The organism is Lentzea sp. NPDC042327, from assembly GCF_040647275.1.
In the GTDB taxonomy this organism is placed as follows: Bacteria; Actinomycetota; Actinomycetes; order Mycobacteriales; family Pseudonocardiaceae; genus Lentzea.
In genome coordinates this window covers 1-113207 of sequence record NZ_JBEZBX010000020.1, presented here as the reverse complement: position 1 = coordinate 113207, position 113207 = coordinate 1, and the positions used below count along the sequence as shown (strand labels likewise).

At 69.7% G+C, this 113207-nt stretch carries 106 protein-coding genes, 2 tRNA genes, 1 pseudogene and 1 riboswitch (1 of these 110 running past the window's edge); of the genes and pseudogenes, 64 read left to right on the top strand and 45 right to left on the bottom strand.

Annotated features, from left to right (window positions below):
- Positions 1-2124 carry the 5' portion of an aminopeptidase N gene (pepN, locus tag AB0A63_RS35975; RefSeq protein WP_360399574.1) on the bottom strand. 438 nt of this gene lie to the left of the window's left edge, so 2124 of the gene's 2562 nt are visible here — the first part of the coding sequence; its start codon is at positions 2122-2124; its stop codon lies off the left edge, out of view.
- Between the two features lie 163 nt (positions 2125-2287).
- On the opposite strand from pepN, the gene AB0A63_RS35970 reads away from it, so the two are divergent.
- The 4 genes from AB0A63_RS35970 (at position 2288) to AB0A63_RS35955 (ending at position 6529) form a co-directional block, all read left to right on the top strand.
- Positions 2288-2896: a DsbA family protein gene (locus AB0A63_RS35970; RefSeq protein WP_360399571.1), complete on the top strand. Its 609-nt coding sequence runs from the start codon at positions 2288-2290 to the stop codon at positions 2894-2896.
- Between the two features lie 224 nt (positions 2897-3120).
- Entirely contained in the window at positions 3121-4473 is a 1353-nt protein-coding gene (locus AB0A63_RS35965; protein WP_360399568.1) for an aldehyde dehydrogenase family protein, read from the top strand.
- 41 nt (positions 4474-4514) lie between these two features.
- Positions 4515-5729, top strand: coding sequence for a GNAT family N-acetyltransferase (locus AB0A63_RS35960; protein WP_360399565.1), 1215 nt, complete (start codon positions 4515-4517; stop codon positions 5727-5729).
- Between the two features lie 56 nt (positions 5730-5785).
- Positions 5786-6529 carry a hypothetical protein gene (locus AB0A63_RS35955; RefSeq protein ID WP_360399562.1) on the top strand — a complete coding sequence of 248 codons (744 nt, stop codon included), beginning with the start codon at positions 5786-5788 and terminating at the stop codon, positions 6527-6529.
- 67 nt (positions 6530-6596) lie between these two features.
- Here AB0A63_RS35955 and AB0A63_RS35950 read toward each other — a convergent pair whose 3' ends face one another.
- Together AB0A63_RS35950 and AB0A63_RS35945 are read right to left on the bottom strand one after the other, a co-directional pair.
- Positions 6597-7397 (bottom strand): zinc finger domain-containing protein, encoded by an 801-nt coding sequence (locus AB0A63_RS35950; RefSeq protein ID WP_360399559.1) that lies wholly within the window; start codon positions 7395-7397, stop codon positions 6597-6599.
- Positions 7398-7400: 3 nt separating this feature from the next.
- Positions 7401-7859 carry a ribose-5-phosphate isomerase gene (locus AB0A63_RS35945; RefSeq protein WP_360399556.1) on the bottom strand — a complete coding sequence of 153 codons (459 nt, stop codon included), beginning with the start codon at positions 7857-7859 and terminating at the stop codon, positions 7401-7403.
- A gap of 27 nt (positions 7860-7886) precedes the next feature.
- On the opposite strand from AB0A63_RS35945, the gene AB0A63_RS35940 reads away from it, so the two are divergent.
- Positions 7887-8567 carry a 2-phosphosulfolactate phosphatase gene (locus AB0A63_RS35940; protein ID WP_360399553.1) on the top strand — a complete coding sequence of 227 codons (681 nt, stop codon included), beginning with the start codon at positions 7887-7889 and terminating at the stop codon, positions 8565-8567.
- Complete coding sequence (locus AB0A63_RS35935; RefSeq protein ID WP_360399550.1) at positions 8564-9172, top strand: MBL fold metallo-hydrolase; 609 nt, start codon at positions 8564-8566, stop codon at positions 9170-9172. Before AB0A63_RS35940 ends, AB0A63_RS35935 begins: the two co-directional genes overlap by 4 nt.
- On the opposite strand, the gene AB0A63_RS35930 is transcribed toward AB0A63_RS35935, so the two are convergent.
- The 3 genes from AB0A63_RS35930 to AB0A63_RS35920 form a co-directional block, all read right to left on the bottom strand.
- On the bottom strand, positions 9153-9488 hold the full coding sequence (locus AB0A63_RS35930) for a histidine triad nucleotide-binding protein (protein WP_360399547.1): 336 nt from the start codon (positions 9486-9488) through the stop codon (positions 9153-9155). The genes AB0A63_RS35935 and AB0A63_RS35930 overlap by 20 nt on opposite strands.
- A 206-nt stretch (positions 9489-9694) precedes the next feature.
- Positions 9695-10033, bottom strand: a complete 339-nt coding sequence (locus AB0A63_RS35925) for a VOC family protein (protein ID WP_360399544.1) — start codon at positions 10031-10033, stop codon at positions 9695-9697.
- Positions 10034-10229: 196 nt separating this feature from the next.
- Positions 10230-10300 (bottom strand) — tRNA-Gly (locus AB0A63_RS35920).
- Between the two features lie 62 nt (positions 10301-10362).
- Here AB0A63_RS35920 and AB0A63_RS35915 point away from each other — a divergent pair.
- Positions 10363-10436 (top strand) — tRNA-Pro (locus AB0A63_RS35915).
- Positions 10437-10546: 110 nt separating this feature from the next.
- On the opposite strand, the gene AB0A63_RS35910 is transcribed toward AB0A63_RS35915, so the two are convergent.
- The 3 genes from AB0A63_RS35910 to AB0A63_RS35900 all read right to left on the bottom strand — a co-directional run bounded on the left by AB0A63_RS35910 (position 10547) and on the right by AB0A63_RS35900 (position 12358).
- The gene (locus tag AB0A63_RS35910; protein WP_360399541.1) at positions 10547-10726 is read right to left on the bottom strand and encodes a hypothetical protein; all 180 of its coding nucleotides are present in this window, start codon (positions 10724-10726) and stop codon (positions 10547-10549) included.
- Between the two features lie 164 nt (positions 10727-10890).
- Positions 10891-11268: a LacI family DNA-binding transcriptional regulator gene (locus tag AB0A63_RS35905; RefSeq protein ID WP_360399538.1), complete on the bottom strand. Its 378-nt coding sequence runs from the start codon at positions 11266-11268 to the stop codon at positions 10891-10893.
- Positions 11269-11515: 247 nt separating this feature from the next.
- Complete coding sequence (locus tag AB0A63_RS35900) at positions 11516-12358, bottom strand: DUF5677 domain-containing protein (protein ID WP_360399535.1); 843 nt, start codon at positions 12356-12358, stop codon at positions 11516-11518.
- Between the two features lie 218 nt (positions 12359-12576).
- Between AB0A63_RS35900 and AB0A63_RS35895 the strand changes: the two genes are divergently transcribed.
- The 3 genes from AB0A63_RS35895 to AB0A63_RS35885 all read left to right on the top strand — a co-directional run bounded on the left by AB0A63_RS35895 (position 12577) and on the right by AB0A63_RS35885 (position 16425).
- Positions 12577-13125, top strand: a complete 549-nt coding sequence (locus AB0A63_RS35895; RefSeq protein ID WP_360399532.1) for a DUF4365 domain-containing protein — start codon at positions 12577-12579, stop codon at positions 13123-13125.
- Positions 13122-14255, top strand: a complete 1134-nt coding sequence (locus AB0A63_RS35890) for a hypothetical protein (RefSeq protein ID WP_360399529.1) — start codon at positions 13122-13124, stop codon at positions 14253-14255. The genes AB0A63_RS35895 and AB0A63_RS35890 overlap by 4 nt, the downstream gene beginning before the upstream one ends.
- 415 nt (positions 14256-14670) lie before the next feature.
- Complete coding sequence (locus AB0A63_RS35885; RefSeq protein WP_360399526.1) at positions 14671-16425, top strand: hypothetical protein; 1755 nt, start codon at positions 14671-14673, stop codon at positions 16423-16425.
- A gap of 114 nt (positions 16426-16539) precedes the next feature.
- Here the strand turns inward: AB0A63_RS35885 and AB0A63_RS35880 are convergent, their stop codons facing one another.
- From AB0A63_RS35880 to AB0A63_RS35845, 8 genes are all read right to left on the bottom strand, one after another.
- Positions 16540-16716, bottom strand: a complete 177-nt coding sequence (locus AB0A63_RS35880; RefSeq protein WP_360399523.1) for a hypothetical protein — start codon at positions 16714-16716, stop codon at positions 16540-16542.
- Between the two features lie 157 nt (positions 16717-16873).
- A complete protein-coding gene (locus AB0A63_RS35875; RefSeq protein WP_360399520.1) occupies positions 16874-18343 on the bottom strand; it encodes a hypothetical protein in 1470 nt (489 codons plus the stop codon).
- Between the two features lie 12 nt (positions 18344-18355).
- Positions 18356-19858 (bottom strand): PKD domain-containing protein, encoded by a 1503-nt coding sequence (locus tag AB0A63_RS35870; RefSeq protein ID WP_360399518.1) that lies wholly within the window; start codon positions 19856-19858, stop codon positions 18356-18358.
- A 126-nt stretch (positions 19859-19984) separates the two neighbouring features.
- Positions 19985-22891 (bottom strand): glycoside hydrolase family 38 C-terminal domain-containing protein, encoded by a 2907-nt coding sequence (locus AB0A63_RS35865; protein ID WP_360399516.1) that lies wholly within the window; start codon positions 22889-22891, stop codon positions 19985-19987.
- Between the two features lies 1 nt (position 22892).
- Positions 22893-24014, bottom strand: coding sequence for a glycosyl hydrolase (locus AB0A63_RS35860; protein ID WP_360399514.1), 1122 nt, complete (start codon positions 24012-24014; stop codon positions 22893-22895).
- Between the two features lie 17 nt (positions 24015-24031).
- Complete coding sequence (locus AB0A63_RS35855; RefSeq protein WP_360399512.1) at positions 24032-24853, bottom strand: carbohydrate ABC transporter permease; 822 nt, start codon at positions 24851-24853, stop codon at positions 24032-24034.
- On the bottom strand, positions 24850-25719 hold the full coding sequence (locus AB0A63_RS35850) for a sugar ABC transporter permease (RefSeq protein ID WP_360399510.1): 870 nt from the start codon (positions 25717-25719) through the stop codon (positions 24850-24852). The genes AB0A63_RS35855 and AB0A63_RS35850 overlap by 4 nt, the downstream gene beginning before the upstream one ends.
- A complete protein-coding gene (locus AB0A63_RS35845; protein ID WP_360399508.1) occupies positions 25716-26969 on the bottom strand; it encodes a sugar ABC transporter substrate-binding protein in 1254 nt (417 codons plus the stop codon). Before AB0A63_RS35845 ends, AB0A63_RS35850 begins: the two co-directional genes overlap by 4 nt.
- 99 nt (positions 26970-27068) lie before the next feature.
- On the opposite strand from AB0A63_RS35845, the gene AB0A63_RS35840 reads away from it, so the two are divergent.
- Positions 27069-28061, top strand: coding sequence for a LacI family DNA-binding transcriptional regulator (locus AB0A63_RS35840; RefSeq protein WP_360399505.1), 993 nt, complete (start codon positions 27069-27071; stop codon positions 28059-28061).
- Positions 28062-28124: 63 nt separating this feature from the next.
- On the opposite strand, the gene AB0A63_RS35835 is transcribed toward AB0A63_RS35840, so the two are convergent.
- Positions 28125-29024, bottom strand: coding sequence for a LysR family transcriptional regulator (locus AB0A63_RS35835; protein WP_360399502.1), 900 nt, complete (start codon positions 29022-29024; stop codon positions 28125-28127).
- A gap of 293 nt (positions 29025-29317) precedes the next feature.
- Complete coding sequence (locus AB0A63_RS35830; RefSeq protein WP_360399499.1) at positions 29318-30088, bottom strand: hypothetical protein; 771 nt, start codon at positions 30086-30088, stop codon at positions 29318-29320.
- A 215-nt stretch (positions 30089-30303) separates the two neighbouring features.
- Between AB0A63_RS35830 and tig the strand changes: the two genes are divergently transcribed.
- From tig to AB0A63_RS35800, 6 genes are all read left to right on the top strand, one after another.
- Positions 30304-31647, top strand: a complete 1344-nt coding sequence (gene tig, locus AB0A63_RS35825) for a trigger factor (protein WP_360399496.1) — start codon at positions 30304-30306, stop codon at positions 31645-31647.
- Between the two features lie 187 nt (positions 31648-31834).
- Positions 31835-32422 carry an ATP-dependent Clp protease proteolytic subunit gene (locus tag AB0A63_RS35820; RefSeq protein ID WP_053735683.1) on the top strand — a complete coding sequence of 196 codons (588 nt, stop codon included), beginning with the start codon at positions 31835-31837 and terminating at the stop codon, positions 32420-32422.
- A 20-nt stretch (positions 32423-32442) separates the two neighbouring features.
- Positions 32443-33072, top strand: coding sequence for an ATP-dependent Clp protease proteolytic subunit (locus AB0A63_RS35815; RefSeq protein WP_281249469.1), 630 nt, complete (start codon positions 32443-32445; stop codon positions 33070-33072).
- Positions 33073-33306: 234 nt separating this feature from the next.
- Entirely contained in the window at positions 33307-34587 is a 1281-nt protein-coding gene (gene clpX / locus AB0A63_RS35810; protein WP_360399493.1) for an ATP-dependent Clp protease ATP-binding subunit ClpX, read from the top strand.
- A gap of 66 nt (positions 34588-34653) precedes the next feature.
- The gene (locus AB0A63_RS35805) at positions 34654-35718 is read left to right on the top strand and encodes a hypothetical protein (protein ID WP_360399490.1); all 1065 of its coding nucleotides are present in this window, start codon (positions 34654-34656) and stop codon (positions 35716-35718) included.
- Entirely contained in the window at positions 35694-36272 is a 579-nt protein-coding gene (locus AB0A63_RS35800; protein WP_360399487.1) for an alpha/beta fold hydrolase, read from the top strand. Before AB0A63_RS35805 ends, AB0A63_RS35800 begins: the two co-directional genes overlap by 25 nt.
- A 3-nt stretch (positions 36273-36275) precedes the next feature.
- Here the strand turns inward: AB0A63_RS35800 and AB0A63_RS35795 are convergent, their stop codons facing one another.
- The 3 genes from AB0A63_RS35795 to fdhD are packed head-to-tail and all read right to left on the bottom strand — an operon-like array spanning position 36276 to position 39136.
- Entirely contained in the window at positions 36276-37157 is an 882-nt protein-coding gene (locus AB0A63_RS35795; RefSeq protein ID WP_360399484.1) for an alpha/beta hydrolase-fold protein, read from the bottom strand.
- A 7-nt stretch (positions 37158-37164) separates the two neighbouring features.
- Complete coding sequence (locus AB0A63_RS35790) at positions 37165-38322, bottom strand: CaiB/BaiF CoA-transferase family protein (RefSeq protein WP_360399481.1); 1158 nt, start codon at positions 38320-38322, stop codon at positions 37165-37167.
- On the bottom strand, positions 38309-39136 hold the full coding sequence (gene fdhD, locus AB0A63_RS35785) for a formate dehydrogenase accessory sulfurtransferase FdhD (RefSeq protein ID WP_360399478.1): 828 nt from the start codon (positions 39134-39136) through the stop codon (positions 38309-38311). The genes AB0A63_RS35790 and fdhD overlap by 14 nt, the downstream gene beginning before the upstream one ends.
- Positions 39137-39200: 64 nt before the next feature.
- On the opposite strand from fdhD, the gene AB0A63_RS35780 reads away from it, so the two are divergent.
- The 4 genes from AB0A63_RS35780 to AB0A63_RS35765 all read left to right on the top strand — a co-directional run bounded on the left by AB0A63_RS35780 (position 39201) and on the right by AB0A63_RS35765 (position 42068).
- Positions 39201-40715 carry an NAD(P)/FAD-dependent oxidoreductase gene (locus AB0A63_RS35780; protein WP_360399475.1) on the top strand — a complete coding sequence of 505 codons (1515 nt, stop codon included), beginning with the start codon at positions 39201-39203 and terminating at the stop codon, positions 40713-40715.
- A gap of 46 nt (positions 40716-40761) precedes the next feature.
- A complete protein-coding gene (locus tag AB0A63_RS35775; protein ID WP_360399472.1) occupies positions 40762-41253 on the top strand; it encodes a hypothetical protein in 492 nt (163 codons plus the stop codon).
- A gap of 70 nt (positions 41254-41323) precedes the next feature.
- A complete protein-coding gene (locus AB0A63_RS35770) occupies positions 41324-41881 on the top strand; it encodes a helix-turn-helix domain-containing protein (RefSeq protein ID WP_360399469.1) in 558 nt (185 codons plus the stop codon).
- Between the two features lie 25 nt (positions 41882-41906).
- Positions 41907-42068, top strand: a complete 162-nt coding sequence (locus tag AB0A63_RS35765) for a hypothetical protein (protein ID WP_360399466.1) — start codon at positions 41907-41909, stop codon at positions 42066-42068.
- Here AB0A63_RS35765 and AB0A63_RS35760 read toward each other — a convergent pair whose 3' ends face one another.
- Complete coding sequence (locus AB0A63_RS35760; RefSeq protein WP_360399463.1) at positions 42069-44357, bottom strand: FdhF/YdeP family oxidoreductase; 2289 nt, start codon at positions 44355-44357, stop codon at positions 42069-42071.
- Between the two features lie 149 nt (positions 44358-44506).
- Positions 44507-45394, bottom strand: a complete 888-nt coding sequence (locus tag AB0A63_RS35755) for a hypothetical protein (protein WP_360399460.1) — start codon at positions 45392-45394, stop codon at positions 44507-44509.
- A gap of 85 nt (positions 45395-45479) precedes the next feature.
- Between AB0A63_RS35755 and AB0A63_RS35750 the strand changes: the two genes are divergently transcribed.
- The 4 genes from AB0A63_RS35750 (at position 45480) to AB0A63_RS35735 (ending at position 50550) form a co-directional block, all read left to right on the top strand.
- Complete coding sequence (locus tag AB0A63_RS35750; RefSeq protein WP_360399457.1) at positions 45480-48107, top strand: valine--tRNA ligase; 2628 nt, start codon at positions 45480-45482, stop codon at positions 48105-48107.
- 3 nt (positions 48108-48110) lie between these two features.
- The gene (locus tag AB0A63_RS35745) at positions 48111-49448 is read left to right on the top strand and encodes a folylpolyglutamate synthase/dihydrofolate synthase family protein (RefSeq protein ID WP_360399454.1); all 1338 of its coding nucleotides are present in this window, start codon (positions 48111-48113) and stop codon (positions 49446-49448) included.
- Positions 49445-49843: a DUF4233 domain-containing protein gene (locus AB0A63_RS35740; protein WP_360399451.1), complete on the top strand. Its 399-nt coding sequence runs from the start codon at positions 49445-49447 to the stop codon at positions 49841-49843. Before AB0A63_RS35745 ends, AB0A63_RS35740 begins: the two co-directional genes overlap by 4 nt.
- Before the next feature lie 470 nt (positions 49844-50313).
- Complete coding sequence (locus AB0A63_RS35735; protein ID WP_360399448.1) at positions 50314-50550, top strand: hypothetical protein; 237 nt, start codon at positions 50314-50316, stop codon at positions 50548-50550.
- Between the two features lie 29 nt (positions 50551-50579).
- Here the strand turns inward: AB0A63_RS35735 and AB0A63_RS35730 are convergent, their stop codons facing one another.
- Entirely contained in the window at positions 50580-51362 is a 783-nt protein-coding gene (locus AB0A63_RS35730) for a pentapeptide repeat-containing protein (RefSeq protein ID WP_360399445.1), read from the bottom strand.
- Positions 51363-51636: 274 nt separating this feature from the next.
- On the opposite strand from AB0A63_RS35730, the gene AB0A63_RS35725 reads away from it, so the two are divergent.
- The 4 genes from AB0A63_RS35725 (at position 51637) to AB0A63_RS35710 (ending at position 53809) form a co-directional block, all read left to right on the top strand.
- Positions 51637-52056: a site-specific integrase gene (locus AB0A63_RS35725; protein ID WP_360399442.1), complete on the top strand. Its 420-nt coding sequence runs from the start codon at positions 51637-51639 to the stop codon at positions 52054-52056.
- Positions 52057-52366: 310 nt separating this feature from the next.
- A complete protein-coding gene (locus AB0A63_RS35720; RefSeq protein ID WP_360399439.1) occupies positions 52367-52546 on the top strand; it encodes a hypothetical protein in 180 nt (59 codons plus the stop codon).
- A 57-nt stretch (positions 52547-52603) separates the two neighbouring features.
- A complete protein-coding gene (locus AB0A63_RS35715) occupies positions 52604-53206 on the top strand; it encodes a hypothetical protein (RefSeq protein WP_360399436.1) in 603 nt (200 codons plus the stop codon).
- 27 nt (positions 53207-53233) lie between these two features.
- Complete coding sequence (locus AB0A63_RS35710) at positions 53234-53809, top strand: GNAT family N-acetyltransferase (protein ID WP_360399433.1); 576 nt, start codon at positions 53234-53236, stop codon at positions 53807-53809.
- 185 nt (positions 53810-53994) lie between these two features.
- On the opposite strand, the gene AB0A63_RS35705 is transcribed toward AB0A63_RS35710, so the two are convergent.
- The 3 genes from AB0A63_RS35705 to AB0A63_RS35695 all read right to left on the bottom strand — a co-directional run bounded on the left by AB0A63_RS35705 (position 53995) and on the right by AB0A63_RS35695 (position 57309).
- Positions 53995-54780 (bottom strand): DUF3800 domain-containing protein, encoded by a 786-nt coding sequence (locus tag AB0A63_RS35705; RefSeq protein ID WP_360399430.1) that lies wholly within the window; start codon positions 54778-54780, stop codon positions 53995-53997.
- Positions 54781-55410: 630 nt separating this feature from the next.
- Positions 55411-56037 (bottom strand): 2'-5' RNA ligase family protein, encoded by a 627-nt coding sequence (locus AB0A63_RS35700; RefSeq protein WP_360399427.1) that lies wholly within the window; start codon positions 56035-56037, stop codon positions 55411-55413.
- 120 nt (positions 56038-56157) lie between these two features.
- On the bottom strand, positions 56158-57309 hold the full coding sequence (locus tag AB0A63_RS35695) for a hypothetical protein (protein WP_360399424.1): 1152 nt from the start codon (positions 57307-57309) through the stop codon (positions 56158-56160).
- Positions 57310-57495: 186 nt separating this feature from the next.
- Here AB0A63_RS35695 and AB0A63_RS35690 point away from each other — a divergent pair, with 186 nt between their 5' ends.
- Together AB0A63_RS35690 and AB0A63_RS35685 are read left to right on the top strand one after the other, a co-directional pair.
- A complete protein-coding gene (locus AB0A63_RS35690) occupies positions 57496-57759 on the top strand; it encodes a hypothetical protein (RefSeq protein ID WP_360399421.1) in 264 nt (87 codons plus the stop codon).
- Positions 57756-58094 carry a hypothetical protein gene (locus AB0A63_RS35685; RefSeq protein WP_360399418.1) on the top strand — a complete coding sequence of 113 codons (339 nt, stop codon included), beginning with the start codon at positions 57756-57758 and terminating at the stop codon, positions 58092-58094. Before AB0A63_RS35690 ends, AB0A63_RS35685 begins: the two co-directional genes overlap by 4 nt.
- Before the next feature lie 25 nt (positions 58095-58119).
- Here the strand turns inward: AB0A63_RS35685 and AB0A63_RS35680 are convergent, their stop codons facing one another.
- The 4 genes from AB0A63_RS35680 to AB0A63_RS35665 form a co-directional block, all read right to left on the bottom strand.
- Positions 58120-59028 carry a hypothetical protein gene (locus AB0A63_RS35680; RefSeq protein ID WP_360399415.1) on the bottom strand — a complete coding sequence of 303 codons (909 nt, stop codon included), beginning with the start codon at positions 59026-59028 and terminating at the stop codon, positions 58120-58122.
- Between the two features lie 69 nt (positions 59029-59097).
- Complete coding sequence (locus AB0A63_RS35675; RefSeq protein WP_360399412.1) at positions 59098-59724, bottom strand: hypothetical protein; 627 nt, start codon at positions 59722-59724, stop codon at positions 59098-59100.
- 62 nt (positions 59725-59786) lie between these two features.
- Positions 59787-60422, bottom strand: coding sequence for a hypothetical protein (locus AB0A63_RS35670; RefSeq protein WP_360399409.1), 636 nt, complete (start codon positions 60420-60422; stop codon positions 59787-59789).
- 521 nt (positions 60423-60943) lie between these two features.
- Positions 60944-61375 (bottom strand): hypothetical protein, encoded by a 432-nt coding sequence (locus AB0A63_RS35665; protein WP_360399406.1) that lies wholly within the window; start codon positions 61373-61375, stop codon positions 60944-60946.
- Between the two features lie 90 nt (positions 61376-61465).
- Between AB0A63_RS35665 and AB0A63_RS35660 the strand changes: the two are divergent.
- The 5 genes and pseudogenes from AB0A63_RS35660 to AB0A63_RS35640 all read left to right on the top strand — a co-directional run.
- Positions 61466-62011: pseudogene (locus AB0A63_RS35660) on the top strand (alkaline phosphatase D family protein); the annotation flags it as partial.
- A gap of 21 nt (positions 62012-62032) precedes the next feature.
- The gene (locus tag AB0A63_RS35655) at positions 62033-63961 is read left to right on the top strand and encodes a hypothetical protein (RefSeq protein ID WP_360399403.1); all 1929 of its coding nucleotides are present in this window, start codon (positions 62033-62035) and stop codon (positions 63959-63961) included.
- Positions 63962-64055: 94 nt separating this feature from the next.
- Positions 64056-69458, top strand: coding sequence for a pullulanase-type alpha-1,6-glucosidase (gene pulA / locus AB0A63_RS35650; protein ID WP_360399400.1), 5403 nt, complete (start codon positions 64056-64058; stop codon positions 69456-69458).
- Between the two features lie 49 nt (positions 69459-69507).
- Entirely contained in the window at positions 69508-69990 is a 483-nt protein-coding gene (locus AB0A63_RS35645) for a MarR family winged helix-turn-helix transcriptional regulator (protein ID WP_360399397.1), read from the top strand.
- Positions 69991-70030: 40 nt separating this feature from the next.
- Complete coding sequence (locus AB0A63_RS35640) at positions 70031-71473, top strand: DHA2 family efflux MFS transporter permease subunit (protein WP_360399394.1); 1443 nt, start codon at positions 70031-70033, stop codon at positions 71471-71473.
- Between the two features lie 201 nt (positions 71474-71674).
- Here the strand turns inward: AB0A63_RS35640 and AB0A63_RS35635 are convergent, their stop codons facing one another.
- Positions 71675-72292: a hypothetical protein gene (locus AB0A63_RS35635; protein WP_360399391.1), complete on the bottom strand. Its 618-nt coding sequence runs from the start codon at positions 72290-72292 to the stop codon at positions 71675-71677.
- 108 nt (positions 72293-72400) lie between these two features.
- On the opposite strand from AB0A63_RS35635, the gene ndk reads away from it, so the two are divergent.
- Positions 72401-72811: a nucleoside-diphosphate kinase gene (gene ndk, locus AB0A63_RS35630; RefSeq protein ID WP_053735616.1), complete on the top strand. Its 411-nt coding sequence runs from the start codon at positions 72401-72403 to the stop codon at positions 72809-72811.
- A gap of 278 nt (positions 72812-73089) precedes the next feature.
- On the opposite strand, the gene AB0A63_RS35625 is transcribed toward ndk, so the two are convergent.
- The gene (locus AB0A63_RS35625; protein WP_360399388.1) at positions 73090-73686 is read right to left on the bottom strand and encodes a GNAT family N-acetyltransferase; all 597 of its coding nucleotides are present in this window, start codon (positions 73684-73686) and stop codon (positions 73090-73092) included.
- 55 nt (positions 73687-73741) lie between these two features.
- Between AB0A63_RS35625 and AB0A63_RS35620 the strand changes: the two genes are divergently transcribed.
- Genes AB0A63_RS35620 through AB0A63_RS35605 form a run of 4 tightly spaced genes read left to right on the top strand, consistent with a single transcriptional unit; the run spans position 73742 to position 78290 of the window.
- Complete coding sequence (locus AB0A63_RS35620; protein ID WP_360399385.1) at positions 73742-74656, top strand: ABC transporter ATP-binding protein; 915 nt, start codon at positions 73742-73744, stop codon at positions 74654-74656.
- On the top strand, positions 74656-75429 hold the full coding sequence (locus AB0A63_RS35615; RefSeq protein WP_360399382.1) for an ABC transporter permease: 774 nt from the start codon (positions 74656-74658) through the stop codon (positions 75427-75429). Before AB0A63_RS35620 ends, AB0A63_RS35615 begins: the two co-directional genes overlap by 1 nt.
- A 1-nt stretch (position 75430) precedes the next feature.
- Positions 75431-76273, top strand: coding sequence for an ABC transporter permease (locus tag AB0A63_RS35610; RefSeq protein WP_360399379.1), 843 nt, complete (start codon positions 75431-75433; stop codon positions 76271-76273).
- A 52-nt stretch (positions 76274-76325) separates the two neighbouring features.
- Complete coding sequence (locus AB0A63_RS35605; protein ID WP_360399376.1) at positions 76326-78290, top strand: TIGR03960 family B12-binding radical SAM protein; 1965 nt, start codon at positions 76326-76328, stop codon at positions 78288-78290.
- A 90-nt stretch (positions 78291-78380) separates the two neighbouring features.
- Here the strand turns inward: AB0A63_RS35605 and AB0A63_RS35600 are convergent, their stop codons facing one another.
- Complete coding sequence (locus tag AB0A63_RS35600; protein WP_360399373.1) at positions 78381-79796, bottom strand: S8 family serine peptidase; 1416 nt, start codon at positions 79794-79796, stop codon at positions 78381-78383.
- 206 nt (positions 79797-80002) lie between these two features.
- Here AB0A63_RS35600 and AB0A63_RS35595 point away from each other — a divergent pair, with 206 nt between their 5' ends.
- The 7 genes from AB0A63_RS35595 (at position 80003) to AB0A63_RS35565 (ending at position 87946) form a co-directional block, all read left to right on the top strand.
- On the top strand, positions 80003-80728 hold the full coding sequence (locus AB0A63_RS35595) for a TIGR03936 family radical SAM-associated protein (protein WP_360399586.1): 726 nt from the start codon (positions 80003-80005) through the stop codon (positions 80726-80728).
- A gap of 212 nt (positions 80729-80940) precedes the next feature.
- A complete protein-coding gene (locus AB0A63_RS35590; protein ID WP_360399370.1) occupies positions 80941-84000 on the top strand; it encodes a translation initiation factor IF-2 N-terminal domain-containing protein in 3060 nt (1019 codons plus the stop codon).
- Positions 84001-84261: 261 nt separating this feature from the next.
- Positions 84262-84573: a 50S ribosomal protein L21 gene (rplU, locus tag AB0A63_RS35585; RefSeq protein WP_030468121.1), complete on the top strand. Its 312-nt coding sequence runs from the start codon at positions 84262-84264 to the stop codon at positions 84571-84573.
- 14 nt (positions 84574-84587) lie between these two features.
- Positions 84588-84845: a 50S ribosomal protein L27 gene (rpmA, locus tag AB0A63_RS35580; protein WP_053735607.1), complete on the top strand. Its 258-nt coding sequence runs from the start codon at positions 84588-84590 to the stop codon at positions 84843-84845.
- Between the two features lie 102 nt (positions 84846-84947).
- Positions 84948-86405: a GTPase ObgE gene (gene obgE / locus AB0A63_RS35575; RefSeq protein ID WP_360399365.1), complete on the top strand. Its 1458-nt coding sequence runs from the start codon at positions 84948-84950 to the stop codon at positions 86403-86405.
- Between the two features lie 4 nt (positions 86406-86409).
- Positions 86410-87537 carry a glutamate 5-kinase gene (gene proB / locus AB0A63_RS35570; protein ID WP_360399362.1) on the top strand — a complete coding sequence of 376 codons (1128 nt, stop codon included), beginning with the start codon at positions 86410-86412 and terminating at the stop codon, positions 87535-87537.
- A 10-nt stretch (positions 87538-87547) separates the two neighbouring features.
- A complete protein-coding gene (locus tag AB0A63_RS35565; RefSeq protein WP_360399359.1) occupies positions 87548-87946 on the top strand; it encodes a VOC family protein in 399 nt (132 codons plus the stop codon).
- On the opposite strand, the gene AB0A63_RS35560 is transcribed toward AB0A63_RS35565, so the two are convergent.
- Entirely contained in the window at positions 87909-89174 is a 1266-nt protein-coding gene (locus AB0A63_RS35560) for an MFS transporter (protein WP_360399356.1), read from the bottom strand. The two genes, AB0A63_RS35565 and AB0A63_RS35560, sit on opposite strands and share 38 nt — an antisense overlap.
- Before the next feature lie 73 nt (positions 89175-89247).
- On the opposite strand from AB0A63_RS35560, the gene AB0A63_RS35555 reads away from it, so the two are divergent.
- Positions 89248-89631 (top strand): VOC family protein, encoded by a 384-nt coding sequence (locus AB0A63_RS35555; RefSeq protein ID WP_360399353.1) that lies wholly within the window; start codon positions 89248-89250, stop codon positions 89629-89631.
- On the opposite strand, the gene AB0A63_RS35550 is transcribed toward AB0A63_RS35555, so the two are convergent.
- Positions 89613-90515, bottom strand: coding sequence for an AraC family transcriptional regulator (locus AB0A63_RS35550; RefSeq protein WP_360399350.1), 903 nt, complete (start codon positions 90513-90515; stop codon positions 89613-89615). The genes AB0A63_RS35555 and AB0A63_RS35550 overlap by 19 nt on opposite strands.
- Between AB0A63_RS35550 and AB0A63_RS35545 the strand changes: the two genes are divergently transcribed.
- The gene (locus AB0A63_RS35545) at positions 90514-91008 is read left to right on the top strand and encodes an anthrone oxygenase family protein (RefSeq protein WP_360399347.1); all 495 of its coding nucleotides are present in this window, start codon (positions 90514-90516) and stop codon (positions 91006-91008) included. The genes AB0A63_RS35550 and AB0A63_RS35545 overlap by 2 nt on opposite strands.
- Here the strand turns inward: AB0A63_RS35545 and AB0A63_RS35540 are convergent.
- Genes AB0A63_RS35540 through AB0A63_RS35530 form a run of 3 tightly spaced genes read right to left on the bottom strand, consistent with a single transcriptional unit; the run spans position 90986 to position 93308 of the window.
- A complete protein-coding gene (locus tag AB0A63_RS35540; protein ID WP_360399344.1) occupies positions 90986-92185 on the bottom strand; it encodes a cytochrome P450 in 1200 nt (399 codons plus the stop codon). The genes AB0A63_RS35545 and AB0A63_RS35540 overlap by 23 nt on opposite strands.
- On the bottom strand, positions 92182-92361 hold the full coding sequence (locus AB0A63_RS35535; RefSeq protein ID WP_360399341.1) for a hypothetical protein: 180 nt from the start codon (positions 92359-92361) through the stop codon (positions 92182-92184). Before AB0A63_RS35535 ends, AB0A63_RS35540 begins: the two co-directional genes overlap by 4 nt.
- A gap of 26 nt (positions 92362-92387) precedes the next feature.
- Entirely contained in the window at positions 92388-93308 is a 921-nt protein-coding gene (locus AB0A63_RS35530) for a nitrilase-related carbon-nitrogen hydrolase (protein WP_360399338.1), read from the bottom strand.
- Positions 93309-93332: 24 nt separating this feature from the next.
- On the opposite strand from AB0A63_RS35530, the gene AB0A63_RS35525 reads away from it, so the two are divergent.
- Entirely contained in the window at positions 93333-93827 is a 495-nt protein-coding gene (locus AB0A63_RS35525) for a DinB family protein (RefSeq protein WP_360399335.1), read from the top strand.
- Positions 93828-93845: 18 nt separating this feature from the next.
- Here AB0A63_RS35525 and AB0A63_RS35520 read toward each other — a convergent pair whose 3' ends face one another.
- Positions 93846-95930, bottom strand: a complete 2085-nt coding sequence (locus tag AB0A63_RS35520) for a RecQ family ATP-dependent DNA helicase (protein WP_360399331.1) — start codon at positions 95928-95930, stop codon at positions 93846-93848.
- A 63-nt stretch (positions 95931-95993) separates the two neighbouring features.
- On the opposite strand from AB0A63_RS35520, the gene AB0A63_RS35515 reads away from it, so the two are divergent.
- From AB0A63_RS35515 to AB0A63_RS35470, 10 genes are all read left to right on the top strand, one after another.
- Positions 95994-97259: a glutamate-5-semialdehyde dehydrogenase gene (locus AB0A63_RS35515; protein WP_360399329.1), complete on the top strand. Its 1266-nt coding sequence runs from the start codon at positions 95994-95996 to the stop codon at positions 97257-97259.
- Between the two features lie 16 nt (positions 97260-97275).
- On the top strand, positions 97276-98445 hold the full coding sequence (locus AB0A63_RS35510) for a cytochrome P450 (RefSeq protein ID WP_360399326.1): 1170 nt from the start codon (positions 97276-97278) through the stop codon (positions 98443-98445).
- Between the two features lie 179 nt (positions 98446-98624).
- Positions 98625-99206, top strand: coding sequence for a nicotinate-nucleotide adenylyltransferase (gene nadD / locus AB0A63_RS35505; protein WP_360399323.1), 582 nt, complete (start codon positions 98625-98627; stop codon positions 99204-99206).
- 85 nt (positions 99207-99291) lie between these two features.
- Positions 99292-99495, top strand: a complete 204-nt coding sequence (locus AB0A63_RS35500) for a cold-shock protein (RefSeq protein WP_053735596.1) — start codon at positions 99292-99294, stop codon at positions 99493-99495.
- 142 nt (positions 99496-99637) lie between these two features.
- Positions 99638-100027 (top strand): ribosome silencing factor, encoded by a 390-nt coding sequence (rsfS, locus tag AB0A63_RS35495; RefSeq protein WP_360399320.1) that lies wholly within the window; start codon positions 99638-99640, stop codon positions 100025-100027.
- Positions 100028-100030: 3 nt separating this feature from the next.
- On the top strand, positions 100031-100636 hold the full coding sequence (locus tag AB0A63_RS35490; protein WP_360399317.1) for a histidine phosphatase family protein: 606 nt from the start codon (positions 100031-100033) through the stop codon (positions 100634-100636).
- The gene (octT, locus tag AB0A63_RS35485) at positions 100633-101346 is read left to right on the top strand and encodes a diglucosylglycerate octanoyltransferase (protein ID WP_360399314.1); all 714 of its coding nucleotides are present in this window, start codon (positions 100633-100635) and stop codon (positions 101344-101346) included. The genes AB0A63_RS35490 and octT overlap by 4 nt, the downstream gene beginning before the upstream one ends.
- A gap of 20 nt (positions 101347-101366) precedes the next feature.
- Entirely contained in the window at positions 101367-102260 is an 894-nt protein-coding gene (locus AB0A63_RS35480; protein WP_360399311.1) for a DegV family protein, read from the top strand.
- An 87-nt stretch (positions 102261-102347) separates the two neighbouring features.
- Positions 102348-103025, top strand: a complete 678-nt coding sequence (locus tag AB0A63_RS35475) for a ComEA family DNA-binding protein (RefSeq protein WP_360399308.1) — start codon at positions 102348-102350, stop codon at positions 103023-103025.
- 881 nt (positions 103026-103906) lie between these two features.
- Positions 103907-106603, top strand: a complete 2697-nt coding sequence (locus tag AB0A63_RS35470) for a DNA internalization-related competence protein ComEC/Rec2 (protein WP_360399305.1) — start codon at positions 103907-103909, stop codon at positions 106601-106603.
- Positions 106604-106682: 79 nt separating this feature from the next.
- Here AB0A63_RS35470 and thrC read toward each other — a convergent pair whose 3' ends face one another.
- On the bottom strand, positions 106683-107939 hold the full coding sequence (gene thrC / locus AB0A63_RS35465; protein ID WP_360399302.1) for a threonine synthase: 1257 nt from the start codon (positions 107937-107939) through the stop codon (positions 106683-106685).
- Between the two features lie 11 nt (positions 107940-107950).
- Positions 107951-108070: riboswitch (SAM riboswitch) on the bottom strand.
- Positions 108071-108157: 87 nt separating this feature from the next.
- On the opposite strand from thrC, the gene holA reads away from it, so the two are divergent.
- Positions 108158-109126, top strand: a complete 969-nt coding sequence (gene holA / locus AB0A63_RS35460) for a DNA polymerase III subunit delta (RefSeq protein WP_360399299.1) — start codon at positions 108158-108160, stop codon at positions 109124-109126.
- A gap of 201 nt (positions 109127-109327) precedes the next feature.
- Here holA and rpsT read toward each other — a convergent pair whose 3' ends face one another.
- The 3 genes from rpsT to AB0A63_RS35445 form a co-directional block, all read right to left on the bottom strand.
- Positions 109328-109594, bottom strand: a complete 267-nt coding sequence (gene rpsT / locus AB0A63_RS35455; RefSeq protein WP_030468084.1) for a 30S ribosomal protein S20 — start codon at positions 109592-109594, stop codon at positions 109328-109330.
- A gap of 231 nt (positions 109595-109825) precedes the next feature.
- Complete coding sequence (locus tag AB0A63_RS35450) at positions 109826-110038, bottom strand: hypothetical protein (RefSeq protein WP_360399296.1); 213 nt, start codon at positions 110036-110038, stop codon at positions 109826-109828.
- The gene (locus tag AB0A63_RS35445) at positions 110038-110970 is read right to left on the bottom strand and encodes an SPFH domain-containing protein (protein WP_360399293.1); all 933 of its coding nucleotides are present in this window, start codon (positions 110968-110970) and stop codon (positions 110038-110040) included. Before AB0A63_RS35445 ends, AB0A63_RS35450 begins: the two co-directional genes overlap by 1 nt.
- 73 nt (positions 110971-111043) lie before the next feature.
- On the opposite strand from AB0A63_RS35445, the gene AB0A63_RS35440 reads away from it, so the two are divergent.
- Both AB0A63_RS35440 and AB0A63_RS35435 read left to right on the top strand, forming a co-directional pair.
- Complete coding sequence (locus tag AB0A63_RS35440; RefSeq protein ID WP_360399290.1) at positions 111044-111478, top strand: NUDIX hydrolase; 435 nt, start codon at positions 111044-111046, stop codon at positions 111476-111478.
- 43 nt (positions 111479-111521) lie between these two features.
- Complete coding sequence (locus tag AB0A63_RS35435; protein ID WP_360399287.1) at positions 111522-112865, top strand: polysaccharide lyase 6 family protein; 1344 nt, start codon at positions 111522-111524, stop codon at positions 112863-112865.
- The last annotated feature ends 342 nt before the right edge of the window (positions 112866-113207 follow it).

Genomic DNA, 113207 nt, shown 5'->3' with positions numbered 1-113207 from the left:
CAGGTCCGCCCTGCCGTGCGCGACGAGGGCCTGCAGCAGGCGCCAGCGCAGGTCGGTGTCGACCTCAAGGCCTTCCAAGCCCGCGGAACCGTCGTACCAGCCGCGCAGCACGTCCAGAGTGGACTCGTCCAGCACCGAGGAGGCGAGCGCGTTCACGAACGCCAGCTGGTGGTCCGAACCCGGCTCCGCGGCCCGCGCCAGTTCCAGGGTCTTCGTGACGAACCGGCGCCAGCCCTCCGCGCGCCACGAGTCGTCCGCGTAGGACGACAGCGAGGTCTGGGCCTGCAGCAGGAGCCGCTGCACGACACCGACCTCCGACTCGGCGTGCAGACCGCCGAGCACCAGGTTCACGAAGTCGCGGGCCTTCAGCTCGGCCTCGCGGGTCATCTCCCACGCGGCCGACCAGCACAGCGTGCGGGGCAGCGGCTCCGCGATGTCGGAGATGTGGTCGATCAGCCCGGCCAGCGAGTCGGGGTCCAGGCGCATCGTGCAGTACGTGAGGTCGTCGTCGTTGACCAGCACGATCTTGCCGCGGTGCACGCCGACCAGCTCGGGGACCTCGGTGCGGTCGCCGGTGACGTCCAGCTCGTGGCGGTGCGTGCGGACCAGCTTGCCGCTGCCGTCGTCGTCGTACACGCCGATGGCGATGCGGTGCGTGCGGAACTCGCCCGCACCCGGACGTGCGCCGCCCTGCAGCACGGCGAACTCGGTGAACTTGCCGTCCGCGTCGACGGTGAACTTGGGGCGCAACAGGTTCAGGCCGGTGGTCTCCAGCCACTGCGCGCTCCACCACGACAGGTCGCGGCCGGACGCCTCCTCCAGCGCGCCCAGCAGGTCCGCGAGCGTCGCGTTGCCCCAGGCGTGCTTGGCGAAGTAGACCCGCAGGCCCGCCAGGAAGTTCTCCAGGCCGACGTACGCGACGAGCTGCTTCAGCACGGAAGCGCCCTTGGCGTAGGTGATGCCGTCGAAGTTGACCTCGACCGCCTGCACGTCCGGGATGTCCGCGGCGACCGGGTGCGTGCTCGGCAGCTGGTCTTGCCGGTACGCCCACGACTTCTCGATCTTCGCGAACGTCGTCCACGCCTGGCGGTACTCGGTGGCCTCCGCCTGCGCGAGCACCGACGCCCAGGTGGCGAACGACTCGTTCAGCCACAGGTCGTCCCACCAGCGCATGGTCACCAGGTCGCCGAACCACATGTGCGCCATCTCGTGCAGCACGGTCTCGGACCGGCGCTCGTAGAGGTAGCGGGTGACCCGGCTGCGGAAGACGTAGTCCTCCAGGAACGTGACGCAGCCCGCGTTCTCCATCGCGCCCGCGTTGAACTCCGGCACGAAGCACTGGTCGTACTTGCCGAACGGGTACTTCACGCCGAACGCCTGGTGGAAGAACCCGAAACCCTGCTTGGTCTCGGTGAACAGCCGCTCGTGGTCCATGTGCGGGGCGAGCGAGGCGCGGCAGTAGATGCCGAGCGGGATGCGGAAGTCGCCGTCCACGAACTCGTCGCGCCATTCCGCGTACGGACCGGCGACGAGCGCGACGATGTACGTCGACATCGGCTTGGTCGTGGCGAACGTGTGCACGTCCGCGCCGCCCTCGCCGTCCTCGGTGCCGGTGATCTCGCCGTTGGAGATCACCTTCCAGTCGTGCGGCGCGGTGACCTTCAGCGAGAACACCGACTTCAGGTCCGGCTGGTCGAAGCACGCGAACATGCGCTTGGCGTCGGCGGTCTCGAACTGCGAGTACAGGTACACGCCGCCGTCGACCGGGTCGACGAACCGGTGCAGGCCCTCGCCGGTGTTCATGTACCGGCAGTCGGCCTCGATCGTCAGCTCGTTCGTCTCCGCGAGGTCCGACAGCCGGACGCCGTCCTCCTCGCGGTAGTCGGAGACGTCGATCTCCTCGCCGTTCAGCACGGCCCGGTGCACGGTCGCCGCCACGATGTCGATCCACGAGGAAGCACCCGGAGTCCGGCTGCGGAACACCACGGTGGTGGTGGAGCGGAACGTGTCCGAACCCGGCTTTCCGCCGCCGTCGGTCAGGTCCAGCTCGATCCGGTAGGACTCCACTTCCAGCAGCCCAGAACGTTCCTGGGCCTGGTCGCGGGTGAGGTTGGGCGCGGCCACTGTTCACCTCGTCTGCCACGCGTGTGGTTACGCGCTGACGTCGTCGGGAATGGTTATGACTCCCGCATCCAATCACGGAACCGGCGTGCGGGAAGAGATGACGGGGTGATCTGGTTGGGCTGTTGGGGGGACAACCCCACCTACCGTGACTGAAGGGGCACCCATGGCTGAGAAGGCCAAGGTCGATTTCTACTTCGACCCGCTTTGTCCGTTCGCGTGGATCACCTCCAGGTGGATCCTCGAAGTGGAGCAGGTCCGCGACATCGACCTCAGCTTCCACGTGATGAGCCTGGCCGTGCTGAACGAGGGCCGCGACCTGCCCGAGCAGTACAGGGAGCTCATGACCAAGGGCTGGGGTCCCGTCCGCGTGGCCATCGCGGCCGAGCAGAAGTTCGGCAACGAGGTGCTGCCCCGGCTCTACGCCGCCATGGGCACCCGCATCCACAACGAGGGCAACCAGGACTTCGACGACGTCGTCAAGCTGGCACTCGCCGACGCCGAGCTGCCCGCGGAGCTGGCAGAGGCCGCGCACTCGACCGAGTACGACGAGGAGCTGCGGGCCTCGCACCACCGCGGCATGGACCCCGTCGGGATGGACGTCGGCACGCCGACCATCCACATCGACGGCGTCGCCTTCTTCGGCCCGGTGCTCACGAAGATCCCGCGCGGCGAGGAGGCCGGCCGGATCTTCGACGGCGCCCGGCTGCTCGCCGGCTACCCGCACTTCTTCGAGCTGAAGCGCACTCGAACGGGTGACTTGGACTTCAGCTGAGGTCCGTGCCGCGGCTTCGTCGACGCGCGGCGAATTTTCGGGGCGACTTTTCTGCCGGGGTGTCGGCGGACGTGGCGCCGCGCCGAGGTCTTTCACGACCCGGTGCGGCGCCACCGCCGTTTCACCGGAGCGGGCGTGCGCATGGCCGATGACCACCGCCCACCCGATGTGACAGTCTGGACGTCGTCCGCGCCAAACCTGTCACATCCGTCTGGAGGGCTCTCGTGATCGAGGTCGTCAACCCCGCCACCGAGGAAGTCGTCGGCACGCTCGCCGAAGGCACGCCGGCCGACGTCGACGCGGCCGTGGCCGCTGCCGTCGCCGCCTTTCCGGCGTGGTCGCTGACGGCGGTGCCCGAGCGGGTGAAGGTGGTGCGGGCGATCGTCGACGGGCTGCGGGAGCGGGCCGACGAGCTCGCGGCCACCATGACCCGGGAGATGGGCACGCCGCTGGCGTTCAGTCAGAAGGTGCAGGTCGCGAACCCGATCGGGATCGCGGAGGGTGTCGCGGACGTGCTGGAGCGCGGGTACTTCGAGCCGGAGGAGATCGGCAACTCGCTGGTGCTGCGCGAGCCGGTCGGGGTGGTCGCGGCCATCACGCCGTGGAACTTCCCGTTGCAGCAGATGGTGGCGAAGGTCGTCCCGGCGCTGGCCGCGGGCAACACCGTGGTGCTCAAGCCGAGCGAGCTGGCACCGCGGACCGCAGACCTGCTGGCGGAGATCGTCACGAGCGCCACGCCCAGCGGGGTCTTCGGCCTCGTGCACGGCACCGGGCCGGTGGCCGGAGAGGCGCTCGCGGCGCACCCGGACGTCGACATGGTGTCGTTCACCGGGTCCACGCGGGCGGGACGACGGGTGTCGGCGGTGGCCGCCGAGACGGTCAAGCGGGTCGCGCTGGAGCTGGGCGGCAAGTCGGCCTGCGTGGTGCTCGACGACGCCGACCTCGGGCGGGCCGTGAAGATCGCCGTCGGGAACTCGTTCATGAACAACGGCCAGGCGTGCAGCGCGTGGACGCGGTTGCTGGTGCCCGCCGACCGGCACGACGAGGCGGTGCGGTTGGCGGTCGCCGCGGCGGCCAAGTACGTGCCGGGTGACCCGGCGGAGCCGGCGACGCGGATCGGGCCTGCCGTGTCCGCCGCCCAGCGGGACCGGGTGGTCGGCTACATCCGCAAGGGTGTCGAGGAGGGCGCGCAGCTGGCGGCCGGTGGGCCGGACGCGCCGTTGCCGAAGGGGTTCTACGTGGCGCCGACGGTGTTCGGCGGGGTCACGCCGGAGATGACCATCGCCCAGGAGGAGATCTTCGGGCCGGTGCTGTCGGTCATGCCGTACGCGGACGAGGACGACGCGGTGCGCATCGCGAACTCCACCATCTACGGGCTCGGGGGTGCCGTGTTCTCCGCGGACACCGACCGCGCGCTCGCCGTGGCCAAGCGGTTGCGCACCGGGCAGGTCGACATCAACGGCGGTGCGTTCAACACGAGCGCGCCCTTCGGCGGGTACCGGCAGTCGGGCAACGGGCGCGAGTTCGGCAGGTTCGGCCTCGACGAGTTCTGCGAGATCAAGTCGATCCAGCGGTAAATGAGCTGCGGAACCGGCCGTGGCGGCGTATCACTGCCGCCATGGCCGACTCGACGCTGAGCATCAGGACCATCGACCGCTCTGACCTCGACGACTTCCGGCGGGTGTTCGCCTGGGCGTTCCTCGACGAACCGCGCGACAGCGAGCACCGCTGGACCAAGGTGCTGGAGCTCGACCGCACCCACGCGGTGTTCGACGGTGACGAGATGATCGGCACCGGCGGGATTCTCAGCCGCGAGCTCACGGTCCCCGGCGGCGCGCTCGCACCGGTCGGCGCCGTGACCGTCGTGGGCGTCAAACCCGGCCACAGACGCCGTGGCGTGGCATCGCTGCTGATGAAGACCCAGCTGCACCAGATGCACGAAGCGGGCGACTCGATCGCGATCCTCTGGGCGTCGGAGGGCGGGATCTACCGGCGGTTCGGCTACGGCGAGCACGCGTCGAGCCGGTCGATGATGACGATGCCGACGCGCATGCCGTTCCACCCCGGCGTGCGGGTCGGCGACGCGCGCATCCGGCAGGTCACGCGCGACGAGGCGCTGCCGTTCATGCGCGAGGTCCACGACCGCGTGCGCCGCACCAGGACCGGCTGGCTGAGCCGGGTCGAGAGGTCGTGGGACGTGCACCTGTCCGACGACGAGTCCGACCGCAACGGCCTCTCGTCCTACCGCTACTGCCTGCACCCGCAGGGGTACGTGGTGTTCCGCGTGAAGCACGAGTGGGACAACAGCGGGCCGCGCAACGAGCTGCACGTGCGCGAGCTCGCGTGCGAGACCGAGCAGGCGTACGCGGACCTCTACCGGTTCCTGCTCGACGTCGACCTGGCCGCTCGGATCTCCTTCTACACCGCCACCGATGAACCGATCTTGCACATGGTCGCTGACCCGCGGAAGGTGCGCCAAGAGCTCGGGGACGCGCTGTGGCTGCGGATCGTCGACGTGGACCGCGCTCTGCCGCTGCGCCGCTACCTGTCCGATGTGGACAGCGTGCTGGCCGTCGAGGACGCGTTGTGCCCGTGGAACTCGGGCCGCTGGCGCCTCACGGTGAAGGGCGGTGAGGCGGTGGTCACCCGCACCGAGGACCCCGCGGACGTGTCGCTCGACATCGCCGCGCTCGGCAGTGCCTACCTCGGCGGCGTGCGGCTTTCCGTGCTCGCACGAGCACATCGCGTGGTCGAGCACACGCCAGGGCATGTCGACGCGCTGACGTTGGCGTTCCTCAACACACACGAACCGCACTGCCCCGAGGTGTTCTAACGGAACTCTGGCCCGCTTTTGCTCGTTGACGGTTTGTCTGCCGTGGGAGGTAAACCGTGGGCACGATCGTGTGGGTCGTTGTGCTGGTGCTGCTGGTCGCCGGCGTGTTCTACCTGGTCAGCCAGAGCAACGCGCGCAAGGCGCGGGAGCTCGACGACGCCAAGGCCGAGGCACGCCGCTGGGTCGAGCGGCTGGGTGGTCAGGTGATGAGCCTCACCGGCAGCAACATCGCCTCCACCCAGGCGCTGGCCGACGCCTCCGAGCGCTTCACCGCCGCCGGTTCCCAGATGGAGCAGGCCCGCACGATCCCGCAGGCCCGCCTGGTCACCCAGACCGCGATGGAGGGCCTGCACTACGTCCGCGCCGCGCGTGAGGCCATGGGCATGGACCCCGGTCCCGCGCTGCCCGAGATCGCGGGCCAGAAGCAGGCCGGTGCCGTCAGCGAGGACCGCCGGGTCACCGTCGAGGGCCACGACTACGCCGCCTCGCCGCAGTCGGGCGCGGGCACGCCGTACTACTACCCCGGCGGCATGGTCGCCGGCCGCCCGGTGCCCCGCGGCTGGTACTCCGAGCCGTGGTGGAAGCCCGCGCTCGTGGCGGGTGCCTGGGGCGTCGGCACGTTCCTGCTGATGGACGCCATGTTCTCCGGCATGCACGGCATCGGCGACTACGGCGCTGCCGACCTGGGCATGGGCGCCGACGCGGGCATGAACGACATGGGCGGCGACTTCGGTGGCGGCGACATGGGCGACTCCGGCGGCTTCGACTTCGGCGACATGGGCGGCGGGTTCGACTTCTAGCCGGGCCGCGAACGACACGAGGCCGCCCCCGCACACGCGCGGGGGCGGCCTCAGTCGTTGTCGGGTGTCAGGCCTGGCAGACGGGGCACCAGAACAGGTTCCGCGCCGCCAGCTCCTTCGTCAGCACCTCGGTGCCGCACACCAGGCACGGCTCACCGGCCCGCCGGTACACGTACACCTCACCGCCGTGCCGGTCCACGCGCGGCGGGCGCTTCATCGCCCGCGGCATGTGCTCGCGGCGCACGGTGTCGATCCGCCCGACCTTCACGCCGTCCTTCATCAGCACGACCAGGTCGTTCCACAGGTCGTCCCACAGCTCGCGGCTGACCTCGGTACCCGGCGTCATCGGGTTGACGTTGTGCCGGAACAGCACCTCGGCGCGGTAGACGTTGCCGACGCCCGCGATGACCTTCTGGTCCATCAGCAGCACGGCCAGCGACTGGCGGGAGCGGCTGACCCGCTCGTGGGCCAGGTCCGGCCGCGCGTCACGGCGCAGCGGGTCGGGGCCCAGACGAGCCCGGATGGCCTTGACCTCGTCGGCGTTCAGCACCTCGCACGCCGTCGGGCCGCGCAGGTCGGTCCAGTGGGTGACGCCGACCATGCGCATCCGCACCTGGCCGACCGGTAGCAGCACGGGCGGGGTGTGCTCGGTGAACGTGCCGTAGAGGCCGAGGTGCACGTGCACCACCGCGTCCGGGCCGTACACGTGGAACAGGTGCTTGCCGTGCGCCTCGGCGCGCACGAGCGTCCGTCCGTCCACAAGGGACGCCGAGAAGCGGCCCTGTGGACTGGAGACGGCCACCGGGGCACCCGCGTACCGGCGCTGGTGCAGCCGCGCGAGGCGGTGCAGGGTGTGGCCCTCTGGCATCGGTCAGCCGGTCTTGCCGGAGTTCTCGTAGGCGCTGACCTGGTCGATGCGCCGCTGGTGGCGGGCGTCGCCGGAGAACGGCGTCTCGAGGAACGCCACGACGATCGCGGTCGCCTCCTCCGCGGTGTGCTGGCGGGCGCCGATGCCGACCAGCAGGGCGTCGTTGTGCTGGCGGGCCAGCTGCGCGGTGTCGACGTTCCACGCCAGCGCGGCGCGGGCACCCTTCACCTTGTTCGCGGCGATCTGCTCGCCGTTGCCGGAGCCGCCGATCACCACGCCGAGGCTGCCGGGGTCGTTCACGACCCGCTCGGCGGCGTCGACGCAGAACGACGGGTAGTCGTCCAGGGCGTCGTACTCGTGGGCGCCGACGTCGACGACCTCGTAACCCTGCTCCTTGAGAGCCGTGGACAGGTGGGACTTCAGCTCGAAGCCAGCGTGGTCTGCTGCCAGATAAACGCGCACGTCACGGAGTCTGACACGCTGGTGCCCATGTTCAGCCAGGAGGGGTACCGGCTGCGGCTGGAGTGGGGACCAGAGGGGATCGACGCGCTCAAGGGCTGCGACGTGCTCGTGGTGGTCGACGTGCTGTCGTTCACGACATCGGTGGACCTGGTCGTCGGCAACGGGGGACAGGTCCGGCCGTCGCGCTGGGGACCGGAGTCCGGGCGGACGCCGCGACCGGCGTCACTGGCCGGGGCGACCGGGCTGGTGGAGCTGCCGTCGCCGAACGGGTCGAACCTCAGCTCGCTCGCGGCGACGACCGGTGCGCACGTGCTGGCGGCCTGCCTGCGCAACGCCGAGGCCGTCGCGGAACGCGCCGCGCAGCTGGGCGAGGTCGTCGGCGTGGTGCCCGGTGGCGAGCGCTGGGGCCTCGACGTCCTGGGCACCGGGCCGCGCGAGTTCGGCCCGCTGCGGCCGTGCGTCGAGGACCACCTGGGCGCCGGCGCGGTGCTGGCGGCGCTCGCGAGCCGGCTGCCCGCGGGTCAGGCCTCGCCCGAGGCGGAGCTCGCGATCACGGCGTTCACGCACACCGACGTCGTGCGGGCCGTGCGGGAGTGCGGGTCGGGGCGGGAGCTGACCGGGAACGGGCACGCCGCCGACGTCGAGCTGGCGGTCGCCCTCGGGGTCAGCCGGGTCGTGCCGCAGCTGGTGGAAGGGGTCTTCCGGTGATCGAGATCGCGGACGGCGTGTTCGTGCTCCGGCACGCCGAGCTGGACCTCACCCTCGGCCTGATCACTGGATCGGGTGATTCGCTGCTGGTGGACTCCGGCATGGACGAGGGCCTGGCCGAGCGGCTGAGCCCGTCGCGGATCGTGCTGACGCACAACCACTTCGACCACGTGCTCGCGACGGAGGCGTTCCTGCCGTGCGAGGTGTGGGCGCACGAGGACTGCGTGGTCGACGAGAGCCTGCTGGAAAGCCGCGCCCGGTACTACGACGAGCCGTTCACGGGCAGGCTCGTCGCGCCGACGCACACGTTCGGCGACAGCACCACGCTCGACGTCGGCGGCCGCCGGGTCGACCTGCACCACTTCGGTCCCGCGCACACCTCGCACGACGTGGTCGTGCACGTGCCGGACGCCGGCGTGGTCTTCGCGGGCGACCTGGTCGAGGAGGGCGCTCCCGCGCAGGCCGGTCCGGACGCGACGCCGGGCAACTGGCGGCACGTCCTCGACCGGGTGCTGGCGCTCGGCCCGCGCATCGTCGTGCCCGGCCACGGCAACCCGGTCGACGCGGCGTTCGTGCGCGCGATGGCTATCCCGGCGGCCAGCTGAGGCCGCGCCCGCCGAGCACGTGGCAGTGCACGTGGAACACGGTCTGGCCGCCGTCGCGCCCGGTGTTGAACACGAGCCGGTAGCCGGACCCGTCGACGCCCTCGGCCTTCGCCACCTGGTGCGCGGTCGCGAGGACCTGCCCGGCGAGCAGCGGATCGAGGTCGCCGACGGCCCGGTGGTGCTCCTTGGGGATCACCAGGACGTGCGTCGGGGCCTTGGGGTCGATGTCGCGGAACGCGAGCGTGGTGTCGGTCTCGGCCACGACGGTCGCCGGGATCTCACCCGCGACGATGCGGCAGAACAGGCAGTCGGTCACCCCGCGATGGTATTGGTCCCGTTGGACCCTGTTGTTCCTGGCGCGCGACGGTCAATCATGTCGGGGTGAAGGGCGCCAAGCTCCTGCTCGTGGTGCGGTGCCTCATCAGCTTCGCGATCGGCGTGCTGCTCGTCGTGCTCGCCGTCCGCTTCGGTGAGGCGCTCTGGCGGGCCTTCCACTCGTGATCGCCTTTGGACGAACCTGCGCTAGTCGCGCACGAAGCAGAACTCGTTGCCCTCGGGGTCGCGCATCACCTGGAAGCTGCCCTGCTCGTCGGTGTGCACCACGCCCTCGCGCGTGCCACCCAGGTTGACCGCCCGCACGACGGCGGCCTCGATGTCGTCGACCTGGAAGTCGAGGTGCAGCCGGTTCTTCACGTCCTTGCGCTTGGGCACCGGCTGGAACGACATCCGCACCCCGCCCGGCGGCTCCACGTGCGCCCACCCGAGCGCCCGCTCGACGGGCTCACCGCCGAGCAGCTCCGCCCAGAACCGCACGAGCGTCGCCGGGTCGTTGCTGTCGATGACGATCTGTTCCAGCCTCACGTCTCCACCAGGTCCTCTCGTGCCCAGTCGCGCAGCCTACCTCCGCGGCCATGGCGAAGATCGTTGTTTTCGGGGCCTGCGGCCAGGCCGGGCGGGGGCGTGGCGGTGAGCGCGGTGCACGCAGGTCGGGATCGTCTCGATGTGAGTCGCATCACGAAAAAGGGCCGAGTGCGGGTGCACTCGGCCCTTCGTGTCGAGCGGGCGACGGGAATCGAACCCGCGTAGCTAGTTTGGAAGACTAGGGCTCTACCATTGAGCTACGCCCGCTTGCCGCCCGTTGTCGGGGCTGCGATCGATACTTTAGCGGGTGGCGGTAAGCTTGGTGCAACCGGGGCGTGGCGCAGTTTGGTAGCGCACCCGCTTTGGGAGCGGGGGGTCGCAGGTTCAAATCCTGTCGCCCCGACGGTTGAAAGCGCAGGACAGGGCTGGTTTCCCGGATAGGGGACCGGCCCTGACTTGTCTCCCAAGGGTTCTGAGGAGAATCTGGGGAGACGATCATGGTTTCGGAGATCACTACGCCAGCCCCTGAGTCACCCGGCGGACGTCGTCTCGAGCCAGCTCGTTGACCTTCCGGGCCCGCGCCCGCAGCAGCTCGTCCAGCGCCGCCACCAGCGACCGCGGGCTCACCGCGAACCGGGCGTCCAGCGACGCTTCCCACGCAGCCGTCAGGTCGTCGAGCAGTCGGACGCGCATCTCCTTCGTGGTGTGGTCGCAGCGCGCCTGAACCGAGCCGTCGAGGTGTCTTAGCCGGTCATCCATCAGCGGCGGCGGCGTGCCCACGCTTCGCATGAGCGTCTTGTGCGAGTGTCGCATCCCGTGCGGCGTAAAGCCTTTCGCAATCGGCACCCAGCACGAGTCTAGGCCGCCCGCCCGCCCGCCCGCGTTGCGGCCGCGCGCCGGCACTCCAGGCCACGGCTCGCTGAGCACCGGAACCGGCCGGGCATTGTGCGGCGCCTTCTTCGGAACCAGCCCATCACCGCAGGCTGGAACAGCCACGTCGCGAACCCGTTTCGGCGCCAGTGAGCCGCCGTCTCCCCGTCGCGTGCACTGCGGACGAAGCCGAGCTCGGCGATCGCCTTCTCCACCTGCAACCGCGTCGCCTCGGCAACGCGGTCCGGGTGGTTGAGCACGTTCGAGACGGTGCCGCTGGACACGTCGGCCCGACGCGCGACGTCGACGAGCTTTGCGCCTGGTCGACGGGCTGCGCCGTTCGCCATACCCAGGCTGCGGAACACGTACGTCCGGCTGTGGCAGGCACGGCTTCGGGCCGGTGCGGGCGATGTGGTCGGAGATGAGACGCGACAGGAACGCCAGCATGTCGATGTCGCGGTACGAGTCGTCCTTGGGTGGGCAGCGGTGCAACTCGCTCGTGTCCAGTTCGTACAGCTACCACTGCACGCGGATCGACCGCAGCTGGGCTTACTCGGTCTCCAGGCCGACGAGTTCGCCCCACCGGCCCTTACCCGATGAGGTACGCGCCGGTTAGGCGCCGTCGGGCTGCGCCACGACTGCAGCACGTGCTCGAAGCCGAGCCTGGCGGTCGGCAGACGCACGACGGATCCAAGCGTCAGGATGCAACTTGAGCACGGGTGCGGTGCCAAGTTGGCGTGCGATAGCGCGAAGCCGCTCGCGGTGCGGGCGATCGCGATCCAGCATGTCTGCTGCACGTGAGGCCCACATGCAGCTCACGCCTAAGATCCACATGCGCGAGTTGTCGTTCAGGGGCTTGTTGGGCTCGACACTGACCACAACGTGCTCGCCTGGGCGCAGGTAGGAATCCACGATGGCAGGCCCGGCGTGCGTCAGGCCAGACAGGACCCGATAGAGCGCGTATAGCTGGGGCCCAAGCGGCGCGAAATCTCCGCAAAGTTGCTGGAACGACCGGGCAGCGCCATCAGCCGATGAGTGCTCGAACGCTGGCGGCTTGTCCAGCACCGCAGCCACCTCCTCGGCGTTTCTCAAGCCACTCTCTAGAAGCGTCCTCGCGAAGTTCCGTCGCTGCCGCTCGTGCTCGTTGGCGAATCCCGCCACAGCTGCGTCCTCGTACTGACTGATCCACTGGGTGGTCAGTCCATGTTCCAAGGCGCCGCGGACCAGCGGTACGGCCTCCAAGTCCGCGCCGGCGTCGCTGAGGAGCAGTGCGGCCCGTGTCAGCCGGTGCGTGTGAGCTGCGAGACTTAGCACGACCGCCAGTCTGGCCGGCGTGACCTTTCGTCCTCGCCCAACCGACGCGAGTGCAGATGGACGGTCTTCCCAGATCGTCAGCAGTTCCTCGAGTGTTGCCCGCAACGCGGGGTCTTTCTTGGGATCATCACGGTGCGCCATCGGCGTGGATCACCTCCTTGAAGATCGCAAGTTATCCACAGCTTGCGATCGATCTCCGCTGATCATGTCTGCGCTCGGTTACGGTTGCGAGCAGGTTGAAGCTGACCTCTGAGATTGATCTTATTCCTCCGTTTGGGTGACTACTGCGAGGTTTCCCGAATGTCGATCTTGTTCGCATTAGTGTGCTGCCGTTCCGCCACCGAGCGGGGAGGGAGCCTATGGACGGAGACGAGCAGGATGCGATTGAGGGGGTGCAGGATGGAGGACTGCCTCCAACTGCACGTCAAGAGCAATTCCACATCGCCTTCGTGAGGATGGTCGCGGCGGCGGCTGGGTTCTACGTCAAAGACCACACCACCGACTACGACGGTGTTGACATCACCGTGGCTTCCTCGGCCAGGTACAGGCGCTTCTACTGCCCGCAGTTCGAGCTGCAGCTCAAGTGCACGACGCAGCGGGATGTGGTCGGTGAAGACGAGGTGTCGTGGCAGATGAAGCGCAAACCGTTTCTAAAACTTGTGGGCGATGACCGGTACATCCCCGCGCTTCTGGGCATCCTTGTCATCCCGGCCGACGAGCCGGTGCTCCACGTGACTGACGACCACTTGCTCACCCGCAGTCGCATGTACTGGCAGTACGCGAGTGAGCTCGGTGACATCGCAGATGGCGTCGCCAGCAAGACAGTGAAGCTACCGAGAAGTAACCTCTTCGATGTAGAGGGTTTGAAGGGCATCATGCAGAGGATCGGCGACGGAGGTGAGTGGTGAAGCTTGACTCCATCAGTGAACTTTTCACCGAACTTCAGCCAGCCACCGTGCACCAGTACCTCGCCGCCAACGAGTGGCAACTCGAGCTTGAGGTTCCCCATGTCAAGGAGATCTGGCGGCTGGGGGACGACGCCAGGATCATGCTGCCGCTAGCCACGAACTACGCCGACTTCGGTCCTCGCTTCAAGGACACGCTGTTCATGCTGGCCGACGTCTACGACTGGGACGCAGACGAGCTCGTCCAGAAGATCCTGGCTACTCGAGCGGACCTGTTCTACGTCCGCCTCGACCAGGTGATGACCGATGGCACCCTACCGTTCAGACAAGCACATGACGCGCTGGAAAGCCTCTACAAGATGGTGAAGGCAGCGGCGACCACGGCGTACGACCCGACGCATTCCCATCGAGGGAAGCGCTCCGCGACCGTCAACGAGTTCCTCGATGACGACGTCCGCCTCGGTCACACCAAACGCGGAAGCTTCGTCTTCACGGTCGTAGCGCGTCTCGGCGAGCCAGCGCCAGTTCACACTGACGATGCGCCAGCGGTTAACTTCCCGCGTCTCGTCATGCAAACGTTGGCCACAGGCCTGCACACGGCGAAGAGCCTCTCGTTGGAACCTGACCCGCAGGTCATCGAGCACGCCGCAGAGCATGGGCTCAGCGCGAACCTTGTCGCTTCGCTGCAGGAGTTGACGGACACGGGGACGCTCCGCGAGCTCGACCTGTCGTTCGACTGGTCGACCTCGCTCCCCGCCCCAGAGGTGCCAGCCTCTCGCATCGTTGTAGATCGTGACGCGATGGCCGGTCTGCCGAGGGTCCGAGAGCGGCTGATCCGCCGTGAAGAGCCTCCTCGAGTGGAGACGTTGATCGGCAGAGTCCGATCGCTGACTCGTGAAGAAGAGGACGATCAAGAAGAGACCATGATCGTCCTCAGTACCGAAGTCAACGGCCGCTCCCGCAAGGTCCACGTGCCGCTCAGCGGGCAAGACTACGAGTGGGCCATCTACGCCCACCGCGAGAAGCTCCCGTTCACGGTGACCGGCGAACTAGCGTTCGAGAAGCGGGCATGGCGTTTGACCGGGCCAATCACGGTCGACTCTAGCTTCTTGGAACACCACCAGAATCAGTGACGCCAGCCAATTTTGGTTCGACGGTGTGAACTCGGTCCGTGGGAGAATTTCGGGAGACGTTCTCCCACGAGAGAGCAGTTCCTGCCGAGTCAGGCCGATGCAGACCGACGGCTTGACCTGCGGTGATGTTTCGGGGTGCTGGTCGGGGGAGTGGCCGTACCTTGTTTGGGAGCGGGGTCGCAGGTTCAAATCCTGTCGCCCCGATCGGTTGCCGAAAACCCGCAGCGCTCGCCGCTGCGGGTTTTCGCCTTCTCCACCCCCGCAGGTAGCGGCTGGCCCACGTCGCCAGCACCCGCGCCACGTACGTCGCGTCCGCGCGGTCGGCCAGCAGGTGTTCCACGTGGGCGGTGTCGGCGGAGGCGCCGATGGTTGACGACCGCGAAAAGCGTTTCTCCACGTCACTACTGTCCGGTCCGTGCGCTACCAGTACCTCGACGCCCGGCTGCGGCAGGCCTTCGACGACGCCGGGCTTAGCCGGTGCCAGCGGGCGTTGCTGCAGGGCGTGCTGCGCGCGCTCGACCCCGATGCGCACCTCGGCGAGCACGTCGCCGGGCTGGGCAGTGCGTTCCTGGCCGTCCAACGCGCGCAGACCGCCCTTGCCAGCCACGCCGCCGAGGACCACCCGCGGTGGAACCTGCTGCGCCGCATCATCAGCACCTCCGTCACGGTGATGGACGCCGCCGCGCCCGCCTACGCGCACGGCGGTGCGGAGGAGCTTGCCGAGGCACGGCGGACGTTGCTCGACGTGGACGCCGCCATCGCCGCCGACGGGCAGAAGCTCGACCCCGCCGTCACGGCCGCGGCTGCCGCGAAGCTCGACCCCGAGGCGCTCAGGGCCGCGGTCGAGCGGTGGCTCGCTCCACTGTGGAACGGTGTCGAGCTGCCGTTGCGGGCCAGGATGATCGCCGAGGTCGCGGTGGTCACGGCCGACCACGGGCGGGACGGGCGGCACCTGCGCACCGACCTGTTGCGGTTCCTCAAGAAACCGGACGACCTGGCGCAGGTGCTGTGGCCGCTGCCGCGCAGGCACGTGGTGGCGCTGGTCGTGCGCGGGGCCAGGGTGCTGCGGCACCTCGACGAGCTGCTGCCGGGGGCGCGGCAGGAACCGTTGCACCGCAGCAGGTTGCCGAAGGACGACTTCCTCAAGGACGTGGTCACCGGCTCGTCGGCGCTGGTCCGGCTGCCGGTCACGGCCGCGGACGCGCACACCGCGGCGGTGCTCGGCAGGCGGGTGCTGAGCGAGGCGCTCGACCAGTACGCGGCGGGGGAGCGGCTGACGGAGCTCGACATCGCGCCGGTGTGGCAGGTCAGCGGGCCGACCGGGCGGGTGACCCGCGGCGGGGAGCACCAGCGCACGGTCGGCAACGCCTACCCGCTCACCCCGTACTGGCCGGGTGAGCTGCGGTCGGCGATGCGGGTCGCGAACCTGGCACGGCAGGTCGACGCGCCGATGGCGGCCGCGGGGCTCGCGTGGAGCGCGCTGGAGGCGACCGGGCTGGACCCGAGCCGGATCGGCTGGCTGGCCAAGGCGTGCGCGCTGCAGGTGTTGCGGCAGCACCTGGTCAGTCTGCACGTCGTCGTCACCCACCACGACCGCGAGCTGAGGGCACCGCTCGACGCGCACGTGCCGACGACCGGGGTGAAGCACCACCTGAGGTCCGTCGACGCGTGGCTGGAGGTGCTCGTCCGGCACCCCCGGCCGAACGAGCGGCTGAAGGCCGCGCAGGACGCCGTCACCGCGCTCGCGGAGAGCGAGGGCGGGCTGGTGCCAGACCTCGTGGAGCTGTGGCGGTCGCGGCTCGCGGACTCGAACGCCCTCGCGGACTGGTTGCAGGAGCAGGAGGACACGGCCGCGGCCTTGCTGGAATGGCTCTACGCCACGCGGAACCTCGCCTTCCACGCCGGCACGTTCGCCGCGCCCGGCGACGTGCTGACCGCGCACGCCGGGCAGGCGCTCGCCGACCTGGCGCTCGAGTTCCTCGGCAACTGGCGCACGCGGGAACGCCGGCAGGGCCGGGACGAGACGCCCGCGCTGGAGGTCTACCGCCGCCTCGCCCAGCGCAAGGACCAGCTCACCGCGCGACTGCGGCGGGCGAACTCCGTGCGCAGGCTCAGCGTCGAGGACATCTCCGGCCCTGACGAGAAGTGGTGGACGCGGGGCGAGGGCTGAGGGGTCGAGGCCAACGGCGACAAGGTCAAGGCCCGGCTGCCGAAGGCCTGACGACCGACACGGGTCGTGGGTGGTTCCTGGACGAGAGGAACCACCCACGACCCGTTTCACGCATCAGGCGGCCTGGTGCCCGTTGGGCACCTGAGGCTCGTGGCGGTGCGTCATGCGGTGCCACCACGACCGCGGCCGGCCACCGCTGCGGTAGTACTCCTGGACGCGGCGGGCGTCCTCGCGCAGCGCCGCCTGCCGGTAGTCCATCTCGGCCTTGATCGCCTCGGGCGTCCACTCCACCTGAACCAGCTCCTCAGTTCGCTTCGTTGACGAGACCGAGGTTGCCCCTGAGGGATGGCCCCTCACATCGAACGATCACCCAAGGCTGCGCCGCGAGACCCCTTACTCAGCCGAAAGCGCCCGGGTGGAAGGGTTCCACCCGGGCGCCTGAGGCGTGCTAGCTCACGCGCGCGGTCGTACCGGGACGCACGGTCGTGGTCGTGGCCTGCGCCTGGTTGTCCGCGGGCCTCGCGTCCTGGTACCAGTCGGGGGACGAGGCCACCGCCCGGAACGTCACCTGGCCCGCCGCGGCGTCGGCGGCGGAGTAGGTGTACGCGAACACGAACTCGGTGCGGGCGGTCGGTGAAGCGGCCACGCGCTGCAGGGTGTAGCCGATCTCCTGGCCTTGGGCGCCGTTCGCGCTGACCTTGTAGAGCGTGACCTTGACGTTCCCGTCGTGGTGGGGGTTCGCCACGTACGCCTTGATCGTCTTGGTCTGGCCGGCCCGTGCCGCCTCCGGCACGGACAGGGCGGTGATCGCCAGGTCGTGCGTCTCGACCGTCAGCTTCTCCGGCACGCTGCTGCCGGTGCGGCCGTCGGACGTCGTCGCGGTCACGGAGACCGAGTAGTCACCGTCCTTCGCGTACCGGTGCCTGATCCGCTCACCGGGCACGATCGGCGCCGACCCGCCGTCGCCGAAGTAGACGGTGCCGCTGACCAACGGCCGCTGCTCACCCGCGGACGGCACGAACTCGACGTCGGTGTAGATGGTCGGGTTGTTGGGGTACGGCGACAGCCACGGCCGCAGCGGCGCAGCGGTGCTGAACTCCACGAACGCCGGCTCCGCGTCCGCGGGCGTCTCCGCCACCCGGACCAGGTAGGACTCGCCGGCCTCGGCCGAGAAGACCGACCGCATGCCGTTGCGCTCGTTGTCGTCCGTGGACACGCAGTCCACTTCGGACAGGTCGGCGGCGCGGTACACGCTGACGGCGCCCTCGCTGGCGAGGACCTGGACGAACCTGCTGCTGGTCGGGGCGTAGCGGTACCAGACGGACTGCGTCGCCGCCGGGTCGCAGCTCGCGGACAGCTCGCCCGGCTCCGCCGTCGTGCGCCGCAGGTCGACGTCGTGCCTGCTCGGCACCGCGACCGCCGCGGCGTTCGCGCGGTTGTCGTTCGACAGGCCGGGAACGCCGCGGAAGTCGATCAGGACCGGGCCGCCGCCGGAGTAGTAGTCGACCACCATCACGTGGTAGGTCGTGCCCGCTTTGACCGCGAACGTGTCGTCCCTCGGACCGTTCGCGGTGCAGGCGCCCTCGACCGGCGTCAGCGCGCCGCGCTCGCCGGTGAAGACGCCGTAGAACGGCCCGTACCGCTCGCTGTGCGTGGCCAGCCGGACGAAGCCGTCGGCGGGTGCGGTGTAGCGCAGCCACACCGACCCCGTACCCCAGTAGTTGCAGGCGTTCGGGTCGTCGGCGGCCTTGGTGGCACCGGTGGTGTCGACGGTGGCCGTGAACGGCAGTGCGGTGACGTCAAGAGCGGTGTCGAAGTCGTCGTTGCCCGGTGCGGCGTGCGCGACACCCGGCACGGACAGGGCGAGCAGGGCCGCGGCACCGAAGGCCAGCGCACGCGTTCTGATGGACAGTCTCATGATCCCCCCAGATCAGTTCAGGACGGCGGCGGCGGCGAGTGCGGGACGCACGGTGGTCGCGATCGCGATCACCTCGTTGTCGCCGGTGTTCGCGTCGTACACCGGGTACTCCAGCTTCACCTCGGCCTTGAACGTCACCTTGCCGGTCACCGCGTCCTCCGGCGTGAAGGTGTAGGAGAACGGGAAGCTCACCTTGCGCGTCGGGTGCGCGGGCACGTCGAGCTTCAGCACGCCGACCTCACGCCACCACTCGCCGTCGTGCTTGTAGAGCCTCACCGTGGCCTGCTCCAGGTACCGGGTGTTGCCCACCTGCACGGTGATCTGCTTCTGCTGCCCGGCCCGTGCCGAGGTGGGCACGGTGAACTTGGTGATGCCGACGTCGTGCGTCTTGACCGTGACCTCGACGGTGTCGGTGGAGACGCGGCCGTCGGACGTGGTCGAGCGGATCGCCGCCGTGTACACGCCGTCCTTGGTGTACCGGTGGTTCCGGTCGGTCTCCTCGCTCGCGGGCAGCGTGGTGCCGTCACCGAAGTCCCACTCGGTCAGCACCGGGTCGTCGAAGTCGTTGCCGGTGTAGACCCGGAACGGGATGGTGTCGTTGACCGACGGACCACCCGACGTGGTGGAGTAGCTGAGGTTCGTCGTGAACGCGGGTGCTTCCTTCAGCTCCAGCGTGAACCGGGAGTCGTCGCCGGCGCTGCTGACGAGCTGGAAGAAGTAGGTCTTGCCGCCCGTGAGGCCGACTGCCTTGCCGTTGTAGGCGGACGTCCCGGTGCACTTGCGCAGTTCCAGCCCGCCCAGTGCGGCGCCGTCGAAGACGCTGATCACCGGGCTGCTGCCGCCGCTCGACTTGACCTGCACGACCACTGACTGGTCCTGGGCGGGCGTGTAGGAGTACCAGACCGACGGCCGGCCCTCGGAGCTGTGACAGGCCGCCGCGTACGGCTCGGCGTCCTGGGCGGAGGCCAGCGAGAAGTCCGGACCGGGTGTGGAGAACGGCAACGTCACCGGCTGCGCGTTCGCGAAGTCGTCGTTGGCCAGCGGGGAGATCCGGTCGAGCGCGAGCTTCAGCGCGCCACCGGTCACGTTCTGCCCGGTCACCATGAAGTGGTAGGTCTCGCCCGCGGTCGCGCGGAACGTGACCGGGTCGGTCCGGCTGCGGCTGCAGCCGTCGGAGTACCAGTCGACGTGGCGCAGCTCGTGCCGCGGCCCGGTGAGCGTCGTGACCACCAGGTCTCGGCCGCTGCCCTCGGTCTTGAGCCGCAGCAGGCCGTCCTCGGTCGCGGTGTAGCTGAACCACACCGAACCGCTTGCGACGTAACCGGTGCAGTCGTACGGGTCGTCGAGCGCCTTGGTGGCGGACGTCGTGTCCTGTTCGGTCACGTACGGCAGGGCGTTGATCACGGTGGGCGTGTCGAAGTCGTCGTTGGTCGGTGGTGCCGCGTGTGCCACACCGGGCACCAGCACCCCGACCAGGGCGACGGCCGCGACCGCCGCTGATCTCCAGGAAGGCATGCGAAAGTTCCCCCAAGTCCCCAGACCCCGGCCTTGATGGCAGGGGTACCCCGACCCTAGATCGCGACGGATGGGGTGTTCGTTGCACGTTCCGGCCGAATTGCCCCATCCGGCGCAGCGCGCGCGTTACCTCGTGAACCGCAGGGTGATCACCTGGAACGGGCGCAGCACCACCTCCGCGCCCGCGGCACCCAGTGGCCGTTCGAGCAGGTCGGTCTCCTGGACGTCCCGATGGGCGAAGGAGGTGCTGATCGAGGCGCGGGCACGACCGCCGTGCGCCTCGTAGAGCCGGACGACGACATCGCCCGACCGGTCGTCCGCCAGCTTCACGGCCTCGACCCTGACCGCCGGGTTGCCGGTGCGCACCAGCGGTTGCGGTGCGGCCGAGCCCTGGACGGTCCGCGGCGGCAGGTTGATCCGGTAGCCCGCGTCCACGCCCTCCGGCAGGCCGCCGAGCACGAGGGCGTAGCGGAAGCGGTGGTGGCCCTGGTCGGTCTCGGGGTCGGGGAACCGGGGCGCGCGCAGCAGGGACAGGCGCACGGTCGTGGTGGTCCCGCCGTCCTCGCGGGTGGTGCGGGTGACCTCGTGGCCGTAGGTCGAGTCGTTGACCACCGCGACGCCGTAGCCGGGTTCGCCGACGTGCAGGAAGCGGTGGGCGCAGATCTCGAACTTCGCCGCCTCCCACGAGGTGTTGGTGTGGACGGGCCGGTGCAGGTGGCCGAACTGGGTCTCGGCGGTGGAGACCTCGGCGCGCAGGTCGAGCGGGAACGCGATCTTGAGCAGCTTCTCGCGTTCCTGCCAGTCGACCTCGGTGTCGAAGTCGACCTGCTTGGAGCCCTCGCGCAGCCGGATCGTCTGGGTGAGCGCGGAGTCGCCGAACTCGGTGCGCACGACCACGGCGTCGGCGGCGTCGACGCGTCCGGTCGGGGCCAGGTCGGACCGCCAGTTGCGGTAGAACGGGTCGATGTCCCAGGCGTCCCACTGGTTCGGGTTGTCCTTGTGCAGCTGCGGCAGGCCCGCGCACCCGCGCGGCGGCAGGACCTCGCGCTGCTCCTCCAGGTCGAGGACGGAGGTGATCACGCCGTCGCCGCCGACCGTCACGCGGAGGCGGCCGTTGTCGAGCACGCCGTCCACGGGCGCGACGAACGGCCTGGGCGCGTCACCGCCGAACACGTCGAAGACGACCTCGGCGGAGCCGTCGCCCTTGACCGCGTCGATCGCACGGGTCGTGAGCTGCTCCAGCTCCGCCGCCACCCGCGCGTAGGTCGCCTCGGCCTCGCGGTGCACCCAGGCGATCGAGCTGCCCGGCAGGATGTCGTGGAACTGGTGCAGCAGCACGGTCTTCCACAACCGGTCGAGGTCGTCGTACGGGTACTCGGCGCCGTGGAGCGCAGCCGCGGTCGACCAGTGCTCTGCCTCGCGCAGCAGGTGCTCGCAACGCCGGTTGCCCTGCTTGGTCTTGGCCTGCGTGGTGTAGGTGGCGCGGTGCTTCTCCAGGTACAGCTCGCCCGCCCACACCGGCGCGTCCGGGTACTCGTCCTGCGCGGCCTGGAAGAAGTCGCGCGGCGGCTCGACCGTCACGGTCGGGGAGCCTTCGAGGTCCGCGACCCGGTGCGCGGTCTCCATCATCTCGCGGGTGGGGCCGCCACCACCGTCGCCGTAGCCGAACGGGACCAGCGACCGGGAGGCCTTGGCGTGCTCGGCGAACTGGCGTGACGCCCGTGCGAGCTCCTCGCCGCTCAACGAGGAGTTGTAGGTGTCGACCGGCGGGAAGTGCGTGAAGATCCGGGTGCCGTCGATGCCCTCCCACCAGAACGTGTGGTGCGGGAACCGGTTGACCTGGTTCCACGACAGCTTCTGCGTGAGGAACCAGCGCGAGCCGGACAGCTTGATCAGCTGGGGGAGCGCGGCGCTGTAGCCGAACGAGTCCGGCAGCCACACCTCCTCGGTCTCCACGCCGAAGTTGTCGAGGAAGAACCGCTTGCCGTGCACCAGCTGCCGGGCCATCGCCTCACCGCCGGGCATGTTCGTGTCCGACTCGACCCACATGCCGCCGACCGGCACGAACTGCCCACTGCGGACCTTCTCGCGCACGCGGTCCCACACGTGCGGGTGGTGCTCCTTCATCCACGCGTACTGCTGGGCCTGCGAGCACGCGAAGTAGAAGTCCGGGTACTCGTCCATCAGCCTCGTGACGTTGGAGAACGTCCTGGCGCACTTGCGGACCGTCTCCCGCAGCGGCCACAGCCACGCGGAGTCGATGTGCGCGTGGCCGATCGCGGAGACCTTGTGCGCGGAGGCCGTGGCGGGCATCGACAGCACGCCGGCGAGCCGGTCACGGGCGTCGGCGGCGGTCTCCGCGACCGCGTTGAGGTCGAGCGCGTCCATCGCCCGGTCCAGCGCGTGCAGCACCTTGTGCCGGCGCGGGTCGTGCTCGGGCAGCTCCTCCATCAGACCCTGCAACACCTCGATGTCGAGCATGAGGTGCCAGACCTGCGGCCGGAACACCGCGAGCTCGGCCTTGCGGATCTTGTACAACGGCTCGGTGCCCGCGGTGTCCTTGTCGCCCAAAGCGGTCGGCAGGAACGGGTGGAAGTCGAGGATCGTCGGGTTGCCCGCGGCTTCGAGGTAGTAGCGGACCTCGCTGCCCTCGACCGGCAGGTGGGTGTTGCGCGGCTCGATGCCCTTGATCGGCACGCCGTCGGCGGTGTAGGCGAGGCCTTCGGACTGGAAACCGGGGCCGGGGTGGGTGAAACCGAGGTCGAGCACCACCTCGACCTGCTCGCCCCGCCACGCCTCCGGGACGGTGCCGGTCAGCCGGAACCAGCTGGTGCTCCACGGCGCACCCCAGTCGTCGCCGACCCGCGCGGGTTCGTAGTGAGCGGCGAGGGCTTCGGCGACCGGCACCGGCTCGTCCGGCACGGTCCACACGGCCAGCTCCAGCGGCGCGGTCTCGCCGTAGACCGCCGGGCGGATGCGTTCCTTCAGCGTGCGGTTGAGGCGTTCTTCCAGCAGCGCGCGTTCGTCGTGCATGTCAGTTCCCCAACTCGATCGAGGCCCGCACACCCGTGCGCGCGAGGGCCATCCACTCTTCGAAGAAGGCGCCACCGGGACCCCACGAGGGCCGGTCGCCGTGCAGCGTGATCGGCGTGCGCTCGGCCGGCGCGGGCGGCGTCTCCCCTGCGATCCGGGCGATCACCTCGCCGAGCGGCTTGACCTCGCGTCCGGTGGTCATCAGCCCCAACTCGTACTCGCGTTCGGGGAAGTCCACCAGCGCGCGGTCGACGTCGAACGAGCACCACCACGTGACGCCCCACAGGTCCGCGCACGTCAGCACGTTCGCAAGCGTTCGCTCGGCGAACTCCGGCGCCTGCTCGGCGCTGATCTCGGGCTGGGCGGCGCCGACCTCCTGCAACCACACCGGCCGCCGCGGGTCCCTCGCGTGCGCCTTCGCGAGCTCGACCAGGTACTCGGCGTGGTGGACGCTCTCCGGCGACATCGGGCCGTAGAGCTGCGCGGTGCCGTTGAAGACCCACGAGTGCACGGTCGTCATCGCGCCCTTGTTGGCCGCGTGCTCCGGCAGGAACGAGTGCTCGCTCTCGTACCAGACGGCGTCGTACTCGGAGTGCACGTGCGGGTGGTCCGGCGCGGCCGCGGCGCACTCGGCGAGCAGCGCATCGATCCACTCGCCGGCCTGCTCGGGCGTGCACGGGTTGGACTCGGTGAGCAGGTTGACCTCGTTGCCGAGGGTGAAGCCGAGGAAGTTCGGCTTCTCGCGCAGCGCCTCGGCGAGCGTGCGGACGTAGAGCCTCTGCCCGCTGATCACCTCGGGGTTGGTGAAGATGTTGGCGCGGTGCCAGGTCTGCACCCACGACGGGTAGAAGTCGAAGCTCGACAGGTGGCCCTGCAGCACGTCGACCTGCACGTCCAGGCCGTGTTCGCGGGCCGCGTCGAGCACCTGGCCGAGCTGCTCGACCGCCTTCGGGCGGACCAGGCCCCGGTTGGGCTGGAACACCGGCCACAGCGGGAACACCCGCACGTGGTCGAGCCCCAGCCCGGCGATCGCCGCGAAGTCCGCTTTCACGTCGTCCAGCGAGAAGTCGAGCCAGTGGTGGAACCAACCGGTGGACGGGGTGTAGTTCACGCCGAAACGCAAGGTTGAACTCCTCGGGTTTAGCCCTTGATCGCGCCTTCTCCCACTCCGCGGAAGAAGTGCTTCTGCAGCAACAGGAACAGCAGGACCAGCGGGACGACGGCGATGATCGTGCCCGCCGCCACCAGCCGCTGGTTCTGCACGAACGTGCCCTGGAGGTACGCCAGGCCGATGGTGAGCGTGTACTTCTCCTGGTCGCTCAGGACGATGAGCGGCCACAGGAAGTCGTCCCAGCTGAACATGAACGAGAACAGCGCCACCACGACCAGCGTGCCCTTCACCGACGGCAGCGCGAGGCGGGTGAAGCGCTGCCACGCGTTGGCGCCGTCGATGACCGCCGCCTCCTCCACCTCGGCGGGCAGGGCGAGGAAGGCGTTGCGCAGCAACAGGACGTTGAGCGCGGCGACCGCACCGGGCAGCACGACCGCGGTGAGCGTGTTCGTGAGCCCGAACCCGCGCATCACCAGGAACAGCGAGATCATGATCGCCTCGAACGGCACCAGGATGCTGCTCGCGAACACCACCGCGGCGAACCGGCGGCCGCGGAACCGCAACCGCGCCAGCGCGTAGCCGGCCATGGCGGCGCCGAGGCAGTTCGTGACGACGTTGACGCTCGCCACGCCCAGCGAGTTGAGCGCGAACGACCAGACCGGCACCACGTCGGCGACGGCCGCGTAGTTCGCGAACGTCGGGTCGTCCGGGATGAAGTCGGGGACGAAGACGTCCTCACCGGGCCCCTTGATGCTCGTCGCGAACTGCCACAGGAACGGTCCGACGCTGATCGCGAGGATGGCGAGCAACCCGAGGTAGCGCAGGCCGAGGAGGACGTGGGAGCGCTTCACAGCTGGTCCTCCCTGCGGTTGAGCTTCAGCGTGACCAGCAGCAGCCCCAGCAGGACGACGAACAGGACCACGCTGAGCGCGGAGGCGTACCCGACCTCGCCGGTGAGACCGCGGCCGGTGGACTGGATGAGCATCACCAGCGTGGTGCTCGCCCCGCCCGGCCCGCCGGTGCCGCCGGACAGCAGGTAGATCTCGGAGAACACGCGGAACCCGTTGACCGCGCTCAGTGCCGCGACCAGCACCATCGTCGGCCGCAGGCTCGGCACGGTGACCGACCAGAACCTCCTGACCGGTCCCGCGCCGTCGACCATCGCGGCCTCGTGCAGGTCCTTCGGCACGTTCGCGAGCGCGGCCAGGTAGATCACCATGTAGTAGCCCAGGCCGCGCCAGACCGTGACGACCATCGAGCTGACGAGGAGCAGGCCGGAGTCGGTCAGGAACGGGACCCGGTCACCGCCCAGCGCCTCGACCACGCTGTTCACCAGGCCGCGGCTGTCGAGCAGCCACGTCCAGATGAGCCCGACCACGACCGTGGACGCGATCACCGGCGTGAAGAACGCCGTCCGGAAGACCCCGATGCCCGGCACGACCTTCTGCGCGAGCACCGCGACCAGCAGCGGCAGCAGCACCAGCGGGGGCACGACGCCCGCCATGTACAGCAGGCTGTTGCGCGCGGCGGCCCAGAACCTGGGGTCCTGGGCCATCCGAACGAAGTTGTCCACGCCGGTGAACGTGCCGCCGCCCAGTGCGCTCGCGTCGGTGAACGCGAGCACGATCATGTTCAGGAACGGGAAGATCACGAACAGCGAGCAGATGGCCAGTCCTGGCGCCAGGAACAGCCACGGCGTGTACGGGCGGTGCGTCACCTCAGCAGCCGGTTGCACTCGGTGACGGCGTCGTCGAGTGCCTGCTTCGGCGACTTCTTGCCGAGCATGGCGTCCGCGAGCTGTTGCAGCAGCGCCTCGCGCATCTGGTCGCTGAACTGCACCGGCGTGTAGTTCACCGCCGTCTTGAGCTGCTTGGCCGCGGCGACGCGCACGCGTGCCTCGTCCGTGCCGTCCTCGGTGGTGAAGTACGGGTCGTCGCCGCCCCTGCTGGTGCTGGGGAAGATCGAGGCGAGCTTCGCGAACGCCACCTGGTTCTCGGCGTTGGTGAGGAACCGGCCGAAAGCCAGTGCCGTCGCCTGGTTCTTGCTGCTCTTCGGCACGCTGACGCCGTGCAGGAACATGTTGGCGCTGCCCGTGTTCGTGATGGGCGTGGTGATGCCGATGTTCGCGTGGAGGCTGGGCGCGTCGGTCTTGAACTTGCCGAGGTCGTAGGCGCTGCCGGGGTTCATCGCGGTCTGCTGCGCCATGAACTTCGCGCCGGCGCCGGTGTAGTTCTGCGTGAGCGCCTCGGGGATGAGCGCGCCCGCGTCGTACATGCGCTTGTAGCTCTCGACGAACTCGACGCCCTTGGGTTCGTTGAAGGTGAACCTGTCGTTCTCGAACAGCTTCACGCCGTACAGCCCGAAGTCGGCGATGCTCGGGGTCTGGCCGAGGATCGCGATCTTCTTCTCGGCGAGCTTGAGGGCCGTGACTTCAAGCTCCTTGAAGTTCGTCGGCGGCTTGCTCGGGTCGAGACCGGCCTGCTGGAACAGGGCCTTGTTGTAGAAGATCGGCCCGGTGTTGAGGTACCAGGGGAACCCGTAGCAGCCGCCCTTGCCGGGGATCTCGAACGCCTGCCAGGCGTTCGCCAGGTACTCCTGCCTGGCGTCCTTGAGGTTCTCGTCGAGGTTGACGAGCTGCCCCGCCTTGGCGAGCGGGAAGCTGAGGTCCGGCGGGACGTTGATGACGTCGGGCAGGCTCCCGGCGCTCGCGTCCGCCATGACCTTGGCCAGGTAGCCGTCCGCGGGCTGGTCGACCCACTTCACGGTGGTGCCCTGGTGCCGCTTCTGGAAAGCGTCGACGACACCGTTGACGTAGTTGGTGTACTTGGGCTTGAGGGACCAGGTCTGGACCGTGATCTCGCCCGTGACCTGGCCCGACGCCGATGAGCCTGTGTTCGGTGTGCCGGACAGTCCGCATCCCGCCACGGGCACCGCCGCCAGGCCCGCGAGGAACGTGCGCCTCTTCATCAACAGCCACCTCCTTGCTGGCGGACCCTAGCTAAACCGGTTTATCTGCGGCTAGCCTCCGATCGTCTTGTTGTCTCGTTCCGGACAGGGTGCGCAGCGGTGAAGAGGCCAACGATCAAGGACATCGCGGCGGCCGCCGGCGTGTCCAAGGGCGCCGCGTCACTGGCGCTGAACGGCCGCTCCGGCGTGTCCGAGACGACCCGCGCCCGCGTGCTGGCCGTGGCCTCGTCCCTGGGCTATCGCCCCTCCGCGACCGCGCGCGCGTTGTCCTCCGCCTCCGCCGACGCGGTCGGGTTGGTCCTGGTGCGCCCACCGCGCGCGTTGGGGGACGAGGCGTTCTTCTTCCAGTTGATCGCCGGCATGCAGTCGGAGATGTCATGCGCACTGCTGCTGCAGGTGGTGTCGTCGCGCGCCGAGGAGATCGCGCTCTACGAACGGTGGTTCGCCGAACACCGGGTCGACGGGGTGTTCCTCGTCGACCTGCTGGTGTCGGACCCGCGGGTGGAGCTGATGTCGTCGCTCGGGATGCCGGCGGTCGTGGTCGGCGGCGCGGGGCACCACGGAGCGCTGGCTTCGGTGTGGGCCGACGACTACGCGGCGATGACGTCGGTCGTGTCGCACCTGAAGTCGTTGGGCCACCGGCGGATCGCGCGCGTGGCCGGGTTGCCGTCGCTGCTGCACACGGTGCGGCGGGACGCGGCGTTCTCCTCGTCCGTCGTGGACGGTGTCGTGGTGTACGGGGACTACACCGCCGAGTCCGGGGCCTCGGCCACGCGGGAGCTGCTGGGAGCGGCCGAACCGCCCACCGCGATCGTGTACGACAACGACGTGATGGCGGTGGCCGGGGCCGAGGTCGCCGGTGCGCTGGGGGTGGCGGTGCCGCAACGGCTGTCGATCGTCGCCTGGGACGACTCGGTCCTGTGCCAGCACGGGCGGCTGACGGCCCTGTCGCGGGACACGTTCGCGTTCGGGGCACGGGCGGCTCGGGCACTGCTCGCGGTGTTGGGCGGCGCGGTGCCGACGGACGTGGAGGACGTGCTGCCGGAGCTGGTGGTGCGGGGGAGCTCCGGGGTGGCACCGGGCAGTGCCTGAGGGCAGCCTCGCCCGGTGGACGGCGCGCGGCCGCCACCGGGCGAGGTCCTGCGCTCGGGACGGTCAGGTCAGCGAGGCCACCTGGTCGCTGACCACCTGGGCCGCCGCCGACACGAGTGCGGTCACCGCCGGGTTCGTCGAGTTGTCCTGGCGCCAGCCGAACTGGGTGTAGACGCGGAAGTTCGGGGACCAGGGCAAGCGGACCAACCTGCCGTCGGCCAGCTCGGCGGCGACGGTGACCTCCGGCATCAGCGCGATGCCGAGGCCGGAGGAGACGGCGCGCTTCGCCGCGTCGATCGAGTCCAGCTCCAGGACCGGGGCCCGCGTCTCGTCGAAGGCGAGGGAGCTCTCGAACAGGTCGTGGTAGGCGGCGCCGTTCTCGGCGCGGATCAGCGTGCTGCCGGTGAGGTCGTCCTCCGTGAGGGACTGGCGCTGCGTCAGCATGTGGTTCGGGCCGGCCACCACCACGAGCGGTTCCGGGCACAGCACCGTCGTCTCCAGGCCCTCGCGCGGCTCGATGGCGCCGATGAAGAACGCGCAGTCGAGTTGGCCGTCGCGCACCGAGTTCAGGTTGTTCAGGGCGTTGCGCGAGTGGAGCGAGAGTTGGACGCTCGGGTAGCGCCAGCACATGTATTCGATGAGCGGTAACAGACGGTAGTCGGTCAAACTCTGTGCGGAACCGATGACGAGTTTGCCGTGCGGCTCGCCGTTCATCGTGATGGCTTTTCGGGCCTTTTCCGTGAGGTTGATGATGTTTCGCGCGAACGGGAGCAGTTCCACGCCTGCGGAGGTCATCTGGATACCCCGCGGCAGGCGTCGGAATAGCACGACGCCGAGTGCCTCCTCCAGGGCCTTGATGCGGGTCGTGATGGTCGGCTGCGAGCAGTTGAGCGTGGCTGCGGCCTTGGTGAAGCTCCCTGTCTGAACCACGGTCGTGAACGCGAGAAGCTGGCGTGTCTCCATCAGGCGGATCCTCGGATTAAAACGGTGCGACGACTTTTTCTCGTTCGTTCCCGTGGTCCTGTTACGGATGGTGCGAGGGTCGTAACGCTACCTGTCCCCCTTGGCCGCAACATTGGTGCTAATGGAGTCATCTTGATCGGTCGCGAAAGGGGGTTTCCGCCGAAAGAGTGATTTTAGAGAGGTGGTCTGCGACAGGCCGTAGCGGGCCGACTCTTTTCAGTGATCCTTTCGCCAGGCGAACAAACAACGCCGCCACCTCGCAGAGGTGACGGCGTTGTGGGCGGAGGTGCGGATCAGGCGCCGCAGGCCCCGCCGCCGAGCAGGAAGCTGTAGACGACCGGCGGTTCGGTGCCCAGCTGCTGCGTCACGGTGAGGCGGATGCCGTCCGCCCACTCGTAGGTGTGGGGGAACTCGCTGCGCCACGGTTCGAGGATGGACGCCCGCTGCGCGCCGCGGAGCTCGACCGTGGTGGTCCGCTGCGCGCCGTCCGGGGTCGCGGAGTCGCCCGCGTCGACGCCCGTCAGGGTGTGCACGCCGATGCCGTTGGCCGGCGCCTTGACCATCCGGCCCGCCGCGTCGCGGAGGTGCAGGGCGAGGTTCGACATCTCGCTGACCGTGTTGTAGCTGTCCGGGTCGGTGGTGCACCACGCCGTGCGGTTGATCTCGGCGAACGCCAGGAACGGGCCCCGCGAGTCCGTGAGCGCGATCGAGGCGAGGCGTTCGGCCTTGAGGTTCGTGCTGTCACCGGGGCCCGCGTAGAGGACCACGGCGGACTCGGGCAGCTGCGGCGCCACGTCCTCGTCGGCCAGGTGCACGCCCCAGCCGGGGTGCAGGGCGGTGCGGCCGACCACGACCTCGTCCGCGCGGAACCCGGCGGGCTCGTCGCCGGGGAGCCAGGTGCGGCTGAGGCCCTCGGTCCGGCCGTTGACGGTCAGCGCGTAGGCGGACGCCGTGGCGACCTGCGGGAAGACCGGGGTGCCCGCCGACGCGGGTGCGACCGCGGCCGCTCCCAGGACGGCGCCGGCGGCGGTGATGGCGAGAAGTCTGCTGACAGCACTGTGCACGTCGAACTCCCGATGATCGGGTGAAGCCCCCAGAACGGCACGAACCGGCCGTGTGCGGAGAAGGGTAGCGACGGCTGCCGGCCGGTCCCGCGGGGCGCGGAACCGGGGTGGCGGCGGTCACACGGCGGGCCTCGCCTAGACTCGCTGGGAATCCGGGCGCCACGAGTGGCGGTACCGGCTGTCTGCACGTTCTTGTTCGTATCGAGGAGTCCACGTTGAAGAGCACCGTCGAGCACCTGAGCCCGACGAGGGTCCGGATCAACGTCGAGGTGCCGTTCGACGAGCTCAAGTCGAACTTCGACCAGGCGTACCGGAAGCTCGCGAAGCAGGTCCGCATCCCCGGCTTCCGCCCCGGCAAGGCCCCCGCCAAGGTGCTGGAGAGCCGCATCGGCCGCGCTCCGGTCCTGGACGAGGTCATCCAGGAGGCCATCCCGGCCAAGTACCTGGAGGCGGTCAACGCCGGTGAGGTGCGCACGCTGGGCCGCCCCGACTTCGAGGTCACCAAGATCGAGGACGGCGCGACGCTCGAGTTCACGGCCGAGGTCGACGTCCGTCCCGAGATCACCGTGCCCGCGTTCGGCGAGCTCGCGGTGACCGTGGACGAGCAGGAGGTCGCCGACGAGGACGTGACCACGCAGCTGGACGAGCTCCGCGCCCGCTTCGGCACGCTGACCGGCGTCAGCCGCCCCGCGCAGACCGGCGACTTCGTCGTCGTCGACCTGTCCGCCACCGTCGGCGGCGAGGAGGTCGAGGAGGCGCGCACCAGCGGCCTGTCCTACGAGATCGGTTCCGGCCAGCTCGTCGAGGGCATCGACGAGGCGCTCGTCGGCGCGTCCGAGGGCGAGACCAAGACCTTCACCACCACGCTCGTCGCCGGTGAGCACGAGGGCAGCGAGGCCGAGGTCACCGTCGTGCTGAACACGGTGAAGGAGCGCCAGCTCCCCGAGCTCGACGACGAGTTCGCGCAGCTCGCCAGCGAGTTCGACACGCTCGACGAGCTCAAGGCCGACCTGCGGACCCGCCTGGGCCGCGTCAAGAAGATGCAGCAGGGCGTGCAGGCGCGCGACAAGGTCCTCGAGGCGCTGCTGGAGACCACCGAGGTCCCGCTGCCCGAGGGCATCGTCCAGGGCGAGATCGACGCCCGCAAGCACGACGCCGTGCACGCCTTCGACCACGACGACGCGAAGTTCGCCGCGTGGCTCGAGGAGCAGGGCCAGTCGGAGGAGGAGTTCGACGCCGAGCTGCGCAAGGCCGCCGAGCAGGCCGTCAAGACGCAGCTGGTGCTCGACTCGATCGCCGACGCCGAGCAGGTCACGGTGTCCGACGGCGAGCTGACCGAGCGGATCATCTACCAGGCCCAGCGCTTCGGCATCAGCCCCGACGAGTACGTCAAGCGCGCGCAGCAGTCCGGCCAGCTCGGCGCGATCTTCGCCGACGTCCGCCGCGGCAAGGCGCTCGCGAGCGTCGTGCGCCAGGCGACGGTCAGCGACACCAGCGGCGAGAAGCTGGACCTCGACGAGCTCTTCGGCGAGACCAAGTCCCAAGAGGACGCGGAGTAGTTCGGCGCCCTCGCCGCGTGACGCGGCGAACGCCGGAAATACAGCCCTGAGCGAACGCGGGCGGTGTCGGGCATCTGACGCCGCCCGCCTTCGTTAAGGTCGATCGCAGAGAGTTTTCGCTTCCAGATTCGTTCCACCTGGAGTTAGGCAGGCAGACGTGACGCAGCACTCCTTCCCGACCCCCGAGATGCGGTCGGCCACCGCCGGGATGAACCTCAACGACTCGGTGTACGAGCGGCTGCTCCGCGAGCGGATCATCGTCCTGGGATCGCAGGTCGAAGAGGGCATCGCCAACCAGATCACCGCTCAGTTGCTGCTGCTGGCCGCTGAGGACCCCGAGAAGGACATCACCCTCTACATCAACTCGCCGGGTGGTTCCGTCACGGCGGGCATGGCCATCTACGACACGATGCAGCTGATCGAGCCGGACGTGGCCACGGTCGCCATGGGTCTCGCGGCGTCGATGGGTCAGTTCCTGCTCTCCGCGGGTGCCCGCGGCAAGCGCCAGGCGCTCCCGCACGCGCGCATCCTCATGCACCAGCCGTCGGCGGGTGTCGGTGGTACGGCGGCGGACATCGCGATCCAGGCGGACATGCTGACGCGCACCAAGCGCGAGATGGCCGAGCTGATCGCCGAGCACACCGGCCAGCCGGTCGAGCGCATCATCGCCGACTCCGACCGCGACCGCTGGTTCACCGCGCAGGAAGCGCTGGAGTACGGCTTCGTCGACAAGGTCGTCACCCGGTCGCAGCCCGTCGGCGACTCGAACAACTGACGTCAGCTAGGAGACCTCAAGTGAGCCAGTTCCACATGCCTCAGTCGCGGTACGTGCTGCCGTCGTTCGTCGAACGCACCAGCTACGGCATGAAGGAGTCGAACCCGTACAACAAGCTGTTCGAGGAGCGCATCATCTTCCTCGGCGTGCAGGTTGACGACGCCTCGGCCAACGACGTCATGGCGCAGCTGCTGGTCCTCGAGTCCGAGGACCCGGACCGCGACATCCTGATGTACATCAACTCGCCGGGTGGCTCGTTCACCTCGCTGATGGCCATCTACGACACCATGCAGTTCGTCCGCCCGGACATCCAGACGTACTGCCTCGGCCAGGCCGCCTCGGCCGCCGCGGTGCTGCTGGCCGCCGGCACCCCCGGCAAGCGCCACGCGCTGCCGAACGCGCGAATCCTGATCCACCAGCCCTCCATGGAGGGCGCGTACGGTCAGGTGTCCGACCTGGAGATCCAGTCGAACGAGATCCAGCGCGTGCGCCGCCTGATGGAGTCCACCCTCGCGCGGCACACCAACCGCACGGCGGAGGAGGTTCGCGAGAGCATCGAGCGCGACCGCATCCTCACGGCCGACGAGGCCAAGGACTACGGCATCGTCGACTCGGTGCTGCCCTACCGCAAGCTCTCCGCGAAGTCCTGAAGCGTCGTCTCCCGAGGGCTGGGAAGCCGGCCCTCGGGAACCGCCGACACGCCGATGTGACCGGGCAACTGGCCTGATCGGGGCGTCGGGGGGACGCTGGTCCTCCCCTGAAACGGGGTCGGCCGGGTACCGTCAGGAGAACGGGCGAAGCACCCACAGCCAGTGGGACTGCCACAGCAAGTCAGCAGGCGCACTACAGCAGGTGTGCGCCGGAGGGGACATAGGTCAGCGGTCATGGCGCGTATCGGTGACGGCGGCGACTTGCTGAAGTGCTCTTTCTGCGGAAAGAGCCAGAAGCAGGTGAAGAAACTCATCGCCGGCCCCGGCGTCTACATCTGCGATGAGTGCATCGATCTCTGCAACGAGATCATCGAGGAGGAGCTGGCGGAAGCCGGCGACGTGAAGCTCGACGAGCTGCCGAAGCCCGCCGAGATCCACGAGTTCCTCGACCAGTACGTCATCGGCCAGAGCGATGCGAAGCGCACCCTCTCCGTCGCCGTCTACAACCACTACAAGCGCATCCAGGCGGGCGACCGCGGGCGCGAGGGTCGTGACGACGGTGTCGAGCTGGCCAAGTCGAACATCCTGATGCTCGGCCCGACGGGCTGTGGCAAGACCTACCTCGCGCAGACGCTCGCGAAGATGCTGAACGTGCCGTTCGCCATCGCCGACGCGACCGCGCTGACGGAGGCCGGGTACGTAGGTGAGGACGTCGAGAACATCCTGTTGAAGCTCATCCAGGCCGCCGACTACGACGTCAAGCGGGCCGAGACGGGCATCATCTACATCGACGAGGTCGACAAGATCGCTCGAAAGAGTGAAAACCCGTCGATCACGCGCGACGTCTCCGGCGAAGGCGTGCAGCAGGCGCTGTTGAAGATCCTGGAGGGCACCACCGCATCGGTGCCACCGCAGGGCGGCCGCAAGCACCCGCACCAGGAGTTCATCCAGATCGACACGACGAACGTGCTGTTCATCGTGGCCGGTGCTTTCGCGGGTCTGGAGAAGATCATCCAGGACCGGGTCGGCAAGCGCGGCCTGGGCTTCGGTGCCGAGGTCCGCTCCAAGGCCGAGACGGACGCGGCGGACTACTTCGCCGACTCCATGCCGGAGGACCTGATCAAGTTCGGTCTGATCCCCGAGTTCATCGGGCGTCTGCCGATGGTCGCCTCCGTCACGAACCTCGACAAGCCGTCGCTGGTGCAGATCCTCACCGAGCCGAAGAACGCGCTGGTCAAGCAGTACCAGAAGCTCTTCGAGATGGACGGGGTCGAGCTGGAGTTCACCAAGACCGCGCTGGAGGCGGTGGCCGACCAGGCCATCCTGCGCGGGACCGGTGCCCGAGGGCTCCGCGCGATCATGGAAGAGGTCCTGCTCCCGGTGATGTACGACATCCCGAGCCGCACGGACGTCGCCAAGGTCGTGATCACCGAGCAGACGGTGAAGGAGAACGTGAACCCGACCATCGTGGCCCGGCAGCCCTCGCGCCGGGAGCGTCGGGAGAAGTCCGCGTAGTACTCGCTCGTGAGAAGGGCGCCGGTGAGCTCACCGGCGCCCTTTCGCGTTTCCGGGGGGATCGGGATGTCGTTCGACGCGCGGGTGGCCGCTCACGGGGCCGTGTCCACGGCGCTGGCCGGTCTCGGGGACGAGGAGCTGGCCGCTCTCGTGGCCGCGGCCAGGCCGCTGGGGGCGGGGATCGGCGGGACGTCGGCGTTGCTGCACGTCGACGGGGTTCCGGTCTTCGTCAAACGGGTGCCGCTGACCGAGCTGGAGCTGCGGCCGGAGCACGTCCGGTCCACGGCGAACCTCTTCGGCCTGCCCGCCTTCTGCCACTACGGCGTCGGGCTCGTCGGCGCGCCGGGGTTCGGTGCCTGGCGCGAGCTCGCCGTGCACGAGCTGACGACGGACTGGGTGCTCGCGGGCGACCACGAGGGCTTCCCGCTGCTGCACCACTGGCGGGTCCTGCCGCACCTCGGGCAGTCGCTGCCCGACGAGCTGGCCGACGTCGACGGGGCGGTGGCCTACTGGGAGGACACGCCGGCGGCGCGGCACCGGATCGAGGCGCTGCGGGACTCCACGGCGAGCATCGCGTTGTTCCTGGAGCACTTCCCGCACGACCTGCACGACTGGTTGCGGCAGCAGGTCCGCGCCGGCGCCGAGGCCACCGCGAACGCTTGCGCGATGGTCGAGCGGGAGCTGGCGGCCGGGATCGCCGCCATGAACGCCCGCGGCCTGCTGCACCTCGACGCCCACTTCCGCAACGTCCTGACCGACGGCGAACGGCTGTACTTCGCCGACTTCGGTCTCGCGCTGACCGCTGACTTCGACCTGGCCCGGGACGAGGCGGACTTCTTCGCCGGGCACCAGGGCTTCGACCGCGACTACGCCGCCACCCACCTGGTGCTCTGGCTGACCGCCGAGCTGTACGGGCACCGCGGCGCCGAGCACAGCGCGTTCCTGCGCGCGTGCGCCCGCGGGGAGCGTCCGGCAGGGGTGCCGCGGCAGGTCGCCGACGTCCTCGTCCGCCACGCGCCGACCGCCGAGCTGATGACCGGCTTCTACCGCCGCTTCCAGCAGGAGAGCCGGCACGTCCCGTACCCGGCGGCCACTAGGGTGGTGCCATGTCGCTGCCCCACGTGCTCCTGATCCACGGCTGGACCGGTTCGGGTCCCGAACACTGGCAGAGCAAGCTCGCCCACGCGGTCGCCGAACACGGCGGCCTGGTCGACATGCCGCACTTCAGCGACCCCGACCAGCCCGACCTGAGCACGTGGCTGCGGGAGCTCGACACCCACCTCGACGCCGCGCCGGCCGACCGCGAACGGGTGGTCATCGCCCACTCGCTGGGCTGCTACCTGTGGCTGCACCACGCGGCCCGCGAGGGCATCGCGCACGTCGACCGCGTCCTGCTGGTCGCCCCGCCCGCCCCGGACTACCCCGAGCCCGCCATCAAGACGTTCTTCCCGGCACCGCTCGACCCGGCCGGGCTGCGGCGCGCGGCCACCGACACGCGGCTGGTGCTCGGCGAGGGCGACCCGTACCTGCCGGTGGCGGCCGGGAAGCAGCTCGCGGAGTCGTTGCGGATCGAGGTCGACGTGGTGCCGGGTGCGGGGCACATCAACGTGGACGCGGGCTACGGCGAGTGGCCGGCGGTGCTCAAGTGGGTCCGGTCGAAGACGGTGCCGCTGACGCCCCGCTAGGCGCTAGACGGCCTGCTTCGCGTACTTGGCGAGGAACCGGACCACGTCCGGCGTGATCTTGCGGTAGAAGCCGTCGTCGTGCCCGCCGGGCTTGACCGTGCCCACCTCGGGCCGTTCGTCGCGTATGAACTGCCGCGTGCCCACGATGAACCGGTCGCGGTCGCCGATCCACACGCCCAGCGCGGTCGGGCCGGTCGCACGCGGGTGCCGCAACGGGTCCAGCGCGGCCCACTCGGCCTCGCTCTTGAACGCCCTGCGCTTGGCCATCTCCGGCCACGACGTGAGCAGGCCGGGGGAGATGGCGGCCGCCGCGGTGACCGGGTCGCCGCGCTCGGCCCTGCGGCGGGCGTACAGCAGCGCGCCGAAACCGCCCATGGAGACCCCGGTGATCGCGAACGGGTCGCCGTAGCCGCGGTCGTGCAGCCAGGTGGGGACCTCGTCGAGCAGCATCTTCATCGGGTCGTCGCCGGGGACGTTCTCGTGCCAGTAGTTGTCGCCGCCGTCGACCGCGACGAAGCCGAACGCGGGCACCGAGCCCTTGGCGACGGCATCGGCCAGGTTCTCGGCGAGGCTGCCGACCGCGGCGTCGCGGGCGCTGCCGTGCAGGCCGTGCAGCAGGATCGACATGGGCAGGCCGCGCGGGGCCTTGTTCGTCGGGGTGAAGAACGCGAGCGTGATCTCACGGCGGCGCGCGGACGAGTAGACCCGCTCGAAGCGGATGGCGGGTTTCGCACCGGACTTGGTGGCGACGCGGTTGGCGGTGGCGACCTGGTGCTGCGCCGCGCGGTGAGCGGAGACGTACACGGCGGTGCCGACGGCCATCGCGACGACGACGCCGACAGCCGCCAGCAGTGTGCGGCGACGGCGGTGGTTCGGTTCCCCCATGCTCACCTCATCGCGCAGGTTCCTGTCCTCGTTTCCAGAAGACGGAACGCGCGCGCAACGAGGTCAGTTCCTCGTCGGAGCATCCCAGCCAGCGGAGCACGCGGTCATTGTGCTCGCCGAGGGCGGGCACCGCACCCGGTGACCACTCCCAGCCGCGCACCGGCGGCGGCAGCATCCGCACCGAACCACCGGGCACCGCGACGTCCGTCCACGCGCTGAGCTGCGGGTGTTCTGGCAGCTCGGTGATCGAGCGGGTCAGCGCGGCCGGCACGTCGGCCTCGTCCAGCGCGGCCAGCAGCTGTGCGGCGGTCATGTCCGCGAACGCCCGTTCGAGCAGTGCCTGCAGCTCGCCGCGGTGCTCCACCCGTGAGCTCACTGTGGCGAACCTCTCCTGCGGGGCGAGGCCGATGAGCGTGCTGAGACGCTGCCACTGGCCGTCGTTCTGCACGGCCAGGTGCACCGCGCCGTCCGCACAGGCCACCGGCCCGTAGGGCGCGATGCTCGGGTGGTGCGCGCCCGACCGCGGCGCGGCGGCTCCCGTGCCGACGGCGTAGAGCATCGGCTGGTGCATCCACTCCGCGAGCGCGTCGAACAGCGACAGCCGCAGCCGGGTGCCCAGTCCCGTGCGCGCCTTCTGCAGCAACGCCGCCAGCACCGCCGCGTGCAGCTGCACCCCGGCCGCGATGTCGGCCACGGAGATGCCGGCGCGCGCCATCACGTCGCCCTCGCCGGTCAGCGACACCAGGCCCGCCTCGGACTGCACCAGCGCGTCGAACGCCTTGCGGTCCGCGTACGGGCCGTCCCAGCCGTAGCCGGACAGCTCGGCCACCACGAGCGTCTCGGGCAGCTCCAGCCCCAGCCGGTCCCACACCCGCGGCGACAGGTTGCACAGCAGCACGTCGGCGCGGTCGACGAGCCGGTCGAGCCACGCCCGGCCGTCCGGGTGGAAGACGTCGAGCGACACCGACTCCTTGCCGACGTTCGTCCACGCGAAGTACGACGACACCTCGCCGCACGCCGAGTCGTAGTGCCGCGCGAAGTCACCGCTGCCGGGCCGTTCGACCTTGATGACGCGGGCGCCCAGGTCGGCCAGCAACCGCGTCGCGTACGGCACGGCGACGGCCTGCTCCAGGCTCACCACGACGACGCCGTCAAGCGGCCTCAACGACGCGCTCCCCGCCGGTGTAGACGTTCATCGAGTCGCCGCGCAGGAACCCGACGAGGGTCATGCCCTGCTCCTCGGCCAGCTCGACGGCGAGCGACGACGGCGCCGACACCGCGGCCAGCAACGCGATCCCGGCCATCGCGGCCTTCTGCACCAGCTCGAACGAAGCCCGCCCGGACACCATCAGCACCGACCCGGTCAGCGGCACCAGGTCCTGCAGCACCGCCCAGCCCAGCACCTTGTCCACGGCGTTGTGCCGGCCCACGTCCTCGCGCACGACCAGCGGCTCGCCGTCGCGGAACAACCCGGCCGCGTGCAGCCCGCCGGTGGAGGAGAAGACCTTCTGCCTGGCCCGCAACGCGTCCGGGAACGCCGTCAGCTCCTCCGGGGTGACCCGCAGCGGGTCGGCGGCGGGCGAGAAGCGGGTCTTGAGCTTCACCGCGTCCAGCGCGCCCTTGCCGCACACCCCGCACGACGACGTGGTGTAGAAGTTCCGCTCCACGCCGGTGTCCGGCTCCGGGACACCGGGTGCCAGCGCGACGTCGAGCACGTTGTAGGTGTTCATCCCGTCCGGCCCGGTGCCTTCGCAGAACCGCGCGACCGACACGTCCTGAGCGGCCCCGATCACGCCCTCGCTGAGCAGGAAGCCGTGCGCGAGCTCGACGTCCTGGCCGGGCGTGCGCATCGTGACGGCCAGCGCCCGCCCGTTGACCCGCAGCTCCATCGGCTCCTCGGCGGCCAGCGCGTCGACCCGCCGCCGCCGGTCACCCGGCGACACCCGCTCGACCGCCCGGCGCACCGTCACTCGGCCCATGTGCACCTCTCCTTCGGACCGCTATGTTCCCCACGACCAGGCTACGTGGGAGGGATCTCGGGGCATGGACGACGTCGTGATCGTGGGAGGCGGCCACAACGGGCTCGTGGCCGCCGCGTACCTGGCCGGGGCCGGCCGGTCGGTGACCGTGCTGGAGAAGCTCCCGCACGTCGGCGGCGCCGCGGTGAGCGCGTCGCCGTGGGCCGGTGTCGACGCCCGGCTCTCCCGCTTCTCCTACCTGGTGAGCCTGCTGCCGGACCGGATCGTCTCCGACCTCGGGCTCAAGCTGGCGCTGCGGTCGCGGGCCGCGTCCTCCTACACGCCCGGTGGCGGGTCCGGGCTGCTCGTCGAGCGGTCACCGGGCGAGGCGACCACCCGGTCGTTCCAGGAGGTGTGCGGTGACCTCGGCGACTGGGAGCGCTGGCAGCGCTGGTACGCCGACCTCGACCTGATGGCCCGCGCGCTGGCGCCGACGCTGCTGGAGCCGCTGGTCTCCCGCGAGCACCTGCGCGTGCACGTCGACGCGGTGGCGCGCGGCCGGGTGTGGGAGCAGGTCTTCGAACGGCCGATCGGCGCGACGCTGCGGGAGCTGTTCGAGAACGACCTGGTGCGCGGGGTCGTCGCGACCGACGCGTTGATCGGCACGCACTCGTCGCTGCACTCGTTGCAGGCCAACAGGTGCTTCCTCTACCACGTGATCGGCAACGGCACGGGGGAGTGGAAGGTCCCGGTCGGCGGCATGGGAGCGGTCACCGCCGAGCTGGAACGGGCGGCGCGCGCGGCCGGCGCGAAGATCGTCACCGGCGCCGAGGTGACCTCCGTCGAAGCCGACGGGAAGACGGCCTCCGTGGCGTACAACGACACCTCGGTGGACGCGAGGTTCGTGCTGTCGAACGTGGCCCCGTCCGTGCTGGGACGGTTGCGGGGCACCGAGGTCCACGACTCGCCCGGCTGCCAGCTGAAGATCAACATGCTGCTGCGCAGGCTGCCCGCGCTCAAGTCCGGTGTGGACGCCCGGCTCGCGTTCGCCGGCACGTTCCACCTCGACGAGTCCTACGACCAGCTGGAGACCGCCTACCGGGAGAGCGCCGCCGGACGGGTGCCGTCGGTGCTGCCGGGCGAGATGTACTGCCACTCGCTGACCGACCCGTCGATCCTCGGCCCGTCGCTCGCGGGCCACGAGACGCTGACCCTGTTCGGCCTGCACCTGCCGGCGGCGCTGTTCGAGAGCCGCAACGAGGAGCTGCGCGACCGGCTCGTCGAGCGCTACCTCGACCAGCTCAACGCCCACCTCGTCGAGCCGGTGCAGGACTGCCTGGCGGTGGACGCCGACGGCAGGCCGTGCATCGAGGCGCGCACACCGCTCGACCTGCAGGAGGAGCTGGGCCTGCCGGGCGGCAACATCTTCCACGGCGAGCTCGCGTGGCCGTTCGCCGAGAGCGAGGACGAGGTCGGCCGCTGGGGCGTGGAGACCGACGTGGACAACGTCTTCGTCTGCGGCGCGGGCTCCCGGCGCGGCGGCGGGGTCAGCGGCATCGGCGGCCACAACGCGGCGCGGGCTGTGCTGGAACGCGGCTGAGACATTCTCGATGACGTGAGTCGTCATCTCTGGTTACAGTGGTGCCGTGGGGGACTTCTACGGGATCGCGGAGATCGCCGACGCCATGGGCCTGAGCCGCCAGCTCGTCACGGTGTGGCGCAAGCGCCGTTCGCACGGCATCCCGGAGCCGGACGCGGAGCTCGCGTCCGGCCCGATCTGGCGCCGGGAGACGGTCGAGCCGTGGATCGACCGCACCCGCGGTCGGCTGGGGCTCGCCGGCGGCCCGGAGTCGGCGTCGCGCAGCCTGCGGTTGCGCACGAGCCGGCGGGTCCTGCGGCTGGCGGCACTGATGCTCGAAGAACCCCTGCGCCCGCGCGTGCTCAACGAGGCCGCCGCCCAGCTGCGCGACCTGGCGCACGAGATCGACTCGACGGCGGACGACGTCGTGGGGGCGTTGCTGCGCGAGCTGGTCGAGCCGGTGCGTGACCCCGACGTGCCCGCCGAGCTGCTGCGGGTGCCGGTCATCGAGTCGTTGCCGCTGGTCACGGCGGTGGCCCGGAACTCGCCGGACTGGTGACGCGGCTATCTCAAGACTTCTATATCAAGAAACCTTGCTAAGGGTTCCTTGATACGCGTACCGTCGTGTCATGACCGACGCTCCCATCACCGACCTCAAGGCGCTCCGGGCGCTGTCGCACCCGTTCCGCTGGAAGGTGCTCCAGCTGCTCACCGAGCAGGGGCCGCAGACCGCGACCCAGTGCTCGGCGGTGCTCGGTGAGAGCGTCGCGAGCTGCTCGTACCACCTGAACATGCTGGCCAAGTACGGCTTCGTCGACGAGGTCGAGGGGCCGGGCAGGCAGAAGCCGTGGAAGATCGTCCCGAAGCGCCAGGCCATCTCGACCGAGGGCCTGGAGGGTGAGGCGGCGCTCGCGGCCGAGGCGGCGTCGATGGCCTACCTGGACCAGGAGTTCGAACGCATCCGGTCGAGCCTGCGCCAGTTCGACCGGATGCCCGCGGAGTGGCGCCCGGCGATCGGCACCGAGGGCACGGTCAAGTTCGTCACCCCCGAGGAGGCCGTCGCCCTCGTCGAGGAGCTGCGGGCCGTCTTCGAGAAGTACGGCGAGCGCAAGCTGAACCCCGGGCTGCGCCCCGAGGGCGCGCGGGCGGTCCGGTTCTTCCTGAGCCACACGGTCGCACCCGAGTGACCAACCGACTCGAAGGAGAGCTCGCATGATCCCGCACGACCACGTGTTCGCAATCGCGAAGTCCCGTCAGCAGGACTTCGAGGCCGACGCCGCCGCGCGCCGGCTCGTCAGGAAGACCGAGCAGGAACCCGCGGCCGAACCCGAGCGGCGCCGGTTACGGCTGTCCGTCCGGGTCCGGCACGCCTGATCAGGCCGCCGGCTCCAGCCGCACGACCACCGACTTGGAGGTCGGCGTACCCGAGATGTCGGCCTTGGAGTCCAGCGGCACCAACGGGTTCGCCTCCGGGAAGTACGTCGCCGCGCACCCGCGCGCGGTCGGGTACGACACGATCCGGAACGACTCGGCGCGGCGTTCGACGACGCCCGTCGGGTCGTCCTTCCACTCCGAGACGATGTCGACCATCTGGCCATCGGAGAACCCGAGCGCCTTGAGGTCGTCCGGGTTGACGAACACCACGCGCCGGCCGTCCTTGACGCCCCGGTAGCGGTCGTCCAGGCCGTAGATCGTGGTGTTGTACTGGTCGTGGCTGCGCAGGGTCTGCATGAGCAGCCGGCCCTCCGGCACCTCCAGCACGGTCAGCTCGTTCGCCGTGAAGTTGGCCTTGCCGGTGGCCGTCGCGAACTCCTGCGAGTCGCGCGGCGGGTGCGGCAGCACGAAACCGTCCGGCTGGCGCACGCGCGTGTTGTAGTCGGTGCAGCCCGGCACGACGCGCGCGATGTGCTCGCGGATGACGTCGTAGTCCTTCTCGAACTCCTCCCAGGCGACCGGGTGCGCGGCGCCGAGCACCTTGCGCGCCAGCCGGCAGACGATCGAGACCTCGGACAGCAGCCGGTCGGAGGCGGGCGCCAGGCGGCCCCGCGAGCGGTGCACGACCGACATCGAGTCCTCGACCGTCACGAACTGCTCGCCGGAGTGCTGCACGTCGCTCTCGGTGCGGCCCAGCGCGGGCAGGATCAGCGCGGTGCGGCCGTGCACGACGTGCGAGCGGTTGAGCTTCGTGGAGACGTGCACGGTCAGCGAGCACTGCTCCAGCGCCTTCTCGGTCACCGGGGTGTCCGGGGTGGCGCTGACGAAGTTGCCGCCCATCGCGATGAACACCTTGCCGCGGCCGTGGCGCATGGCGTTGATCGCGTCGACGGTGTCGAAGCCGTGCTTGCGCGGGACGGAGATGCCGAACTCGTTCTCCAGCGCCAGCAGGAACTTCTCCGGCATCTTCTCGTAGATGCCCATCGTGCGGTCGCCCTGCACGTTCGAGTGGCCGCGCACCGGGCACAGGCCCGCACCCGGCTTGCCGATCATGCCGCGCAGGAACATCACGTTCGTGATCTCGCGGATCGTCGGCACGCTGTGCTTGTGCTGCGTGAGGCCCATGGCCCAGCACGCGATCGTGCGCTGCGAGTCGACGAACATGCCGGCGACCCTGGTGATCTGCTCGCGGGTCAGGCCGGTCGCGGTGAGCACGCGGTCCCAGTCGAGCTCGCGCAGGCTCTCGGCGTAGGCCTCGAACCCGTGCGTCTTCGCGGCGATGAACGCCTTGTCGAGCTTGTCCCACCGCAGCAGCAGGTGACCGACCGCCTGGAACAGCGCCTGGTCGCCGCCGACCTTGATCTGCACGAACTCGTCGGACAGCGCGGTGCCGCGGCCGACGACGCCGGCGACGTTCTGCGGGTTCTTGAACCGCATCAGGCCCGCCTCCGGCAGCGGGTTGATCGCGATGATCTTCGCGCCGTTCTTCTTGGCGTCCTCCAGCGCGCTGAGCATGCGCGGGTGGTTCGTGCCGGGGTTCTGGCCGATGACCACGATCAGGTCGGCGAGGTCGAAGTCCTTGATCGACACCGAGCCCTTGCCGATGCCGATGGTCTCGTTCAGCGCGGAGCCGGACGACTCGTGGCACATGTTCGAGCAGTCCGGCAGGTTGTTCGTGCCGAACGAGCGGACCAGCAGCTGGTAGAGGAACGCGGCCTCGTTGCTGGTGCGGCCGGAGGTGTAGAAGATCGCCTCGTCCGGCGCTGACAACGCTGTCAGCTCGTCGGCGATGAGCGTGAACGCGTCGTCCCAGTCGATGGGCGTGTAGTGGGTGGCACCGGGTCGCAGGACCATCGGCTCGGTGATCCGGCCCTGTTGCCCGAGCCAGTAGTCGGTCTTCGTCCGCAGGCTCTCGAGGGAGTGGGCGGCGAAGAACTCCGGCCCGATGCGGCGCTTGGTCGCCTCCTCGGCCACGGCCTTCGCGCCGTTCTCGCAGAACTCCGCCATCTTGCGGTGGCCCTGCGGCTCCGGCCACGCACAGCCGGGGCAGTCGAACCCCTCGCGCTGGTTGAGCAGGCGCAACGTCTTGACCGTCCGGGTCACGCCCATCTGCTCGACCGCGCGGTCGAGCGAGACGAGGACACCCGGAACACCCGCTGCCCAGCTCTTCGGCGTGGACACTTCGAGCGCGGACTCGTCGACGTCGTGCTGCGGAGGCTTGCTGCTCATGTCCTTCATTCAACGCCGATGGACGTCGGCGCCGCCAGCGCCCCCGAAGAACGCGGCGGCGTCGCCATCACGGGCCCCAAGGGGTTGAACGGTCCGTGACGGTCAATTGTGATCGCCGTCACGGTCGATCGGCACCTCTGAACGAGTGATCAGTGGCACCCGCTCTCGGTGGGGATCGGCGCGTCGGACGCGAACCACTCGTCGGGCCCGCGCTCGCTGCCCCCGTCGTCCCGCTGCCGCTTCTCGGTGAACATCGGCGCCAGGTAGCCGTCCTTCGACGCCTGGCAGGCCATCAGGTAGTGGTAGCCGTCGACCCTGGTGACCCACAGCCCCTCGGCGTCGAGCTGGAAGTCCACGTCCGCCCGGACCATCGCGAGCAGGTCGGTCTGCTCGAACAGCGAGTTCCGCATCTCGCCCGGTTCGAACGCGTAGGCGAACCGGTAGCTGGTGTGCACGACCGGCAGCCCGTTCTCGTCCTGGCCCGGCCACATCCGCCCGTCCACCTTGACCGGCACCGGCAGCAACGCCGTGCCCGCCTTGGTGCGCGTCCACAGGACCGTGTCCTGCACCGGTTCGAAGTGGTCGGCGACCTCGGGTGCGAGCAGCGCGAGGAACGGCGCCCGGTCGCGCTCGACCACCATCCTCGGGTCCAGGTGCGCGGCGATGATCGCCCCGCGTGCCGCCTCGTAGATCGGCGCGTACCGCGGGTCCTGGTCCGGCGCGACGATCCCGGCCTCCCCGTCGGCCCACTTCTCGGCCGGTGTCCGCGCGTACGGCTGCGCGGTGTCGACGCCCTTGTGGGAACCCCGCAGGTCCGGCATCGACAGCTCGCCGAACGTGCCCGCCCTGTACAGCCCCACGACCACGCCGACGATGACGACGAGCGCGACCGCGGACACGACCTTGCCGCCGTGCCTGCGCATGCGGGCCTGTCTGCGCTGCCTGCGGATGTCCTGCTTCGCGCGTCTGTTCGCCGCGCGGAGCCAGGCGTCGTCCTTCAGGTCGGGATGGTCTTCGATTCCCCCAGGAATGCTCACAGCCCGCGGATCTTAGGGGCTCGCCCGTCCGTTAGCAGGTATCTCGGTGTAAGTCGATAGCCACGCCTCCGTAGACTTGTCAGCTGTGACTGAACTCGACACCGCAACCCAGCGTCCTGACCTCCCCGCCGCGTGGACTCCGGCGGAGGTAGAGGCGGAGCTGTACCAGCGGTGGGTCGACCGGCGGTACTTCGAGGCGGACGTCAAGAGCGACAAGCCGCCGTTCACGATCGTGCTGCCCCCGCCGAACGTCACCGGCAGCCTCCACATGGGCCACGCGATGAACCACAGCGTGATGGACGCCCTGACGCGCCGCCGCCGCATGCAGGGCTACGAGGTCCTGTGGCTGCCGGGCATGGACCACGCCGGCATCGCCACGCAGAACGCCGTCGAGCGCGACCTCGCGAAGCAGGGCCTGTCGCGGCAGGACCTCGGGCGCGAGAAGTTCGTCGAGCGCGTCTGGGAGTGGAAGGAGGAGTACGGCGGCAAGATCCTCGACCAGATGAAGCGGCTCGGCGACGGCATCGACTGGTCGCGCGAGCGCTTCACCATGGACGAGGGGCTGTCGCGCGCCGTCCAGACGATCTTCAAGAAGATGTACGACGACGGTCTGATCTACCAGGCCGAGCGGATCATCAACTGGTGCCCGCGCTGCCAGACGGCGCTGTCGGACATCGAGGTCGACCACAGCGACGACGAGGGCGAGCTCGTCTCGATCCGCTACGGCGACGGGGACGCGTCGATCGTCGTCGCGACCACGCGCGCCGAGACGATGCTGGGTGACACCGCGGTCGCCGTCCACCCCGACGACGAGCGCTACCGGCACCTGATCGGCACCGAGGTCGAGCTGCCGCTGACCGGCCGCCGCATCCCGATCGTCGCCGACGCGCACGTCGACCCGAAGTTCGGCACCGGTGCGGTCAAGGTGACGCCCGCGCACGACCCGAACGACTTCGAGATCGGCCAGCGCCACGGCCTGCCGAACCTCACGGTCATGGACGGCCGCGCCACCATCACCGTGCCCGGCCCGTTCCTCGGGCTCGACCGCTTCGAGGCGCGCCCGGCGATCGTCGCCGCGCTGCGCGCCGAGGGCCGGATCGTGGCGGAGAAGCGGCCGTACGTCCACTCCGTCGGGCACTGCTCGCGCTGCAACACCGTCGTCGAGCCGCGGCTGTCGCTGCAGTGGTGGGTCAAGGTCGAGGGCATCGCGGCCAAGGCGTCCGCCGCCGTCCGCGACGGCCGCACCAAGATCCACCCGGCCGAGCTGAACAAGCGCTACTTCGACTGGACCGACAACCTGCACGACTGGTGCATCTCGCGCCAGCTGTGGTGGGGCCACCGCATCCCGGTCTTCTACGGCCCGAACGGCGAGGTCGTCTGCGTCGGACCCGACGACGAGGTGCCCACCGGTGAGGGCTGGCGCCAGGACGAGGACGTCCTCGACACCTGGTTCTCCTCGGGCCTGTGGCCGTTCTCGACGCTGGGCTGGCCGGACTCCACCGAGGACCTGAAGAAGTTCTACCCGACCAGCGTTCTGTCGACCGGCTACGACATCCTGTTCTTCTGGGTCGTCCGGATGATGATGTTCGGCCTGTACGCGATGGACGAGGTCCAGCCGTTCGACCACGTCTTCCTGCACGGTCTCATCCGGGACCAGCACGGCAAGAAGATGTCGAAGTCCAAGGGCAACGGCATCGACCCGCTGGACTGGATGGAGCGCTACGGCGCCGACGCCACCCGGTTCACGTTGCTGCGCGGCACGAACCCCGGTTCGGACATGGCCGTCGCCGAGGAGTGGGCGGCCGGCTCCCGCAACTTCACCACGAAGCTGTGGAACGCCACCAGGTTCGCCCTCTCCAACGGTGCGACGGTGGCCCGCCCGCTGCCCGCCCGCGACGAGCTGACGGCGGCCGACCGCTGGATCCTCGACGAGCTCGACGCCCTCGTGTCCACGGTGGACACGAACTTCGAGGCGTTCCAGTTCTCCCGCGCCTGTGAGGCGCTGTACAGCTTCACCTGGGACGAGTTCTGCGACTGGTACCTGGAGATCGCGAAGGTCCAGATCGCCGACGGCCGGGTCGAGGCCACGCAGTCGGTCCTGGGCCACGTCCTCGACACGCTGCTGCGCCTGCTGCACCCGGCGGTCCCGTTCATCACCGAGACGCTGTGGACCACGCTCACCGGCGAGGAGTCGCTCGTCGTCGCCGCGTGGCCGCAGGCCTCCGGTGCCGAGCGCGACGCGGACGCCAAGGCCGAGGTCGAGGGCCTGAAGAAGCTGGCCACCGAGATCCGCCGGTTCCGCTCGGAGCAGGGCCTCAAGCCGGGGCAGAAGGTCGCGGGCAAGGTCCGCGGCGCGTGCTGCGTCGGCCTGACCGACCAGGTGCCGTCGGTCCGCTCGATGACGCGCCTGACCGAGCCGGGCGAGGACTTCACCGTCTCCGCCACGCTGGAGGTCGGCCTGCCCAAGGGAGCGGTGAAGGTCGAGCTGGACCTGTCCGGCGCGATCGACGTCGTGGCCGAGCGCAAGCGCCTCGAGAAGGACCTCGCGGCAGCGCAGAAGGAGCTCGCCCAGACCTCGGGCAAGCTCGGCAACGCGGGCTTCCTCGCCAAGGCGCCGGCCGACGTCGTCGCCAAGATCGAGGAGCGCAAGGCCACCGCCGAGGCCGACATCACCCGCATCAACGAGCGCCTGGCCGCGCTGCCGGAGAAGTAACCGATGGACACCAACCTCGACGAGTTCCTCGACGTCGAGAACGAGCTCAACCAGCGCTGGCCCGAGACCAAGCTCGAGCCGTCGCTGGACCGGATCAAGGCGCTGGCGCACGTGCTGGGCGACCCCCAGACGAGCTACCCGGTCGTGCAGCTGACGGGCACGAACGGCAAGACGTCGACGTCGCGCATGGTCGACGCGCTGTTCGCGCGCATCGGCCTGCGCACCGGCCGCTACACCAGCCCGCACCTGCAGCTGGCCACCGAGCGGATCAGCCTCGACAACCAGCCGATCAGCCCCGAGCGCTACGTCGAGGTCTTCCGCGACATCGAGCCGTACGTCGCGATGGTGGACGCGCGGTCCGAGATCCGGATGAGCAAGTTCGAGGTGCTCACCGGCATGGCCTACGCCGCCTTCGCCGACGCACCGGTCGACGTCGCGGTCGTCGAGGTCGGCATGGGCGGCACGTGGGACGCGACCTCGATCGCCGACGCGAAGATCGCGATCCTCACGCCGATCTCGATCGACCACACCGAGTACCTGGGCAACCGGATCGAGGACATCGCGACCGAGAAGGCCGGGATCATCAAGCCCGGCTCGGTCGCCGTCATCGGCGAGCAGACGCCCGAGGCGATGCGGGTCGTCCTGGAACGCGTGGCCGAGGTCGACGCCACGGTCGCGCGCTTCGGCAGCGAGTTCGGCGTCGTCTCCCGCTCGGTCGCGGTCGGCGGCCAGCTCGTGACGCTGCAGGGCCTCGGCGGGGTCTACGAGGACATCTTCCTGCCGCTGCACGGGGAGCACCAGGCGGCGAACGCGGCGCTGGCGCTGGCCGCGGTCGAGGCGTTCTTCGGCGCGGGCACCGACCGGCAGCTCGACGTCGAGGCGATCCGCGAGGGCTTCGCGACGGTCGTCTCACCGGGCCGGCTGGAACGGGTCCGCTCCGCGCCGAACGTCTTCGTCGACGCCGCGCACAACCCGCACGGCGCCGCGGCATTGGCCAAGGCGCTGGAGTCGGAGTTCGGGTTCCGCAAGCTCGTGGCCGTCGTCGCCGTGATGTCGGACAAGGACGCCGAGGGCATCCTCTCGGCGCTCGAACCGGTGGTGTCCGAACTGGTCATCACCACGAACTCGTCGCCGCGCGCCATGGACCCGGACGTGCTGGCCGGTCTCGCCGTGCCGATCTTCGGCGAGGACCGCTTCGAGGTCCGCCCCCGCCTGGTCGACGCGATCGACGAGGCCATCCACCTCACCGAGGACGAGCTGTCCGGCGGCGGTGTCATCGTCACCGGCTCCGTCGTCACCGCCGGTGAGGCCCGCGCGTTGTTCGGAAAGGAACCGGCATGAGCGAGAACCCGGTGCCGGCACCGAAGAAGGACCCGATGAAGGCGTTCCGCGGCATCATGGCGGGCACCTTGATCCTCGAAGTCATCGTCGTGGCGCTGGCGTTGCCGGTCATCGCGAAGCTGCACGGCGGCGTCACCTCGCTCGTGGGCTGGGTGACGTTCGGCTTCATCGTCGCCTTCATCGCGCTGTGCGCGTTCGTCCGCCGCCCGTGGGCCATCGGCGTGCTGATCGGCCTGCACGTGCTGCTGATCGCGACGTGGGTCCTGCTGCCCGCCCTCGGCGTGATCGGCGTGATCTTCGCACTGGTGTGGGCGTACCTGCTGTGGCTGCGCAAGGACCTGCTCAAGCGGATGGCCGAGGGACGGCTGCCGTCCCAGCAGCAGCAGGCCGGCTGACGAAGGACCGGTGAGAGGACGAGTTCGCGGCCCCCGCGAATTCGTCCTTTTTCTTCGCTGCTCCAGGGGTCGATCTCGACACGCTGCGCGCGGCGATCAAGGGGTACCAGGCGGTCCTGACCGAGCTCGTGGCCGCCGAGCAGACCGGCAACGCGCTGGTGGCCGTGAAGGCGGCCGGTCATGACCGGCCGAGGGCCGTCTACGCGGGGCACGCAGTCGCCGCGGCAGCTGCCGGCCCGGCCGCGCAAAGGCACCGCGAAGCTGTACACGGCGCGAGAGTGAGGAACGCAGGCGCGCCAAGACGTTGCTCACCACGATCGATCTTGGCCCGCTGCTCATCGGACCCAGTATCCATCGCGCCATCAGACCTTGAGCATCCCATCAGGTGGCACTATCCATCCGGCGTGTCGTGATCGTCCACCCGAGCGCGAACAGTTGTGTCGTCACGTAGTCGTGGGAACCTGCACGGCATGACGGACGATGCGCAGGGGTGGGGATATCAGCTCGAACAGCCGTGGCCGCCGCCCGAGACGATGGGCATGATCACGCGCAAAGGGCGGAACTTCCACCGTGACGAGAACTGCTCCGGTTACCAGCAGGGCGTGCGCAACTCGATCAAACGCGGCCACAAGCTCAGCCCACAGGAGACGGTGACCGCGCAACAGGCCAAGCATCGCGGCAAAGGTTGTTGCAGCGTCTGCTGGTGAGACGCTGCGGCGGTTCATGGGAGAGTCGACTACCACCACTTGCCCTTGGTCTCGTGCGTGGTGATAGCGCCGTCAACGGACGTGTCGCCATCGCGCTTGGTCTCGGTGAGATCTGCGCCGCCGAGGTAAGCGCCGCCGAACTTCGCGCCCGACAAGTCCGCTTCGATCATGTTCGCTTTGTAGAGGCTCGTGTAGGGAGCGTTCTGGGACTCGAACCCCGTTTGCCTGAGCTTGGCCGCGGTCAACCAAGCGCCGGACAGGTTCGATCCGCCCAAGTCGGCCTTGGACAGGTTGGCTCCCGCTAGGTACGCGTCTTGCAGGTTCGCCTGGCGGAGGCACGCGCCGCTGAGATCGGGGTACACGTCCTTGTCATTGCGAACGTCCCGCCGGCCTAGGACGGTGAGGGCCGCCTGAACGTCGGTAGCCACCGGCTTATCAGGACACTTTGCGGCCGTGGAAGGCCAGTCCGCTGATCGCGTTGGGGTAGTTGAGCGGATGAAGGCGGACAGAACTTCGATGATGACGGGCTGGTCGCGAGCAGAGTCCTTGCCTAGCCGCTCCAGCGCGTAGATGCCGCCGAGACGGGCTTGCAGGTGGTCTGAGCCCGACTTGTCGAGTTGCTCGATCGCTTTGTTGAAGCGTTCGGTGTACTGCCCTTCCTGGCTTGCGTTTACGGTCAGGGCGGAGAAGATGACCGCACCTACTGCTGCAATCGCTGTGATCGCGGCGATGATGGCCTGACCGCGTGTGATGGCCACCTGTCCGCGTGCGATATCTGCCTGCCAGTTGTGCTCGGCGAGCGGCGCTTGCATCTTTTCGGCCGGGGACAGCCGGGAACGACGGGACCTGCTCAGTGGCTGCGCTGTCGCGCGGAGGCGGTGTCTCTGGGGAGCTTCGGGCACCTCCCAAGATCGCGTCCCTGGGCCTCTGCGTTTCAGCGTGTTCAGCCGAACCATGAACTGCGGAGCGAGCAGGGGTGAGCTTATGACTCATGAGAAGTTGCCATATCGTGAGTCAGGATCTGGTTCAAGTGACCCCCAGCGGCGCCCCCCCGCCACTCCGGAGGAAATCCTCGCCGCGCTCGACGTGGCGGTCCATGAGTACGTCCGCACCCAGCGGCCCGCGAACACCCAGCGCGCCTACGCCACCGACTGGAAGGTCTGGACGCGGTACGTCACCGAGCTGGGCATCCCGGAGGACTCCGCGACCGCCGGGGCGCTCGTCGGCTTCGTCGTGTGGCTGGAGCGTCAGGAGGCTGCCCCCACGACCGTGGACCGCCGCCTGGCCGGTGCCGTGGTCGGCCTCCGCCAACGCGGCGCGAAGCCGCTCAAGGCCGCCACAGAGGCCGCCAGGGCAGCGCTGAACGGCTACCGGCGTCGGCTCACCGGGGCAGGGGAGAAGCGCGGCCGGGGAAGGCCCCGGCGATGGAGGTCAAGCACCTGCGTGCCATCTCCGCTGCGTGCCCCGAGACCCTCACCGGCATCCGGGACCGCGCCGTGGTGCTGATCGCGTTCTCCATCGCGGGCCGCCGCTCCGAGGTGGCCACCCTGCTCGTCTCCGACGTGGTGGAACACGCGGAGGGCCTCGTGATCACCATCCGGTCCGGCAAGACCGGCGGGCGCACCGTGGCCGTCCCGTACGGCTCGCACGAGAGCACCTGCCCCGTACGGGCCTGGCGTGCGTGGCTCGATGCGTCCGGCATCAGCGAGGGTCGGCCTTCCGGCGCATCGACCGGCACGGGCGCATTCTTGGCGGCCTGGCTGCCCAGTCCGTCGGGACCATCATCACCACGGCGGGAGAGCGGGCGGTCATCACCGTGCGCTTCACCGGCCACTCCGCCCGCGCGGGACTGGCCACCGAGGCGCGGCGGGCAGGGCACGACGCCAAGACGATCAGCCAGCACACCGGCCACGCCCCCAACTCGCCGGTGCTCTACGACTACATGCGCACCGTGGATCAGTGGGCGGACAACGCGGTGGCCGGCATCGGGTTGTAGGTCAGGGCAAGGGGCCTGTGGTCAGTCCTGCGCGGTGATCGTGTTTTAATCCGCCGGATGACGACACGTTCCTCGGTGCCCCGGCGCTTAACAATCTTGTGGTGGGGCGCAATAGCCATGATGGCGACGGTTGTGTTCGTCCTGGCGCTCGGTCCGTGGCTGTTGTCGGTACTCCGATGGTTCACCAGCAAGAGCGCGGACTGGTGGGGTGCCGCAGGCCAGTGGGGTGGTGCCATCGGCAGTGTCGCGGCGGTGGTTGCGGCGCTCTGGATCGCTAGACAAGGTACGAAAGACGCCGCCGAGAGGGACTACAGGCGGCAGCGAGCCAACGCCGTGCTTGTCTACAGCGAGCTGCGGCAGACACCCGAGAATCGCTGGGAGCTACTGGTAGGCAATGACAGCCAGTATCCAGTGGTTGACCTGCGGGTTATCGGCCTTCAAGGTGAGCTAGTGGTGATGCCGCCGCTGACGGGTTGGCCGACTCGAAGCGCGCTCCGACCTGGAGATGAATGGAAGGAACCCATGCGCCAAATCATCGATCTCACGCCGTTCGCCAAGGCCGGGTTCTCAGTCGATTACAGTGCTGTCATCGAGTACACGGACGTAGAGGGATACCGATGGCGTCGAGAAGGTTACAAGCTGCCGACGCAGGTCAAGTAGACCTCACAACGGTCGGCACGTCGCCACTTGCTCGTCCCGCTGACCCTCCAAGAGGTCGCTGTAGTGTCTGACTCCTTTGCGGGCACGAGGAACGGCGGGGCGATGGTCGACGTGCGATGGCCGGACGCGAGGAGCAAGGCCAGGTTGGGCATGGACGTGTGGAACGTGTTCAACCAGGTGGGCATGCGCGCGGACGACTACCGGAGCCGTCCGCCGCACTGGTGGTCCGATGAGCTGGCAGTGGCTGAAGACGATGCTCGGAGCGTTGTCGGAGCTGTCCAGGTCCGGTTCAACCAGGAGTACGACGGGGAGCTGTTCGGCGAGTTCTCGGGCCTGCTCGGCTTGCAGTGCTACGTGGAAAAGATCGCCGTGCTCCCGAGCGCCCAGGGAGACGGTGTCGGCACGTTGCTCATGCACGAGACAGCGCAGGAAGCGGGACGTCGGAGGTGCACGCACCTCGCCTTGAGGATCGACTGGACGAGCGATTGGAAGCGCCGTGTGAAGTTCTTCGAGAGCTGCGGCCTGCGATCACTTGTTCCGAGGCACGGGGACGACCTGTACGGAGCTGAAGTGGGAGCGGTCCTGGAGGCCACGGCCCGCTGACCACAAGCGTATGGGCCGCAGGCGTACGAGTAACGCCGGGCACCCGCTGTTGCAGGGTGATATCACCGTCTCTAACCTGGAAATTGCAGCTTTTCACGGAGTCGCGAGGAACCACCGCCTGGACCGGGTGACCGGACCCTTCTACTTGAGTGGATGCAGCGGCCTCGGGCTCCGTGAAGAGCTGCTCAACTTTCTACGGACGGCCACCAGTCCTGGCCGGTCACGATCGTCTTGTCGCCGAGAATCTTGATCCCGTAGTCCAGCACCTTGCCGTTGGACCCCCGCCGGAGCTGGTGCGCGACCGTCTGAAAGTAGTCCGGCGAGTTGTTGCCAAACCTGTCGGGCGTGATCGCAGCGTTCAACATCCCCGCGTAGAGGTCAGCGGCCTGGAGGCCGTCCCACGCGGCCGTGCCGTCCACCTGGATGTTGCCGGTGACGAGCGACCACGGGACGGGGGATGTTGAGGCGGTCGTTGGGCAGGTCTTGTTGATGTAGTCCAGCGAGACCTTGTGGTCGTGGCCCCTGACGTGCGCGACCTTCGTGATGGCGCGCCGGGTGCCTCCGGGCCAGCTCTTCGCGGTGAGGGCGATGCGCTCGAGCAGCAGGCGGGACGCGTAGTTGTAGGTCATGACGATGTCGCTGCGCATACCCGAGCTAGCGGGCACGTTCTGCTTGTCGATCAGGCAGTAGATCAGCCGAACGCCTGGGACGGCCGTCAGCTCCTTGGCTGCGTGCCGACGACGGTCGTGGTTGCGCGGGCGTAGGTGCTCAACCCAGTGGACGGCACCGCTCGTGATCTCGAAGTCCGCGCGCAGCTTCTGGATCACCTGGCGGAGGTGCGGGTCGTGCTCCTCGGGCACCACGACCGCGCAGAAGCCGAACAGCGGCGACGAGGTCGGCTTGAAGCCGCGATCACCGGTTTCGTCCAGGTAGACGCGGAGGATCGGCAGCCTGGAGACCGTCGTGAGCACCGGTTTGTTCCCGCCTTCCTGGTGTCAAGCCACTGAGGTAGGCAGGGATGCGTTCTGCGCGCAGAACTAGGAGCGAACATTCTTGTGCCCTTGCCGTTAGGTTCAACCCGGCTCGGGCCGGTGTGCCTAAGAATAAGGTAGAGGATCGAACCGAAGGTGTCATCTTGGATCGGCAATTGCTCGGGAGGATGGGGTGATCACTACGTTCGGTTATCCTAGATTCTGCTCTTGTTTCGCGTTCGCTCCAGTTGGGAGGGCTGGTGTAGTGGTCATGACCACTCAGTGTGACCTGTCTAGGAAGGTCTGCCTAGACAGGTCTATCTAGATCAGTCTGGATAAACAACTTAGACATGTCGTAGGTGCGTCTAGCTAGACATGTCCAGTTAAGCATTGGCAGGTCTAGTTAGACATTGCGGCAGATCTAGTTAGACATTGGCAGGTCTAGTTAGAGATAGGCAGGTCTAGTTAGAGATAGGCAGGTCTAGTTAGACGTTGAGGCCTGCCTCGTCTCTCTCGCGTGATCAAGCAGGTCACCGAAGAGCTTCAAGATGGATCGTCGGCCGTAGTACGCGCGCTCAGCTCTCTGGGCGCTTGCTCGCCACCAACATGATCTGTGCAGATCAACAAGAGTTACTTCCCGAGCTGGACTGTCTCGATGTCGTCCCACACATAAGCCTGATGATCACGGTTGAGCTCGATCAGAGAAACCGACGAGACCGTCACCTCTGCCGTAGTGCCGGGGTGCGCCGCCAGTGCATCGCTCACCGGCTCGGCGGGACCGGCAGCGTTCGAGTACCCCAGGCTGACATGAGCGCGGAACCCGTCCTCTCGCTCCGGCACGTTCCCCACGCCCCACACGTCACCGATCGCGGCGCGGATCGCAAGGCGGAGCTCGGCCACCGGCTCCAGCGGCCGGCCTGGCATCTGGATGGTCTCGGGGTCGACGTGAGCAGGGCCGATGCTGAGCGTGAACGGCTTCAACGCCGTGCACCTTGTGCGTGCGGCCTCCACGATCTGGTCCACGTCACCGCGGCTTACCTCGTCGGTGAAGCCGATGCCCTGGAGCGTGAGGTGCAGCCACTTCACCGGCACGGGGTCGAGCATGGGGAGCTGCCCGAGTACGGGCGCGTAGTGCTTCACGAGGGCGTGAGCCTCAGGCTGGTCCGCGAAGGTGATGTGCCACGTGTAGAAGGAGCGTCCGACCTCCCAGCCTGGACGCCACCACCAGTGGTCTCGCATAGGCTCCAGCTCGGTCACGGCACGCCTCCCAGGTCTACGCGGACAGCTCCTTGATCACACTGTCACGCTGGAACTCGGCGATCGAGCCCCGCACGCGGCGGGTGATCGGGTCCCGGGGGTTGCCGGTCTGTGCCGCGATCATGTCGACCTCGGCGACGCGGTGAAGCAGGGGCCGGACGCGGAGCTGCGGTGCGGTCTCCAGAACCGGCCCAAGGGTGTGCTCAGCCCGCCCATGTCGCCGCGCACGAGGTGGGCCTTGACCTGCACGAGCCGAGTCATGCGCTCGGAGCCGAGGTTGCGCAGATGCGAGGGGTGCTCCTCGAATGCCGCCACGGCCCGGTCCGCGTAGGCCAGCGCCTCGTCCGCCTCGCCGAGGGAGAGCCGCGTGTCCGCCCAGAGCGATCCCGCGCGGTCCAACGAACACGTGAACGGCCCTGCCAGCTCGTCATCGGCGTGAGTGAGCCGGTTCGCCGCATTCTGTGCGCGTTGAAGCGCCTCGGCCGCAGGACCTGCGTCACCTGCCCGCGCGAGGTCGAGCGCGAGTGCGCTGGAGAGGCACAGCTCGGCGGAGCCGGTCGCGGTGTAGCGCAGCCCGTCCGCCGCGTAGTCGGCCGCCGCCAGGTAGTCGTCCTGCCAGAACGACGCGGTGTGCTGCGTCGCTCGCACCCAGGCGCGCAGGGGGTTGTAGTCGGCACGCTCGGCGCACAGCCAAGCGGCGCGGGCGTGGTCCTCGGCGGCTTCTGGCCGGCCAAGGTCCACGGACATCCACGCGGGCACGGTCAGCGACCAACCAGCAGCCGCGTACAGCTCCCTCGACATCTGCGGAGCCTGGTGCCCTGCCAGCAGCGTGAACGCCCTGTCCCGCAACGCTTTCGTGCGCGCGAAGAGAGGAAGCGTGGGCATCTTGAGGTAGGAGCGCGCGATGCGCCGCACCTCGGAGTGCATCTGCTCGATCGTCAGTTCACCGACGTTCGTGGACTCGGCCCACGCGAGGAACTCGGCGGACTCGTCGGCCGCGCTCATCAGCACCTCCTTGACCGTGCTCACGCTCGCCGGAGTCGACACGATGACGGCCGGTGCCGACGAGGTCCTGTTGGTCGTGCTGAAGCCGAGATCGGCATCCGACGCGACGCCCAGCACCGCGCGCAACGCAGGCCGGTAGTGATCCGAGGGCACCCCGACCGCGCCGCGCTCGATCTTCGCGATGTAGTGCGCATCCAGCGGGAAGCGCTGGCGGGTGGTCTCCCAGAGCCAGACACATGCGGCCTCGGCCAGCTCACGGCGGCTCATGCGCGCACCTGACACCTGGCGGGACGCGGTGGCTTCGCGGACCGCCCGGAGGAGAGGGTTCGGCTCCGGGCGGTCCGAGCGTAACCGCGTTGATGCGGCGAGTCATGGAGCTGCGTGCCCCGGCCTGCCCCGATCTGCCCCGCGTGATGCCCTGCATGGCTGCCGGAACCGGTCGACTCTAAGTGCATGGGTGCGATCGCGATCGTGACGATGCTGGGGGCCGTCGTCGTTGGCTTGGTCTGCTGGCTCGGCCACCACGTCCGCCGCGAGACGCTGCGCCGCCGCCAGGCCGACCGCGTCCGAGCAGCGCTGGCCGGCCGAATCAGCGTGGCTGAGCTGCGTCAGCGCTGCGGCGCGAACTCGCTGCCGCTTCTCCCGACTCCGCGCACGGCGGTCGGCGACCCCGACCCGGCCGCCGAGCGCGGTTCCATCAGCGAGCGTGTCGCATGAACCTGATCGTGCCGGGGTCTCCGGAAGCCGCTGCGGTCGGGCTGTTCCCGGTGCTGCGGCCATTGCTCGACCTGAAGGACGGCGGGTGGACGTTCCTGCCCTACCAGGGGGGACAGGCGTTCCTGGACGGCTTTCACCGGTGGCCGGGCGGCTGGGTCGACTCGATCAGGTTTCACGACGAGGGCGACGCGCTCGGAATCCGCGTGGACCGTGACAACGCGATCGTCTGGGAACTCACCGACTCCCTGGCGGTGGTCGTGAACGAGCTGCTGTTGCTGCCGACTCCTGGCGACCGGCTTGCTCCTCGTCTGGCGAAGGGCAGAGGACCAAGCTGACACGGTGAAACTGCTCGGCGTTCGCTCAGAAGCCGCTGCGCTCCAACGCGATATGACCGGAGGCGGTGACCTCACGCACCGACTGAACCATGTCGTCTCCAGTCAACGCGTTGATGAAGCCGCTCTTGTGAAGGTGCTGCAAAGCCTGCTCCACGACTGCCTCAGGCAGGCCGAGTTGGCCAGGTAGGGCGTGGACATTGAGCGGGGTACCGGCCGCATGGTGGTCAGCAAGTATGCGAAGAAGTCGGAGTGCGCGGTCGGATGCCGAGGCGGTCGCGATTCCCTCGGCGTCTTCATGTCCTTGAGCATCAGGGCCGGGTTGCTCCACTCGTATCGGGTCCGCGTTGCCCGTCCGCCGCCACCGCCCGGTAGACGTGGTGTAGCTGATCGTGAAGTAGTACTCACGGCTTGGAGCACGATGTGCCGCGCCGTTCTCGTCGGTGAAGTCCACATAGAACTGCACTGTCTCTCCGAATCGCAGGGTTTCCCACGTCGTCCGGTCTCGCGCGATTCCAGGCTTGGCCCGCCACTTCATATGGGGGAAGCCGATCGCCTCGACCGATTCCACCAAAAGGTCGTGGACTGCTGTGCTGCCGTGATTCACGACGGCGAGCGAAAGTCCACCCATGTTGCCGAGCTTCCCCCGAATCTGGCGCGCTTCCGCCACGGCGGCGTCCTCTCGCTCCGCTCGCTGATCAGCGTCTCGCAAGAGGCTGATTTCGTTCGCGCGTTCAGTGGCTGCGGCCGACCTCTTTGCCTCGGCCAACGCTTCTTCCGCGATGCTGGCCTGCTTCTCGGTTGCCCTACGAGACTTGCGCGCTTCGGACGCCTGCCAGATGGCAACCGCCATCGCCAGGACCGCAACCGCGGCGGCACCCATCGCGATCCAGTCGCCTACGTCGAACAGCGGTTTGGCCTCTTCCGCTACGCGCATAGTCGTCCTATCTGGTCGAGGTGGCCGTGTGCCTCAGGTGGCCAGCCGAACGTACGGCGAGAAGCGTGATCAGTTGTCGTTCATCATGTTGATGATCTTGCGCAACCGCTTGATGCCGCGTGTATGCACGCCCTTCGCCTGCATGTAGCCGCAGATCAGGTCGGCGTCTAGTTCACCTTGGTCTCGCCAGGTCTGGAGGAACTGACGGGCATGGTCGCGCTCGTGGGGACCGGACCAGCCGTTGTTGCCTCCAAAGAAGTGGATGCTGTCCAAGTCCTCTTCCAGCTTTGGGTCCAGGACCGGCACGGGGGCATCTGGGTTCAGCAGATTGATCGCGCCCACCTCGGCCGCCCACATCGCCAAGGGGAAGCTCATGCCCTCGATGACGCAGAGAGCCGACCCTCGCGCCAACTGCTGCGCGTAATCGAATGCCTCTAGCGTCGGCCGGAAGGCCAGCACGGGTACGCCGGAGGCCGGATGATCCTTCGTCCTCGGCGTGGTGTAGCCGTAGCGACGCCCGAACTCGGCAACGATCCCAGGACCAGCGGCAGACTGGACAGCGTTGACCACCAGGATTGGAGCCACTCCAGCTTCGGCGCTCATCTGCTCGATCCACTCGACCGCCGGTGCCTCCAGTTTGTCAAAGGTTAGACCCGAGTCGTCATCCGGCACCCATGCAGCGCGATACGTCGTCATGATCATCCTTCTGTCGGGACGGGAGTCGACTTTCCTAAGTGAGAGCTGGCAGTTGTCGCCCCCTAAGTAGGTCGCTTGGCGGCAAACCGTTGAACCGCCAACTGTTCTAGCCGCGCTAGCACTTCGCCCACCGCCTCCGGCACGGCCAGTGCCTTCGCGAGAAGATCATCAGGAGCCTTACCTCTGGCATCCCGCGAGCAAGTGTGGAAGGGGTTGAACCGCTCGATCATCAGCGCTTTGACGCGGATCATCTCGGCCACGAGTTGGGCCAGCTCGATGTCCGTCACGGCAACGCTTGCCTGGACCAGCGCCTGGTCAAAAGCCGTAGAGGTCAGCCCGTGGTTCTTCGCTCCGTCCATATGAGCAGCTTCGCTAGTCGGAAGGATGGTGTACGTGAAAGCGACGGCCTCAGCGGCGCTGATCCACGGCCGAGCTGTGTTGATCACCGCCACCAGTGCTTCTCGCTGATCCAGGCGATCCCGTTCGAGGCGTTCGGCCTGGGTAAGGGCAAGCTGCTCTCGCATGAGAGCTACCTGGGCTCTTGCGGCTTCTGCCTGGGCCTCGGATGCCGCAGCACTTCGCCTCGCTTCTTGGACACCAGACTCGGCCGCGTTGGCCTGACGTTTCGCGGAGTTCGCGTTTCCCAGCGCGATGAACGCCGCGATCAATGCGACGGCAACGGCGAACCAAGCCGCCACGTCACCTACCTCCACATTGCTCCCTCGGTCGCACGGTTTGTCCCCTGCATCTGTCCGGCGACCAGGCACGTTACGCCGATTGCCGACAGGCCTGGGTACACGAAGCCGCCCCGGCGTGGTGCCGAGTCGGCTTCGACGTGGTGATCAGCTCGGGCAGCTCGCCGCCGGAGGTGACGTACGAGCCGGGTCGGCAGGCGTCACCGAGCTCGCCCCGAACAGGTAGGCCGCGAAGCACGCAGCGGCGACAAGTGCCAGCTAGCGGCCGGGGCGAAACTCGCGGGACGTGTTGATGGTGGGCATGGATTCCTCTCTGGTTTGGCCGGCCTCGGCGGTGTGCCGAGGGGTTGGAACAAAGCCCTGTTCGGAGCTCATACGGGGTGCTGAAGGGCAACCGGGCCGACCGCACTGGAGGTTGGAACGCGCCGTGTTTGCGCAGGCCAGTGCGGTCCGTGGCCCGGTATTCGAGGGGTTGGAACGGCTGGAACGGGGCTGGTCGTGCGTACCGACCCCTGTTCCAGCCCTCAAGCGCCGTGGATTGCCTGCCGAATGGCCTCGATGTCGGCGACGCTCACGGGGTTGTCGTGGCCCGGCATCCGCCGCTTGCCCACTGAGGACACCCCGGCGGTGCGCAGTGCTTCCCCGAAAGGCTTGGTCTCCCAGCCGATGCGGGCGGCCAGCTCGCCAGTGGGCACCAGGCCGCACTCGTCGCCGATCACGTCGGCCAAGAGCGCCAGCACCTCGGGCAGCTCGTGTACCAACTCGGCGTCCACGGCCTCCGGGATGGTCGCGGTCACCTCGGTGGCCAGGCGTTCGGTCGTGGCCAGGTCGTGGTCTCCGGCGACGTCACCGGTGAGGGTCCCGGCCTGTTCGCGCAGCGCCCGGCCGCGTTCGCACGCGCGCGAATGGCCGCGATGTGGAGCAGGTGCGTCCGCACGGTCGAACCGGTCGGCCACGTCGGCGGCGCACTCCTCCAGGACGCTGATCAGCCGCCGGGCGTCGGACTCCCTGGAACCGCGGATGAACCGGTGTGCCGCCTGCTCGAACGGCCGGGCGTGATCCTCGGTGCGGCGCAGGCGAAGTGGCTCGTCGACAACCTCGCGCGCAGCACCGCCACGTGGAAGGTCATCGCCGCCGACCTGCCCATCGGGCTGACCGTGCCGGACGGCACCGACATCGAGGGCGTGGCGAACGGCCTGCCCGGCGCACCGAACGGCCGTGAGCACGAGATCGCGTGGGTGCTGCGCGAGCTCAAGCGGCGCCGGGTGCGCAACACGGTGTGGCTGACGGCGGACGTCCACTACACCGCCGCCCACCACTACTCGCCGGAGCGGGCCGCCGTCGGCGACTTCGACCCGTTCTGGGAGTTCGTGTCCGGCCCGCTGCACTCCGGCGCGTTCGGTCCCAACACGCTCGACCCGACCTTCGGTCCCGAAGCCGTGTTCGTGCACGCACCGCCCGCCGCGAACACCAGCCCGCTCGACGCCTTCCAGCACTTCGGCGAGGTCAGGGCCGACCGGAACGAGCTCACGGTGTGGCTGCGTGACGCATCCGGCGCAGCGCTCTGGTCCACAACGCTCAACGCGCGCTGAAGATCGCAATAGGGTTGGTGCGTGCCCATCACGTTCGACACCACCGGCTTCCAGCAGCACGAAGAGAACTCCTGGCTCCACGGAGGCGGTGACCGGCTCGCGCTGACCGTCTACGACGGCCCGGCCGACCTGCCGGTGGGGCTGGACGACCTGCAGGGGCTGCGGCGTGAGCTCGCGGTCCGCTACGCCCCGACGGGCTGTCTCGTCGAGGCGCAGGTCGTCCGGCTCGGCGACGTGCCCGCGCTGCTGCAGATCGCCAAGGTGCCGCTGGGGAACCGGCCCGGCCAGGCGTTCGGCCTCTCGCTGACCGTGCAGGGGGTGAACGCGCACGCGGTGCTGTCGCTGGTGGCGGAGGAACGTGGCACGACCGGCGTGCGCGAGGGTGTGCTGGCCGCCGAGATCGGGTTCCAGCGCTGGGTCCTGCCGCACCCGTACACGCCGCAGGTGCAGGGCCGGCTGCCGTTCCACGCGGGCGACGACCCGCGGTTCGACAGCCGCTTCCCCGACCACCCGCTGTCGCGCGTGCGCCGGTTGATGCACCAGCTCGTGAGCACCGCACGGGTCGACCCGGCGTTCGTGGCACCACCGGCGCCGCAGCTCCCGCCGGAGGTGGACGCGGTGTTCAACTCCCAGCTCGTCAATGCCGAGTGCGGCCTCCCGGTCAACGGCCACATCGCGCTGCAGATCGGCGAACGCACCACCTACTGGAAGCTGGTCGGCGAGGCCGTGCCGCACCGGCTCGGCCGTGGCACCCTGGGTCGCTCCCCACACGGCGAGGCCCGGTTCCGCGAGGTGCTCGTGGTCGACGAGCGCACCGGAACCGCCCTGATGATGGACCGGTTCATGACCGACGGCGCCTCCCTGGGCGTCCACACCCGGCTCCAGCCGGTCACCCGTGACGAGGCGTACGCGGCGGTCACGCCCGAGGCGCTCAAGGAGTCCTACCGCGCCCTCGGGCGGCTGGCCGACATGGCCGACGGCCGCAACGAGTACCTCACGATCGAACCGATCACGCACCAGGTCGGGCGGTCGGAGCCGTTCGCGGTGCTGAGCATGCAGCACCACGAGGACGAGGACGTCGTGCTCGTCTCGTGCTCGCCGGCGCCCTCGGAGAACACGCCGTTCCAGGGCAGTCCGGGGATCAGGGCGCCCGTCACGGCGGAGAACCTGCGCGGCATCGGTGAGCTCGTCCTGCACGCGGCGCTCGAATGGGGCCCGCACCCGTTGGACATGGCGGTCACCTTCCACCGCCACGCGGGCACGACGGAGGCGCCGGGCACGCCGGAGAGCCTCGCGGACGAGGTGCGTGCGCAGTTCAGCGGGCAGCTGGCCACGGCGGTGCCGGGCATCACCGTCGGCGGTTACGTGGCGTTGCAGCAGGGGGAGCAGCGGACGTACTGGCGGTTGCCCGACGACGCGCTGTCGAGCCGGCTCGGTTCCGGGGTGCTGACCCGCGCCCACTCGCCGGGCCACCGGTTCCGCGACGTCGTGCTGCTCGACCAGGACACCGGCGAGCTGTTGATCCCGAACCGCTACGGCAACGCCACGACCGGGACCAAGACCGTGCTCACCGGGGTGAGCGAGGAGGAGGCGCTGGCGGCGGCGACACCGGAGGCGTGCCGGGAGGCGTTCGAACGGCTCGGCCGGTGCGTGTTCGCCGCGGCGAAACGCGGTGAGCACATCTTCGTCGAGCAGCTGGAGAACGAGCTGAAGCAGGACCCGTACGTGTTGCTGACCGTGCAGGGCCTCTTCGACGGCGACCCGGTCGCGATCGCCTCCGCGTCCCCCGCGCCGTCGGCGAACACCCAGTTCAACGGCCTGCCCACGCTGGAGGCCCCGGCGGCGGCGAACAACGTGGTCGGGCTGGGCCAGCTCGCGTTGCAGGCGATCACCGACTGGGGCGTCCACCCGCTGCACGTGGTGCCGACCTACCACCGCCCGACCCGCTGACCGCAAATGTTTGCACGCCCCGACGTATTGTTTCCCCCTGTTTCTCGTGGTTTCGTGCAGCAACCCTGCAAGAAGTTGCGACAAGGAGGTCGCGATGCGTCGGGTCGTCGCCGCGCTCGCTGCACTGGTCCTACTGCCTCTCACACCCGTCCAGGCCGTTGCCGCTCCACCGGAGCAACGCCTGGCCGTGGGGGAGGTGGTGGATATCGCGCCCGGTGTGCGCGCCGGTGACTCGAAACTCGCCTTGCCGCCCAAGCGGGACGACCTGCGGGGTGAGCGCTTCTACTTCGTGATGCCGGACCGGTTCGCGAACGGCGACCCCCGCAACGACCGCGGTCGCAGCAGCAGCGCCGAGAACGGGTTCAACCCGGCCGACAAGGGCTTCTACCACGGTGGTGACCTCAAGGGCCTGCACCAGAAGCTCGACTACCTCGACGGCATGGGCATCACGGCGATCTGGATGACGCCGATGTTCCTCAACCGCTGGGTGCAGGGCGACAGCGCCGCCTACCACGGCTACTGGACCATCGACTTCACCAAGCTCGACCCGCACTTCGGCACCACGCAGGAGATGCGCGAGCTGATCCGCGACGCGCACCGGCGTGGCATCAAGGTGTTCTTCGACATCGTCGCGAACCACACCGCCGACGTGATCAAGTACGCCGAGGGCAAGAACGCGTACGTGTCCACGGGTGCGCAGCCGTACCTGGACGCTTCGGGCAAGCCGTTCGACCTCGCCGACCACGCGGGGCGGAAGGACTTCCCGAAGCTGGACGCGGCCAAGTCGTTCCCGTACACGCCGGTCAAGGACGGCCCGACGAAGTTCCCGTTGTGGCTCAACGACTCCACGCTCTACCACAACCGCGGCGACTCGACGTTCTCCGGTGAGTCGAGCGAGCAGGGCGACTTCTCCGGGCTCGACGACCTGATGACCGAGCACCCGCGCGTGGTCAACGGCATGAAGGACATCTTCACCAGCTGGATCGACACGCTCGACATCGACGGCTACCGGGTCGACACGGTCAAGCACGTCAACCTGGAGTTCTGGCAGGCGCTCGCGCCGCACGTGAAGCAGTACGCGAACCGCAAGGGCAAGAAGGACTTCTTCGTGTTCGGCGAGGTCTTCGACTCCTCACCGGAGAACACCTCGAAGTACACGACCGAGGGCCGGATGCAGGCCACGCTGGACTTCCCGTTCCAGAGCAGCGCCGTGAGCTTTCTGGCCGGCAAGGGCTCCCAGCGCCTCGGCGAGGTGCTGCTCGACGACGACCGCTACACCGACGTCGACTCCAACGCCTCGTCGCTGCCGACGTTCCTGGGCAACCACGACATGGGCCGGGTCGCGTGGATGATCCGCAACGACCGGCCCGGCATCACCGACGCCGAGCTGCTGGAGCGCCTCAAGCTCGGCAACCGGCTGATGTACCTGTGGCGCGGCAACCCGGTCGTCTACTACGGCGACGAGCAGGGCTTCGCGGGCACGGGTGGCGACAAGCTGGCGCGCCAGGACATGTTCGCCTCGAAGACGCCCGAGTACGTGGCGGAGGAGCTGATCGGCTCCGACCGCACCGGCGCCGTCGACAACTTCAACACCGCGCACCCGCTGTACCAGCAGCTCAAGGCCCTCGCGGCGCAGGTCGACGAGGACCCCGTGTGGCGGGACGGCAACCAGGTGCTGCGGTACGCCGACGGGGACGTGTTCGCGTTCAGCCGCATCCTCGGTCGTGAGCACCTCGTCGTCGCGAACGCCGGAACCGCGCCTGCCACGGTGACGGTCCCGGTGTCCTCGGCGGGGTTCGAGAACGCCCAGGTCCAGAACGGCCGTGTCACGGTGACCGTGCCCGCGCTGTCGGCGTTGGTGCTCAAGGGCACCAGCGACGTCGCCAAGTCGAAGCCGGCGCCCGTGCTGGTCGCCCCGGCCGCCGGAACCGTGCTGGACGAACGGGTCGAGCTGCGTGCCGACGGCATCGGCACGGCCAACGCGGCCGCCACCTTCGCCGCTCGCGTCGAGGGCAAGTCCGACTGGACCGTGCTGGGCACCGACGACGCGGCGCCGTACCGGGTGTTCGCGGACCTGTCGGCGCTGCCGGGTGCGGCCGTGGGCAAGCGCGTCGAGCTGCGGGTGGTCGCGAAGTCCGGCGAGATCGGCGCGGACGGCGCGTTCGTGTCGCTCGTGGCCGCACCGCCGCTGCCGGACCCCGGCACGAAGAACCCGGACTGGCTGGTCGTGCACTACGCGCGCGGCGACTACGACGGCTGGGGCCTGCACGTCTGGGGCGACGTCGAGACGCCGACCGAGTGGAGCACGCCGCTGCCGTTCGCCGGCGAGGACACCTACGGGCGGTTCGCGTGGGTGAAGCTGAAGCCGGGCGCGAAGTCCGTCGGGATCATCGCGCACAAGGGCGACGAGAAGGACACGAACGCCGACCGGGTCGTCGACCCGAGCGTGACGCCCGAGGTGTGGCTGAAGCAGGACGACCCGGCCGTGTACCCGTCCGAGCAGGCGGCCACCGGCAAGGCGGTCGTGCACCACGTCGGTGACTCCACGGGTGCCGTGGTGCGCGTGGCCGGACGTGCCGACGTGCCGTTCTCGAACGGGATCGCGGAACTGCCGCCGACCACCGACTTCTCGGTGGTGCGCGGGACGACCGTGGAGGCGTCCGGCAAGTTCACGAGCGGTCACGCGTGGGTGGCGAACGGCGAGGTGCACGCTTCCCCGGCCGCGGCCGAGAACCGGGCGGTGATCCACTACAACCGGCCGGACGGCGACTACACCGACTGGACGATGTACCACTGGACGGGCTCCGCGGAGCCGTCACCGGGCTGGAACCAGTCGCGGGTGCCGGACGGGCGGGACCGGTTCGGCGTGTACTGGTCGGTGCCGCTCGCCGCGGGCGCCGCGGGGCTGAGCTACCTCGTCCACCGCGGCGACGCCAAGGACCCCGGGCCCGACCAGTTCCTCGACCTGGGGCAGAAGGGGAACGAGGTGTGGCAGTTGCAGGGGAACGAGACCTACCTGCTGCCGCCGAACGCCGGTCCGGCCGCCGATGACGACCTGACCAAGGAGAAGGCGATCTGGATCTCGCGCGACAGGGTCGTGTGGGACGTGCCGGTCGTGCAGTCCGACGGCTACCGGCTGGAGCACGGCTCACGCGTGCTGAGGCTCTCGCCCACGACCGAGGCGGTGCCGGCGCGGCTCCCGCACCTCAAGGGCAAGCCGGTGTTCGCGGTGCGCGGGTTCGTCGACGAAGCGTTGCGGGACAAGCTCTCCGCCGTCCACGTCGACGCGGGCGGTGCGATCCGGCACCGGACGGGCGTGCAGATCGCGGGCGTGCTGGACGACCGCTATGCCGCCGCCGCGACGAAGCTGGCGTTCGGGCCGACCTTCGACCACGGCCGCGCATCGGTCCGGCTGTGGGCGCCGACGGCGAAGAACGTGAAGCTGCGCCTGTTCGACCAGCCCTCCGGTGAGCCGCGGAAGGTCGTGCAGCTCAAGCGCGACGACGCCTCGGGGTCGTGGACCGGTTCCGGCGACTGGGAGAACAGGTACTACCAGTTCGAGGTCACCAACTGGCAGCGCACGGTCGTGGTCACCGACCCGTACTCCGTGGCGCTGTCGGTGAACTCGACGCACTCGCAGTTCGCGGACCTCAAGGACAGCCGGACCATGCCCGCCGGGTGGTCGCGCGACGTCGCTCGCGGGACGGGCGGTGCGATCACCGAGCTGCACGTGCGGGACTTCTCGATCGGCGACGAGTCCGTTCCGGCCGCCGACCGCGGCACGTACAAGGCGTTCACGCACCGTGACTCGGTCGGCATGAAGCACCTCAGGACGCTGGCCGCGGCGGGCATGGACACCGTGCACCTGCTGCCGACGTTCGACATCGCGACGATCCCCGAGAAGCGCTCCGAGCAGGCCACGCCCGCGTGCGACCTGCCGTCGCTGCCCGCGGACTCGGACCAGCAGCAGGCCTGCGTGGGCGCGGTGGCCGCCCGTGACGGCTTCAACTGGGGCTACGACCCGTTCCACTACGACGTTCCCGAGGGCTCTTACGCCACGGCGGACGCGCAGAACGGCTGGGCCCGCTCGAAGCAGTACCGCGAGATGGTGAAGTCGTTGCACGACAACGGCAACCGCGTGGTCGTGGACGTCGTCTACAACCACACGGCGGCGTTCGGCGACGCACCGACCTCGGTGCTCGACAAGGTCGTGCCCGGCTACTACCAGCGGCTCAACCTCGACGGGTCGGTCGCGAACTCCACGTGCTGCGCGAACACGGCGACCGAGAACGCCATGATGGGCAAGCTCGTCGTCGACTCGGTGGTGCGGTGGGCCCGCACGTACAAGGTGGACGGGTTCCGGTTCGACCTGATGGGCCACCACCCGAAGGCGAACATCCTCGCCGTGCGCGCCGCTCTGGACGCGTTGACGGTGGAGCGCGACGGCGTGGACGGGCGCAAGATCGGCGTCTACGGCGAGGGCTGGGACTTCGGCGAGGTCGCGGGCAACGCCCGGTTCGAGCAGGCCACGCAGGCGAACATGGCAGGGACGGGCATCGGCACGTTCAGCGACCGGCTGCGCGACGCGGTGCGCGGCGGCGGGCCGTTCGACGACGACCCGCGCGTGCAGGGCCTCGGCTCCGGTCTGGCCGGTGACGTGAACTCCTCGCCCGCCAACGGGAACGTCGCGGCACGGCTGGAGAACTACAGCGACCTGGTGAAGCTCGGCATGGCCGGCAACATGGCGTCGTACCGCTTCCAGTCCACCGCCGGGCCGGTCGTCACCGGCCGGGACGTGCAGTACAACGGCACCGCCGCCGGGTACACCGGGCAGCCGTTGGAGGCCATCACGTACGTGGACGCGCACGACAACGAGGCGTTGTTCGACGCGTTGACGTACAAGCTGAAGCCCGAGACGTCGATGGCGGACCGGGTGAAGATGCAGACGGTGGCGCTGGCACCGGTGTTGCTGGGGCAGGGGCGGCCGTTCGTGCACGCGGGCACCGAGTTCCTGCGCTCGAAGTCGTTGGACCGCAACAGCTACGACTCCGGTGACTGGTTCAACCGGTACGACCCGTCGTTGCGCGACAACGGTTTCGGCCGCGGGTTGCCGCCCAAGGCCGACAACGAGGCGAAGTGGCCGTACGCGAAGCCGTTGCTGTCGCTGCCGAAGCCGGCGTCCGCGGACATGAAGGCCGCGCTGGACGCGACGCTGGAGCTGCTGCGGATCCGGCAGTCCTCACCGCTGTTCTCGCTCGGGTCGGCCGACCTGGTGCAGCAGAAGGTGTCGTTCCCGGCGGCGCGGTCCGGTGTGGTCGTCATGCACGTCGACGACACCGTCGGACCCGACGTGGACCCGGCCCGGCGCGGCGTGCTCGTGGTCATCAACCCGTACCCGGAAGACCAGGCCATCGCGCTGCCGCCGGGTGACTGGAAGCCGGTGACCAGCGAGAAGAAGGCGGGAGCCGCGCGGTCGGTCGTGGTGCTGGAGCGGTAGTACCGCTGAAAAACAGTTTATAACAAAATAGTTTGGTACCTTAGTGCTCATGGGCACGAAGGGGTGTACCGACCTGATGATGCTGTTGCACCGCACAGGTCACGCACTGGAGACCGAACTGACGGCGAGGCTCGCGGAGATCGGGTTGACTCCGCGGGCCCGCTGCGTCCTGGCGACCGCTCTCGACGCGGACCGCACGCAGACCGAGATCGCCGACATCGTCAGCATCGACAAGACGACCATGGTCGTGACGATGGACGCCTTGGAGGCCGCGGGGTTCGCCGAGCGCAGGCCGTCCCCGACGGACCGCCGTGCCCGCGTCGTCGTCGTCACCGAGCGCGGCCGGTCCATCTCGGAGCAGGCCGACGACGTGTACGCGGACGTCGTGAACAGCGTCCTGCTCTCGTTGCCGGAAGACGAGCGGTCCGGCCTCGTCAACGGCCTGACCAGGCTGGTCGAGGGCCGTCTCAGTGCCGTCGTCCCCTGCGAGAAGCCCCCGCGCAAGAGGGCGCTGCGCCAGGCGATCGGGTAACAGATAGTCCCGTAAAAAACTATCTGCTACGGTCCCTCTTATGACAACAGGGGGACCGAAGACGGACTCGCGCTGGCCGGCGCTGATCGTGCTGTGCGCGGGGATGTTGATGATCGTGCTGGACCAGACGATCGTGAACGTCGCGCTGCCCGCGATCGACGAGGACCTGAAGTTCGGCCAGGCGGGCCTCGCCTGGGTCGTGAACGCGTACCTGATCGCCTACGGCGGTCTGCTGCTGCTCGCCGGCCGCCTCGGCGACCTGGTCGGGCACAAGAGGGTGTTCCTGATCGGCCTCGGCGTGTTCACCGCCGCCTCGCTGCTGTGCGGCCTGTCGATCAGCTCCGAGATGCTCGTCGTGGCGCGCTTCGTGCAGGGCGCTGGCGGCGCGCTGGCCACGTCCGTGACGCTGGGCATGGTCGTGACGATGTTTCCGAAGCCCGACGAGCAGAGGCGCGCCATCGGCGTGTTCAGCTTCGTCGCAGCAGCGGGCGCGTCCATCGGCCTGCTGCTCGGCGGCGTGCTCACGGACGCCATGTCGTGGCACTGGATCTTCTTCGTGAACATCCCGATCGGCATCGTGGCCGCCCTTGCCGCCGTGCGCCTGGTGCCCGACTCACCCGGCCTGGGCCTGCGCGAGGGCGCGGACGTGCTGGGCGCGCTGCTGATCGTCGCCGCGGTGATGCTGGGCGTCTACACGATCGTCAAGGGCGAGCACTACGGCTTCGGCTCGGTGCACACCCTGGCCCTCGGCGCCGTGGCGGTGGCGTTGCTGGTGGCGTTCGTCCTGCGCCAACGACACGCCACCAAGCCGTTGCTGCCGCTGCGCGTGTTCCGCTCCCGGAACGTGACGGGCGCGAACCTCGTGCAGATCTCGATGGTCGCGGGCATGTTCGGCCTGTTCTTCCTCGGCACCCTCTACATGCAGCTCGTGCTGTCGTACACGCCGTTGCAGATCGGCCTGGCCTTCATGCCCGTGGCCGTTGCCATCGCGGTGTTCTCGGTGTCGCTCTCGGCCCGCCTGAACACCCGGTTCGGCGAGCGCAACATGCTGATCCTCGGCCTGGTCCTGATGCTGGTGGGCATGGTCGTCTTCACGCAGGTGCCGGTCGACGGCTCGTACGTGGCCGACATCCTGCCCGCGGTCGCACCGGTCGGCATCGGCATGGGCCTGGCGTTCCCGTCGCTGATGACGCTGGCCATGTCCGGCGCCGCCCACGACGAGGCGGGCCTCGCCTCCGGCCTGGTGAACACCACCGCCCAGGTCGGCGGCGCACTGGGCCTCGCCGTCCTCGCCACCACCTCGACCACGTACACGTCGTCGCTGCTGGCGTCCGGCGTCGGCCGGCTGGAGGCGCTGACGTCGGGCTTCCACCTGGCGTTCTGGATCAGCGCCGGCCTGGTGGCGGTCGCGCTGGCACTGGCGGTGTTCGTGCTCCGGCAGGTCGCGGTGTCCCGCGACGCCCAGCCGGTGCTCGTGCACTGAGGGGGGAGCGGGCGGTGGGTGGCGGCGCGTGCCACTCACCGCCCGTTTCGTTTCAGAACCGCGGATCGTTTGCGAGGTGATCGCATTGCCGATGCTCGTGTACCTGGACAAGCAGGCCGAGGACGGCAAGCTGGCGCGAGCGTGCTCAGCACCGGTGCGGCCCCCGACCGGCTGGTCCACCAGAGCTGACGCGGCCCGGCGTCAGTGGTCCGCCAGCTCCACCCGCTTGGTGACGTCCTCGGAGCGCAGGATCGCGAACTCGCGGTCCTGCGCCTTGAGCACCTTGAGGTAGCCGGGGCTCGTCTCGAACACGTAGACGTCCTCGGAGTCGTTGATCCGCTCCTTCGGCACCCACGGCGTGCTGACGACCGCCGCCACCGCGAGCGCCGTCCCGGCCAGGAGCCACGCGAACCAGTGCAGCAACCACCGCGCGTTCCTGATGACCAGCACGAACACCACCCCCAGCGCGACCGCGCCGAGCGGCATCCACCACCGGTGGTACGTGAGCGTGTGCGACACCATCAGCGCCACGAGCACGATCAACGTGAGCAACGCCGTCGTGTTCGCCCGCTCGGGGTCCTTGCGCGTGCGGAGGTAGAAGAAGAAGGTCGCCGGCGTGACCACCATCAGCAACACCGTGCTGATCCGGTTGTCCGCCATGAACGTGCCGAGGAACAGCCCGGGCGCGTCATCCAGTTCCAGCGTGTGCAGCAGCGCGAACGCCGTGTGCCAATCATAGTGCGACACGGCCAGCAGCCTGAGCAGGACGAACAGAACGGCGGCGCCGGTCACCGCGGACCCGGTGTGCTTTGCATCCACCCGCAGAACTATGGCGTATCGCCGGTCACAGCCCTCCCGACGTGCACCGCGCGGGCGCGGCTACCCTGTGCGGACATCCCGTACCTGTTTTCGAGGAGTCACACCGTCGTGTCCGAGCGCACCCTGGTTCTGGTCAAGCCCGATGGCGTCGAGCGTGGTCTGGTCGGCGAGGTGATCGCCCGCATCGAGCGCAAGGGCCTCAAGCTCGCCGCGCTGGAGCTCCGCACGGCTGACCGTGCTACCGCCGAGCAGCACTACGCGGAGCACGACGGCAAGCCGTTCTACAACGACCTCGTCGACTTCATCACCGGCGGCCCGCTGGTCGCGCTCGTCGTCGAGGGCGTCCGCGCCATCCCGGCGTTCCGCCAGCTCGCCGGCGGCACCGACCCCGTCGAGAAGGCCACGCCCGGCACGATCCGCGGCGACTTCGGCACCGAGGTGCAGTACAACCTCGTGCACGGCTCGGACTCGGCGGAGTCGGCGGAGCGCGAGATCAAGATCTGGTTCCCGAACCTCTGAGGTTGCAGGGATTCTGCGTGAAGCGGTGAGCTGAGCGCGTTGAGCTTGGGCGCTTGAGCGTCTGAGCCGTCTGAGTTCGTCGGACCCCCTGGTTGTCAGACCCGCTGAGTACAGTCGGGTTGATCAGGGGGTCCTGTTTCTGAGGGGACGCCTGCGGGAGCGTGTCCTTGCGCTCGACATCCCCTCTCAGGCCCGGCAGGACCATCGGAGCGCTCGACGGGGAAGCCACCACCGCCAAAGCCCGAGGAAGAGCTCGAAACGCCTCGCCTTCGGCTCGATCAAAACCCAGCTCCCCGCCGAGGGCTTGACCCCAGCCCACCCGGCGAAGAGCCGTTCAACCGCGTCCCCTCGGGATGACCGAGCGGCAGGTACATCCACACGTCGTCCCAGCGGTCCGCCCCGACGGCGATCGCGTTGGGCATCCGCCCGCATTCGCGGAACCCGAGCTGCTCGTACAGCTCGATCGCCCCGTGGTTGTTGCCGCGCACGCCGAGCATGGCGATCTCGAACCCGGCCGCCCGCGCGCTGTCCACCAAGCCCTGCACCACCAGCCGCCCCAGCCCGAGCCCACGCGCGGCTGGGTGGGCCATGACCTGTTGAACCTCGCAGCGGTGCTGGAACACGGCGGTGCCCCCGCGCCGCCACAACCCGACGGCGCGCACCACGCCGTCGACCACGGCGGTCACGAACGCGGCGTCGCCGTCGCGGACCTGTTCCAGAACGCCGTCCAGCCACGCCGAGAGCCGGTCCGGACCCGGCGACGAGTGGTAGCCGACGGCGCCGCCGGCAGCGACCACGTCGTGCACGACGGTGTGGATCTCGGCGCGCAGCCGGGGGTTTGCCTCGTGCGGCCACCGCAGTTCGATCTCCGGCATGGGGCGATCGTAAATGCGTCGAGAATTGTCAGACCCCTTGGCTAACGTCGGGCGGGTGGAGAACCTCGTCGAGGCCAAGGCGCTCACCAAGCACTTCGGGGCGTTCGAGGCCGTGCGCGGCATCGACGTCGAGGTGCGCAAGGGGGAGGCGTTCGGGTTCCTGGGGCCGAACGGGGCGGGCAAGTCGTCGACCATGCGGATGATCTCCTGCGTGTCGGGGCGGACCGGTGGGGACCTGAAGGTGCTCGGCCTGGACCCGGACGTGGACGGGCCGAGGATCCGCGCGCGGCTCGGGGTGGTGCCGCAGCTCGACAACCTCGACACGGAGCTCACGGTCCGGCAGAACCTGCAGGTCTACGGCAGGTACTTCGGGATGTCGCGGCAGCGGTGCCGGGAGAAGGCCACCGAGCTGCTGGAGTTCGCCCAGCTCGCCGACCGCGCGGACCACGAGGTGGAGCCGTTGTCGGGTGGGATGAAGCGCAGGCTCACGATCGCGCGGTCGTTGGTCAACGACCCGGAGCTGCTGCTGCTCGACGAACCGACCACGGGGCTCGACCCGCAGGCGCGGCACCTGTTGTGGGACAGGCTGTTCCGGCTCAAGCAAGAAGGCGTCACGCTCATCATCACCACGCACTACATGGACGAGGCCGAGCAGCTGTGCGACCGGCTCGTGGTCATGGACGGCGGGCGGATCGCGGCCGAGGGGTCGCCCGCGGAGCTGATCGGCCGCTACTCCACGCGGGAGGTGCTGGAGCTGCGGTTCCGGCCCGGTGCGGAGAAACCGGACCTCGGGCGGTTCGCGGAGCGGGTCGAGGTGCTGCCGGACCGGTTGCTGCTGTACGCGCAGGACGGTGAGCGGGCGCTGCAAGCCGTGCACGACAACGGGGTGCAGCCGGTGTCCAGCCTGGTGCGGCGCAGTTCGCTGGAGGACGTGTTCCTCCGGCTCACCGGCCGGACGTTGGTGGACTGATGCGGACGTTGCGGGCCTCCTGGTACGGGTTCGAGAAGCACTGGACGTGGTACCGGCGCAACTGGCGGGCCACGGTCGTGTCGAGCTTCCTCACGCCCGTGCTGTTCCTGCTGGCTCTCGGGTTCGGGTTCGGGTCGCAGGTGCGGTCGACCGAGCTGCTCGGCGGCGTGCCGTACCTGCAGTACCTCGCGCCCGCGCTGGTCGTCGTCACGGCGTTGCAGGGCGCCACGTTCGAGTCGACGTACGCGATCATGTCGGCGTTCCTGTGGCAGAAGACGTACATCGGCATGGTGGCCACCCCGATCACGCCCGCTCAGGTGCTGTACGGGCAGGTCATGTGGATCGGCACCCAGCTCGTGGCGCGGTCCGCGGTGTTCGTAGTCATCGCCGCGGCGCTGGGAGCGGCGGCCGGACCGGGAATCCTGTGGGCGGTCCCGTTCGGGGCGCTGGCGGGGCTCGCGTTCAGCGCGCCGCTCATCGCCTACAGCGCGCGGCTGGACAAACCGGACAGCTTCACGACGGTCTTCCGGTTCGTGCTGATGCCGATGACCCTGTTCACCGGCGCGTTCTTCCCTGTCGCCCAACTGCCGGAGTGGCTGCTGCCGGTGGTGTGGCTGACGCCCGCGTGGCACGGCATCGAGCTGGCCAGGGGAGCGGCGTTCGGCACGCTCGGGGTGCTGCCCGCGCTCGGGCACGTCGCGTACCTCGCGGTGCTGGCGGCGGCCGGGCTCGCGCTCGGCGTCAGGTACTTCCGACGCAGGCTGGCGGTGTGAGATGACCGGGACCCTCGACCGGCGACGGGCCGTGCCCGCCAGCGTGGGGCTGCTGTGGCGGGTGGTACCGCCGGGGCTCTACGGCGGGAAGGCGAGCGTGCTCGTCGAACGGGCCGCCGTCGTCAACCGGCGCGCGTGGTTCGTGCTGGTCGGCGGCGCCTTCGAGCCGATGCTGTTCCTGTGGTCGCTCGGGCTCGGGTTCGGCCAGATGGTCACGGCCGTCACCGGGCCGGACGGGCAGCCGGTCGGCTACGCGGCGTTCGTGGCGCCGGCGCTGCTGGCGGCCAGCGCGATGAACGGGGCCGTGTACGACGCAACGTTCAACGTGTTCTTCAAGTTCAAGTACCTGAAGCTCTACGACGCGATGCTGGCCACGCCGATGGGGCCGATGGACATCGCGATCGGCGAGATCGCCTGGGCGTTGCTGCGCGGCGGCCTGTACTCGGCCGGGTTCCTCGCCGTGATGCTCGGCATGGGTCTGATCGCGTCGCCGTGGGCGTTGCTCGCGCTGCCGGTGGCGTTGCTGGTCGCGTTCGCGTTCGCGGCGGTGGGCATGGCGGCGACGACGTTCATGCGCTCGTGGCAGGACTTCGACCTGGTGCAGCTGGCCGTGCTGCCGCTGTTCCTGTTCTCGACCACGTTCTACCCGCTGTCGGTCTACCCCGGCTGGGTGCGGGTCGTGGTCTCGTGGACCCCGCTCTACCACGCGATCGAGCTGATGCGCGGCCTCACGCTGGGCGTCGTGGGCTGGGGGATGCTCGGCCACCTCGCGTACTTCGCGGTGATGGCCGCTGTGGGCACGGTGGTGGCGGCGCGGCGGCTCGGCAAACTGCTGCTGGACTGAGCGGTGCGGCACGCGATTCGGCCGTCAACGTGGGGGCGGTTACTCTGGTCGCGTGAGTGCCGAGTCTGTTTTCCCCAGGTTGGAGCCCCTGCTGCCGCGGATCTCCAAGCCGGTGCAGTACGTCGGCGGGGAGCTCAACGCGACCGTCAAGGACTGGGACGAGGCGTCCGTGCGCTGGGCGTTGATGTACCCGGACGCGTACGAGGTCGGGCTGCCCAACCAGGGCGTCATGATCCTTTACGAGATCCTCAACGAGCTCCCGGACGTGCTCGCCGAGCGCACGTACGCCGTGTGGCCGGACCTCGAAGCGCTGATGCGCGAGCACGGGGTGCCGCAGTTCACGGTCGACGGGCACCGGCCGCTGAAGGCGTTCGACCTGATGGGCATCAGCTTCGCCACGGAGCTGGGCTACACGAACATGCTCACGGCGCTGGACCTCGCGGGCGTCCCGCTGCACGCCGCCGACCGCACCGAGGACGACCCGATCGTGGTCGCCGGTGGGCACGCGGCGTTCAACCCGGAACCGATCGCGGACTTCGTCGACGCGGCGGTGCTGGGCGACGGTGAGGAAGCCGTCCTCGAGATCACCGAGATCGTCAAGAACTGGAAGGCCGAGGGCCGCCCCGGTGGCCGCGACGAGGTGCTGACCCGCCTGGCCGAGACCGGCGGCGTCTACATCCCGCGGTTCTACGACGTGGAGTACCTGCCGGACGGCCGCATCCAGCGCGTGGTGCCCAACCGCGACCGGGTGCCGTACCGCGTCTTCAAGCGGACCACGATGGACCTCGACGCGTGGCCGTACCCGAAGCAGCCGCTGGTGCCGCTCGCCGAGAGCGTCCACGAGCGGATGAGCGTCGAGATCTTCCGCGGCTGCACCCGCGGCTGCCGCTTCTGCCAGGCCGGCATGATCACCCGCCCGGTGCGCGAGCGGTCCATCGAGGGCATCGGCGCCATGGTCCAGAAGGGCCTGGAGGCGACCGGTTTCGAGGAGGTCGGCCTGCTGTCGCTGTCCAGTGCGGACCACAGCGAGATCGCCGAGATCACCAAGGGCCTCGCCGACCGCTACGAGGGCACCAACACGGGCCTGAGCCTGCCGAGCACCCGCGTCGACGCGTTCAACATCGACCTCGCGAACGAGCTGTCCCGCAACGGACGGCGCTCGGGCCTCACCTTCGCGCCCGAGGGCGGCAGCGAGCGGATGCGGCGCGTCATCAACAAGATGGTGTCCGAAGAGGACCTCATCAGAACGGTGTCGGCGGCGTTCTCCAACGGCTGGCGGCAGGTGAAGCTGTACTTCATGTGCGGGCTGCCCACCGAGGAGGACGAGGACGTCCTGCAGATCGCCGAGATGGCCAAGAACGTCATCCGCGCCGGCCGCCAGGCCAGTGGCCGCAACGACGTCCGCTGCACCATCTCGATCGGCGGGTTCGTGCCCAAGCCGCACACGCCGTTCCAGTGGGCCCCGCAGTGCGACCCGGACGTCGTGGACGACCGGCTGCGCAAGCTCCGCGAGGCCGTCAACGCCGACCGCAGCCTCGGCCGCAACATCGGCATGCGCTACCACGACGGCAAGCCCAGCCTCATCGAAGGCCTGCTCAGCCGCGGTGACCGCCGCATCGGCAAGGTCATCGAGGCGGTGTGGCGCGACGGCGGCCGGTTCGACGGCTGGAGCGAGCACTTCTCCTACGAGCGCTGGACCACGATGGCCGCGCGCGAGCTGGAGCCGCTCGGCGTCGACCTCGCCTGGTTCACCACCCGCGAGCGCGAGGAGCTGGAGGTCCTGCCCTGGGACCACCTCGACTCGGGCCTCGACAAGGAGTGGCTCTGGGCCGACTGGCAGGACGCGCTCGACGAGCGCGAGCAGGACGACTGCCGCTGGACCCCGTGCTTCGACTGCGGCGTGTGCCCCGCGATGGGCACCGACATCGAGGTCGGCCCGACGGGCCGCAAACTGCTGCCGATCTCCCCGGTCGGCGTCGGTTCGCCGGTGAAGAACCCGGCGCTCACCTCGAAGTGAACCACCCCGTGTCCTGAACGACGCCCCTGCTGCTCGAAGTAGCGGGGGCGTCGTTCAGTGCGGAAACGGGACCGTCCGTGGCCTGCGACGTCACCTCGTGACGGCGGCCAGCGCGTCCACCAGACCGTGTCCGTAGAACGAGTTGTACTCCGAGTACCCGGTGCAGAACGCGTCCTGCACCCCGGTCCCGTACAGGTCGTAGTCCGCCGGGCACGCCAGCGTCGTGGCCTGCACGTTCAGCATCCGGCCCAGCTGCAGCGCGTCGGCCTCCGGGTGGGCCGAGGCGATCAGCGCCGCCACCCCGGCCGCGTGCGGCGCCGCCATCGACGTGCCGCACGAGTAGTCGTAGCCGGACGGCACCGTCGACAGCACGCACCCGCCGGGGGACCGCGAGTCGCCACCGGGCGCCGTCACGTCGATCGCCCCCAGGCCGTACGAGCTGTACGAGGACTTGGTCTTGGTCGCGTCCACCGCCGACACGCCGACGACGTTCTTCAGCTGCACCGGCAGCACCACGCACGACGGGTCCACGGGCCGGGTCTGCGCCTCGCCGTTCGTCGGCGACACCGAGTCACGGCCCGGCCGCGACAGGTCGGCGGCGTTGTTGCCCGCGGCGGCGACGGTCAGCACGTTGCGCGAGGTCGCGTGGTCCACGGCACGCCGCACGGCCTCGTAGACGACCCGCTGACCCGGCGCGTTCTGGCACGTGAACAGGTACGGGTCGATGAAGTAGCTGTTGTTCGTGATGGTCATGCCCTGCGCGGCGGCCCACATGAAGCCGCACACCGCGTACTCGGGGTAGATGAACCCGTCGTCGTCGACGACCTTCACGGACGCGATGCGCACGCCAGGCGCCACGCCCGTGATGCCGCGGCCGTCGTTGGCCGCCGCGATCGTGCCGGCGACGTGCGTGCCGTGTGCCGACGTGGTCGGTGCCCAAGCCGCGGGGGAGGGGTCGGGCTTGCCGGTCAGGCAGCCCGCGGACAGTTCCGGTGCCAGCGCCGCGGCCAGGTCGGGGTGCCGGGCGACGCCCGAGTCGAGCACCCCGACCACCACGGACCGCGAACCGGTCGTGATCGAGTGCGCCGCCGGGGCGTTGATGAGATCCATGTCCCACTGCTCGCTCGACCGGGCGCCGGCGGGCTGCAGCAGCTCGGTGTCGTCCTTCTTGCGCTTCACCGTGCGCTTGGAGGCACCCTCGGCCTGGGCGCTGTAGGCGCGCTGCGGGCCGATCAGCCGGAGGAACGACGGGTCCGGTGACGTGGCCACGGCGACCGCGATCTCCGGGTAGTACACGGTGGTGGTGCCACACGCCCCAGCGATCTCCGACTGCGCCGTAGCAGGGGCCGTGAGCTGCGGGAACACCACGAGGTAGCGCAGCAGCGGACCCGGCTGGGTGCAGCTGGTGAGCACCGGCTCGGCGCCGGCGGGCGTGGACGCCACCAGTCCTGCGGCGAGCAGCGCGGTGGTCACCGCAGCCGCCCGTGCGCGGTGGAGCAGAGGCACCAGGGACCTCCAGGTTGGCGGGGCGTCCGGTCAGCCGGACCGTAACCACGCGCAACGATCTAGACAAGCTGAACGTCCTGAATCAAGTTCACGGTACCGTCCTACTGGACGAACAGCCTGCGCCGATGGGACCGCTCACCCGTCAGGCCCACCCGTGGGGAGCACCACTGAGCCGCCACCAGCCCAACAACCCGTCGGCAGCAGCCGTGCAGAAACTGCGCCTCCGCTACACCAAGCGGGGGAGGCTGCGCTTCACGTCGCACCGCGACATCGCTCGTACGTTCGAACGAGCACTGCGCAGGGCCGGCGTACCCATGGCGTACTCGCAGGGCTTCAGCCCTCACCCGAAGGTGTCGTGGGTCGGCGCGGCGCCGACCGGCGTCGCCAGCGAGGCGGAGTACGTCGAGGTGTCCGTGGTCGAGCAGGTCGACCCGGCGGCGCTGAAGCTCGCCCTCGACGCGGCGCTGCCACCCGGCATCGACGTGGTCGAGGTCGTGCAGGCCCGCGGGGGCAACCTCACCGAGCGGATCGACGCGAGCGAATGGCGGATCGAGCTCGACGGCGTCGACCCCGCTGAGCTCGCGAAAGCGGTCGAGCTCCTGCTCTCCGCCGAACGGGTGGAGGTCGAGCGGCTCACGAAGAACGGCGTGAAGACGGTCGACGTCCGGCCTGCGGTCGTGTCGGCACAGGTCGGGCCACGTTCGAGCGACGCCGGACACGATGACGCCGCAATGTCACCACCGTGTGGGATACTCATGACGGTCGTTCGGCAGGTAACGCCTACCGTCCGACCCGACGACGTGCTGAATGCGCTTCGTGTCGTCGCCGATCTCGTGCCACCGGTTCCTGCGAGAGCAATCCGGATGGCGCAGGGACGGCTCGACGACGAAGGCAGGCTGGCGGACCCGCTCCAGCAGGACAGAGAGTCCTGACGAGCGCCGGAACGCCGGTCAGCGACGCAAACAGGAGGAGCGGCGCTGGAGGCGGCGTCGTCGTGGGACCTGCGCAAGCGTGCGCCCGCTGAGGCGTCACGCCGCTGCGCGCGAGGCAAGGATTCCCGCCGCGAGCATGCGGTGGAGAGAGACAAGAGAGGCCCCTGCGCGGCCGCGTCCTCACGGGACGCGCCCGGGGGTGGAGGAGCTGCATGTCGAACACGGAAAAGCCCGCCGGTGCGACCGGCGGGCAGGGTGTGGTTTCCGCACGCCCTGAGCTGGCCGATCTGCCCGACAAGTTGCGGGTGCACGCCTTGGCCAAACTGCTGGACGTCAGCAGCAAGGACGTGATGACGGCGCTGGCCGACCTCGGTGAGGTCGCGCGCAGTGCGCAGTCGAGCGTGAGCCGCGACGTCGCGCTGAAGGTCGCAGAGACCCTGCTGGACTGGGACGACGTCGTCACCGGTGAGATCACCGAGGACTACGAGGCCCCGGCGGTCCCCGCGTTCGAGGCCCCGGCGCTCGCGCCGGTCTTCGCCGCGCCGAGCGCGGTCTTCCTGCCGCCGACGCCGATCGAGCGGCCCAAGGCGTCCGCCTCGCCGTTCGTCGTCGAGCAGGAGCCGGTCGAGGACGAGAAGTCGGTGGGCGAGCTCGCCGCCGACGAGCTCGACGCCGCCGAGGCCGCCGACGTCGACGCGGACACCGACGGCGACATCGACGTCGACGGTGACGACGAGGGCGAGGGCCGTCGCCGGCGCCGCCGCGGTCGTCGTGGCCGTGGCCGCGGCAAGGGCGCGGATGCCGAGAACGGCGGTGAGGACGGCGACGACACCCAGTCCGAGGACGCCGAGGCGCCCGCGGAGGGTGCCGACGCCGACGACACCGCCGAGGACGAGGGTGACGAGGGCTCGACCCGCCGTCGCCGCCGTCGCCGCCGCCGCAAGACCGGCGCGGACGAGGACGTGTCGTCCGAGGACGACCCGCCGAACACGGTCGTGCACGTGCGCGAGGTGCGCGACGAGAAGGCCGACGACGCCGCCCAGAGCGAGGCCGCGCGCAGCGAGGTCCGCAGCATCCGCGGCTCGACGCGCCTGGAGGCCAAGCGCCAGCGCCGCCGCGACGGCCGCGAGGCCGGCCGCCGCCGCGCCCCGGTGCTGACCGAGGCCGAGTTCCTGGCCCGCCGCGAGGCCGTGGCCCGCACGATGGTCGTCCGCGAGCACGGCGACCGCACCCAGATCGGCGTGCTGGAAGACGGCGTGCTGGTCGAGCACTTCGTCACGTCGTCGGGCTCCGGCTCGATCGTCGGCAACGTGTACCTCGGCCGTGTGCAGAACGTGCTGCCGAGCATGGAGGCCGCGTTCATCGACATCGGCCGCGGCCGCAACGCCGTGCTCTACGCCGGTGAGGTCGACTGGGACGCCGCCGGTCTCGAGGGCAAGTCCCGCAAGATCGAGCAGGCGCTCTCCAGCGGCGACTCGGTGCTCGTCCAGGTCACGAAGGACCCGGTCGGCCACAAGGGCGCCCGCCTGACCACCCAGATCAGCCTGCCCGGCCGCTTCCTGGTGTACGTGCCGGGCGGCGGTGCCACGGGCATCAGCCGCAAGCTGCCCGACAACGAGCGCAAGCGCCTCAAGGACATCCTCAAGCGGGTCGTCCCCGAGGACGCCGGCGTGATCATCCGCACCGCGTCGGAGGGCATCTCCGAGGAGGAGCTGGCGCGCGACGTCACCCGCCTGCAGGCGCAGTGGAAGGTCATCAAGGAGAAGTCCGCCAGCACCTCCACCAAGGCGCCGACGCTGCTCTACGAGGAGCCGGACCTGCTGGTGAAGGTCGTCCGCGACCTGTTCACCGAGGACTTCGCGCAGCTCGTCGTCCAGGGCGACGAGGCGTGGGACGTCATCGACGGCTACGTCCGCCACGTGGCGCCGGACCTGCAGGACCGCCTGAAGAAGCACGTCGGCAACAACGACGCGTTCGTCGAGTACCGCATCGACGAGCAGCTGATGAAGGCGCTGGACCGCAAGGTCTGGCTGCCCTCGGGCGGCTACCTGATCATCGACCGCACCGAGGCGATGACGGTCATCGACGTCAACACCGGCAAGTTCACCGGGTCGGGCGGCAACCTCGAGGAGACCGTCACCCGCAACAACCTGGAGTCGGCGGAGGAGATCGTCCGCCAGCTCCGGTTGCGCGACATCGGCGGCATCATCGTCATCGACTTCATCGACATGGTCCTGGAGTCGAACCGCGACCTGGTGCTGCGCCGCCTGACCGAGTGCCTCGGCCGCGACCGCACCCGCCACCAGGTCGCCGAGGTCACCTCGCTGGGCCTGGTGCAGATGACCCGCAAGCGGGTCGGCACCGGCCTGCTGGAGGCGTTCAGCCAGACGTGTGAGCACTGCCGCGGCCGTGGCGTCGTCGTGTCGACCGAGCCGGTGCACTCGCACGGCGGTGGCGGCGGCAACGGTGGCCAGCAGCAGCAGTCGCAGGGCGGTGGCCGCAAGTCGCGCCGCAACAAGGGCGGCGACCAGGCCGCGGAGACCACCGAGGTGGTGGAGGCGGCCGTCGAGGCCCCCGAAGCGCCGGTCGAGCCGCAGGTCGTGGAGCCGGCCGAGCCCGAGGACACCTCCGAGGACGCCGTCGCGGCCGACCAGGAGCACGAGGGCCACGGCCGTCGCCGCCGCCGTCGTCGTGGCCGCGACAAGGAGCCGCAGGCCGTTGTCGACGCGGTCGTCGTCGAGGAGCAGGCGCTCAACGGCGACGTGCCGCACGAGGTCGCCGAGGACCCCGAGCCGGTCGAGATCGACCCGGTCGTCGAGCCCGAAGCGGTCGCCGAGCCTGCCCCGGTCGTCGAGTCGGCCCCGGCCGTCGAGCCTGAGGCGGCCGTCGAGCCCGAGGTGGTCGAGGAGACCGCGGCGGAGCTCGTCGAGCCGGTCGCCCCGGAACCCGTGAAGCCGGTCGTGACCGGCCGCATCGGCTCCCAGCTGGCCAAGCCGGTGGCCGAGCCCGAGCAGGAGGCCGTCGCGGCCCCGCAGCCGGTCTCGGCACCCGAGCCCGTCGCGCCGGTCGCCGTGCAGCCTCCCGCGGCCCGTCCGCGGCGTCGTGCGGCCAAGCGCGCCGCCGGTGCCCCGCCGGCCGTCGAGGCGCCCCCCGTGGTGGTCGCCGAGGTCCCGAAGCAGCCCGAGGTCCAGCTGCCCGCTCCGGTGGTCACCACCACCCGCAGGCGCCGTGCCGTGTCGCGGCCCGCGGGCCCGCCGGTCCAGGAGGACTGAGGTCAGCAACCGTCGAACCGGGGTCGCTCACGCGGCCCCGGTTCTGCGTTGTCAGGGGTGCGCGACCGCACCTGTGAGGGACCGCACAGCCTGCGGAAACAGGTTCAGGGGACCCCAGTTTGCTCCGGGCGCACCCACTCCCGTAACCTTGTCTGCGGCCCGCCATCCGACGGGTCCTGTCGTGTGCCTCCTCTGCTGGTTTCTCGCAGACGGTTTGGCGCATGGCCCGTCACCATCGAGTAGCAGGAGACTTCCGTCCTGATGTACGCGATCGTCAAGACCGGCGGCAAGCAGTACAAGGTCGCTGTCGGCGACATCGTCGAGGTCGAGAAGCTCGAGGGCGAGCCGGGCACCGAAATCTCCCTCCAGACGCTGCTCGTGGTCGACGGCACTGACGTCACCGCTGACGCGGCGGCCCTGGAGAAGTTCTCGGTGACCGGCAAGGTCGTCGAGCACACCAAGGGCCCGAAGATCCGCATCCACAAGTTCAAGAACAAGACCGGGTACCACAAGCGGCAGGGTCACCGTCAGAAGTTGACCCGCGTCGAGGTCACCGGCATCACCGGTAAGTGAGGACCTGACTTCTCATGGCACACAAAAAGGGTGCATCCAGTTCCCGCAACGGCCGTGACTCCAACCCCCAGTACCTGGGTGTGAAGCGGTTCGGCGGTCAGGTCGTCAAGGCCGGCGAGATCCTGATCCGCCAGCGCGGCACCAAGTTCCACCCCGGCGTCGGTGTGGGCATCGGCAAGGACGACACGCTGTTCGCCCTGCTGCCGGGTGCGGTGGAGTTCGGCACGAAGCGCGGTCGCAAGACCGTCAACATCGTTCCGGTCGCGGTCTGAGGATCGTTTCCGCAACGTAGCTAGACCTCGGCGAGGGGCGGGACCGGTCATCCGGCACCGCCCCTCGTCGCTTGTTCCAGAACTTTGAGAGGAAGTAGTTCCGTGGCTCGTTTTGTTGACCGGGTGGTGATCCACGCTGCCGCCGGCAACGGGGGCAACGGCTGTGCTTCCGTGCACCGCGAGAAGTTCAAGCCCCTCGGCGGCCCGGACGGCGGCAACGGGGGCAGTGGCGGCAACGTCATCCTCGTCGTCGACTCGCAGGTGCACACCCTGCTGGACTTCCACTTCCGCCCGCACGCCTCCGCCACCAACGGCAAGGCGGGCGCGGGTGCGAACCGCGACGGCGCGAACGGCGAGGACCTGGTCCTGCGCGTCCCGGACGGCACGGTCGTGCTGACCGAGGACGGCGAGGTCGTCGCGGACCTCGTCGGCGAGGGCACCCAGCTGATCGCCGCCGCCGGTGGCCGGGGCGGCCTGGGCAACGCGTCGCTCGCGTCCAAGGCGCGCAAGGCCCCCGGCTTCGCGCTGCTCGGCGAGCCCGGTGAGACCCGCGACCTGGTGCTGGAGCTCAAGTCCGTCGCGGACGTCGGTCTGCTCGGCTTCCCGTCGGCCGGCAAGTCGTCGCTGATCTCGGTGCTCTCCGCCGCGAAGCCGAAGATCGCCGACTACCCGTTCACCACGCTGGTGCCGAACCTCGGCGTGATCACCGCGGGCGACACCGTCTTCACGATGGCCGACGTCCCCGGCCTGATCCCCGGCGCCTCGCAGGGCAAGGGCCTCGGCCTGGACTTCCTGCGCCACATCGAGCGCACCGCCGTTCTCGCGCACGTCGTCGACTGCGCCACGTACGAACCGGGCCGCGACCCGATCGCGGACATCGACGCGCTGGAGAAGGAGCTCTCGGAGTACACGCCGTCGCTGGGCGGCAACTTCGAGGACCGCCCGCGCGTGGTGATCCTCAACAAGGTCGACATCCCGGACGCGCAGGACCTCGCCGACATCGTCCGCCCGGAGATCGAGGCCCGCGGCCTGCCGGTCTTCGAGGTGTCGACCGTGTCCCGCCAGGGTCTGCGCGAGCTGACGTTCAAGCTGGCCGAGGTCGTGCGCGAGTACCGCGCGGCCCAGCCGAAGAAGGAGTCGACCCGAATCGTGCTGCGGCCGACCGCCGTGGACGACCAGGGCTTCACCGTGACCGAGGACCCCTCGGTCGAGGGTGGCTTCATCGTGAAGGGCGAACGCCCCGAGCGCTGGATCCGCCAGACCGACTTCTCCAACGACGAAGCCGTCGGTTACCTCGCGGACCGCCTCAACAGGCTGGGCGTCGAGGACAAGCTCGTGAAGATGGGCGCCGTTCCCGGCTGCCAGGTCACCATCGGCGACCTGGTCTTCGACTGGGAGCCGACCACCCCGGCCGGCATCGCGATGACGATGACCGGACGTGGCACGGACGCCCGTCTTGAGCGCAACGACCGCATCGGCGCCCACGAGCGCAAGGCCCTGAAGAAGGCCCGCCGCGCGCCCGGCGCCGGTGACGACGGTGACGACTTCGACGAGGAGTGAACCCGTGACGGCCCCCGTGGTCTCACCAGCTCGCACCGCGGTCGCCTCGGCGAACCGCATCGTGGTCAAGGTCGGGTCTTCCTCCCTGACCACAGCGGAAGGGGGGCTCGACCCGGCGCGTCTCGACGCGCTGGTCGACGCCCTCGCCGCGCGGTGTGCGGCGGGCAGCCAGGTCGTGCTCGTGTCCTCCGGCGCGATCGCCGCTGGCCTGGCGCCGTTGAAGATCTCCCGCCGCCCGCGCGACCTCGCCACCCAGCAGGCCGCGGCGAGCGTCGGCCAGCTCACGCTCGCGCACGCGTACGCGAACTCGTTCGGCCGGTACGCGCTGACCGTCGGCCAGGTGCTGCTGACGGCGGACGACGTGGTGCGCCGTGCCCACTACCGCAACGCCCAGCGCACGTTCGACCGCCTGCTCGCCCTCGGTGCGGTGCCGGTCGTGAACGAGAACGACACCGTTGCCACCGAGGAGATCCGCTTCGGCGACAACGACCGCCTCGCCGCGCTGGTGGCGCACCTCGTCGGCGCGGACGCGTTGTTCCTGCTGTCCGATGTGGACGCGCTGTACTCCGGTGACCCGCGGCAGCCCGGTGCGGTGCGCATCTCCGAGGTCGCGTCCGCCGCGGACGTGGACGGTGTGCGGGCCGGGAGCGTCGGCGCGTCCGGCCTGGGCACCGGTGGCATGGCCTCCAAGCTCGCCGCGGCACGGCTGGCGTCCTCCGCAGGCATCCCGGTGCTGCTGACCGGCGCCACCGAGGCCCACCGCGCGCTGACCTCCGCCGACGTCGGCACCGCTTTCGCCGCAACGGGTTCACGGCTCACCGCCCGCCGCTTCTGGCTCGGGTACGCCACCGACGCCAACGGCCGCCTGCACCTCGACGACGGCGCTGTCGCCGCTGTCGTGGGCCGGCGCCGGTCGCTGCTGGCCGCGGGCATCACCGGTGTGGACGGCGACTTCGAGGCGGGTGACGTCGTCGAGCTGGTCAGCCTCGCCGGTGACGTGGTGGCCCGCGGTGTCGTGGGCTACGACTCGGCGGAGCTGCCGTCGGTGATCGGCCGCAAGTCCCACGACCTGCCCGCGGAACAACGCCGCGAGGTCGTGCACGCCGACGACCTGGTGCCGCTGCACCGCTAGCCTCGGTCGCATGGCCCGGATGCACGACGTCGTCATCGACTGCGCCCACCCCGCCTCGCTCGCCAGGTTCTGGGCGGCGGTGCTGGACGACCACGAGCTCGCGCCGTACACCGATGAAGAGCTGGAACGGTTGCGCGGCAAGGGGATCACCGACCCCGAGGACGACCCGTCGGTGTTGCTGGACGGGTCGCCCCGGTTCTTCTTCAACCGCGTCCCGGAACCCAAGACCGGCAAGAACCGCGTGCACGTCGACCTGTGGTGCGACGACGTCGAGGCCGAGGTGGCCCGGCTCGTCGCCCTCGGCGCCGCGGTGATCAGCCGGGACGGCGTGTGGTTCGTGCTCGCCGACCCCGAGGGCAACGAGTTCTGCCTCAGCTCAACCGAACACCCCTTGTCTCCGGAAGGGTGAGGATCGCCAGGAACGTGATCACCGCCGCCACCGCCACGTACCAGAAGAACGTGGTGCCCGGCAGCGCCTGGATCACCAGCGGCGCCGTGCCACCGAACAGCGCGACCGTGAGGTTGTACCAGGCGCCGATCCCGAGCCCGCGCAGCTCCGTCGGGAACAGCTCGCTCATCAACGCCGGTGCGATCGACGTGATCGTCGTGTAGAGCCCCAGGCCCACGCAGAACACCACGAGCAGGTTCCCCAGCCCCGGCTGCACCAGCGCGGACAGCGGTACGATCAGCACCGCCGTCACCGCCGACCACACCAGGATCTGCGGCTTGCGCCCCACCCGGTCCGCCAGCCAGCCCATCGGGTACTGCAGGACGATGAACACACCGGTGGCGATCGACAACGCCAGGAACACGTCGACGTCGTCCGCACCGCGGGTCTTCACCGCGAACGGCGTCAGCGCCGAGAAGAACGTGTAGAAGCACAGCGTCGACAACAGCGTGAAGCCCACCAGCTGCCCGACCGCTTTGGGGTGCTCCCGCAGCGTGGTCAGCAACGGGTTCTTCAGCTTCTCCGCCTTCGCACGGTTCTCCTCGAACTGCTCGGTCTCCGGCAGCGCCCGCCGCAGCCACAGCCCGATCAGCCCGAGCACGCCGCCGACCAGGAACGGCACCCGCCACCCGTAGGACGCCATCGCCGCCGCGTCGAGGCTGCGGCTGAGGAAGAACCCGAGCAGCGACGCCACCAGCACCGCGGCACCGGTCGAGATGTAGAAGAACGACGAGTACCGCCCGCGGTGGCTCGGCTTGGCGATCTCACCTAGGTACGCCGACGCGTTGGAGACCTCGCCGCCCAGCGCCATGCCCTGGGCGATCCGCGCCAGCACCAGCAGCGCCGGGGACAGCCACCCGACCTGCTCGAACGTCGGCAGCAACCCGATCACCACCGACCCGCCCGACATGAGCACGATCGTCAGCAGCATCGCGGTCCGCCGCCCGCGGACGTCCGCGAACCGGCCGAGCAGGTACCCGCCGAGCGGGCGGAAGAAGAAGGCCAGCGCGAACGTCGCGAACGTGCTCAGCAGGGCAGCGGCCTCGTTGCCCTTCGGGAAGATCTGCGTGGCGAAGTAGATGCTGAACGCGGTGTAGATGCCCCAGTCGTACCACTCGACCGCGTTGCCGGCCGAGGCCGCGACCAGCTTGCGCACGGGCAGTCGATGCGTTTCCGAAGTAACCGCCATGCGATCACCCTGTCACACAGCGCAATCCCCTGTGGGTGCGTCTCATCAGGCGGGGAGGGCGATACTCGTCGGCGTGCGATCCATTGGTTTGGTGACGTTGGTGGTCCGCGACTACGACGAGGCGATCCGCTTCTACGTGGACGGTCTCGGGTTCACGCTGGTCGAGGACACGCCACAGGGCGACAAGCGCTGGGTGGTGGTGTCGGCGGGCGACGGTGCGTCGTTGTTGTTGGCGGAGGCCACATCGGAGGAACAGGCCGCACGCGTCGGTGACCAGACCGGTGGCCGGGTCGGGTTCTTCCTCACCACCGACGACTTCGACCGCGACCACGCCCGCATGACCGCGTTCGGCGTGCGCTTCCTGGAGACGCCACGCGACGAGGTCTACGGCAAGGTCGCCGTGTTCGAAGACCTCTACGGCAACCGCTGGGACCTGCTTCAGCCCGCACGGGCCTGACCGGGCGAGACGCCGACGACGCGTTTGAACGCCCGGCTGAACGCCGCCTCCGACTCGTAGCCCAGGTCGCGTGCGATCTCGCTGACCGTGGAGTCGCGGTCCTGCAAGCGGTTCATCGCCACGTGCATGCGCCACCGCGTCACGTACCGCATCGCCGGCTCGCCGACCAGGCCGGTGAAGCGGGCCGCGAACGCCGAACGGGACATCGCGGTCCGCTGGGCGAGGCGGTCGACGGTCCACGGGTGCGCGGGGTCGCGGTGGATCAGCGTGAGCGCCCGGCCGATCTGCCGGTCCTGCAACGCGCCCAGCCACCCGGTGCGCGCCGCCGGGTCGTTCGCGAGCCAGGAGCGGATGGTCTGGATCACCAGCACGTCGGCGAGGCGGGTGATGACCGCCTCCCCGCCGGGGCGCAGCGTCCGAGCCTCGGCGGCCATCAGGTCGATGATCGCGCGCATGTCGTCGGCCTGGCGGACGTGCAGGACCTGCGGCAGCACCTCGACCAGGTGCTGGGCGGCCGGGTGGTCGAACCGCACCGTGCCGCACACCAGGTGCGTCACGCCGCCACCGCCGCCATGGCGCAGGATCGCGTAGTTGTCGGTCTCGAACTCGTGCGGCAAGGTCGTCACCACCGGCGACGCGGCGTCCGCGGTGCTGAACAGGCGGTGGCCCTGGCCGCCGGGCACCAGCAGGACGTCACCGGGGGCGAGGACGGTGGTCCCGCCGTCGGCCTCGACCTGGCAGCGACCGCTCGTGAGCACGTGGAACCACAGGCAGTCCGCCATGTCGGGCATCGTGAGGCCCCACGGCTCGGTCAGCTCGTTCCGGCAGTAGAAGGTGCCGGACATGCGCAGCAGGTGCAGGGCTTCGGCCAGCGCGTCCGTCATGCCCGACATTCTGGACGATCGAGCAAAGCTGCGCGATGAACTGTCATTGAGAGTCCACGCTGATCGGGACAGGGTTGGCATCATGGACACCACCACGCTCATCGCAAGCGCCGCAACCGGTCTGATGGCCGGCGTCTTCTTCGCGTTCTCCACCTCGGTGATGCCCGGTCTCGCGGACCTTCCGCCCGAACACGGCCGCGCGGCCATGCGGCGCCTGAACGCCCGCATCCAGAACCCGGTGTTCCTGCTCGTCTTCCTCGGTACCGCGGTGGTGTGCGGGATCGAGGTCGTCCAGGGGCGCCATGTCGGCGGCCTGCTTTACCTCGTCGGCGTGTTCGTGCTGACGATGGTCGTCAACGTGCCGATGAACAACCGTCTCGAACGGACCGACGACGCCTACTGGCCCGAGTACCTGCGCCGGTGGACGTTGTGGAACCACGTGCGCGGCGTCGCCGGTCTCGCCTCGGCGGTCACCCTGCCACTCGGACTTTGATGCCCTGCTTCGGTCGCATCGCCGCCAGGCTCACCGGTGTGACCCGCTGGGCGAGCAACACCGGTTTCGGCCGCTGCAGCAAAGCCTTCAGCATCACGGTCAGCTCCGTCACCGCGAGACCGGCACCGATGCACCGGTGCGGCCCGCCGCCGAACGGCAGGAACTCGTGCGGCGCGGGCTTGTGCTCCCAGCGGTCCGGATCGAACCGCAGCGGATCCGGCCACACCTCGGGCAACCGGTGCGTGACGTACGGGCTGTACAGCAGGAAGGTGCCCTGCTCGATCCGCTTCCCGGCGAACTCGAAGTCCCGCGTCGCGGTCCGCGCCGACACCACCGCGGGCGGGTAGAGCCGCAGCGTCTCGTTCACGACGTTGCCGAGGAACTCGTCGTCCTCCGCCGCGCGCTCCCAGATCCCGTTGTGCCGCAACAGGTTGAACACCGACCACGCCATCGCGGCACTCGTCGTCTCGTACCCGGCGGCGATCAGCGTCACCACCTGGTCGCGCACCTCCAGGTCGCTCAGCCCGTCGTCACCCCCGCCGTGCACGAGCGCCGCGAGCACGTGGTCGTCCTCGGCCGTCCCCTTCTCCCGCGCCTCCTCGATCGCCCGGTACACCCGCGCGTCGACGGCCCGCCGCGCCCGCATCGCGTTGCGCCAGGCAGGGGCGTTCAGCCGGCGCAGCACCGTCACCACGGCCGGGTTGCGGTCGATCAGGTTGATCAGCACCTGCAGGTGCGCCCCGAAGAAGTCCGCGTCCCCGGCGAGCTCCGCCCCGAACAACGCCTCGATCGTGCTGCGCCGGATCGCCCGCCGGAACTCCTGGTAGACGTCGACCACCGCACCGGGCCGCCACGCGTCGAGCGCCGCCTCGGCGTTGGCCGCCATCACCGGTGCGTACCCGGCGATCCGCCGGTGCGCCAACGCCGGCTGCACGAGCCGGCGCCGCCGCCCGTGGTCCTCGCCGTCGCTGACGATCAACGACGTCGGCCCGTCGACCGGCACCAGCGACTGGAACGCCCGCTCCACCCCGAACAGCCCGGAGTTCGCGAACACGAACCGGTTCGCCTCCGGCCCGAGCAGGCAGGTGTACGGGCCCAGCCGCACGACCGGCCCGAACCGCCGGTGTGCCGCGAGGAGGAGCTCGGCCCGCCGGAACCGCACGACACCCGCAGTCATGCCGAGGACACTGCCACAGAGGACCCTTCGGCAGGTGGCCTACCGCGGCGGTCGACCCGCCACGGCTGGTCGGTGAGCACCAACGTGAACACCACCGCGATGCTGTTCATCGAGTCCCACAGGGCGTGCGGGAACGACACCCCGAGGTGCGCGGCGAACAGCCGCCCGGTGAGCATGAAGTGCTCGCGCCCGCTCCGGTCCGTCAGCCGGGAAAGCCCCGTCTTCGGTCCACGCTCACCCCGAACACGTCCGGTCTCGCCCTGAGCCCGTCCGGGTCGAGCTCCCGCCGCGCACCGCGCACCACCGCGGGGTCGATGTCGGCGATCACGAGCCGCTCCTCGCCCCGCACGGGTGCCACCAGCCACCGGCCGTCCGGCCCCGCGATCGCCGACCCGCCGTCGTAGGGCGAGCGGTGCCGGGCCGCCAGGACCTCGTCCCGCAGCGGGAAACCGGCTGGCACGTCCGCGTAGTCGACCACCGCTCCGGCCGCGAGCGAGTACACCCCGCCCTCCAGCGCGACGAACCGGGTGATGTCGCCGGTCAGCCTGGTGGAGCCCGGCCACACCGACACGTGCAGGTCCGGTGCCTGCGCGTAGGGACTGTGCCGCGCCAACGGCATCCAGTTCTCCCAGCAGCACAGGCCGCCGACGCGCACACCGCCGACCTCGTGCACCTGCAGGCCGTGCCCGTCCCCGTTGCTCCACACCGCCCGTTCCTCCGGCGTGGGCACCAGCTTGCGGTGCACTCCGCACACACCGGTCACCGGGTCGATGGCCAGCAGCGTGCAGTACACGGTGCCGCGCCCCGGCCCGCGCTCGGCGATCCCGAGGTAGGTGAACACCCCGTGGTCCCGGACGGACTCGACGACCACCCGCACCTCGGGTCCGCTCAGCTCGACCGCGAGCTCCCGGTACGCCGCGCAGGCCGCCTCCTGCCGGTCGTCGGCGAACTCCACACCACCGGCCTCGCTGAGCCAGATCGGGTAGCCCGGCAAGAAGGTCTCCGGGAACACGACGAGCTCCACACCCTCCGCCGCGGCCCGCCCCACGAAGTCGACCACCTTGCGCACGCCCGCCTCGCGGTCCAGCCACGGACAGCGGGCCTGGGCAGCGGCAACGCGCACGACGACCTCCTCTAGGTTGACGACATGGCTGTCTCCCAACGCGACCTGCTGCGCTGGCAGTTCGAGCTGACCTGGTCGCTGTTCGAGCACCACCTGGAGCTGCTGGACCCCGCGGACCTCCTCTGGGAACCGCAGACCCCTGCCGTGTTCACCATGCGCCACAACGGCACGGGGTGGGACCGCGACTGGCCCACGCCCGAGCAGGAACCCACCGGCGTGGCCACGGCGGCCTGGCTGACGTGGCACATCGGCTGGTGGTGGACGGCTGCGGTCGACCACGTGCGCGGGAACGAGCCGCGAGAGGTGGTGTGGCCGGGGCCAGAGCTGGCCGTGGAGTGGTTGCGCGGATTGCGCGCGCAGTGGCTGGACGTGCTGGCGACCGCCGACCTGGAGGCGACCACCGGCTTCCCGTGGCCGGACGGGACGATGTCCGTCGCGCACACCCTCGCCTGGGTCAACGCCGAGCTGATGAAGAACGTGGCCGAGATCGGACAGCTCCGGCGGCTGGCCGCCCGCTAGCCGGTCCTGGACCCGCCGTCAGTTCGTCACCGCCAGCGCGAACGGCAGCACCGCGGGCACCCCCTCCCTCCTGAGCAGCCGGGCGGCCACGGTCATCGTCCAGCCGGTGTCGACGTGGTCGTCCACCAGCAGCACCGGACCGTCCACACCGGACAGGTCGGGGACCTCGCCGGACCGCACCAGGCCGGCCAGCCGCTGGGCGCTGTTGGCCCGGTGCGTCGACTCGCCGAGCCAGACCGTGCCCAGCAACGGCAGCCGGCCGATCGACGAGATGCGCTGACCGAAGCTGCCCACCAGGGACGGGCGGTTGCGGGAGCCGACCACCACCACGCCGACCGGGCGCTCGTCCCAGCCCCACGCCGACAGCACCTTCACGCAGGCCGCGAACACGTCGTCGGGGATCTCCCGGTCGGCGCCGTCGGCGAGCAGGTCGCGCAGCCGGTTGCCCCAGCCGATGTCGGTGAGCCGGCCCAGCGCCCGTCCCGTGGCCGCCACCTCGGACGCGGGGATCTTGCCGGACAGGTCGACGCCGATCGCCTTCATGCCGGTCGGCCACATCTTGCGCGGCGCCACGTCAACGCCCGGCCGCAGCAGCCGTTCGCGGGCAGCGCCGGCCGCGGTCTCGGACACGTCCACCGACAACCGCTCGCCCGTGCAGTTGTCGCAGCGGCCGCAGTCGTGCGCGGTCGGGTCGTCGAGCTGGTCCTGCAGGAACCGCATCCGGCACGCCGACGTCCGCTGGTACTCGATCATCACCTGCTGCTCGGCGCGGCGGGCCTCGGCGATCCGCGCGTACCGCTCGCCGTCGTACTCCCACGGCCGCCCGGTCGCCTCCCAGCCACCGCGCACCCTGCGGACGGCGCCGTCCACGTCCAGCACCTTGAGCACGACCTCGAGCCGCCCGCGCGACAGCTCGACCACCGGCTCCAGCGCGGCCGTCGACAGCGCCCTGCCCGCCCCGGACAACGCGGACAGCACCTGCCGCACGACCACCTCGGCCGGGAACGCGAGGGACGCGAAGTACGCCCAGATGTCCCGGTCCTCGTGGCCAGGCAACAGGATCACCTCGGCGCGTTCGACACCGCGGCCCGCCCGGCCGATCTGCTGGTAGTAGGCGATGGGGGAGGAGGGCGCGCCGACGTGCACGACGAACCCCAGGTCCGGCTTGTCGAACCCCATGCCCAGCGCGGAGGTGGCGACGAGGGCCTTGACCCTGTTGGCGAGCAGGTCCTCCTCGGCCCGCTGCCGTTCGGCCGGCTCGGTCTTGCCCGAGTACGCGGCCACCGCGAAGCCCCGGTCGGACAGGAACGCGGCGATGTCGTCCGCCGCCGCGACCGTGAGGGTGTAGATGATCCCCGAGCCAGGCAGCCGCTCCAGCCGCTCGGCGAGCCAGCCCAGGCGCGCCTCGGCGGTCGGCAGCTGCGCCACGCCCAGCCGCAGGCTGTCGCGGTCCAGCGGCCCGCGCAGCACCAGCGTGCCCTCCTCGGCACCGAGCCCCAGCTGCTCGGTGACGTCGTGGACCACCCGGTCGTTGGCCGTCGCCGTCGTCGCCAGCACCGGCACGCCCGGCGGCAGCTCCGCCAGCAGCGTCCGCAGCCTGCGGTAGTCCGGCCGGAAGTCGTGGCCCCAGTCGGAGATGCAGTGCGCCTCGTCGACCACGAGCAGACCGGCCGAGGCCGTCAGCGAGGGCAGCACCGAGTCGCGGAAGTCCGGGTTGTTCAGCCGTTCCGGGCTCACCAGGAGCACGTCGACCTCACCGGCGGCGACCTGCGCCTGCACCGCGTCCCACTCGTCGGTGTTGGCGGAGTTGATCGTCACCGCGTGCACCCCGGCCCGCGCCGCCGCGTCGACCTGGTTGCGCATCAACGCGAGCAACGGCGAGACGATGACCGTCGGGCCCTCGCCGAGCTGCCGCAGCAACGCCGTGGCGATGAAGTACACCGCCGACTTGCCCCACCCCGTGCGCTGGACGACCAGTGCCCTGCGGCGCTGCGCCACGAGGGTGTGGATCGCCGTCCACTGGTCCTCGCGCAGCACCGCCTCCGGGCCCGCCAGTGCCCGGAGCCGCTCCTCCGCCAGTTCCCGCAACGCGATGTCGTCCATGGGGAGCAAGCTTGCCAGGTAGGTCTGACAATTGTGATTGCCGCAGGTCGTAAGCTGTGCGGCGTGACTGAAGACCTGCGCGACCAGGTGCACGCCGCAGCCCGCCGCGCCCGCGTCGCCGCCGACGACCTCGTCCTCGCCACCCGTGAGCGCAAGGACGCCGCGCTGCACGAGATGGCCGCCGCCCTCCGCGCGCGCACGCCGGAGATCATCGAGGCCAACGGGAAGGACCTCGAAGCGGGCAGGGCGGCCGGTCTGCCGGAGAACATCCTCGACCGGCTCACGCTGACCGAGGCGCGCGTCGACGCCGTGGCCAAGGGCCTGGAGACCGTCGCGGGACTCGCCGACCCGGTCGGCGAGGTCGTGCGCGGCTCGATCCTGCCGAACGGGCTGGAGCTCAAGCAGGTCCGCGTCCCGATGGGCGTCGTCGGCATGGTCTACGAGGGCCGCCCGAACGTCACGGTCGACGCCGCCGGTCTCGCGCTGAAGTCGGGCAACGCCGCTCTGCTGCGCGGTTCCTCTACCGCCGAGCACTCGAACACGACGCTCGTCGCCGTCCTGCGCGACGCACTCGAAAGCGTGAACCTGCCGGCTGACTGCGTACAGCTGCTGCCGTGCCACGACCGCGCGTCCGTCACGGCCCTCATCACCGCACGCGGCCTGGTCGACCTGGTGATCCCGCGCGGCGGCTCCGGCCTGATCAACGCCGTCGTCGAGCAGGCGACCGTGCCCACGATCGAGACCGGCGTCGGCAACTGCCACGTCTACGTGGACGCGCACGCCGACCTCGACATGGCCGAGGCCATCGTCCTCAACGCCAAGACCCGGCGCACCAGCGTGTGCAACGCGGCCGAGTCCCTGCTGGTGCACAAGGACGTCGCCGCGGAGTTCGTCCCGCGCATCACCAAGGCGCTGCAGCAGGAGGACGTCACCATCCACGGTGACGACCAGTTCGCGCAGCAGCCCGATGTCGTGCAGGCCAACGACGACGACTGGGGCACCGAGTACCTGAGCCTCGACATCGCCGCGAAGGTGGTCGACTCCCTCGACGACGCGGTCAGCCACATCGCCCAGCACGGCTCCGGGCACAGCGAGGCCATCGTGACGAACGACGTCGCGGCGGCACGCAGGTTCACCGCCCGCGTGGACGCGGCGGCGGTGTTCGTCAACGCCTCCACGGCCTTCACCGACGGCGCCGAGTTCGGCATGGGCGCGGAGATCGGCATCTCCACGCAGAAGCTGCACGCCCGCGGCCCGATGGGCCTGACCGAGCTGACGTCCACGAAGTGGGTCGCGTGGGGCGAAGGGCACACGCGCCCGAAGGCGTAGCCCTACCTTCGGGGACATGGCTCCCACCTACCCGTTCTCCGAACCCGACGGCCTGGCCCTCGACCCGGCGTATGAACGGTTACGGCGCGAAGAACCCGTTGCGCGCGTGACGTTCCCCTACGGCGGCGAGGGCTGGCTCGTCACGTCGTACGAAGAGACGAAGTTCGTCCTGGGCGACCCGCGGTTCAGCCGCGCCCGCACCGTCGGGCGGGACGTGCCGCGGATGCAGCCCCTCATCGCGCCCGGCGGGTCGATCCTGACCTCCGACGGCGAGGACCACGCCCGCCTGCGCCGCCTCGTGTCGAAGGCGTTCACCGTGCGGCGGGTCGAGGCGCTGCGGCCGCGTGCCCAGGAGATCACCGAGGACCTGCTCGACCGCCTCGACAACCCCGGCGACCTGGTCGAGGGCTTCACGACGCCGTTCCCGGTCACGATCATCTGCGAGCTGCTCGGCGTGCCCTTCGCGGACCGCGCGGAGTTCCGCACGTGGTCGAACCAGGTCATGGGCACGGTCGGCGGCAACACGCCCCAGGAGGCGGCGGAGGGCGTCGCGAAGCTCCACGCCTACTTCACCGCACTGGTGGCGAAACGCCGTGCGCAGCCCACGGACGACCTGTACAGCGCACTGGTCGCCGCCCGTGACAACGACGACCGGCTCAGCGAGGACGAGCTGGTCCGGTTCGGCATCACGCTGCTCGTCGCCGGTCATGAGACCACCGCGAACATGCTCGGCAACAGCATCCTCACGCTGCTGGAACACCCCGGCGTCTGGCAGCGGCTGGTCGACGACCCCCAGGAAGTTCCCCGCGCGGTCGAGGAGCTGCTGCGGTTCGTCCCGCTGGGCAGCGGCGCCGGCTTCCCGCGGATCGCGACCGAGGCCGTCCGGATCGGGGACGTGCGGGTCGAGGAGGGTGACGCGCTGCTGGTCGTGGTGTCGTCGGCCAACCGCGACGAGTCCGTGTACCGCGACAGCGCCGAGTTCGACCTGGACCGCGAGACCGGTCAGCACCTGCAGTTCGGCCACGGCGTCCACTTCTGCCTCGGTTCGCAGCTCGCGCGGATGGAGCTGCACGTCGCACTGGCCGCGGTGCTGCGCAGGATGCCGGGGCTGCGGCTGGCCGAACCCGTCGAGTTCCGCAAGGGTTCGCTGGTCAGGGGCCCGTTGCGGCTCGTGGCGAGCTGGTGAGGAAAATCTTCACGAAGTCGCGTAATGGGGGAGCGGCGGGTGCGTTTCCCCGGTGCGCGGCTCTGCTTCGGGGTGGGCCGCGACCCGCACGGCCCGTCCTCCCCCTGGGCCGTGCGGTGTGATCAGCACGACGGGCGCCGGAGCTCGGGAGCGGTCCGGCGCCCGTCTACGCTGTTTCGATGCGCATCGGCGTCATGGGCGGCACGTTCGACCCCGTCCACCACGGCCACCTCGTGGCCGCCAGCGAGGTGCAGGCCAGGTTCGACCTGGACCGCGTGATCTTCGTGCCGACCGGTCAGCCCTGGCAGAAGGCGTCGCGCGAGGTCTCCCCGGCCGAGGACCGCTACCTGATGACGGTCATCGCCACCGCGTCCAACCCCCGGTTCTCGGTCAGCCGCGTGGACATCGACCGCGAGGGCCCCACCTACACCGTGGACACGCTGACCGACCTCAAGGCGCAGTACCCGGACGCCGAGCTGTTCTTCATCACCGGCGCGGACGCGCTCGAGCAGATCCTGTCCTGGAAACGCGCGGAGGACGCGTTCGCGTTGGCCCACTTCATCGGAGTCACCCGTCCGGGCTACACGTTGGACGACCACCACCTGCCGCCGGGCGCCGTCTCGTTGGTCGAGGTCCCGGCCATGGCGATCTCCTCCACAGGCTGTCGCGACCGCACCGCCTCGGGCCAACCGGTCTGGTACCTCGTACCGGACGGGGTGGTCCAGTACATCGCCAAGACGGGCCTGTACTCCGAGTCGTAATCACGTTCGAGTGGATTTTGCGTGCATCCGAGGGCCCGGGGAGCAACAATCGACGGGTTGTTGCTGGTTCGTGGAAGGCAAGACTTTGGCTACAGGCACCGTGAAGTGGTTCAACGCCGAAAAGGGCTTCGGGTTCATCGCGCCCGACGACGGCTCGGCTGACGTCTTCGTGCACTACTCGGAGATCCAGTCCAAGGGGTTCCGCTCGCTCGAGGAGAACCAGAAGGTCGAGTTCGAGGTCGGTCAGGGCCAGAAGGGCCCGCAGGCCCAGCAGGTCCGCCCGATCTAGTCTTCGGCGCAGGTGAAGGCCACCTCAGGGCGCTGAGGTGGCCTTCGTCATGCCTGGGCGTGAAGTACCCGTTTGGCGCTCGCCGGTACCCTCAGTAACTCGTGCGGGCGTATCGACGTCCGCCGGAAGTCAGAGGAGTGACGTGGCAGCCACCGACGAGGCACGACGGCTGGCGCTGGTCGCGGCGAACGCAGCGGCCGACAAGAAGGCGCACGACGTGACGGTGCTCGACGTCTCCGACCAGCTCGTGATCACCGATGTGTTCGTGATCGCGTCCGCTCCCAACGAGCGGCAGGTCGGAGCGATCGTCGACAACATCGAGGAGAAGCTGCGGGAGGCCGGCACGAAGCCGGTGCGCCGCGAAGGGGCCCGCGAGGGCCGGTGGGTGCTGCTGGACTTCGTGGACGTCGTCGTGCACGTGCAGCACACCGAGGAGCGCAGCTTCTACGGCCTGGAGCGGCTGTGGAAGGACTGCCCGCGCATCGAGTTCGAAGCGGACGTCCCCGCCGACACCGCGGCCGAGCAGGGGTAGCCGATGGCCCTGAGCCGGCTCGTGCTGTGGCGGCACGGCGAGACCGACTACAACGCGACCGGCCGCCTGCAGGGCCACCTGGACTCGGCGCTCACCGAGACCGGCCTCAACCAGGCGCGCTTCGCCGTTCCGGTGCTCGCCGGCTTCGAACCGGAGGTCGTGGTCGCCTCCGATCTGCAACGTGCGCGCGACACGGCGCGTGTGTTCACCACGTCCGCGGACGTGCCGTTGCGCATCGACGCGCGGCTGCGCGAGACGCACCTGGGCAAGTGGCAGGGGCTGACCACGGCCGAGGTGGACCAGGAGTGGCCGGGTGCGGTCACCGTGTGGCGCACCGACCCCACCTACACGCCGCCGGACGGTGAGTCGCGGGTCGAGGTCGCCGAGCGGGCCATCAAGGTCGTGCAGGAGGTCGACGCGGAGTTCTCCGAGACCGTCCTGCTGTGCGCGCACGGCGGCCTGATCAGCGCGTTGACCGGGCGACTGCTCGAACTGCCGGTGGAGAACTGGTCGCAGCTCGGCGGCATCTCGAACTGCCACTGGACCGTGTTCACCCGGCGCAACGACCGGTGGCGGCTGTCGTCGTACAACGCGGGCACCACGCGTTGAGACTGCTCGTCCTGGGCGACTCGCTGTCGTTCTTCGGACCGTCCGGGCCGTTGCCCGCCGATCATCCGCGGCTGTGGCACAACCTCTGTGCCGCGGCCCTGGGCGGGTCGGCGGAGCTGGCCGCGGGGTTCGGGTGGACGGCGCGGGACGCCTGGTGGGCGTTGACGGGTGATCCGCGGATCTGGTCGTTGCTGCCGTCCACGGACGTGCTGATCTTCGCGGTCGGCAGCATGGACACGCTGCCGTCGCCGCTGCCGACCTATCTGCGCGAAGGGCTGCGTTATGTGCGGCCTGACTGGTTGCGACGGTGGGTGCGCGCGCGTTACATCGCCGCGCAGCCACTGTTGGCGCCGTATGCGCGCGTTGCCCTGCCTCCGGCGCTGACGGCTCGTTATCTGCGCGACTCGCTGCAGTCAGTGCGCAATCTCCAGTACACGATGCCCGCGATCGGGATGGTGCCGTCAGTGCACCGGGCCGAGTCGTACGGGTTCGTGCACTCCGGGCACGCGGCTGCGGTGAAGGCTGTGCGCGGGTGGGCCGCACATGCGGAGGTGCCCCTGCTGGACCTGCCCGCGGTGATCGGCCCGCACGTCCGTTCGGGTGCGGGCAACCCCGATGGGATGCACTGGGGCTGGGAGGGGCACGAGCTGGTGGGCGAGGCCATGGCCGAGCTCATCTCGTCCGTGGCGGTCAATCACACGGAGGAGTGAGGGCCGTAGGCTCGTCGCTCGTGCGCATCTCCATCGTCACCGACTCCACGGCGTATCTGCCCGAGGGGTTCGCGCAGCGCCATTCGATCACCGTGGTGCCGTTGCACGTCGCGGTGGACGGTGCCGGGCGTCTCGACGGCGTCGACTTCGGCCCGGCCGAGCTGGCCGCCGCGCTGGCGGAGCACCGCCGGGTGACCACGTCGCGTCCGACACCGGGCGAGATGGCCGACGTGTACCGGGACGTGTTGTCGTCGTCCGACGCGATCGTGTCCGTTCATCTCTCGCGCGAGCTCTCGGGGACGTGGGAGGCGGCTCGGCTCGCGGCGGAGGAGATCGACCCGTCCCGCATCCGCGTGGTCGACTCGCGGTCGACGGGCATGGGGCTCGGGTTCGCCGTGCTGCGCGCGTGTGCCGCTGTCGGTGCCGGGCATTCGCACGCCGAGGTCGAGGACGCCGCGTCCACCGCGGCCGCCGAGACCCGGATGTTCTTCTGCGTCGAAACCCTGGACCACCTGCGCCGCGGCGGCCGGATCGGTGCGGCCGCGGCCCTGGTGGGCACCGCGCTGGCCGTGAAGCCGCTGCTGCACGTCGACGACGGCCGGATCGTGCCGCTGGAGAAGGTGCGCACGATGAGCCGGGCGGTGGCCCGACTGGTGGACCTCGCCGCGGCGGCGGCCGGCGACGGCCCGGTGGGACTGGCCGTGCACCACCTCGCAGCACCGGAACGCGCCGCAGAACTGGCCACCCACCTGGACGAACGCCTCCCCGGCTCGACCGGGTGCGTGATCTCGGAGGTCGGCGCGGTGATCGGCGCGCACACGGGCCCCGGCGTCCTCGGCGTGGTGGTCCTGCCAGGAGGACCGGACATCCTCCCACACACCCCCGACAATCCCGGTTCCCCGAGCAGCGAGTGATCGCGACCTGTCCACAACCCGCGAGTAACCCACAGCCCGGCACTTCCCCCGCACCCCCCACCCCTCCCACTCCGTAACTTCGACCCCATGCTCCCCCGCTCCCACCACGACGACACCCCGGCCGACCGCCTGGAAGCACTGGCCGCCAAGGTCCGCGCCGACCCGACCCTCGTCCACGCGAACTCCGCCGACTCCACTGAACACGGCCACCCCCGCCGCTTCCGGCTGCCCCGGCTGCCCCGCCGCGGCCTGCTCGCCTTCGGCATCGCCGTTGCCTGCACGGTCATCGGCCTGTCCACCTGGCTGCAACGCCCCACCGCCGAGTCCGCACCGGACCTGGCCCTCGTCAGCACCAGCGCCCCGGCCCCCGAACTGGTCGTGAACGTGATCGGCGAGGTGGCCACCCCCGGCCTCGTCACCGCCACCTCCGGCGCCCGCGTCGCCGACGCCCTGCGCCTGGCCGGCGGCATCCACCCCGGCACCGACCTCCACGGCCTCAACCTGGCCCGCAAACTGACCGACGGCGAACAGATCGCGGTCGGCATCCCACCCCCACCCGAGGCCGTGCACCCGGCCAAGCTGAACCTGAACACCGCCTCGGCCACCGACCTCGACTCCCTGCCCGGAGTAGGCCCGATCACCGCCCAGCGCATCGTCGACCACCGCACCCGCAAGGGCCCGTTCGCTTCCGTCGACGAACTCCGCGACGTGGAAGGCATCGGCGACACCAAGCTCGCGAAACTCGCCGACCTGGTCCACACCTGACCCCCAGCGCTTCCACCCGCTGGCCCAACTCGCTGGCCCCATCCCGGACGCCGGGCTCCCGCAGCCATCCCGCTGACCTCGCCCGCCCCTGGCTGCCCGCACCTCGTCCCCGCTGACGGCCCGCACCCGAGGCCCGGCGCTCGACACCTCGCCCCACGCGCCCTGCCCACCCGCGCCCGCGTCCCACTCACGCCCGCGTCCCACTCACGCCCGCGCTCCACCCCACGCCCGCGCCCGTGCCCGACGCCGCGCGTTCCACAGCCCACCTCGCACTCGCCGAGAGGAACTCCCATGCCTTGCACCGTCGCCATGCCCGCACCCGACCTCATCTGGCACCAGTCCACCCGCCCCGGCCGCCTGTACTCCGGCCTCCTGCGCACCCCGCTCCTCACCATCCGCGAGTTCTCCCCGAACGGCCTCCCACACCGCCGAGCCCGCACCCGCACAACAACCAGCCGTGCCCCTGCCACCGCGCCCCGCCCTCCCACAGCCGCCTCCCGGTCTCCCACGGCCGCACCTCGATCTCCCGCCCCCGCGCCCCGGTCCTCCACCATCGCGGCGCGACCTCCCACACCCGAGCCCCGCAGACACCCAGCCCACGACCACCCCCTGATCCCCGCAACCGCCGCTGCATGGGCAACCGCCCTGGCCGCCCTGTTCCTGACCCGCCACACGGCAGTCCTCATCGGACTGACCACAGGAACAGCCGCCCTGCTCGCCCAACGCCGAGCCTGGCGCCGCCGAGCCTGGTGCTCCAACCGCCGCGCACTCGCCACCCTCCTCACCGACCCCACCCCAAGCGCCCCGACAGCGAAGGCCCGACCATGCCTCGCAGACACCCGGTAACCCACGACTACCGCTTGGTCCCCGCAGCCACCGCAGTGTGGGCAACGGCCCTGTCCGGCCTCTACCTGAGCTGGCAGGCCGCAGTCCTCATCGGACTGTCCGCCGGCGCGGTCGGCCTGATCGCCTGGCACCGGGCGTGGTGGCCCAAGGCGGGCGCGATCGCCCTCGTGCTCGCCGGCCCGATCGCCGGTGCCTGGGTCGGCAGCCACGTCCTGCGCGCCGAGACCCACCCGCTCCGCCTGGCCGCCGACGAGGGCCGCACGACCACGGTGACCGCGGAGCTGAGCACGAGACCGCGTGGCATCCGGGCCGCGGGGTTCGGCGGGCACCAGGCCGGGGTGGACCACGTCGTCGTCACCGCGACGGCGAACGGGGCCACCGTCGTCATCCTCGCGCCGGCCGCGCAGTGGCGTGACCTGCTGCCCGGTCAGCGGGTCACTGTGAAGGGCTCGCTCGCCCCGCCGAGACCGGGCGACCTCACCTCCGCCCTGCTCCGGGTCCGCGGGCCACCGGCGGACGTGCAGCCGCCACCGGCCTGGCAGCGCTGGGCCGACCACCTCCGCGACGGCCTGAGCAGGGCCAGCGCCACCCTCGGCGAGGAGGAGGCGGGACTGCTGCCCGCGTTGGTGGTGGGCGACACCGAGCACATGGTGCCGCGCATCGTCGACGAGTTCCGGACAGCGGGCCTGGCCCACCTGCTCGCGGTGAGCGGCGCGAACCTGGCCATCGTCTGCGGCGCGGTCTACCTGCTGCTGCGGAAGACCGGTCCGCGCAAGGCGGCGGTGGGTGCGTTGGTGGCACTCGTGGGGTTTGTGGCCCTGGCCGGTCCCGAGCCGAGCGTGCTGCGGGCCGCGGTGATGGGTGCCGTCGCGTTGCTGGCGCTGTTCATCGGCCGCGAACGGTCAGCGCTGCCGTCGTTGGCGACGACGGTGCTCGTCCTGGTGCTCGTCGATCCGGCGCTGGGAGCCGATCCCGGGTTCGCGTTGTCCGTGACGGCCACGGCGGCGTTGGTGCTCGTGGCACCGAGATGGGCACGCAGGCTGAAGGAACGCGGTGTGCCGCAAGGGTTCGCCGAAGCACTTGCCGTGCCCGCGGTCGCCAGCCTCGCGACGGCTCCGCTCGTGGTCGGGTTGTCGGGGCAGATCAGCCTCGTGTCGGTGCTCGCGAACCTGGCCGTCGCACCGGTGGTGGCACCCGCGACGGTGCTGGGTGTGGTGGCGGCGGTCATCGCGCCGCTGTTCCCACCGGCTGCCGAGGTGGTGGTGCACGTGGCCGGGCCGGCCGTGACGTGGCTGGTCCTGGTCGGGCGGCACGCGGCGACGGTGCCGGGTGCGTCGCTGAGCTGGCCGGAGGGCTGGGTCGGCGGGCTCGCGCTGGCGGTGGTCACGGCGATCGTCTTCCTGTTGTTGCGCAACAAGAAGACGCGGGTGCTGACGGTCGCGCTCCTCGTCGGCGGCTTCGTGGCGCTGGTGCCGATGCGGACCATCGCGCCGATGTGGCCGCCGGCCGGCTGGAAGGTCGTGAGCTGCGACGTCGGCCAGGGCGACGCGCTCGTGCTGGCCACCGCGGAGGCCGACCGCGCGGTCGTGGTCGACACCGGGCCCGACCCCGGCGCGATCGACCGGTGCCTGAGGACGTTGGGGATCACGCGGATCCCGCTGATCGTGCTGTCGCACCTGCACGCCGACCACATCGGCGGCCTGCAGGCGGTGCTCGCCGGGCGTGCGGTGGGCGCGGTGGCGGTGGGACCGCTCAAGGAGCCGGCGTGGGCGTGGAAGGAGGTCAACGAGCAGGCGCGCGCGAACGGCGTGCGGGTGCTGGAACCGAAGGCGGGTGAGCGGTTCGCCTGGCCGGGGCTGGAACTGGAGGTGCTGGGCCCGCGGCGGCAACCGGTCGTCGCTGAGACGAACACGGTCGTGAACGACTACTCGCTCGTACTGCGGGCCACCACACCCGCGGGCCGGGTGCTGCTCACCGGTGACGTCGAACTGGCCGGCCAGGCCGCGTTGCTGGGGGAGCGGGACCTGGGGGCCGAGGTGCTCAAGGTGCCCCACCACGGCTCACGTTCCTCGTTGCCCGCGTTCCTGGAACGCGTGCGACCGCGGGTCGCACTGGTGAGCGTCGGCACCGGCAACCGCTACGGGCACCCGAGCCCGCAGGTGATCGACGCGCTGCGGGCGGGTGGCGCCCTGGTGTTGCGCACGGACAAGGACGGCGACCTGGCGGTGTTGCCCGGAAGCCGAGTCGTACGAAGGAAAAGGAGAAGGAAGATGGACCAGGTCTGGATCAGGCTCCACAACGCGCGCTACCCGATTCCCGGCGGCACGCCCGGTTTCGCCTGGGCGATGTGGCAGCCCGGTTACCCCGCCACCCAGTGGCCGCACGACGAACTGAAGCCCGACTTCGCCTACTACCTCTGCGAAACGCTGGAGGACGGCAGCCGCGCCATCACCTACCGCGCCCGCGCCACGCACGTGCTGCCACCCACGGAGGCCGCCGACGCGGACGCCGCCTACGACCTCGTCGCCGAGCACGTGTTCGACGACGGCATGCGCATCGCCCCGGACGTCTGGCACGAGTACCACTACAACGCCCTCAAAGCAGAAGCCCCGTGGCCGCAACGGATCGTGGCCTGGCGCGCCGAGGTGGAACCGGTCGGCCCGCACGTTCGCGACGAGCTGCGCCGCTTCCCGCGCACGGGCTGGACGAAGTCGGCCGCGATCACCCTCTGACGCTCACCGCGTGAAACGACGCGGTCCGGGGACGCGGACGTCCCCGGACCGGGAGGAGGTGATCTGCTGAACGAACGACCTAGCCCAGTGCCTTGAGCACGGCCTCGGCCGACGGCGGCACAGTGGCGCGCGGGCCGATCGTGTCGCCGAGGGCGTCGAGGGTCTTGAGGCCGTCACCGGTGATCAGCAGGACGGTCTCGCCGTCGGGGTCGAGCTGGCCCGTCTCGATCAGCTTCTTCGCCGTCGCCACGGTCACGCCGCCGGCGGTCTCGGCGAAGATGCCCTCGGTGCGGGCGAGGAGCTTGATGCCCTCGACGACCTCTTCGTCGGTCACGTCCTCGATGGCGCCGTTGGTGCGGCGGACCGTGTCGAGCACGTACGGGCCGTCGGCGGGGGCACCGATCGCCAGCGAGCGGGCGATGGTGTCGGGGCGGACCGGGCGGATGACGTCGTGGCCGTCCTTGAAGGCGGTGGACACGGGCGAGCAGCCGGTGGCCTGGGCGCCGAACACGCGGTACGGGGAGGCCTCGACGAGGTCGAGCTGGCCGAGCTCGCGGAAGGCCTTGTCGATCTTGGTGAGCTGGGAGCCGGAGGCGACCGGCACGACGATCTGGTCGGGCAGGCGCCAGCCGAGCTGCTCGGCGACCTCGTAGCCGAGGGTCTTGGAGCCCTCCGCGTAGTACGGGCGGACGTTGACGTTCACGAACGCCCAGTCCTCGTGCTCCGCGGCGAGCTCCTGGGCGAGGCGGTTGACGTCGTCGTAGTTGCCGTCGACGGCGATCAGGGCGCCCTCGTAGACGGCGCTCATGAGGATCTTGGCGCGTTCCAGGGAGGAGGGGACCAGTACGACGGACTCCCAGCCGGCGCGGGCGGCGGCCGCGGCGACGGCGTTGGCGAGGTTGCCGGTGGAGGGGCAGGCCAGGACCTTGAAGCCGAGCTCGCGGGCGGCGGCCAGTGCCACGCCGACCACGCGGTCCTTGAAGGAGTGGGTGGGGTTGCCGGTGTCGTCCTTCACCCAGACCTTGCGGACGCCCAGCGCCTTCGCGAGGCGGTCGGCCTCGACCAGGCGGGTGCCGCCGGGGTCGGTGTTCGGGTGCTGTTCCACAGTGGACGGAACGGGCAGAAGGCCGCGGTAGCGCCAGATTGAACGGGGGCCGGCCTCGATGTCCTCGCGCCGCACCCTGCCGAAGTCGTAGGCCACTTCCAGCGGCCCGAAACACTCGAGACAGGCGTATTCCGGAGCGAGAGGGGTCTCATTTCCGCACTCACGGCACAGCAGCGCGCGGGCGGGGCCGAGGTCGAACTTGGTGCTCGTGGGCACAGTGACAGCAGTCATCGCGAGGTATCTCCTCATCTTTCCCGCGAAATCGAACGGGTCGGAATTGGCACCGTGATCGTCTGCGCATAGCGCTGACGCCGGTTGCCGGGGCTTCTTCGGGCCGGTCCCTCTGCCCCTCTGGATGAGCGGTGTTCAGTTGTGGCCACCAACGTACGGCACGTCTCCGCCGCTCGGCCACAAACGTCCACGATTCGGGACGTGGGAGGATGCGGAGCGTGAGCGCACCGGAGTCACTGCACCTCGTCGTCGGCGAGGAGGAGTTGCTGGTCGAACGCGCAGTTCGGGCGGCACTCGAGGCCGCGCGCGCGGTCGACGCGTCGGCCGACCTGACCCGCGTGCAGGTGAGCGATCTCACGCCGCCGGAGCTCGCCGAGCTGGTGAGCCCGTCGCTGTTCGCCGAGGGCCGGGTGATCGTCCTGCAGAACGCGCAGGACATCAGCAAGGAGATCGCCGACACGGTGCTCTCCTACCTCAAGGCGCCCGCGGACGGGGTGACGCTCGTCGTCGTGCACACCGGTGGCGGCCGCAGCAAGGCGGCCAAGGACCTGCCCGGCCAGCTGAAGAAGGCCGGTGCGGCGGTCACCGAGTGCGGCAAGGTCACCAAGTCGGCCGAGCGCGAGGCGTTCGTGCGCAACGAGGTGCGGCAGGCGGGCGGCAAGATCGACCCAGAGGCGGTCGCGACGCTCATCGACGCCGTGGGCACGAACCTGCGCGAGCTCGCCGCGGCGGCCTCGCAGCTGGTGTCGGACACCGACGGCAAGGTGACGGTCGAGGAGATCCGCCGCTACCACCAGGGCAAGGCCGAGGTGACCGGGTTCGCCGTCGCGGAGAAGGCTGTCACCGGTGACCGTGCGGGCGCGATGGAGTCGTTGCGGTGGGCCATGCAGCTCGGTGTGCCGCACGTGCTGGTCGCCGACGCGCTGGCGGACGCGGTGCGCACCGTCGCACGCGTCTCCGCGGTGGGCCGGGCCGACCCGTTCAGCCTGGCCGGTCCGCTCGGCATGCCGCCGTGGAAGATCAAGAAAGCCCAGGCGCAGGCCCGTGGCTGGGAGCAGGCCGGTCTCGCGGACGCGATGCAGGTGGTCGCGGGGCTCAACGCCGACGTGAAGGGCGTGGCGGCCGATGCCGACTACGCGCTGGAGCGCGCCGTGCTGCGGATCGTGGCGGCACACGGCCGCCGGTAGCGCCCTCGCGGCGTTCCCGCGGAACCGTCCACGCACCGGAATTGACCGTGCCGCGCCAGCTTCCGCACGGAGCGGCGCGTCGTGAAGCTCAATGAGGTGAATGCGTGGAGCGACTCCATGGCCCTCATCCCCACCAGAACAGCGAAAAGGGCCCGCTCCACGAGGAGCGAGCCCTTCCCGACGGCTCTGAGGTGAGCGGAATCAGCCCTCGAGCTGGTTCGCGCGCAGCGCCATCGCCGACTTCTTGTTGGCGGCCTGGTTGGCGTGGATGACGCCCTTGGTGGCGGCCTTGTCGAGCTTGCGGGACGCGTCCTGCAGCAGCTCCAGGGCCTTCGCCTTGTCACCGGCCTCGGCAGCCTCGCGGAACTTGCGGATGGCCGTCTTGAGGGACGACTTGACCGACTTGTTGCGCAGGCGCGCCTTCTCGTTGGTCTTGATCCGCTTGAGCTGGGACTTGATGTTCGCCATGCGACATCACCCTTCTGTGTCGAAACCGGAGTTCGTGACGCGCTTGGTCGGCACCGGCGAGAGCCGGCTCTCCTCCACGGCGGAGCGCCGCGCGTTCACGACGACGAAGGATATCAGGCCAGCTCAGCGCACCGTGAACCCGGCCTTCTCGGCGCGAGCTAGCAGCCCGAACGCCGCGGAAGCGGTTCAATACTGCTGAAACGCCTGTTCAGCGCGCCGCGGCGACCGGTCTCAGCCCTCGTCCGGTTCCGGTTTCTTCGGCGGACGGCCGCGGCGCGGCATCTTCTTCGCTTCACCGGGCAGCCGGCCTGCCTCCGCCAGCGCACGCCGCAGCAGGAACTCGATCTGCGCGTTGGTGCTGCGCAGCTCGTCGTTCGCCCACCTGCTCAACGCGTCGTGCACGGCCGGGTCGAGCCTGAGCAGAACGCTTTTGCGCTCCGCCATCAGGTGTACAGCGACCCGGTGTTGACCACGGGCTGGGTGGAGCGGTCACCGCACAGGACGACGAGCAGGTTCGAGACCATCGCCGCCTTGCGCTCCTCGTCGAGCTCCACGACGTCGTGCGCGGCGAGCCGTTCCAGCGCGAGCTCGACCATGCCGACGGCGCCCTCGACGATCCGGGTGCGGGCCGCCACGACCGCGCCCGCCTGCTGCCGCTGCAACATGGCGTGGGCGATCTCCGGCGCGTACGCGAGGTGCGTGAGCCGCGACTCGATGACCTTCACGCCCGCGGACTGCACGCGTGCCGAGATCTCGATCGCGAGCGTCTCAGTGATCTCGTCCGCGTTCTCCCGCAGCGACAGCCCCGCCCCCTCGTGGTTGTCGTACGGGTAGCTCGTCGCGATGTGCCGGACCGCGGTCTCGGTCTGGATGCCCACGAACCGCACGAAGTCGTCGACCTCGAACCGTGCGCGCGCGGTGTCCTCGACCTGCCACACGACCACGGCGGCGATCTCGATCGGGTTGCCGTCCGCGTCGTTGACCTTCAGCGTCTGCGTCTCGTGGTTGCGGATGCGGGTGGAGATCTTCTCCCGCGTCGTCAGCGGGTTCGCCCACCGCAGACCGTCCGAGCGGACCGTGCCGACGTAGCGGCCGAGGAACTGCAGCACCCGCGCCTCACCGGGCGCGACGGTGAACAGCCCCTTCATCAGCAGCGACGCCGCCAGGAGCACCAGCACCCCCGCGACCAGCATCCCTGCCGACGGCTCGCCGCCGTTGGCCTCCGCGACCCTGACTCCCTCGATGATCGTCCACACGCCCACCGCGAACACCGCCAACCCTGCGAAGAACATCGGCAGACCGGCGATCTCCCGTGCGTGCTTCTCGCGCACGACAGGTGCCGGCATGTGCACTGTCGTGTCGATGGTTGCGCTCATCCAGACCCCCTGGTGAAGTAGTATCTAAGTGATATCACTTTTTTGCGGGTGATCACAAGTTAGGCTGAGCCGCATGAGGGCGAAGAAGCAGCGTGTGGCCGCGTACGGGGTGTGCGTCGACGAGGCGGACCGGATCCTGCTGGCGCGCTGGCTTGGCCCAACGGGCAAACGTTGGATCCTCCCCGGCGGTGGCATCGAGCACGGCGAGCACCCGTACGACGCGGTCGTCCGCGAGGTCGAGGAGGAGACCGGGTTCACCGTCGAGGTGGTGCGCCTGCTCGGCATCGACTCGGAGCTCCGCACCGAGTCCCGCCACGACTACCACGCACTTCGCATCATGTACGAGGTCCGGATCATCGGCGGCGAGCTGCGCAACGAGGTGGGCGGCACGACCGACCTCGCCCAGTGGCACCCGCTCGCAGACGTCGGACAACTCGACCGCGTGCCGTCCCTCGACACCGCCCTCGGCCTCTACCGGACCGCCCCACCCGCGGGAATTCTGCGGTAGGTTCGCTCCTGCCGCCGCCAACTGCCCACAACGGAGTTGGCGAATGATCCGATCACTGGCCGCTGTCGCCGCGGCCGCCCTGCTGTCGTCCTTCGTCCACGTGCCGGCCCAGGCCGCCGTGGTCGCCGTCTCGACCGTGTCCTCCCTGCAGGCCGCGATCGACACCGCCCGCCCGGGCCAGCGCATCGTCCTCGCACGAGGCGTCCACCCGGCCGACCGGCCCGTCAAGATCACCAGGTCCGGCATCACCGTCGCCGCGCAGACCATCGGCGCCACGGTGTTCACCGGCAGGGGTGGCATCGCGCTCGGCGACGTCCGCGACGTCACCGTCGAGGGCTTCGTGTTCGACGGCGAGTCCGGCACGACCGTCCCCGCGGGAGCGCTCGCCACGCGCATCACCCGCAACACCTACAACGGCAACAGGGACGGCGCCTCGCTCACCGTGAGCGCGAACGACGTCGAGGTGGACCACAACACGTTCTCGAACCGTTCGAACGAGGGCGTGTACCTGCAGATCACGGGGCCGGGCAGCGAGATCGCCCAGCGCACCCACGTCCACCACAACTACTTCTACAACCACTCGTTCACCGGCTCGAACGGCGGCGAGTCCATCCGGCTCGGCTACAGCCACAAGCAGTCGAAGTCGGCGTACGCGGTCATCGAGCACAACCTGTTCGACAAGGCCAACGGCGATGCCGAGGCCATCTCGGTCAAGTCCTCGGACAACACGGTCCGCTTCAACACCATCCGCAACAGCAAGGGCTACATCGTCCTGCGCCACGGCAACCGCACGGTCGTGGAGGGGAACCTGCTGTTCGGGAGCGGCATCCGGTTCCACGGGAACGACCACCGGGTGTTCAACAACTACGTGCAGAACACCGGTGACCGCGCGATCGTGTTCGGCAAGGGCTCGGAGACCGACAGCGGACCGACCTCCACCTCGCACGACCGCCCCGACCGCGTGACGGTCGCGTTCAACACGCTGGTCGGCACGGGCGCCGTGGTCGACAGCGACACGGGCACGTACGCGCCGAAGGACTGCGTGCTCGCGAACAACATCATCCAGGGGTCGTCGTCGAAGCTGGTCGACCTGATGAGCGGCTCGACGGTGAAGTACGAGGGCAACATCGTCTGGGGCGGTACCGCCGGCATCCCGTCCGGCTACCGCTCGGTCGACCCGAAGCTCGTGCGCGACTCGAACGGACTGCTGCGCCTGTCGTCGGGCAGCCCGGCGATCGACACCTCGGCGGGCCCCTACTCGTACGTCACGCGCGACTTCGACCCGCAGGCCCGCTCCGGCAAACCGGACGTGGGGGCCGACGAGTACAGCACTTCGGCCACGCGGAAGCCGCTCACGACCGCGGACGTCGGCGTGAACGCGCCCTGAGTCGGCGTTTGTCCTGGTGACCGCACGTGTGGCGGTCACCAGGACCCCCCGATTTGGAGATCGAAACACCCCCGTGTAATGTTCTCCATGTCAGAGCGAAGCGGGCCGGAAATCAAAACCGGAACGGGCCTGGCAAAAGCCGGATAAGAAGGGCCTCTGAGAGGCGGATTTGACACCGGCGGGCAAGACCAAATAAGCTTCAGCAACACAAGCCCCGAGAGAAACTCTCCGGAAACGGAGACGGACTCGGTGAGCGCGTGTTCTTTGAGAACTCAACAGCGTGCCGATAACACAGCCAGTAATATGAATACTCCTCGTCAGGAGTATTCCTTTGAGTAGCTA

What these genes read in the sequence shown, in the direction of transcription:
- fdhD (WP_360399478.1), bottom strand. Translation starts at nt 39,136, where the DNA reads ATGGGCCGAGTGACGGTGCGCCGGGCGGTCGAGCGGGTGTCGCCGGGT.
- AB0A63_RS35590 (WP_360399370.1), top strand. Translation starts at nt 80,941, where the DNA reads ATGTCGAACACGGAAAAGCCCGCCGGTGCGACCGGCGGGCAGGGTGTG.
- AB0A63_RS35770 (WP_360399469.1), top strand. Translation starts at nt 41,324, where the DNA reads ATGACCGACGCTCCCATCACCGACCTCAAGGCGCTCCGGGCGCTGTCG.
- AB0A63_RS35695 (WP_360399424.1), bottom strand. Translation starts at nt 57,309, where the DNA reads ATGAGCCGCCGTGAGCTGGCCGAGGCCGCATGTGTCTGGCTCTGGGAG.
- AB0A63_RS35615 (WP_360399382.1), top strand. Translation starts at nt 74,656, where the DNA reads ATGCGGACGTTGCGGGCCTCCTGGTACGGGTTCGAGAAGCACTGGACG.
- AB0A63_RS35735 (WP_360399448.1), top strand. Translation starts at nt 50,314, where the DNA reads ATGACGGACGATGCGCAGGGGTGGGGATATCAGCTCGAACAGCCGTGG.
- AB0A63_RS35820 (WP_053735683.1), top strand. Translation starts at nt 31,835, where the DNA reads ATGCGGTCGGCCACCGCCGGGATGAACCTCAACGACTCGGTGTACGAG.
- AB0A63_RS35765 (WP_360399466.1), top strand. Translation starts at nt 41,907, where the DNA reads ATGATCCCGCACGACCACGTGTTCGCAATCGCGAAGTCCCGTCAGCAG.
- AB0A63_RS35610 (WP_360399379.1), top strand. Translation starts at nt 75,431, where the DNA reads ATGACCGGGACCCTCGACCGGCGACGGGCCGTGCCCGCCAGCGTGGGG.
- AB0A63_RS35950 (WP_360399559.1), bottom strand. Translation starts at nt 7,397, where the DNA reads ATGCCAGAGGGCCACACCCTGCACCGCCTCGCGCGGCTGCACCAGCGC.
- AB0A63_RS35870 (WP_360399518.1), bottom strand. Translation starts at nt 19,858, where the DNA reads ATGCCTTCCTGGAGATCAGCGGCGGTCGCGGCCGTCGCCCTGGTCGGG.
- AB0A63_RS35525 (WP_360399335.1), top strand. Translation starts at nt 93,333, where the DNA reads ATGGCTGTCTCCCAACGCGACCTGCTGCGCTGGCAGTTCGAGCTGACC.
- AB0A63_RS35560 (WP_360399356.1), bottom strand. Translation starts at nt 89,174, where the DNA reads ATGGCGGTTACTTCGGAAACGCATCGACTGCCCGTGCGCAAGCTGGTC.
- AB0A63_RS35960 (WP_360399565.1), top strand. Translation starts at nt 4,515, where the DNA reads ATGGCCGACTCGACGCTGAGCATCAGGACCATCGACCGCTCTGACCTC.
- AB0A63_RS35545 (WP_360399347.1), top strand. Translation starts at nt 90,514, where the DNA reads ATGCCCGACATTCTGGACGATCGAGCAAAGCTGCGCGATGAACTGTCA.
- AB0A63_RS35435 (WP_360399287.1), top strand. Translation starts at nt 111,522, where the DNA reads ATGATCCGATCACTGGCCGCTGTCGCCGCGGCCGCCCTGCTGTCGTCC.
- AB0A63_RS35865 (WP_360399516.1), bottom strand. Translation starts at nt 22,891, where the DNA reads ATGCACGACGAACGCGCGCTGCTGGAAGAACGCCTCAACCGCACGCTG.
- rplU (WP_030468121.1), top strand. Translation starts at nt 84,262, where the DNA reads ATGTACGCGATCGTCAAGACCGGCGGCAAGCAGTACAAGGTCGCTGTC.
- AB0A63_RS35745 (WP_360399454.1), top strand. Translation starts at nt 48,111, where the DNA reads ATGGACACCAACCTCGACGAGTTCCTCGACGTCGAGAACGAGCTCAAC.
- AB0A63_RS35900 (WP_360399535.1), bottom strand. Translation starts at nt 12,358, where the DNA reads ATGGCGCACCGTGATGATCCCAAGAAAGACCCCGCGTTGCGGGCAACA.
- thrC (WP_360399302.1), bottom strand. Translation starts at nt 107,939, where the DNA reads ATGACTGCTGTCACTGTGCCCACGAGCACCAAGTTCGACCTCGGCCCC.
- AB0A63_RS35440 (WP_360399290.1), top strand. Translation starts at nt 111,044, where the DNA reads ATGAGGGCGAAGAAGCAGCGTGTGGCCGCGTACGGGGTGTGCGTCGAC.
- rpmA (WP_053735607.1), top strand. Translation starts at nt 84,588, where the DNA reads ATGGCACACAAAAAGGGTGCATCCAGTTCCCGCAACGGCCGTGACTCC.
- AB0A63_RS35640 (WP_360399394.1), top strand. Translation starts at nt 70,031, where the DNA reads ATGACAACAGGGGGACCGAAGACGGACTCGCGCTGGCCGGCGCTGATC.
- AB0A63_RS35910 (WP_360399541.1), bottom strand. Translation starts at nt 10,726, where the DNA reads ATGCGCGTCCGACTGCTCGACGACCTGACGGCTGCGTGGGAAGCGTCG.
- AB0A63_RS35475 (WP_360399308.1), top strand. Translation starts at nt 102,348, where the DNA reads ATGCTCCCCCGCTCCCACCACGACGACACCCCGGCCGACCGCCTGGAA.
- AB0A63_RS35680 (WP_360399415.1), bottom strand. Translation starts at nt 59,028, where the DNA reads ATGCGCGTAGCGGAAGAGGCCAAACCGCTGTTCGACGTAGGCGACTGG.
- AB0A63_RS35535 (WP_360399341.1), bottom strand. Translation starts at nt 92,361, where the DNA reads ATGCTCACCGGGCGGCTGTTCGCCGCGCACCTCGGGGTGTCGTTCCCG.
- AB0A63_RS35795 (WP_360399484.1), bottom strand. Translation starts at nt 37,157, where the DNA reads ATGGGGGAACCGAACCACCGCCGTCGCCGCACACTGCTGGCGGCTGTC.
- AB0A63_RS35450 (WP_360399296.1), bottom strand. Translation starts at nt 110,038, where the DNA reads ATGGCGGAGCGCAAAAGCGTTCTGCTCAGGCTCGACCCGGCCGTGCAC.
- AB0A63_RS35685 (WP_360399418.1), top strand. Translation starts at nt 57,756, where the DNA reads ATGAACCTGATCGTGCCGGGGTCTCCGGAAGCCGCTGCGGTCGGGCTG.
- AB0A63_RS35895 (WP_360399532.1), top strand. Translation starts at nt 12,577, where the DNA reads ATGGACGGAGACGAGCAGGATGCGATTGAGGGGGTGCAGGATGGAGGA.
- AB0A63_RS35715 (WP_360399436.1), top strand. Translation starts at nt 52,604, where the DNA reads ATGACGACACGTTCCTCGGTGCCCCGGCGCTTAACAATCTTGTGGTGG.
- AB0A63_RS35490 (WP_360399317.1), top strand. Translation starts at nt 100,031, where the DNA reads ATGGCCCTGAGCCGGCTCGTGCTGTGGCGGCACGGCGAGACCGACTAC.
- AB0A63_RS35540 (WP_360399344.1), bottom strand. Translation starts at nt 92,185, where the DNA reads ATGACTGCGGGTGTCGTGCGGTTCCGGCGGGCCGAGCTCCTCCTCGCG.
- AB0A63_RS35740 (WP_360399451.1), top strand. Translation starts at nt 49,445, where the DNA reads ATGAGCGAGAACCCGGTGCCGGCACCGAAGAAGGACCCGATGAAGGCG.
- AB0A63_RS35565 (WP_360399359.1), top strand. Translation starts at nt 87,548, where the DNA reads ATGGCCCGGATGCACGACGTCGTCATCGACTGCGCCCACCCCGCCTCG.
- AB0A63_RS35645 (WP_360399397.1), top strand. Translation starts at nt 69,508, where the DNA reads ATGGGCACGAAGGGGTGTACCGACCTGATGATGCTGTTGCACCGCACA.
- pulA (WP_360399400.1), top strand. Translation starts at nt 64,056, where the DNA reads ATGCGTCGGGTCGTCGCCGCGCTCGCTGCACTGGTCCTACTGCCTCTC.
- AB0A63_RS35800 (WP_360399487.1), top strand. Translation starts at nt 35,694, where the DNA reads ATGTCGCTGCCCCACGTGCTCCTGATCCACGGCTGGACCGGTTCGGGT.
- AB0A63_RS35760 (WP_360399463.1), bottom strand. Translation starts at nt 44,357, where the DNA reads ATGAGCAGCAAGCCTCCGCAGCACGACGTCGACGAGTCCGCGCTCGAA.
- AB0A63_RS35805 (WP_360399490.1), top strand. Translation starts at nt 34,654, where the DNA reads ATGTCGTTCGACGCGCGGGTGGCCGCTCACGGGGCCGTGTCCACGGCG.
- AB0A63_RS35510 (WP_360399326.1), top strand. Translation starts at nt 97,276, where the DNA reads ATGGCTCCCACCTACCCGTTCTCCGAACCCGACGGCCTGGCCCTCGAC.
- AB0A63_RS35730 (WP_360399445.1), bottom strand. Translation starts at nt 51,362, where the DNA reads ATGCAAGCGCCGCTCGCCGAGCACAACTGGCAGGCAGATATCGCACGC.
- AB0A63_RS35970 (WP_360399571.1), top strand. Translation starts at nt 2,288, where the DNA reads ATGGCTGAGAAGGCCAAGGTCGATTTCTACTTCGACCCGCTTTGTCCG.
- AB0A63_RS35550 (WP_360399350.1), bottom strand. Translation starts at nt 90,515, where the DNA reads ATGACGGACGCGCTGGCCGAAGCCCTGCACCTGCTGCGCATGTCCGGC.
- AB0A63_RS35445 (WP_360399293.1), bottom strand. Translation starts at nt 110,970, where the DNA reads ATGAGCGCAACCATCGACACGACAGTGCACATGCCGGCACCTGTCGTG.
- nadD (WP_360399323.1), top strand. Translation starts at nt 98,625, where the DNA reads ATGCGCATCGGCGTCATGGGCGGCACGTTCGACCCCGTCCACCACGGC.
- rpsT (WP_030468084.1), bottom strand. Translation starts at nt 109,594, where the DNA reads ATGGCGAACATCAAGTCCCAGCTCAAGCGGATCAAGACCAACGAGAAG.
- AB0A63_RS35835 (WP_360399502.1), bottom strand. Translation starts at nt 29,024, where the DNA reads ATGGAGACACGCCAGCTTCTCGCGTTCACGACCGTGGTTCAGACAGGG.
- clpX (WP_360399493.1), top strand. Translation starts at nt 33,307, where the DNA reads ATGGCGCGTATCGGTGACGGCGGCGACTTGCTGAAGTGCTCTTTCTGC.
- AB0A63_RS35520 (WP_360399331.1), bottom strand. Translation starts at nt 95,930, where the DNA reads ATGGACGACATCGCGTTGCGGGAACTGGCGGAGGAGCGGCTCCGGGCA.
- AB0A63_RS35845 (WP_360399508.1), bottom strand. Translation starts at nt 26,969, where the DNA reads ATGAAGAGGCGCACGTTCCTCGCGGGCCTGGCGGCGGTGCCCGTGGCG.
- AB0A63_RS35625 (WP_360399388.1), bottom strand. Translation starts at nt 73,686, where the DNA reads ATGCCGGAGATCGAACTGCGGTGGCCGCACGAGGCAAACCCCCGGCTG.
- AB0A63_RS35875 (WP_360399520.1), bottom strand. Translation starts at nt 18,343, where the DNA reads ATGAGACTGTCCATCAGAACGCGTGCGCTGGCCTTCGGTGCCGCGGCC.
- AB0A63_RS35690 (WP_360399421.1), top strand. Translation starts at nt 57,496, where the DNA reads ATGGGTGCGATCGCGATCGTGACGATGCTGGGGGCCGTCGTCGTTGGC.
- AB0A63_RS35940 (WP_360399553.1), top strand. Translation starts at nt 7,887, where the DNA reads ATGTTCAGCCAGGAGGGGTACCGGCTGCGGCTGGAGTGGGGACCAGAG.
- AB0A63_RS35780 (WP_360399475.1), top strand. Translation starts at nt 39,201, where the DNA reads ATGGACGACGTCGTGATCGTGGGAGGCGGCCACAACGGGCTCGTGGCC.
- AB0A63_RS35675 (WP_360399412.1), bottom strand. Translation starts at nt 59,724, where the DNA reads ATGACGACGTATCGCGCTGCATGGGTGCCGGATGACGACTCGGGTCTA.